109 protein-coding genes and 4 pseudogenes (2 of these 113 cut by a window edge) are annotated in these 115,343 nt (G+C 39.1%); 63 read left to right on the forward strand and 50 right to left on the reverse strand.

The window, feature by feature from the left end; all coding sequences use genetic code 11:
• The 3 genes and pseudogenes from DSM106972_RS29990 to DSM106972_RS30000 all read right to left on the reverse strand — a co-directional run.
• On the reverse strand, nucleotides 1–624 hold the beginning of the coding sequence (locus tag DSM106972_RS29990; RefSeq protein ID WP_127084295.1) for a glycoside hydrolase family 10-like protein. 1,536 nt of this gene lie to the left of the window's left edge; the window shows 624 of its 2,160 coding nt (coding positions 1–624); it begins with the start codon at nucleotides 622–624; its stop codon lies off the left edge, out of view.
• A 178-nt stretch (nucleotides 625–802) separates the two neighbouring features.
• Nucleotides 803–2,212: a fdxN element excision recombinase XisF gene (gene xisF, locus DSM106972_RS29995; protein ID WP_127084123.1), complete on the reverse strand. Its 1,410-nt coding sequence runs from the start codon at nucleotides 2,210–2,212 to the stop codon at nucleotides 803–805.
• Nucleotides 2,213–2,262: 50 nt separating this feature from the next.
• Nucleotides 2,263–2,604, reverse strand: a pseudogene (locus DSM106972_RS30000) (NifH family ATP-binding protein); the annotation flags it as partial.
• Between the two features lie 107 nt (nucleotides 2,605–2,711).
• On the opposite strand from DSM106972_RS30000, the gene DSM106972_RS30005 reads away from it, so the two are divergent.
• On the forward strand, nucleotides 2,712–4,157 hold the full coding sequence (locus tag DSM106972_RS30005) for a site-specific integrase (RefSeq protein WP_233787175.1): 1,446 nt from the start codon (nucleotides 2,712–2,714) through the stop codon (nucleotides 4,155–4,157).
• Between the two features lie 332 nt (nucleotides 4,158–4,489).
• Here the strand turns inward: DSM106972_RS30005 and nifH are convergent.
• From nifH to DSM106972_RS30030, 5 genes and pseudogenes are all read right to left on the reverse strand, one after another.
• Nucleotides 4,490–4,585 (reverse strand): annotated as a pseudogene (nifH, locus tag DSM106972_RS30010) (nitrogenase reductase); the annotation flags it as partial.
• A 181-nt stretch (nucleotides 4,586–4,766) separates the two neighbouring features.
• Nucleotides 4,767–5,684 carry a Fe-S cluster assembly protein NifU gene (gene nifU / locus DSM106972_RS30015; protein WP_127084124.1) on the reverse strand — a complete coding sequence of 306 codons (918 nt, stop codon included), beginning with the start codon at nucleotides 5,682–5,684 and terminating at the stop codon, nucleotides 4,767–4,769.
• A 109-nt stretch (nucleotides 5,685–5,793) separates the two neighbouring features.
• On the reverse strand, nucleotides 5,794–7,002 hold the full coding sequence (gene nifS / locus DSM106972_RS30020) for a cysteine desulfurase NifS (RefSeq protein WP_127084297.1): 1,209 nt from the start codon (nucleotides 7,000–7,002) through the stop codon (nucleotides 5,794–5,796).
• Between the two features lie 126 nt (nucleotides 7,003–7,128).
• Nucleotides 7,129–7,476, reverse strand: a complete 348-nt coding sequence (locus tag DSM106972_RS30025; protein ID WP_127084125.1) for a DUF362 domain-containing protein — start codon at nucleotides 7,474–7,476, stop codon at nucleotides 7,129–7,131.
• Nucleotides 7,477–7,596: 120 nt separating this feature from the next.
• Nucleotides 7,597–8,109 (reverse strand): annotated as a pseudogene (locus tag DSM106972_RS30030) (NifB/NifX family molybdenum-iron cluster-binding protein); the annotation flags it as partial.
• 63 nt (nucleotides 8,110–8,172) lie between these two features.
• Between DSM106972_RS30030 and xisF (DSM106972_RS30035) the strand changes: the two are divergent.
• A complete protein-coding gene (gene xisF, locus DSM106972_RS30035; RefSeq protein ID WP_127084126.1) occupies nucleotides 8,173–9,744 on the forward strand; it encodes a fdxN element excision recombinase XisF in 1,572 nt (523 codons plus the stop codon).
• Nucleotides 9,745–10,044: 300 nt separating this feature from the next.
• Here the strand turns inward: xisF (DSM106972_RS30035) and DSM106972_RS51610 are convergent, their stop codons facing one another.
• Together DSM106972_RS51610 and nifB are read right to left on the reverse strand one after the other, a co-directional pair.
• Nucleotides 10,045–10,209 carry a hypothetical protein gene (locus tag DSM106972_RS51610; RefSeq protein WP_158632897.1) on the reverse strand — a complete coding sequence of 55 codons (165 nt, stop codon included), beginning with the start codon at nucleotides 10,207–10,209 and terminating at the stop codon, nucleotides 10,045–10,047.
• Nucleotides 10,210–10,379: 170 nt separating this feature from the next.
• Nucleotides 10,380–11,327 (reverse strand): annotated as a pseudogene (gene nifB / locus DSM106972_RS30040) (nitrogenase cofactor biosynthesis protein NifB); the annotation flags it as partial.
• Nucleotides 11,328–12,440: 1,113 nt separating this feature from the next.
• Here nifB and DSM106972_RS30045 point away from each other — a divergent pair.
• Nucleotides 12,441–12,704, forward strand: a complete 264-nt coding sequence (locus DSM106972_RS30045) for a hypothetical protein (RefSeq protein ID WP_127084127.1) — start codon at nucleotides 12,441–12,443, stop codon at nucleotides 12,702–12,704.
• On the opposite strand, the gene DSM106972_RS30050 is transcribed toward DSM106972_RS30045, so the two are convergent.
• Nucleotides 12,701–13,081 (reverse strand): PIN domain-containing protein, encoded by a 381-nt coding sequence (locus tag DSM106972_RS30050; RefSeq protein WP_127084128.1) that lies wholly within the window; start codon nucleotides 13,079–13,081, stop codon nucleotides 12,701–12,703. The two genes, DSM106972_RS30045 and DSM106972_RS30050, sit on opposite strands and share 4 nt — an antisense overlap.
• A 14-nt stretch (nucleotides 13,082–13,095) precedes the next feature.
• On the reverse strand, nucleotides 13,096–13,356 hold the full coding sequence (locus tag DSM106972_RS30055; RefSeq protein ID WP_019490501.1) for a hypothetical protein: 261 nt from the start codon (nucleotides 13,354–13,356) through the stop codon (nucleotides 13,096–13,098).
• A gap of 286 nt (nucleotides 13,357–13,642) precedes the next feature.
• Between DSM106972_RS30055 and DSM106972_RS30060 the strand changes: the two genes are divergently transcribed.
• A complete protein-coding gene (locus DSM106972_RS30060; RefSeq protein WP_127084129.1) occupies nucleotides 13,643–14,830 on the forward strand; it encodes a glycosyltransferase family 4 protein in 1,188 nt (395 codons plus the stop codon).
• A 106-nt stretch (nucleotides 14,831–14,936) separates the two neighbouring features.
• Here DSM106972_RS30060 and DSM106972_RS30065 read toward each other — a convergent pair whose 3' ends face one another.
• From DSM106972_RS30065 to DSM106972_RS30080, 4 genes are all read right to left on the reverse strand, one after another.
• Complete coding sequence (locus DSM106972_RS30065) at nucleotides 14,937–15,152, reverse strand: NAD(P)H-quinone oxidoreductase subunit O (RefSeq protein ID WP_127084130.1); 216 nt, start codon at nucleotides 15,150–15,152, stop codon at nucleotides 14,937–14,939.
• Between the two features lie 403 nt (nucleotides 15,153–15,555).
• On the reverse strand, nucleotides 15,556–16,398 hold the full coding sequence (locus DSM106972_RS30070) for a DNA-formamidopyrimidine glycosylase (protein WP_127084131.1): 843 nt from the start codon (nucleotides 16,396–16,398) through the stop codon (nucleotides 15,556–15,558).
• Nucleotides 16,399–16,560: 162 nt separating this feature from the next.
• A complete protein-coding gene (locus DSM106972_RS30075; RefSeq protein ID WP_073618962.1) occupies nucleotides 16,561–16,779 on the reverse strand; it encodes a photosystem I reaction center subunit IV in 219 nt (72 codons plus the stop codon).
• A 222-nt stretch (nucleotides 16,780–17,001) separates the two neighbouring features.
• Nucleotides 17,002–17,586 carry a PAP/fibrillin family protein gene (locus DSM106972_RS30080; protein WP_127084132.1) on the reverse strand — a complete coding sequence of 195 codons (585 nt, stop codon included), beginning with the start codon at nucleotides 17,584–17,586 and terminating at the stop codon, nucleotides 17,002–17,004.
• Between the two features lie 236 nt (nucleotides 17,587–17,822).
• Between DSM106972_RS30080 and DSM106972_RS30085 the strand changes: the two genes are divergently transcribed.
• A complete protein-coding gene (locus tag DSM106972_RS30085; RefSeq protein ID WP_127084133.1) occupies nucleotides 17,823–18,065 on the forward strand; it encodes a DUF3134 domain-containing protein in 243 nt (80 codons plus the stop codon).
• A gap of 117 nt (nucleotides 18,066–18,182) precedes the next feature.
• Nucleotides 18,183–19,283, forward strand: coding sequence for a phospho-N-acetylmuramoyl-pentapeptide-transferase (gene mraY / locus DSM106972_RS30090; protein ID WP_127084134.1), 1,101 nt, complete (start codon nucleotides 18,183–18,185; stop codon nucleotides 19,281–19,283).
• A gap of 801 nt (nucleotides 19,284–20,084) precedes the next feature.
• Here mraY and DSM106972_RS30095 read toward each other — a convergent pair.
• The 3 genes from DSM106972_RS30095 to dtd all read right to left on the reverse strand — a co-directional run bounded on the left by DSM106972_RS30095 (nucleotide 20,085) and on the right by dtd (nucleotide 21,539).
• Nucleotides 20,085–20,591 carry a MogA/MoaB family molybdenum cofactor biosynthesis protein gene (locus DSM106972_RS30095; RefSeq protein WP_127084135.1) on the reverse strand — a complete coding sequence of 169 codons (507 nt, stop codon included), beginning with the start codon at nucleotides 20,589–20,591 and terminating at the stop codon, nucleotides 20,085–20,087.
• 87 nt (nucleotides 20,592–20,678) lie between these two features.
• On the reverse strand, nucleotides 20,679–21,014 hold the full coding sequence (gene psb28 / locus DSM106972_RS30100) for a photosystem II reaction center protein Psb28 (protein WP_127084136.1): 336 nt from the start codon (nucleotides 21,012–21,014) through the stop codon (nucleotides 20,679–20,681).
• A gap of 69 nt (nucleotides 21,015–21,083) precedes the next feature.
• The gene (gene dtd, locus DSM106972_RS30105) at nucleotides 21,084–21,539 is read right to left on the reverse strand and encodes a D-aminoacyl-tRNA deacylase (protein ID WP_127084137.1); all 456 of its coding nucleotides are present in this window, start codon (nucleotides 21,537–21,539) and stop codon (nucleotides 21,084–21,086) included.
• Nucleotides 21,540–22,092: 553 nt separating this feature from the next.
• Here dtd and hbs point away from each other — a divergent pair.
• The 3 genes from hbs to DSM106972_RS30120 are packed head-to-tail and all read left to right on the forward strand — an operon-like array spanning nucleotide 22,093 to nucleotide 24,941.
• On the forward strand, nucleotides 22,093–22,377 hold the full coding sequence (hbs, locus tag DSM106972_RS30110; RefSeq protein ID WP_019490515.1) for a non-specific DNA-binding protein Hbs: 285 nt from the start codon (nucleotides 22,093–22,095) through the stop codon (nucleotides 22,375–22,377).
• Nucleotides 22,378–22,403: 26 nt separating this feature from the next.
• Complete coding sequence (cobD, locus tag DSM106972_RS30115) at nucleotides 22,404–23,492, forward strand: threonine-phosphate decarboxylase CobD (RefSeq protein WP_127084138.1); 1,089 nt, start codon at nucleotides 22,404–22,406, stop codon at nucleotides 23,490–23,492.
• A gap of 45 nt (nucleotides 23,493–23,537) precedes the next feature.
• On the forward strand, nucleotides 23,538–24,941 hold the full coding sequence (locus DSM106972_RS30120; protein ID WP_127084139.1) for a dihydrolipoyl dehydrogenase family protein: 1,404 nt from the start codon (nucleotides 23,538–23,540) through the stop codon (nucleotides 24,939–24,941).
• Between the two features lie 38 nt (nucleotides 24,942–24,979).
• Here DSM106972_RS30120 and DSM106972_RS30125 read toward each other — a convergent pair whose 3' ends face one another.
• The gene (locus DSM106972_RS30125; RefSeq protein WP_127084140.1) at nucleotides 24,980–26,680 is read right to left on the reverse strand and encodes a DUF3685 domain-containing protein; all 1,701 of its coding nucleotides are present in this window, start codon (nucleotides 26,678–26,680) and stop codon (nucleotides 24,980–24,982) included.
• A 77-nt stretch (nucleotides 26,681–26,757) separates the two neighbouring features.
• Here DSM106972_RS30125 and DSM106972_RS30130 point away from each other — a divergent pair, with 77 nt between their 5' ends.
• Together DSM106972_RS30130 and DSM106972_RS30135 are read left to right on the forward strand one after the other, a co-directional pair.
• Nucleotides 26,758–29,715 (forward strand): pentapeptide repeat-containing protein, encoded by a 2,958-nt coding sequence (locus DSM106972_RS30130; RefSeq protein ID WP_127084141.1) that lies wholly within the window; start codon nucleotides 26,758–26,760, stop codon nucleotides 29,713–29,715.
• A gap of 442 nt (nucleotides 29,716–30,157) precedes the next feature.
• The gene (locus tag DSM106972_RS30135) at nucleotides 30,158–30,925 is read left to right on the forward strand and encodes a hypothetical protein (protein ID WP_127084142.1); all 768 of its coding nucleotides are present in this window, start codon (nucleotides 30,158–30,160) and stop codon (nucleotides 30,923–30,925) included.
• 33 nt (nucleotides 30,926–30,958) lie between these two features.
• Here DSM106972_RS30135 and DSM106972_RS51615 read toward each other — a convergent pair whose 3' ends face one another.
• Nucleotides 30,959–31,132: a hypothetical protein gene (locus DSM106972_RS51615; RefSeq protein ID WP_158632898.1), complete on the reverse strand. Its 174-nt coding sequence runs from the start codon at nucleotides 31,130–31,132 to the stop codon at nucleotides 30,959–30,961.
• Nucleotides 31,133–31,366: 234 nt separating this feature from the next.
• Nucleotides 31,367–31,816: a Fur family transcriptional regulator gene (locus DSM106972_RS30140; protein WP_127084143.1), complete on the reverse strand. Its 450-nt coding sequence runs from the start codon at nucleotides 31,814–31,816 to the stop codon at nucleotides 31,367–31,369.
• 231 nt (nucleotides 31,817–32,047) lie between these two features.
• On the opposite strand from DSM106972_RS30140, the gene DSM106972_RS30145 reads away from it, so the two are divergent.
• Nucleotides 32,048–33,010: an alpha/beta hydrolase gene (locus DSM106972_RS30145; protein WP_201800802.1), complete on the forward strand. Its 963-nt coding sequence runs from the start codon at nucleotides 32,048–32,050 to the stop codon at nucleotides 33,008–33,010.
• 146 nt (nucleotides 33,011–33,156) lie between these two features.
• Complete coding sequence (locus tag DSM106972_RS30150) at nucleotides 33,157–33,477, forward strand: hypothetical protein (RefSeq protein WP_127084145.1); 321 nt, start codon at nucleotides 33,157–33,159, stop codon at nucleotides 33,475–33,477.
• A gap of 202 nt (nucleotides 33,478–33,679) precedes the next feature.
• Here the strand turns inward: DSM106972_RS30150 and DSM106972_RS30155 are convergent, their stop codons facing one another.
• Together DSM106972_RS30155 and DSM106972_RS30160 are read right to left on the reverse strand one after the other, a co-directional pair.
• On the reverse strand, nucleotides 33,680–34,087 hold the full coding sequence (locus DSM106972_RS30155; protein ID WP_127084146.1) for a hypothetical protein: 408 nt from the start codon (nucleotides 34,085–34,087) through the stop codon (nucleotides 33,680–33,682).
• Between the two features lie 105 nt (nucleotides 34,088–34,192).
• Entirely contained in the window at nucleotides 34,193–35,089 is an 897-nt protein-coding gene (locus DSM106972_RS30160) for a helix-turn-helix domain-containing protein (RefSeq protein WP_127084147.1), read from the reverse strand.
• A gap of 68 nt (nucleotides 35,090–35,157) precedes the next feature.
• Here DSM106972_RS30160 and DSM106972_RS30165 point away from each other — a divergent pair, with 68 nt between their 5' ends.
• Together DSM106972_RS30165 and DSM106972_RS30170 are read left to right on the forward strand one after the other, a co-directional pair.
• A complete protein-coding gene (locus DSM106972_RS30165; RefSeq protein WP_201800803.1) occupies nucleotides 35,158–35,721 on the forward strand; it encodes an HAD family hydrolase in 564 nt (187 codons plus the stop codon).
• 252 nt (nucleotides 35,722–35,973) lie between these two features.
• Nucleotides 35,974–37,791 carry an ABC transporter ATP-binding protein gene (locus DSM106972_RS30170; RefSeq protein WP_127084148.1) on the forward strand — a complete coding sequence of 606 codons (1,818 nt, stop codon included), beginning with the start codon at nucleotides 35,974–35,976 and terminating at the stop codon, nucleotides 37,789–37,791.
• Nucleotides 37,792–38,069: 278 nt separating this feature from the next.
• On the opposite strand, the gene DSM106972_RS30175 is transcribed toward DSM106972_RS30170, so the two are convergent.
• Complete coding sequence (locus DSM106972_RS30175) at nucleotides 38,070–38,432, reverse strand: type II toxin-antitoxin system PemK/MazF family toxin (RefSeq protein ID WP_127084149.1); 363 nt, start codon at nucleotides 38,430–38,432, stop codon at nucleotides 38,070–38,072.
• A gap of 2 nt (nucleotides 38,433–38,434) precedes the next feature.
• Nucleotides 38,435–38,653, reverse strand: coding sequence for a hypothetical protein (locus DSM106972_RS30180; protein ID WP_127084150.1), 219 nt, complete (start codon nucleotides 38,651–38,653; stop codon nucleotides 38,435–38,437).
• Between DSM106972_RS30180 and DSM106972_RS30185 the strand changes: the two genes are divergently transcribed.
• From DSM106972_RS30185 to DSM106972_RS30210, 6 genes are all read left to right on the forward strand, one after another.
• Entirely contained in the window at nucleotides 38,652–38,873 is a 222-nt protein-coding gene (locus DSM106972_RS30185) for a type II toxin-antitoxin system HicB family antitoxin (RefSeq protein ID WP_127084151.1), read from the forward strand. The genes DSM106972_RS30180 and DSM106972_RS30185 overlap by 2 nt on opposite strands.
• A gap of 204 nt (nucleotides 38,874–39,077) precedes the next feature.
• A complete protein-coding gene (locus DSM106972_RS30190) occupies nucleotides 39,078–39,695 on the forward strand; it encodes a class I SAM-dependent methyltransferase (RefSeq protein ID WP_127084152.1) in 618 nt (205 codons plus the stop codon).
• Nucleotides 39,696–39,854: 159 nt separating this feature from the next.
• Nucleotides 39,855–40,577 carry a hypothetical protein gene (locus tag DSM106972_RS30195; protein ID WP_127084153.1) on the forward strand — a complete coding sequence of 241 codons (723 nt, stop codon included), beginning with the start codon at nucleotides 39,855–39,857 and terminating at the stop codon, nucleotides 40,575–40,577.
• 414 nt (nucleotides 40,578–40,991) lie between these two features.
• The gene (locus tag DSM106972_RS30200; protein WP_127084154.1) at nucleotides 40,992–41,471 is read left to right on the forward strand and encodes a pentapeptide repeat-containing protein; all 480 of its coding nucleotides are present in this window, start codon (nucleotides 40,992–40,994) and stop codon (nucleotides 41,469–41,471) included.
• A gap of 98 nt (nucleotides 41,472–41,569) precedes the next feature.
• Nucleotides 41,570–43,522 (forward strand): DICT sensory domain-containing protein, encoded by a 1,953-nt coding sequence (locus DSM106972_RS30205; protein WP_127084155.1) that lies wholly within the window; start codon nucleotides 41,570–41,572, stop codon nucleotides 43,520–43,522.
• 125 nt (nucleotides 43,523–43,647) lie between these two features.
• Nucleotides 43,648–46,185 carry a CPBP family glutamic-type intramembrane protease gene (locus DSM106972_RS30210; protein ID WP_127084156.1) on the forward strand — a complete coding sequence of 846 codons (2,538 nt, stop codon included), beginning with the start codon at nucleotides 43,648–43,650 and terminating at the stop codon, nucleotides 46,183–46,185.
• On the opposite strand, the gene DSM106972_RS30215 is transcribed toward DSM106972_RS30210, so the two are convergent.
• The 3 genes from DSM106972_RS30215 to DSM106972_RS30225 all read right to left on the reverse strand — a co-directional run bounded on the left by DSM106972_RS30215 (nucleotide 46,182) and on the right by DSM106972_RS30225 (nucleotide 48,535).
• Nucleotides 46,182–47,081 carry an MvdC/MvdD family ATP grasp protein gene (locus tag DSM106972_RS30215; RefSeq protein ID WP_127084157.1) on the reverse strand — a complete coding sequence of 300 codons (900 nt, stop codon included), beginning with the start codon at nucleotides 47,079–47,081 and terminating at the stop codon, nucleotides 46,182–46,184. The two genes, DSM106972_RS30210 and DSM106972_RS30215, sit on opposite strands and share 4 nt — an antisense overlap.
• Before the next feature lie 141 nt (nucleotides 47,082–47,222).
• A complete protein-coding gene (locus tag DSM106972_RS30220) occupies nucleotides 47,223–47,624 on the reverse strand; it encodes a hypothetical protein (protein ID WP_127084158.1) in 402 nt (133 codons plus the stop codon).
• Between the two features lie 263 nt (nucleotides 47,625–47,887).
• Nucleotides 47,888–48,535, reverse strand: coding sequence for a TetR/AcrR family transcriptional regulator (locus DSM106972_RS30225; RefSeq protein WP_127084159.1), 648 nt, complete (start codon nucleotides 48,533–48,535; stop codon nucleotides 47,888–47,890).
• 179 nt (nucleotides 48,536–48,714) lie between these two features.
• Here DSM106972_RS30225 and DSM106972_RS30230 point away from each other — a divergent pair, with 179 nt between their 5' ends.
• The 3 genes from DSM106972_RS30230 to DSM106972_RS30240 all read left to right on the forward strand — a co-directional run bounded on the left by DSM106972_RS30230 (nucleotide 48,715) and on the right by DSM106972_RS30240 (nucleotide 50,574).
• Entirely contained in the window at nucleotides 48,715–49,830 is a 1,116-nt protein-coding gene (locus DSM106972_RS30230) for an FAD-dependent monooxygenase (protein ID WP_127084160.1), read from the forward strand.
• A gap of 169 nt (nucleotides 49,831–49,999) precedes the next feature.
• Nucleotides 50,000–50,194, forward strand: a complete 195-nt coding sequence (locus DSM106972_RS30235) for a hypothetical protein (RefSeq protein ID WP_127084161.1) — start codon at nucleotides 50,000–50,002, stop codon at nucleotides 50,192–50,194.
• Nucleotides 50,191–50,574 carry a type II toxin-antitoxin system VapC family toxin gene (locus DSM106972_RS30240; protein WP_127084162.1) on the forward strand — a complete coding sequence of 128 codons (384 nt, stop codon included), beginning with the start codon at nucleotides 50,191–50,193 and terminating at the stop codon, nucleotides 50,572–50,574. The genes DSM106972_RS30235 and DSM106972_RS30240 overlap by 4 nt, the downstream gene beginning before the upstream one ends.
• Nucleotides 50,575–50,673: 99 nt before the next feature.
• Here the strand turns inward: DSM106972_RS30240 and DSM106972_RS30245 are convergent, their stop codons facing one another.
• Nucleotides 50,674–51,162, reverse strand: coding sequence for a sensor histidine kinase (locus DSM106972_RS30245; RefSeq protein ID WP_127084299.1), 489 nt, complete (start codon nucleotides 51,160–51,162; stop codon nucleotides 50,674–50,676).
• A gap of 271 nt (nucleotides 51,163–51,433) precedes the next feature.
• Here DSM106972_RS30245 and tsaA point away from each other — a divergent pair, with 271 nt between their 5' ends.
• The 4 genes from tsaA (at nucleotide 51,434) to DSM106972_RS30265 (ending at nucleotide 56,142) form a co-directional block, all read left to right on the forward strand.
• A complete protein-coding gene (gene tsaA / locus DSM106972_RS30250) occupies nucleotides 51,434–51,997 on the forward strand; it encodes a tRNA (N6-threonylcarbamoyladenosine(37)-N6)-methyltransferase TrmO (RefSeq protein WP_127084163.1) in 564 nt (187 codons plus the stop codon).
• A gap of 334 nt (nucleotides 51,998–52,331) precedes the next feature.
• The gene (locus tag DSM106972_RS30255; RefSeq protein ID WP_127084164.1) at nucleotides 52,332–53,006 is read left to right on the forward strand and encodes a carbonic anhydrase; all 675 of its coding nucleotides are present in this window, start codon (nucleotides 52,332–52,334) and stop codon (nucleotides 53,004–53,006) included.
• A gap of 166 nt (nucleotides 53,007–53,172) precedes the next feature.
• Nucleotides 53,173–54,516: a proton extrusion protein PcxA gene (locus DSM106972_RS30260; protein ID WP_233787173.1), complete on the forward strand. Its 1,344-nt coding sequence runs from the start codon at nucleotides 53,173–53,175 to the stop codon at nucleotides 54,514–54,516.
• A 225-nt stretch (nucleotides 54,517–54,741) separates the two neighbouring features.
• Nucleotides 54,742–56,142 (forward strand): amidase, encoded by a 1,401-nt coding sequence (locus DSM106972_RS30265; protein ID WP_127084165.1) that lies wholly within the window; start codon nucleotides 54,742–54,744, stop codon nucleotides 56,140–56,142.
• Between the two features lie 102 nt (nucleotides 56,143–56,244).
• Here DSM106972_RS30265 and DSM106972_RS55035 read toward each other — a convergent pair whose 3' ends face one another.
• The 4 genes from DSM106972_RS55035 to DSM106972_RS30280 form a co-directional block, all read right to left on the reverse strand.
• Nucleotides 56,245–56,373: a hypothetical protein gene (locus tag DSM106972_RS55035; protein WP_267901174.1), complete on the reverse strand. Its 129-nt coding sequence runs from the start codon at nucleotides 56,371–56,373 to the stop codon at nucleotides 56,245–56,247.
• Nucleotides 56,374–56,427: 54 nt separating this feature from the next.
• A complete protein-coding gene (locus DSM106972_RS30270) occupies nucleotides 56,428–56,823 on the reverse strand; it encodes a type II toxin-antitoxin system VapC family toxin (RefSeq protein WP_170213613.1) in 396 nt (131 codons plus the stop codon).
• Entirely contained in the window at nucleotides 56,820–57,080 is a 261-nt protein-coding gene (locus DSM106972_RS30275; RefSeq protein WP_127084167.1) for a hypothetical protein, read from the reverse strand. The genes DSM106972_RS30270 and DSM106972_RS30275 overlap by 4 nt, the downstream gene beginning before the upstream one ends.
• Before the next feature lie 344 nt (nucleotides 57,081–57,424).
• Nucleotides 57,425–58,252 (reverse strand): EndoU domain-containing protein, encoded by an 828-nt coding sequence (locus DSM106972_RS30280; protein WP_127084168.1) that lies wholly within the window; start codon nucleotides 58,250–58,252, stop codon nucleotides 57,425–57,427.
• Nucleotides 58,253–58,834: 582 nt separating this feature from the next.
• Between DSM106972_RS30280 and DSM106972_RS30285 the strand changes: the two genes are divergently transcribed.
• The 23 genes from DSM106972_RS30285 to DSM106972_RS30395 all read left to right on the forward strand — a co-directional run bounded on the left by DSM106972_RS30285 (nucleotide 58,835) and on the right by DSM106972_RS30395 (nucleotide 86,527).
• Nucleotides 58,835–60,586: a DUF2586 family protein gene (locus DSM106972_RS30285; RefSeq protein WP_127084169.1), complete on the forward strand. Its 1,752-nt coding sequence runs from the start codon at nucleotides 58,835–58,837 to the stop codon at nucleotides 60,584–60,586.
• Nucleotides 60,587–60,663: 77 nt separating this feature from the next.
• On the forward strand, nucleotides 60,664–61,191 hold the full coding sequence (locus DSM106972_RS30290; RefSeq protein ID WP_127084170.1) for a phage tail protein: 528 nt from the start codon (nucleotides 60,664–60,666) through the stop codon (nucleotides 61,189–61,191).
• A 13-nt stretch (nucleotides 61,192–61,204) separates the two neighbouring features.
• A complete protein-coding gene (locus DSM106972_RS30295; protein ID WP_127084171.1) occupies nucleotides 61,205–61,927 on the forward strand; it encodes a T4 family baseplate hub assembly chaperone in 723 nt (240 codons plus the stop codon).
• On the forward strand, nucleotides 61,924–62,814 hold the full coding sequence (locus tag DSM106972_RS30300) for a hypothetical protein (RefSeq protein ID WP_127084172.1): 891 nt from the start codon (nucleotides 61,924–61,926) through the stop codon (nucleotides 62,812–62,814). Before DSM106972_RS30295 ends, DSM106972_RS30300 begins: the two co-directional genes overlap by 4 nt.
• On the forward strand, nucleotides 62,811–64,154 hold the full coding sequence (locus tag DSM106972_RS30305; protein ID WP_127084173.1) for a Pvc16 family protein: 1,344 nt from the start codon (nucleotides 62,811–62,813) through the stop codon (nucleotides 64,152–64,154). Before DSM106972_RS30300 ends, DSM106972_RS30305 begins: the two co-directional genes overlap by 4 nt.
• A 55-nt stretch (nucleotides 64,155–64,209) precedes the next feature.
• Complete coding sequence (locus DSM106972_RS30310) at nucleotides 64,210–66,279, forward strand: ATP-binding protein (protein WP_127084174.1); 2,070 nt, start codon at nucleotides 64,210–64,212, stop codon at nucleotides 66,277–66,279.
• A gap of 39 nt (nucleotides 66,280–66,318) precedes the next feature.
• Complete coding sequence (locus DSM106972_RS30315; RefSeq protein WP_201800804.1) at nucleotides 66,319–66,807, forward strand: DUF8243 domain-containing protein; 489 nt, start codon at nucleotides 66,319–66,321, stop codon at nucleotides 66,805–66,807.
• Nucleotides 66,808–66,816: 9 nt separating this feature from the next.
• A complete protein-coding gene (locus DSM106972_RS30320; RefSeq protein WP_127084175.1) occupies nucleotides 66,817–67,074 on the forward strand; it encodes a hypothetical protein in 258 nt (85 codons plus the stop codon).
• Complete coding sequence (locus DSM106972_RS30325; RefSeq protein WP_158632899.1) at nucleotides 67,071–68,651, forward strand: phage tail tip lysozyme; 1,581 nt, start codon at nucleotides 67,071–67,073, stop codon at nucleotides 68,649–68,651. The genes DSM106972_RS30320 and DSM106972_RS30325 overlap by 4 nt, the downstream gene beginning before the upstream one ends.
• A 61-nt stretch (nucleotides 68,652–68,712) precedes the next feature.
• Nucleotides 68,713–70,398 carry an eCIS core domain-containing protein gene (locus tag DSM106972_RS30330; protein WP_186538437.1) on the forward strand — a complete coding sequence of 562 codons (1,686 nt, stop codon included), beginning with the start codon at nucleotides 68,713–68,715 and terminating at the stop codon, nucleotides 70,396–70,398.
• A 47-nt stretch (nucleotides 70,399–70,445) separates the two neighbouring features.
• Nucleotides 70,446–71,855 (forward strand): eCIS core domain-containing protein, encoded by a 1,410-nt coding sequence (locus tag DSM106972_RS30335; protein WP_127084177.1) that lies wholly within the window; start codon nucleotides 70,446–70,448, stop codon nucleotides 71,853–71,855.
• 269 nt (nucleotides 71,856–72,124) lie between these two features.
• On the forward strand, nucleotides 72,125–72,784 hold the full coding sequence (locus DSM106972_RS30340) for a hypothetical protein (protein WP_127084178.1): 660 nt from the start codon (nucleotides 72,125–72,127) through the stop codon (nucleotides 72,782–72,784).
• The gene (locus tag DSM106972_RS30345; protein WP_127084179.1) at nucleotides 72,781–73,155 is read left to right on the forward strand and encodes a LysM peptidoglycan-binding domain-containing protein; all 375 of its coding nucleotides are present in this window, start codon (nucleotides 72,781–72,783) and stop codon (nucleotides 73,153–73,155) included. Before DSM106972_RS30340 ends, DSM106972_RS30345 begins: the two co-directional genes overlap by 4 nt.
• A complete protein-coding gene (locus tag DSM106972_RS30350) occupies nucleotides 73,152–74,279 on the forward strand; it encodes a hypothetical protein (protein WP_127084180.1) in 1,128 nt (375 codons plus the stop codon). Before DSM106972_RS30345 ends, DSM106972_RS30350 begins: the two co-directional genes overlap by 4 nt.
• Complete coding sequence (locus DSM106972_RS30355) at nucleotides 74,276–74,809, forward strand: phage baseplate assembly protein V (protein ID WP_127084181.1); 534 nt, start codon at nucleotides 74,276–74,278, stop codon at nucleotides 74,807–74,809. Before DSM106972_RS30350 ends, DSM106972_RS30355 begins: the two co-directional genes overlap by 4 nt.
• An 18-nt stretch (nucleotides 74,810–74,827) precedes the next feature.
• On the forward strand, nucleotides 74,828–75,151 hold the full coding sequence (locus DSM106972_RS30360; RefSeq protein ID WP_073619013.1) for a hypothetical protein: 324 nt from the start codon (nucleotides 74,828–74,830) through the stop codon (nucleotides 75,149–75,151).
• Nucleotides 75,148–75,507: a GPW/gp25 family protein gene (locus tag DSM106972_RS30365; RefSeq protein WP_127084182.1), complete on the forward strand. Its 360-nt coding sequence runs from the start codon at nucleotides 75,148–75,150 to the stop codon at nucleotides 75,505–75,507. Before DSM106972_RS30360 ends, DSM106972_RS30365 begins: the two co-directional genes overlap by 4 nt.
• Nucleotides 75,504–78,110: a putative baseplate assembly protein gene (locus DSM106972_RS30370; protein WP_233787171.1), complete on the forward strand. Its 2,607-nt coding sequence runs from the start codon at nucleotides 75,504–75,506 to the stop codon at nucleotides 78,108–78,110. The genes DSM106972_RS30365 and DSM106972_RS30370 overlap by 4 nt, the downstream gene beginning before the upstream one ends.
• A 104-nt stretch (nucleotides 78,111–78,214) precedes the next feature.
• Nucleotides 78,215–81,523 carry a putative baseplate assembly protein gene (locus DSM106972_RS30375; protein WP_233787170.1) on the forward strand — a complete coding sequence of 1,103 codons (3,309 nt, stop codon included), beginning with the start codon at nucleotides 78,215–78,217 and terminating at the stop codon, nucleotides 81,521–81,523.
• 24 nt (nucleotides 81,524–81,547) lie between these two features.
• Nucleotides 81,548–83,773, forward strand: a complete 2,226-nt coding sequence (locus DSM106972_RS30380) for a hypothetical protein (protein WP_127084183.1) — start codon at nucleotides 81,548–81,550, stop codon at nucleotides 83,771–83,773.
• Between the two features lie 57 nt (nucleotides 83,774–83,830).
• Nucleotides 83,831–85,279, forward strand: coding sequence for a DUF6519 domain-containing protein (locus DSM106972_RS30385; protein WP_127084184.1), 1,449 nt, complete (start codon nucleotides 83,831–83,833; stop codon nucleotides 85,277–85,279).
• Nucleotides 85,280–85,313: 34 nt separating this feature from the next.
• On the forward strand, nucleotides 85,314–86,201 hold the full coding sequence (locus DSM106972_RS30390) for a DUF6734 family protein (protein ID WP_127084185.1): 888 nt from the start codon (nucleotides 85,314–85,316) through the stop codon (nucleotides 86,199–86,201).
• Nucleotides 86,202–86,314: 113 nt separating this feature from the next.
• The gene (locus tag DSM106972_RS30395; protein ID WP_127084186.1) at nucleotides 86,315–86,527 is read left to right on the forward strand and encodes a hypothetical protein; all 213 of its coding nucleotides are present in this window, start codon (nucleotides 86,315–86,317) and stop codon (nucleotides 86,525–86,527) included.
• Between the two features lie 84 nt (nucleotides 86,528–86,611).
• Here the strand turns inward: DSM106972_RS30395 and ilvC are convergent, their stop codons facing one another.
• The 5 genes from ilvC to DSM106972_RS30420 all read right to left on the reverse strand — a co-directional run bounded on the left by ilvC (nucleotide 86,612) and on the right by DSM106972_RS30420 (nucleotide 90,443).
• Nucleotides 86,612–87,607, reverse strand: a complete 996-nt coding sequence (gene ilvC, locus DSM106972_RS30400) for a ketol-acid reductoisomerase (RefSeq protein ID WP_127084187.1) — start codon at nucleotides 87,605–87,607, stop codon at nucleotides 86,612–86,614.
• Between the two features lie 258 nt (nucleotides 87,608–87,865).
• Nucleotides 87,866–88,174 (reverse strand): P-II family nitrogen regulator, encoded by a 309-nt coding sequence (locus DSM106972_RS30405; RefSeq protein WP_127084188.1) that lies wholly within the window; start codon nucleotides 88,172–88,174, stop codon nucleotides 87,866–87,868.
• 30 nt (nucleotides 88,175–88,204) lie between these two features.
• Nucleotides 88,205–88,459 carry an RNA recognition motif domain-containing protein gene (locus tag DSM106972_RS30410; protein ID WP_019490550.1) on the reverse strand — a complete coding sequence of 85 codons (255 nt, stop codon included), beginning with the start codon at nucleotides 88,457–88,459 and terminating at the stop codon, nucleotides 88,205–88,207.
• A gap of 276 nt (nucleotides 88,460–88,735) precedes the next feature.
• Nucleotides 88,736–89,608: an aldo/keto reductase gene (locus DSM106972_RS30415; RefSeq protein WP_127084189.1), complete on the reverse strand. Its 873-nt coding sequence runs from the start codon at nucleotides 89,606–89,608 to the stop codon at nucleotides 88,736–88,738.
• 85 nt (nucleotides 89,609–89,693) lie between these two features.
• Nucleotides 89,694–90,443: a HEAT repeat domain-containing protein gene (locus tag DSM106972_RS30420; RefSeq protein ID WP_233787168.1), complete on the reverse strand. Its 750-nt coding sequence runs from the start codon at nucleotides 90,441–90,443 to the stop codon at nucleotides 89,694–89,696.
• A gap of 199 nt (nucleotides 90,444–90,642) precedes the next feature.
• Between DSM106972_RS30420 and DSM106972_RS30425 the strand changes: the two genes are divergently transcribed.
• The 6 genes from DSM106972_RS30425 (at nucleotide 90,643) to DSM106972_RS30450 (ending at nucleotide 98,693) form a co-directional block, all read left to right on the forward strand.
• Nucleotides 90,643–91,536 (forward strand): DUF4349 domain-containing protein, encoded by an 894-nt coding sequence (locus tag DSM106972_RS30425; protein WP_127084190.1) that lies wholly within the window; start codon nucleotides 90,643–90,645, stop codon nucleotides 91,534–91,536.
• A 39-nt stretch (nucleotides 91,537–91,575) separates the two neighbouring features.
• Entirely contained in the window at nucleotides 91,576–93,291 is a 1,716-nt protein-coding gene (locus DSM106972_RS30430) for a serine/threonine protein kinase (protein ID WP_127084191.1), read from the forward strand.
• Between the two features lie 120 nt (nucleotides 93,292–93,411).
• Entirely contained in the window at nucleotides 93,412–94,944 is a 1,533-nt protein-coding gene (locus DSM106972_RS30435) for a SagB/ThcOx family dehydrogenase (protein ID WP_127084192.1), read from the forward strand.
• Nucleotides 94,945–95,125: 181 nt separating this feature from the next.
• Nucleotides 95,126–95,794, forward strand: a complete 669-nt coding sequence (locus tag DSM106972_RS30440) for a ribonuclease T2 family protein (RefSeq protein ID WP_127084193.1) — start codon at nucleotides 95,126–95,128, stop codon at nucleotides 95,792–95,794.
• A 90-nt stretch (nucleotides 95,795–95,884) separates the two neighbouring features.
• On the forward strand, nucleotides 95,885–97,390 hold the full coding sequence (proS, locus tag DSM106972_RS30445) for a proline--tRNA ligase (RefSeq protein WP_127084194.1): 1,506 nt from the start codon (nucleotides 95,885–95,887) through the stop codon (nucleotides 97,388–97,390).
• Between the two features lie 631 nt (nucleotides 97,391–98,021).
• Nucleotides 98,022–98,693, forward strand: a complete 672-nt coding sequence (locus tag DSM106972_RS30450; RefSeq protein ID WP_158632900.1) for a hypothetical protein — start codon at nucleotides 98,022–98,024, stop codon at nucleotides 98,691–98,693.
• Between the two features lie 71 nt (nucleotides 98,694–98,764).
• On the opposite strand, the gene DSM106972_RS30455 is transcribed toward DSM106972_RS30450, so the two are convergent.
• The gene (locus DSM106972_RS30455) at nucleotides 98,765–100,249 is read right to left on the reverse strand and encodes a polysaccharide deacetylase family protein (protein ID WP_127084196.1); all 1,485 of its coding nucleotides are present in this window, start codon (nucleotides 100,247–100,249) and stop codon (nucleotides 98,765–98,767) included.
• 189 nt (nucleotides 100,250–100,438) lie between these two features.
• Between DSM106972_RS30455 and DSM106972_RS30460 the strand changes: the two genes are divergently transcribed.
• From DSM106972_RS30460 to glpK, 4 genes are all read left to right on the forward strand, one after another.
• Entirely contained in the window at nucleotides 100,439–100,675 is a 237-nt protein-coding gene (locus DSM106972_RS30460; protein ID WP_127084197.1) for a hypothetical protein, read from the forward strand.
• 48 nt (nucleotides 100,676–100,723) lie between these two features.
• The gene (locus DSM106972_RS30465) at nucleotides 100,724–101,203 is read left to right on the forward strand and encodes a hypothetical protein (RefSeq protein ID WP_127084198.1); all 480 of its coding nucleotides are present in this window, start codon (nucleotides 100,724–100,726) and stop codon (nucleotides 101,201–101,203) included.
• Nucleotides 101,204–101,423: 220 nt separating this feature from the next.
• Complete coding sequence (locus tag DSM106972_RS30470; protein ID WP_127084199.1) at nucleotides 101,424–102,644, forward strand: response regulator; 1,221 nt, start codon at nucleotides 101,424–101,426, stop codon at nucleotides 102,642–102,644.
• A gap of 31 nt (nucleotides 102,645–102,675) precedes the next feature.
• The gene (gene glpK, locus DSM106972_RS30475; protein WP_127084200.1) at nucleotides 102,676–104,148 is read left to right on the forward strand and encodes a glycerol kinase GlpK; all 1,473 of its coding nucleotides are present in this window, start codon (nucleotides 102,676–102,678) and stop codon (nucleotides 104,146–104,148) included.
• A gap of 73 nt (nucleotides 104,149–104,221) precedes the next feature.
• On the opposite strand, the gene DSM106972_RS30480 is transcribed toward glpK, so the two are convergent.
• From DSM106972_RS30480 to DSM106972_RS30490, 3 genes are all read right to left on the reverse strand, one after another.
• Entirely contained in the window at nucleotides 104,222–105,076 is an 855-nt protein-coding gene (locus DSM106972_RS30480; RefSeq protein ID WP_127084201.1) for a DUF72 domain-containing protein, read from the reverse strand.
• A gap of 68 nt (nucleotides 105,077–105,144) precedes the next feature.
• The gene (locus DSM106972_RS30485; RefSeq protein ID WP_127084202.1) at nucleotides 105,145–105,678 is read right to left on the reverse strand and encodes an outer membrane beta-barrel protein; all 534 of its coding nucleotides are present in this window, start codon (nucleotides 105,676–105,678) and stop codon (nucleotides 105,145–105,147) included.
• Nucleotides 105,679–105,903: 225 nt separating this feature from the next.
• On the reverse strand, nucleotides 105,904–106,779 hold the full coding sequence (locus tag DSM106972_RS30490; RefSeq protein WP_127084203.1) for a type IV pilin-like G/H family protein: 876 nt from the start codon (nucleotides 106,777–106,779) through the stop codon (nucleotides 105,904–105,906).
• A gap of 68 nt (nucleotides 106,780–106,847) precedes the next feature.
• Between DSM106972_RS30490 and DSM106972_RS30495 the strand changes: the two genes are divergently transcribed.
• On the forward strand, nucleotides 106,848–107,759 hold the full coding sequence (locus tag DSM106972_RS30495) for a carbohydrate ABC transporter permease (RefSeq protein WP_186538436.1): 912 nt from the start codon (nucleotides 106,848–106,850) through the stop codon (nucleotides 107,757–107,759).
• Between the two features lie 200 nt (nucleotides 107,760–107,959).
• Here the strand turns inward: DSM106972_RS30495 and DSM106972_RS30500 are convergent, their stop codons facing one another.
• Nucleotides 107,960–108,286 carry a hypothetical protein gene (locus DSM106972_RS30500; RefSeq protein ID WP_127084204.1) on the reverse strand — a complete coding sequence of 109 codons (327 nt, stop codon included), beginning with the start codon at nucleotides 108,284–108,286 and terminating at the stop codon, nucleotides 107,960–107,962.
• A gap of 334 nt (nucleotides 108,287–108,620) precedes the next feature.
• Between DSM106972_RS30500 and DSM106972_RS30505 the strand changes: the two genes are divergently transcribed.
• Entirely contained in the window at nucleotides 108,621–108,869 is a 249-nt protein-coding gene (locus tag DSM106972_RS30505) for a CTB family bacteriocin (protein WP_127084205.1), read from the forward strand.
• A gap of 325 nt (nucleotides 108,870–109,194) precedes the next feature.
• Here DSM106972_RS30505 and DSM106972_RS30510 read toward each other — a convergent pair whose 3' ends face one another.
• The 6 genes from DSM106972_RS30510 to DSM106972_RS30540 form a co-directional block, all read right to left on the reverse strand.
• Nucleotides 109,195–110,964, reverse strand: coding sequence for a sensor histidine kinase (locus tag DSM106972_RS30510; RefSeq protein WP_127084206.1), 1,770 nt, complete (start codon nucleotides 110,962–110,964; stop codon nucleotides 109,195–109,197).
• A gap of 315 nt (nucleotides 110,965–111,279) precedes the next feature.
• Nucleotides 111,280–112,017, reverse strand: a complete 738-nt coding sequence (rsmG, locus tag DSM106972_RS30520) for a 16S rRNA (guanine(527)-N(7))-methyltransferase RsmG (RefSeq protein ID WP_170213612.1) — start codon at nucleotides 112,015–112,017, stop codon at nucleotides 111,280–111,282.
• Between the two features lie 283 nt (nucleotides 112,018–112,300).
• Nucleotides 112,301–112,612 (reverse strand): hypothetical protein, encoded by a 312-nt coding sequence (locus tag DSM106972_RS30525; protein WP_127084208.1) that lies wholly within the window; start codon nucleotides 112,610–112,612, stop codon nucleotides 112,301–112,303.
• A 336-nt stretch (nucleotides 112,613–112,948) separates the two neighbouring features.
• On the reverse strand, nucleotides 112,949–114,376 hold the full coding sequence (locus tag DSM106972_RS30530; protein ID WP_127084209.1) for a DUF3370 domain-containing protein: 1,428 nt from the start codon (nucleotides 114,374–114,376) through the stop codon (nucleotides 112,949–112,951).
• A 140-nt stretch (nucleotides 114,377–114,516) separates the two neighbouring features.
• Nucleotides 114,517–114,948 (reverse strand): NUDIX hydrolase, encoded by a 432-nt coding sequence (locus tag DSM106972_RS30535; protein ID WP_127084210.1) that lies wholly within the window; start codon nucleotides 114,946–114,948, stop codon nucleotides 114,517–114,519.
• A gap of 24 nt (nucleotides 114,949–114,972) precedes the next feature.
• A protein-coding gene (locus tag DSM106972_RS30540; protein WP_127084211.1) for a DUF3531 family protein crosses the window boundary here: on the reverse strand, nucleotides 114,973–115,343 show its 3' portion. Its footprint extends 82 nt past the window's final position; the window shows 371 of its 453 coding nt (coding positions 83–453); its start codon lies beyond the right edge, outside the window; its stop codon occupies nucleotides 114,973–114,975.

A 115,343-nucleotide genomic window follows, 5' to 3' on the forward strand; every position in this document is an offset into this window, starting at 1 on the left:
CAAACTCATATGGTCGTCAAATTGAATACCATCGGGATTGTATTTGGTCATGATTTCCGTTATGAGTTCGGTGATAAAACTCTGTACCTCCGGATGAAATGGATTCAACCATGCAACTTCTCCTGCTGCACTAATTGAAGTTTGAGTTCCATCCCGCTTTTGTGTTAGCCAATTAGGATGTGCTGATGCAAGTTCGGAAGTTAGGGGAACCATAAAACCAAATTCAAACCAGGGTATAGCTAGTAACCCTTGACTGCGCGCTTGGGCAATAATATCTGCAAACACATCTTGTCCTTCCGCACCTCTGAAGAAAAAGGGGATACCTTTTTTTTGGAGAACAGCACTAGGGTATTTTGTATAACCATCGTTCCAAACTACAGGATAAACAGTATTAAAGTTCAGTTCTTGCAGTTTTAGCATGGCAGACTGTACCTTGGCGCCAGAGCGAAAAACATTTAAATCATTACTACTCAGCCATACACCACGAATTTCTTGCCTATTTTGGGGAGGTAGTTGGGCAATACTAGGTAGGGAAAAGCTTTGAAATAGTAGTACTGCTGTAAATGAGAGCAAAAATAACAACGGGAGCAGGCGCTTTTTAATATTTGTGACGAACAATCGCATCCAGTTAAATGCTTTCTTAACGAAAGATATGTTACTCCCTATACTTTTTTTCCACACCATACTTATCATGATTACCAAGTACCAAACAAATTTAGAGTAATTTAGCCGCAGGATATTTGACGTAATTCTTAACAAACTGTGCCTAAACACTCCCAAACCTACGAATTTTGGGATAAAGTTAGATTTTGAGTCGCGCGCTGAATAATTGTGTTCTTTCTGTTACCGAACAAACTACTTCCTCAACTAGTTCGTGAAAAATGGCAGTTAGTTCTTCCCTTGTGACTACTTCCCAAAACCCTTCGCTCATCGCAATGCTACGCAATACCTGATTTCTGCTGGCATCTGCTACTATATCTAGTTCTGAGGTTTTGATTAAGGCTTCTAATTTTTGCTCTTTTATTTTAATAGTGCTGTGAAAGTCGGGGTCATTTAGTTGTTTTAGTTTTAAGATTTGTTGTTTTAACTCTAATATCTCGACTGGTACTACTTCTGTGGTTTCTACTGGCATATTATCGGCTATACTGTCGGCTTTTTCTTTTAACGCTTGAATTGCAGCATCAATGGCGCCTTCTAACCGAAAATAAGTTCGCACATCGCATTTTTTAGGTTGACGTGGTTTTGGGTAGGCGCCTGGGCACTTTAAGTGTTCATAGGTTTTACCATTAATTTTTGTAGATCGCTTCTCCATTGTCGAACCGCACTTAGCACATTTACACAACCCCACCAACGGGTTTGTAATATACCTACGTCTACCACATGGATGGGTTGCCAAGATTTGGATTATTTGTTGGTGTTGTGGTACTGATATAATTCCTTCATGGTCTGACTGTATTGTTATTTTTTTCTCTGAGTTGAACGGGTAGTAGCAAACCATCCCACATAATTGAGGATTTTCTAGCCATCGACGGAATGAAGACACATCTCTAGGAAAATCCTCAAACTTAAACTTACCAACCCGCTCTAACCCATATTTATCTGTTAGTTTTCTAATAGTTTTCGATAATTCCCCTGACTCTATAAACATTTCAACACATTCACGGGCAACCGCAGCATGGGTTTTATCTGTATCCCTATATTGTTTATTATTCGGTATAACACTATCGCCATCTTTAACAAAACCAAATATTGCTTGGTAAATCTTTCTTTTCTCCTGAAAATATCGATGTCCTTGGGTAGCGTTATATTTATTTTTATCTCGAACCTGTGCAGACATCGCAGCTAATATCCTGCTGGTAAATAACCCCTCTGGTGTCTCTAAGTCCAAACTTCCACCGTCAAGAAATACCAACTCAACCCCAAAATCCTGTAATTCCTGACGCGCGACTTCCCAACCTAAAGCCGAGCGCGTAAATCTATCGAAACATGGCACGATGATTTTATCAACCTGACGCGACCGCACTAATTCTAATACCCGGTTATATCCTTTGCGCTTCTCGCTGGCGCCTGATTCTATATCCCAATGAATTTGTTCATCAGTCAACCCATATTGTTTTAATCGGTCGATATAACGCTCCAACCCGTGACCTTCTGTATGCTGTCTTTGGGTGGAAACTCGACAATAGCCCAATGCTCTCGATAAATCGCGCATAAATACTGCGAAAAGACGATTTACCAATCATATATTATTTGGTGGCTTTTAGCGAAACCGCCACATACAACGTCACCCAATACGTCGTAAGATACGAAATCTAAGTCTTGGTAGGCGCCGTTTTCTTCGAGGAAGTTAATAGCGGTGATAATACCACGACCTGCACAACCTACACCTGGCTCTGGACCACCAGACTCTACGCACTTAACACCACGGAAACCAGCAAGCATTACTTCTTCGAGTTCGAGGTCTTCTACGGCGCCGCGTTCAGCAGCCAAGTGTAATACGGTGGTTTGTGCCTTAGAGTGCAACATTAAACGAGTCGAGTCAGCTTTAGGGTCGCAACCTACAATCATAATTCGTTGACCCATTTCAGCCAAATAGCTTAGAGTATATACATAAATAAAGTTATTTAGTAACGTAATATATTCAAAATGGGTTACTAGATAACTGTTTTTGGCTTGGCTATTTAAGGATAATCTTAGGGAATATTTAGGGAATGATTAAAAAGGATAACCAGGGTTCTAGCGATTTACCTCTACCACAAACAGATGATGTCTTCGACGATTTTGAAACACCAGCCACCACAGACGGGAGTTATAGAGGTAAAATGGCAAAGGCAAGAGCTACTGAACTTCACTATGAGCAGAAATTTGCAGAGAAACTAACAAATGCGAATGCTGATTTAAAAAGGAATAAGACAAGGGTAGGTATTATACAGAAGGGTAGAGGATTATATTTAAGAGCGACTTTACCCTTAAAACCTGGTGACAGTAATAAAGGTAAAGACACAAAGCAATACGACGTTACCTTAAAAGTCTCAGCAAACTTAGATGGGTTAAAGACAGCTATTGAAGAAGCGTACAGACTTGGTAGCGAGTTAGACAGAAAGATGTTTTTATGGAGCAACTGGATTGATACGAGTGAGAAAATAGAAATACAAACAGGAAAATATTATTACGACAATCTAGAAAAGTTCTACTTTACTACGCATAAACGCTCAATCACTTCTGAGCATACTGTATCAAATTATTTAGATGTAATTCGTAGATACTTAGGATTTGAGACTGTTTTTGACAAAAAATCACTAGAAGCAAAAATTAAAACACTACCTGATTGGTGCGTAGGACTAGCAACTACAGTAGCACAAGTGGTAATAAAAGAGTTCGCTTTAGGCTTTCAATTAGAAATTAAAAAGCCAAAAGTCGAGACCAATATCAGAACAATACCCGATGATACCGAGATAATTAAAAGTTTTGAATTATTCAAAGTATATGCAGAAAACCGCAAACACAGAAGCAATAATAACGGTAACTGGGAAGACAGCGATATTTGGATTTTATACCGCTGGTGTTATGGGATGTTGGCTACCTATGGACTAAGACCACGTGAGTTATTTGTAAAACCAGATATTGATTGGTGGTTAAGTCCAGAAAACACAAATCATAGCTGGAAAGTTCACCGCAATACAAAAACAGGATACAGAGAAGTTATACCATTTATACCTGATTGGGTGGAACTATTTGATTTAAAAAATAAGGAAGCAATAACAAAGTTAGCAAGCAAAACTCAGAACCAAGATTTAAAGACTATACAAGCTCTAAGAAAATCTATCGCGCGTTGGTTTAATGTAGTAGGTGTAAACTTTCAACCCTATGATTTACGACATGCTTGTGCAATTAGAGCGCATTTAGTCCAAGGAATACCAATTAAAGCTTCAGCAGATAACTTAGGACACAGCGTTGAACAACATACGCAAACTTATCAAAAGTGGATAGATACAGACAAACGAAAAAAAGCTTTTGATGCTGCAATAACTAAAAGGTCGGAAGTAGAAGCGCTACAGGATGAGATATTTCATCTTAAATTAGAGATAGAAAAATTAAAGATGGAGAATCAACAGTTAAAATTACAATCAATAATTAAAATCCCCCACTTTCCATAATTAACGGGAATTTAAAATAATTATTAGGAGCATTAAAATTTGAAAAAATAATGTCATGCTGAACGCAGTGAAGCATCTATAAATCTTGAATATAAGATAGATTCTTCGCTACGCTCAGAATGACAATCTATATTTTAGTAAGATTGAGGTGCTTTGAATTTATTTATAATTATAATTACTTGATTAGGGAATAATTAGGGAATAATATGATTATATTTTAGCTAGTTTTTATTGAAATATGATTTAAAAAATTTGAAATAATTAGGGAAGAATTTAATCAAAGCCTTTTAGAATTCCTTATATATATAGAGAATAGCCTTAATCTAACTCCACTCAGCCATTGCAGCCAGGGTATTTTGTGAGGTTGTAGACTTACCGATACCGCCTTTACCGTAGAAGGCTATCTGTCTAATTCTATCTTCTGACATGATGAGTTAATCTCCTGCAATTGGTTGATTAGATGGGTCTTTGAGGTTTACGGGACGCATCTGTAGGTAATGGTGCGTTCCCTTGGGATGAACGTTGCCTTTTATTACGGTGGCGGACGTTCAACCGCTTTTCGAGAATTTGAGTAGGACATGATATTAGGAACGTGGAGTATTAATTTTGTTAATTTCTTACTGGTGAACCAACTGATTCAACGACAATGTTGGGACTAATTCTTTCGCGTAAGCGCGCTTCGATGGCTATTTTTAGAGTTGCTGTGCTGCTAGAACATGAACCACAGGCGCCTTGAAGTAATACTTTAACGATATCGCCATCTACATCGTAGAGTTCAACATCTCCGCCATCTGCGATGAGAACGGGGCGAACTTCTTCATCTAAAACTTTTTGAATAAGTGCTATTTTTTGTACGTTAGTCAGTGCGCGAGGCGCCGATTGAATAACGGGAATTACGGTGCTAGTAGTAGTATTTACTGCTGTCGCTGTGGAAGCTTTCTCTCTAACTTCTTGAATTATATCATCGATGTTTGCCAGACAGGAACCGCATCCGCCACCAGCTTTGACATAATTTGTTACATCCTCAGCACTGGTTAAATTGTTTTCTAAAATCACACGGCGAATCTTGTTCTCGGTTATACCGAAGCAACTACAGATTAAGGCGCCTTCGTCATCATCTTCATGAACATCGCGCTCGATGCCACGATAATTATAAATAGCTGCTTCGAGTGCTTCTTGTCCCATAACTGAGCAGTGCATCTTAGCTTCGGGTAAACCACCCAAGTAATCAGCTATTTGCTTGTTTGTTATTTTTAAAGCATTATCTAAAGTTAAACCTTTTACTAGTTCTACCAATGCTTCTGATGATGCTATAGCACTGGTACAACCAAATGTTTGAAATCGTGCATCAAGAATTTTATCGTATTCTACGTCTATTTTAAGGTGTAATCTTAAGGCATCGCCACAAGCAATACTGCCTACTTCACCTGTTGAAATTTTAATCCCTGCTTCGCCTTGGTCTTCTAATACGCCTTGATTTTTGGGATTATAAAACAAATCAAGTACTTTATCGGTATATTCCCACATAGTTTTAAGAGAGTGATGAGTTGGGAGTGATGAGTGATAAGCTTTGAGCCGGTGCGTGACGCTATTAGATGGTTGCTTCGTTTTGAGGTTATTAATAGCGTCACGCACCCTACTTGATTGCTAAGGTTTTTTCGTGTTCTTGTAACCAAGCTGCTTTGTCGTCTGTGAATGGAGACAGTGCGCGTAAGCGTTCGATGATGGCAGGTAATACTGTAATAACTGTGTCTATTTCATCTTCTGTGGTGTAACGACACAAGCTAAAGCGAATTGAGCCGTGTAAAATTGTGTAGGGTAAACCCATTGAGCGTAGTACGTGGGAAGGTTCGAGTGAACCGGAACTACAAGCTGAACCAGAGGATGCACAAATACCGTATTGGTTTAAACCGAATAAAATTGCTTCGCCTTCGATATATTTGAAACCAATGTTAGTTGTGTTGGGTAAACGTTCAGAACCTCCACCGTTAACTTCGCAGTCAGGAATTTTAGAAAGTATTGCTTGCTCTAATTTGTCGCGCAATATTCTTTCACGCTTGGTTGCTTCTTCGAGGTGCATTAATTCCAACTCAGCAGCTTTACCCAATGCGATAATTCCTGGTACATTTGGTGTTCCTGAACGGCGCCCACGTTCTTGTCCTCCACCTATTAACATTGGACGGAAGCGTGTACCACGTCTTACGTACAGCGCACCAACTCCTTTGGGAGCATGAATTTTGTGACCTGACATTGTAAGCATGTCAATGGTGCTGGTTTTCATGTCAAGCGGTATTTTACCAACTGCTTGGACTGCATCAACATGGAACAAGGCACCGCATTCTTTGACTCGTAACCCAATTTGCTCGATGGGGAAAACAACACCTGTTTCGTTGTTTGCGTACATTATCGATACAAGAGCAGTGTTACCTGTTAACGAAGCTTCAAGTTCGTTTAAGTCCAACTGCCCCTTACCATTAACCGATAAATAAGTAACTGTATAACCTTGATTTTCTAACTGCTTACATAAAGCTAAAACTGCTGGGTGTTCTACCTGAGTTGTTACTATATGACGCTTATCGGGTTGAGCCAAGAGTGCTGCCTTAATTGCCGCATTATCCCCTTCGGTACCACCACTTGTAAAAATAATTTCTGATTCGTTGGCGCCAAGCAAGGCAGCCATTTGTTCACGTGCTTTATTAACTGCTTTTCCAACTTGCCCACCAAAGGTATGCATCGAGGAAGGGTTGCCGTAATAGTCAGTAAAGTAAGGCAACATTGCTTCAACAACTTCAGGGTCTACTTTTGTAGTAGCATTATTATCTAAGTAAATACAATCTTTCTTCATCACTTTCAATTATTAATAGTTAATGGGTAATAGCTGTTAAACATAGTTGGTAGTTGATAGTTAATAGCTTTACAGAATCGCCACTAGCTATTAACTATTAGCTACGAACTATTGGTTACGAAACGTTTATGCTGCTTGCGAGGAACGTTTTTTCTCTAACTGCTCTGAAAATTTTTGAGAATAAGCTGTAAACCAGGTTTCCCAATAATCTTGATTTTTATTGGTCAATTTATCCATACACTTTTTATAAGTGTCAAACCAACATTCCCAGTAATTATTCGCTTGCTTAACACAACCATCGCAGGTAGGACATCCCGCTACACATTGAGGAACTGTGTAAAGAGTATCAACACAACCGTTGCAAAGATTAGGGTCTATTGTCCGCTGACCATCTATTATTGAAATGGCGCCTGTAGGACAAACGGGGAGACACAAGTCGCAGGAAATACACTTAGCAGTAATCTTGTAAGTCATTTGAGATGCTCTTCCTAATTTTGATTGGTTTGGAATCAAGAGTTAGGAGTTGTAAATTAAGGATTCATAAATCGATAACTTATAACTCATAACTCTGTACAGACGTGATTAATCACGTCTCTACCCATGACTTTCTTGGGTAAATTCTTGATGAAATTCTAAAGCAACCTTCTCAATCACATCGTATGATTCAACAACTTTGATACCAGCGTTATGTAGTTTTTCTTTAGGTGATTCGCCAATTTTGGAAACTAATACAGCTTTGCAATCAGAAATTGCTTCGATGATATTGTCCATAGTTGCTTTTTCACCGTATCCACCTTGACAGAAGTGGTCTACTTTGCGATGACCTACATACTTAACTTCGCTGCCATCAACTTCGTAAACTTGGAATTCTTTCGCGTGACCAAAATGTTGATTAACTAAACCGCCACCTTTAGTAGCGACTGCAACAAGAACTTTTGTTCTTTCCTTAACGGCGCCTGCATTCGATGCTTTATCGAGAGTAATTTGTTCTTTAGCTGCTTTGAGTTCGGCTCTAAATTTCTCGATACCTTCTTGCACTTGTTGACGATTTGCAAGGTCATATTCGGGCGCCTCTTCCATGAATTTATCTTTGGTAAATTCTTGGCTACAGTAATTTACGCTATCAAAAAGATGGTATACTGCCAAGACAACTAGTGAGGAACTCTGCTCATGTACATGAAAGGCGAAAATTCTATATCTTGGGGCTATGCCCGTGTCTCTACAGAAGAACAAACCCTAGATAGTGATGCTTTGGGTAAGCAGATTCAACGGCTTAAAGATGCTGGTTGCTCTCAAATATATTGGGATGTTAAATCACGCACGACAGAAAGCAGAGACGGACTAAACCGACTTATCGAAGATTTGAAAAACTCGGCAGTAGGTGAAGTACACTCTCTAAAGTTCACCCGTATTGACCGTATCGGCTCATCTTCTAGATTGTTTTATTCGCTGCTAGAGGTGCTTAAGTCCAAGCAGATAAATATGGTTTCTTTAGACCAAGCTATTGATGCTGAGTCATTGGGTGGTGAGCTAACAATTGATATGCTTCTTGCTGCTTCTAAGTTTGAAATCAAAATGTTATCTCATCGGGTAAAATCCGAGATGCATTTGCGAAAGTCACAGGGGAAAGCAAATAACCGCGCTCCTTTTGGTTACATAGTGGAAAAAGGTTATTACGTTCCTAACCAAGAACCATTAGTATGTTTATTATCAACGAGAAAAGAATATAGTTATATTGAAGTTGCTCAACTTATTTTTGAGATATTCTTTAAGGTTGAATCCATGAGCCAAACTTGTCGATTAATCCATGATTTTTTTGGGATATTAGCGTCTCCAAGAAACATCAAAGAAAAATCATTAAACGTATTAAAAATTGATGATGATAAACCTATAAAATACCGCACTACACATATTGCTCAAGTCCCTCTTTACTTTTCAAAAATGACAATTCGGAACATCTTAGTTAATCCAGTGTACGCTGGTGGAACTGTTTCTGATACTTATGATTATTTTGAAAATGGAAAACGAAGACAAAGAAAGCATTTTACTGAATGGAAAGTTCTCTGGGAAACTCATGAAGGAATAATTTCTCGTGCAGAACATGAAAAAATAAAGGAGATTATAAAAAATAATACAAGTAATCGTTGGGTGAGCCACCAAGAACAAGATGAAATAAACCCTTACATAGATGTTTTAAAATGTAGCCATTGTGGGGGTGGTTTCAGCAGATGCTGCTACCACGTAAGTAAAGGTAGTAATCCAACTAAGAATTGGTGGTATCAATGTTCTAATTATCGAGATAGAAGATGTAATAAGAAATCAACAATATCTGATAAGAAAATAGATACCAGTATAAAAAAACTATTGAATGTTAAAGCAGCAGAATTGGCTGATATTATAAAAAAACGTGTCGAGTTAGAATCTGTGCCTCAATTCATAGAATCGAAAGAATTGATTAATTTGCGAAGCTCATTAAATTCACTGAGAGCTTTGCAACCGAATGAGATAATAGAAAAAGCAATACTTGAAACAGAAAAAAAGATAGATTATTTAGTAAGAAATATGGATGTTCCTGTTCCGGATTTTCTGAAAATATCTACCTTGATAGAATTACTATCAGACGATGCTCTTTGGGACTCAATGACAAATTTAGATAAAAAAAGATTTTTCAGAGAATTTATACATAAAATTATTGTGGATGCACCCAACGTAATTGATATCACTTTTTCGTTTCGTTGCTAATTAAACTCTGTTTCATTTTGTAGTCCTCTGCTTGTTTTTTTAAGCGGAGGATAAATTGACGTAACGTTTCTTGCTTCTCCATAATTATTTTGCTTGAGAAAATGTGTAGGGAACCAAGCGGACTAGATTATATCAACTCCAAAATTAACATCAATGTTTCAGAAACTTTGTTCTCTGTTAACTCATTAGAAACTTTTGAAGTGTTACACAGTACATCATCGTTTGTTGTTTATCTTGAACTTCCAACGCCATCCCTTTGATAATCGCATCATTTACCTGGTCACTAATATTATGATTAAACTAATTTAGTGCTTTTAAGGGAATATCGCTACCATTACGATAATTAGCTGGCATGGGAATTCTACCAGTTAACAAACTATACAATGTTGCAGCAGTAAAACGTTCTTGTCCTTGTCTTTCATACTGCTTAATTGCTGCATAGTCTTCTGTTTTATGACTGGTCATACTGAGCTTTTTACCAATAGTAATTTCACGTGTAAAAAGCCCTGTTGATGAACATATTTTAAAGCTTGTACTAATTGATTGATATACAGTAGAGCGTAACTATTCTGATAATTGCCTGTGCTTATCAACATAAACCCCCAAATCTTCCCTTTATAGTATTTTCTTGATAGCGTAAATTCCTGACTGCGGTCTTCTCCCAATAATCCTACTGCATCTGCACGACATTGACGACAGTGGCGCATCATTTTCATGTTACCAGAGCAATTGTCCTGTACTGTTTTCAACTCAGTACTAGTTGGACCACGCTGTCCGGTTAAACCAAAGTGAGTTCCATGTTCGGGTGCAGAAATCAAAGGCATAATATTATGCAGGAATGCACCATTTTGACGAATCATCTTATTAACTTCAACAAGATGTTGGTCATTAATACCCGGAATCATTACCGAGTTCACTTTACAAAGAATGTCTGCTTCTTTAAGTGCTTGTAAACCTTCTAACTGTTTCTCTAAAAGGATTTTAGCACCTTCAACACCTTTATAACGCTTACGTTTGTAGTGAACCCAAGAATAAATTTGGGCGCCAATTTCAGGGTCTACAGTATTAAGGGTGATTGTAACGTGGTCAATATTTAATTGTTTGATTCTATCAATATATTCAGGAAGCATCAAACCATTAGTTGATAAACAAAGCTTAATATCAGGCGCCTTGTCAGCTATCAACTCAAAGGTGCGAAAAGTCTTCTCTGGGTTTGCTAATGGGTCACCAGGCCCAGCAATTCCCAAAACGGTCATTTGTGGAATTTTGCTCGCAACTACCAGTACTTTATGTGCTGCTTCTTCAGGAGTAAGCAATTCACTAACTACACCAGGACGGCTTTCATTAGCACAGTCATATTTTCTGTTGCAGTAATTGCATTGGATATTACAGGCAGGCGCCACAGCAACGTGCATTCGAGCATAATGGTGATGCGCTTCTTCGCTGTAGCAAGGATGCTTGGCAATGCGCTCCTTAATGCTTTCTTCCATTTCAACAGAAGCGCTGTTACCTGTGCATCCGCAATTGCCAGATTTTGATGTGGTTGTTTTAACTTCCGCTAACCCAGTAGATTGTAGTGTCATTATATAAGGTAATGTTGGGTACATAGGTCGGCGCCTTCAGGGAGATGAAACAAAATAAAAGAAGTCGCGTCTGAAGCTCACATTATCCTGTTGAAGCTAGTACCCAAAGGTGGGTAAGTTTCTTCTTCAGGTTGTAAACCCTTGTAATGAGCGTCGGTGTGTGTCAACGCGCGTTAATGCGGGTGAATTATAGTTATGTTGTGTTCAGCCGCGACTTCCAGTCCACAGGGGCATGGTGCTATCTCATCCCTCCACTCACTTGGGGCGCCTGCCACTTAACCAAATCTATTTATTAAGTTCGATTGCTTGGTGGCGCTCTTTGTGATTGGCGATATAAGTTTTATATCAGCCACCTTTAATGAGGGGAAATATGCCTTCTGGATAAGAGTTATTGGATTTATTAAGTTTTGTACTCAAATCTCAAAACTTATATACATCAATGCTTAAGAGATTTAAAAAAAATTTTTTCGGGAAGAGGCACTAGTATTTCCGGGTGAAGCTACGAGTATTTATGGTATGTGGGATATGTATTGTTGTACTCACCTGTAAGCCTTACGTCGTAAGGATATGAAGCCTATTTTTAAGTTTCGTAAACTGAGTGTATTGTACTCGTCAGGAGTCTATATACTAAGGATGCAACCGCCTAAAGTTAGAGTTTTAAGTTGTAAAGAGTCGCTCTACACTTTCATAATCATTCAGTTATGTAACCAACATATCATTTATTCTCTGCAAAAAAATATAGTTTATATTTTCTTAATATTTTAATTTTTAATGTGTAGTTATATTGCAATTGCATGTCACAGCAAGGATTTCACCCAGAAGTACCAATCAGATAATTGATAAGAGTTGTTGACAAGATAAATTTTTGTTTGCATTGAACTGAACTAACAGCATGGCTGACATTGATTTTCTGATCAAATAACCCTCTTGTGGAATAACTCTCTTGTGGAATGGGCATCCTTGCCCGTTCCAAAGTCTAGGCGGGCAAGGATGCCCACCCCACAAGAACCCACAAGAAAATGTTAGCCAATTAAATTCAAAAATTATATTCACGAACAGTTTAGATTTGCCCAAACGCTAACTTAACAGGTAACAGCGTCACTATCTCATCTTATGGATTTAAATGTACTATTCTTGCTTCTAGGGTTAATACTCGGATATTTACTTTCTGGTTCTAAAGGCAGCCTGATTCAACTTAATGTGTATGTAAATTTGAACTTCAGTGACAACTTTAGTAACAACGGTAATAATAGCGGCAATAACAGCGAGAACTTTAGTAATAACGGCAACAATAACGGGAACGACAACTTGAGCAACAACAAAGGTAACAAAGATAACTTAATGAATTATAATGACGACAATAATGATAACTATTAACGTTTGTAAGGTTGTGCTGTTATAAGTCCTGGCACGACCCGATAATGTTTTACATTGAAAGTACATAAAGTTAAATTCTGTCCAACAGCACAAGCAGCAATTAAAGCATCAAGTAGTCCTAAACTTTGTGAAAGATGATAGGTTGTAAAATCTGATAACGCACGAGTGCAATCTGCTTCACTTGCCCAAATAATGGGTAGTGGAGCCACAAGCTTAAGAGCTTTACGAACTTGCTGCATATTCTGAGCATCTTGGATTAGTTCCATGACAACAAAGCCAGGAACACTAGGGATTTCTGCCAAGCTTGTGAACCACGATATAGCCGGTGCATGACCGCGTTGAATATCAATTAAAACATCTGTGTCAAGTAAATACATTTATTTTGCCTTGCCTACGACTCTCCTCTTCTTTCCGCTTGACGACGTAGCTGTCGAGCGTATGCTTGGCTATCAGTAATGTCTGGACGCGAATTGATAATACCTTCGTTTTGCCAGTATGCTACAAGTTCTGCTCCGTTTTTAGGCGGATTTTCTAAAACCTGCCTTGTTGCAAGAATACGCAAAATATATTCTGATAAAGATAAATTGAGCTGGGAAGCCTCGTCGTGTAGCTCGTTTTCTAATTCTAGTGGCAAGTTAAGACTGATACTCATTTTTCAAACTGTATAAATATTTATAGTTATATAAACCATCCTATATATTTTAAGGTTTTTCAGGCGGAACTGGACAATGTGAACGAGTCGCTCACATTTTTGAGATAGTTGAGCAAGTTCTAGCTGGTGAGTCGGCGCCTTCCGCCTTCTTACTAAGCCTTTATTCAAAAGAAGTATAAAGAAATTGTAAAAAAATTGCTAAACTTAGCCATTGTTATTGTCAAACTCGTCTAAACAAAGCAAGTTCATACATTAGGGACTTTAAAAGGGCTAGGGGTGAAAGCGTATGAAGGTATTGGTGTTAAGTTGGGAGTTTCCACCGCGTATAGTTGGGGGAATTGCGCGTCATGTAAGTGAACTTTACCCGGAGTTGGTAAAGTTGGGACATGAAGTATACTTAATGACTCCTGAGTTTGGCAATGCCCCCTTGTACGAAATTGTAGAGGGTATTCAAGTTCATCGTGTACCTGTGGCGCCTGGGAATGATTTTTTCCACTGGGTGGTTAATATGAACCAGAGCATGGGGCTACATGGTGGTAAACTGATAGCAGAAGAAGGTAAGTTTGATTTAATTCATGCTCATGACTGGTTGGTTGGAGATGCAGCTATTGCACTCAAGCACAGTTTCAAAGTACCCCTCGTTGTTACTATTCATGCTACCGAATGTGGGCGCCATAATGGCATTCACACAGATATCCAGCATTATATTAACGGCAAAGAGGAACTATTAGCTTTCAACGCATGGCGAATAATTGTTTGCAGCGACTATATGCGGCGTGAAGTTGAGCGCGCGCTCTCTTGCCCGTGGGATAAAATAGACGTAATTTACAACGGTATACGTCCAGAGAAGAAAGCTCACCACCAAAACTTTCACGCACAAGATTTTCGTCGTTTCTTTGCCGAAGATGAGGAAAAAATCGTTTACTACGTTGGTCGCATGACTTATGAAAAGGGTGTATCTGTATTACTAAATGCGGCGCCTAAAGTTCTTGCCGAAATGGGGGGGAACGTCAAATTTGTAATTATTGGTGGTGGGAATACCGATAATCTCAAAAAACAAGCTTGGGATTTAGGTATTTGGCATAAATGCTATTTCACAGGATTTATGTCAGATGATTACTTAGATAAATTTCAAACAGTCGCCGACTGCGCCGTATTTCCTAGTTTATATGAACCCTTTGGTATTGTTGCATTAGAGAGCTTTGCCTCACGTGTTCCGGTTGTAGTATCAGATACAGGTGGTTTACCAGAAGTGGTTCAACATACTAAAACAGGTATTGTAACTTATACGAATATTCCAAATTCTCTGGCTTGGGGTATTTTAGAAGTCTTAAAAAATCCAGGCTATCGAAAATGGTTAGTAGATAATGCCTACGAAGATTTAGGGCGCCGCTTTAATTGGGCTAAACTTGCACTTTCTACCGAAGACGTTTACACAAGGGTAGTCAAAGAAAGACAGCAAATAACTTGGTGAGTTAAAAGTGCTGAGTGCTGAGTGCTGAGGAACGGAGTTAAGAGTTAGGAGTTAGGAGTTAGGAGTTAGGAGTTAGGAGTTAGCACTCAGCACTCAGTACTCATAACTATTTAAAAGCTTCCAGTTGCTCTAGACGCAGCCAAATGTTTGGTGTAGGTACTTTCCCAAACTTAACAAAAGCATAATCACCTTTTATATCAACGATTTCACCTTCACTATCAAACAGATAGGAAGGGAAACGAGTATCGCTAGCTTGTGCCTCAAGGCTGTTTTCAAGCTTATCGCGAACAACGCGAACCATATCTCCTTTTTTGACTGCCATGATAGTTCCTATAAGCGCATACAGTATTCCATTAAGGATTGTAACTTGCGCCTCGTCTTTGAGGTTATAAAGATAATTTAGTCTTACCACAGAGACACGTAGAGACGCTCCGGTTCATAGTGTCTCTACACAGAGAGGGTTTTAAGCGCCGATTTTAAATTTCATACTTTAGTAAATATTGTTACTTATTTTTTTAAAATTTAAGTATTATTCGCAAAAAAACCGCTATTTTACAGGATGAATCTTTAAAATTAGTATGATTTTGATACATTTAGGGCACAGTGCGTCGTTTGATGAGTAGCTATGCTATGGTGCCAATCTCTCTTCTCTGTGTCAAGAGTGTCTTTGTGGTAAAAATAATTTTATGCACTGCACAGTTCGTATGCCTGTGCTACAAGATGGGTTAATTTTGGCATTCGGCACAAAAATGGCTGGAGCGTCCTGCTAAACGAGTTCGTTGGATAGGAGTAGCGCATACTTTACATGGTTGTGCTGCACGATTATAAACCCATGCTTCACCACCGTAGTTTCCGTTAACACCCGCGACATTTAAGAAATTACTAAAAGTTGTACCACCAGCTTCGATACTTTTTGTCAGAACCTGAATAATAGCTGGGTGCAATTTCTCAATTTGTGCGAGTTTTAAATTAGTACACAGTGTTTCTGGACGAATACCACTCAAAAACAATGCTTCATCGGCGTAAATATTTCCTAGTCCTGCGATTATTGATTGGTCAAGTAATGCAGTTTTTATCGGGCGCCGACAAGTTTTAAGCTTACCAGCCAAGTACGCTACAGTAAACTCAGGTGCGAAAGGGTCACAAGCAAGCTTTGCCAAACCTGTAATTACCTTTTCAACTTCAACTTCAGGTTCTACCCACCACATTTGACCAAAAGTACGCTGGTCAACAAAGCGTAATTCATAGTCGTTTTCAAAAAATATCCGCACGCGTGTATGTTTGTGCAACGCGGTATCGCGATTTAACCATAATAATTGACCGGTCATTCGTAAATGCACTCCCAGGTATGAGGGGGAAGATACAGGAGATAAATTCGCTAGGAGATATTTTCCATAACGGCGCCATGTTGTAATATTCGTTTTGCTTATACCTTCTATAAATTTTTCAACTGAATCAGGATGAGCGACGGTACGATGTAGCAGTACATCTCCACCAATAATTTTTTGATTTAAGGTCAATTGATTTAAACCGCGTCGGACTGTCTCAACTTCTGGTAATTCTGGCATTGTTATCGCAAAGGAATAAACGAGTATTAAATTTAATCTAGTAAAAAAATTAATGGGGAGACTTGAAGACGGGAAAAGCCGAGGGAACTCTTCTACATCATCTTTGTCTCCCCATTTAGGTAATGTAAATTATCTCACAATCGTACTGAGTTATTTTGACACTTAAGCGCCTGGTTTGGGCTTGGCTTTAGGCGCCTCTGTTTCGAGTAACTCGTCTTGGGCAAAGTTATTCGTGTTGATACCAGCGTAGTTAACTTTATCAAAACGAACGATAACGGGGTATTTAATACCGCTTTGGTCAATTGACGCTACGGTTCCTACATCTTGGTACCAGTAGGACTCGGGGCGAAGAACACGCACTTTAGAACCACGTTGAACCATAAGTTTTTCCCTTTTGATTATGAATTGTCAAATATCAGGGTCTGATGTCTACACTTTACAACTAGCAAGGGACGCATTGTCACATTGTTAAGTTATTTGAAAAAATACCTGTTGAGAATGCAAAAAGCAGACTATTTCAAAAAAGGTGTGTCCTCCCCCTTGACAATGCACTCGTTATCGAATAACTTTTTTGGTCACAAAGGAAAAAATATTTAGGAGTAATCATGCCCTAGTTAAAACGAATACACTACCCTCGTTACCACGACCAATCCGTAAATCGTTGTCTATATAAGTAATATCGAGCCATCCTTGTTGGTTGGTGCTGTTAATTGGGAAGTCAATAGCGGTAAACTTTTTACCAGTCTCGATTTGTTGGATATACGATGAAGGAGACTTAAAGTCGATTAAACGACTTAATCCAAGTATCGAACGCTCGAATTTGACTTGGACGCGCGTCAAGGAGACAGGTTCAAATGTTGCGACGACACTGATAATACCTTCTAAGTATGGCAATCCGTAAACTGATGCTATGTTGTATACACTGTTGGTGTTGACGCGGATACATTGATATATTTGACCTAATTTATATAAAGGTAGCCGATCAATGTTTAACAATCCCTTACTTGTGGTGTATAGTAGTCGCCAATCGCCATCAAGCATTTCACTTGCCTCAAGTGGACGCGGTGTTGGGTTCTGGTCTTCTAGATTCGCAACATAGGCTAAAATTGCTTGTTTGTCCAGTTCGGTCGCTAATAAACCTCGATTTGTGGACGCAATAACGTTTAGAAGTTGAGTTTTTACTAGCATCGTTTTTTACCTCAAATGCAGGTCAGTAAATAGTCATTATTGAAAACAAAAAAGCCCCAATGTGTACCGCCATACCAAAAAATCGATATTTCACCAAGATTTTCCTACGGATATTAAATAATATTTTTTTTGACGGATTTTCTTGGAAAAGAGTTGAATGAATAACTAAAATCTCTTGTATCAAGTGATAGACTCTTATTGTCCAGCTACGTTACTTACTTTGTGTCTTTGTCGATATGCTTAATTCTCCATTACGTGAAGCTCCCCGCAACCAACGTGCAGCTGTAATTCCATTAAAGCAAGAAACATCACTTTTAGACTGGTTACAAGCTAGTGGGCGCCTTATCGCTCGCGCAGAGCAAGAACCAGACTTTGGCGATGATGGTGAAGAAGAAATATCAGAGTTTTTGGGTGGTGATGATGGTATTGGTTACGATGACGACGATATGGACGATGATGTCGATATTGAGGAATCGTAAACAAAGCCAAGTGTATCCTTAAAGCAGAGGACTTGTGGCAAGCATAGTCCCTATTAATAAATCAGCTTATTAATTAAGCTAAATCTTAAAAAGAGTGTGGAGTGAAGGGAAACTTACGTGGACGCAAAATTATCTCCTAACCAAGGATTGAATATTACTGGTATCGGTTTAGTCTCGTTACTAGGTGTGGGGCTGGGTGTGACAGCACTAATATTGGATGTTATGGCAGGTCGTCTACCTTGGCTTGCAACATCATTAACGATGCCACTTCTACTGTGTGCGTTAATTTCTGCCGCAGTCGGTTATTGGGTGGTACCCTGGCTCTGTGCCCTCAAAGCTGGGCAAGTGATTCGTGAAGATGGGCCACAAGCTCATCTCAAGAAAGCTGGCACTCCAACAATGGGCGGTATATTTTTTATTCCTGTTGCCGCAATTGTTGCTTGTGTATGGTCTGGTTTTGACCGTCAAGTCCTCGCCGTTTCTGCATTGACTTTAAGTTACGGTTTCATTGGTTGGCTCGACGACTGGCAAATTCTTCGTCGCAAGTCCAACAAAGGTATTTCACCAAAGACTAAACTAGCGCTGCAAGTTGGATTCGCAGCACTATTTTGTCTGTGGTTAATGTATAGTCAGACGAATAGCATTACAAGTATAGCGTTTCCTTTGGGTTTTTCTCTACCCCTTGGATTATTATTTTGGCCTTTCGCAGGATTTGTGTTGGTCGCCGAAAGTAACGCAACCAATTTAACTGACGGTATTGATGGTTTAGCTGGAGGTACGGTAGCTATCGCGATGCTCGCTTTAGGCGCCTTAACTGCTCCAACTTCACCCGAATTAATGATTTTTTGTGCCAGCATCAGTGGAAGCTGTCTAGGTTTCTTAGCACATAACCGCAACCCTGCCCGCGTATTTATGGGAGACACAGGTTCCCTCGCGTTGGGTGGTGCATTAGCAGCAGTCGCATTACTTACAAATAGTCTCGCAGCATTATTTATCTTAAGTGGCATATTCTTTGTTGAAACCTTGTCAGTAATGGCACAAGTTGGTTACTACAAAGCCACTAAAGGTCCCGACGGTAAAGGCAAACGTCTCTTCAAAATGGCGCCGTTACATCACCATCTCGAACTTTCTGGATGGTCTGAATTGCAAGTTGTTGCAGTCTTTTATATAATTGGCGCCATTTTAGCAGTATGCGGTTTCGCAATCGGCAAATTTTAATATACATGAAATAAAGTTTTCGACAAGACACTTCAGCCTCCTCTTAATTGAGGGGGCTTTTTTTATTTTTAACACAAATTCATCAATCCACTTGGAAACTACTTAAAATGCTTTTAAACAGCGTATTCACGCTTCGCTCCTGGAGTAACGCTAGTATTATTCAATATCATCTACATCAGGCTGACATTAGTGATTTTAGTAGAGAATCAGTTTGCATTAATATAGGACTCATACCCAGAGCATCCGTTAAGTGATAACCTAACAATTGAGCGTTTTTTACCGTATAAAAGGCTTTATCAGAGGTATCGAAATAATCTTGTTTTGACAAACATCCTGAAACATCTGTATGCAATTATTGATACAGAAAATACAATTGCTATCAGTAGAAAATTTCACAAGAAATAGGTACATTAATACCGGCGTTACGTTGATATAGGCACCTTGTACTCAAATAGGTAAGTTGACGCATCTTGTATTACAAAACATAAGTACCTTCGGCTATTGAGTATATTTTAACTGTTTATGCTTCAGCCAAGCAATACTCTACACCATATTCAAGGCTTCGGGCAACGGCGCAATAGCTAGCACAAAAACATTTTTCAATAATAGTATTATTTGCTATCACATGGCATAGTTAATACTAAAATACGAACATCATTCATCGTCCTTTTGGAACGAAGTATACGAAACAATTCTTTGCTATCTATGACTGCACATTTGAGACAGATGTGCTACAGCTTATCAAATTTAATAATATGAACCACTAATTATTTAAAATCGACTATCCGTTACATCCGTTTATTATCCGTTGCCAATTTGTCCAACCAGATGAACAATTTCTGGTAATATCAATTTTTCCATTGCTAAACGCACTGCATTACTCGAACCAGGAACCGAAAAAATTAGCTTACCTTGATAAGTACCAGCAGTAGCACGCGATGCTATTGCACGTGAACCAATTTCTTGATAACTCAAATATCTAAATATTTCCCCAAAACCTAGTAAAGTTTTCTCTAGTAGTTTTTCTATTGCATCATAGGTTGTGTCTCTTGGTGCAATTCCGGTTCCACCGTTTAATATAATTACATCAACGTCCGTTCGTTCTTTTAATTTTTCTATTTCTGTTTGAATTAAAGTGGGTTCGTCTTTAATTATTGCGTATGCGGTGACGGTATGATTGGCGCCAGAGAGTAATTCGTGAATTAATTGCCCGCTTTTATCGGTTTCGATAGTGCGTGTGTCGCTAACGGTGATGACGGCACAGTTTATTGTTGTATGTGGTGCGTCGGGATGAGGATGATTTGCCATATCAAAGTTATGAGTTGTGAGTTATGAGTGATGAGTTATGAGATAGAATTTCAACTCCGCTCCTCCTAACTCCTAACTCCTAACTATTTAAGATTTTCCAAATTCTAGCCCGTTGTCTTCGGCGTAGCGCTCCATAAACCGCATGAAACGCTCCCACTCGTCAGGTGACCTCATGATGTAGACTGCTTCGAGTGCTTCTGGTTTTCCATTGATGAATTTGCCTTTGACTTCGCGAGTGATTATTTCACCCTCTTCATCAATCATGTACATCCCGGTAATATCTTCGGTATTGCCACTGCCCAGTGCGTTTGGATTTTGAAAAATAAAGGTCGCGGTTCCGCTCTCACCAGAGCGCGAGCGTGTCAAACGTATATCTGGGATAACTTCTTCATTGACACCTCTAGAAAATTGAATCTTAGCCATGATTAAGTAATGTTAAAGTAGCGTGATACCTAAATTAAGATTCTCTCATCATTTAGTACCAACATTTCATTACTGCCCAAATTCTTTCTCAAGTATCAAAGTGACGGGGCCATCATTTTCTATACTTACATGCATCATTGCTCCAAATTGCCCTGTTTCTACTCGTAACCCGCTTGCGCGCAGTTTCTCGACAAATTGATTGTATAGATTAGAAGCGCGAGAAGGCGCCGCGCTTTTGTCAAAAGAAGGGCGCCGACCTTTACGACAATCCCCATACAGAGTAAATTGACTAACAACCAATAATTCCCCATTAATTTCTTGTATCGATTTTTGCCATCTGTCTCCACCTTCATCATCAGAAAATACCCTTAATTCCAAACATTTACGTGCCACCCATTCCAGTTCAGCATCAGTATCTGTATCAGCTATACCAACAAGTACATTTAAACCCCGCCCGATTTCACCAATAATTTCACTATTAACTGTTACCTGTGATGATTTAACTCGCTGGACAATCACGCGCATAGTACTAAATAACTACTAAGATAGATGATTTGGTGTAATTTCATTTAATTAATAATTATCATTGAATAGGGACTTAATGATAATTATTTTTTATCATATAGTATTTGTGATATTTTATACGACAGCATAATAAATTTGAATATGAGTAATTTTTTCTTCTTTGCTGGTGTAGTTTATTGATGAGCGTTACCCATGCTTCCAAAAAACCCGTAACATCTCTTTACATTCCAGTACACTAGCCAACCTTGTTTTTTTTGCAGATCAGGGTATTTACTAGGTATTTTTTCCTACTTTTGGGGTGGTTTTTAGTAAAACACCCCCCTTTTTTGAAGAAAAATCCTGAAATCTATATAAATTAATGGTTTCATCTGTTCACTTCTGTCGTATAAACCTTAGAATGATTCATTGAAAAGTCGAGCCAACAGGAGTTGCAGCAATTTCAAGCAAAAATACTCCTTTTGGTAGACTTTGTAAATCTCCTAACAGAGATTTCAGTGAATTCGGCACAGGGTGTGTCCGTACACAATCCCAAGTAAACCTCAAGGAGTTTGACATGAACAAGGGCGAATTAGTAGATGCAGTAGCAGAAAAAGCTAGCGTTACCAAGAAGCAAGCGGATGCAGTCCTTACTGCGGCGCTAGAGACTATTATCGAAGCGGTTTCTTCGGGCGATAAGGTTACACTAGTTGGATTTGGCTCATTTGAGTCACGCGAACGTAAAGCCCGCGAAGGGCGCAACCCGAAAACCAATGAGAAAATGGAAATACCTGCTACCAAGGTTCCTGCTTTCTCTGCTGGTAAGCTATTTAGAGAAAAAGTGGCGCCCCCAAAAGCTTAGTTAGTTTTGAATGGAGTAAATTATCGATGGGGAAACCTGCACATGGAGGAAATTTAGTTTGGGCATCGGCGCTTGCTGGTTGTCCTCCTAGTGCGATTCTGGATTTTTCTGCCAGTATCAGTCCGTTGGGACCACCGGAGAGTGTATTGACGGCAATACAGTCCCAGCTTAGTAATTTACGGCACTATCCAGACCCCAGTTACAGTGATTTGAGTTTATCGCTCAGTCACTTTCATAATCTACCTTCCGAATGGATTCTGCCGGGTAACGGCTCGGCAGAATTACTTAGTTTTGTAGGTAGAGAGTTATCAGAATTTGAAACAACTACCTTAATAACTCCAGCCTTTGGCGACTATTACCGCGCGTTGGCTGCTTATAACGCACAAGTGTTGGAGTTCCCTTTAATTAGTGGTGAGTGGAAAGTGCTGAGTGCTGAGTTATTAGAAAAACTTATTACTCACCACTCAGCACTCAGCACTCATTACTCAACACTCCTTCTTAACAATCCTCACAACCCCACAGGGGTAATATTTTCACGCGAAGATATTTTGCCCTGTTTAGACAAATTTGCTTTGGTGGTAATTGATGAAGCGTTTATGGATTTTTTACCACCAGACGAACAACAAAGTCTTATATCGGTTGTGCAGGATTATCCAAACTTAGTAATTTTAAGGTCGCTGACTAAGTTCTATAGCATACCCGGTTTGCGATTGGGTTATGCGATAGCACATCCTAACCGTTTACAACGCTATAAGACTTGGCGTGACCCTTGGAGTGTTAACACTTTAGCGTCTGCTGCTGGGGTAGCTGCACTCTCTGATACAGAGTTTCAAGCTAGCACTTGTTCATGGCTACCCAAAGCGCGCAAAGAACTATTTGAGGGTTTATCTCAAATTCCAGGTTTACAACCGCTTCCAAGTGCCGCTAACTTCTTACTAGTCCAGTCCGAACATTCTTGCGTGGAGCTACAACATCGATTACTCAAAAACCATCAAATCTTAATTCGCGACTGCCAAAGCTTTCCTCAGCTTGGAGACCGATTTTTTAGAGTCGCTGTTCGTACAGAATTAGATAACAAGCGGTTATTAACTGCATTGCAAAGCGTTTTATTATAATTTTAGCCCTGTGTATCGACACGCGAATTTAATTCTCTGAAGAATGTGATTGAATACGACATTGTTATTATTGGCGGTAGTTTAGCTGGACGTTATGCAGCTTATGGCGCTATTCAGTTAGGCGCCAAAGTGGCACTTGTTGAGCCAGAAAATAGTTCCGAATTATTATATTCAAGTGCCCTGAACCATATCGCTTGTGAGTATCGTCCTATTGTGTCTAAGATGGCGCCAAGTGAATCTATAGATTGGGAAACAGCAATGTTATGGGCATTTGGAGTAGAATCTCAAATTGGTGCCGAAAACTCGCTTGCACTAATAGCAGCACAAGGTGTTGACGTTATTGTTGGTAGCGGTCAATTTGAGCAAAAACCACATCTAGCGTTTTTTGTCAATAACCGTTTATTAGTAGGACGGACTTATTTGTTAGCTACTGGTTCACATTACTTAGCACCAGATATAGAAGGATTACACAAAACAGGCTTTTTAACGCTTGGAAATATAAGTTTTTCTCTTGAAGTGGCGCCTAATAATTGGGTAATTTTAGGTGGTGTACCCCAAAGTATTGAGCTTGCACAAGCTGCTTCGCGTTTAAATTGCAACGTGACGTTAATTGTTGAGGGTTCCAAAATTATCTCACACGTTGACTCCGAAGTCATTCAATTACTCGAAGCACAGTTAGAAGCTTCGGGTGTACGTGTACTAAAACAAACTAAAGTTACACAGGTTTTATCTATTGATGGTAAAAAGTGGTTACAAGCAGGTGATAAAGCCATTGAAACTGACGAAATAATTGTGGCAACACAAACACCGAACATAGAATCACTCAATTTAGCGGCAGTTGGAGTTAAATGGCATAAAAATGGCTTGCTTGTAAATGCAAAACTGCAAACTACAAATAATCGTATTTATGCTTGTGGAGATGTTATTGGTGGATATACGCTTACTAATTTAGCAAATTATGAAGCTAATATTGCTTTAAGAAATGCTTTATTTTTTCCGACAAGAAAAGTTGATTATCAGTATGTTCCTTGGGGAATAGCAACTCAACCTCCTTTAGCGCATGTCGGAATTACCGAAGCACAAGCACAGCAATTATATAATTTTGATGAAATAATAGTTTTACGACAATATTTTAAGTCGTTGCCATTAGCCCAAATTAATGATGAAAATACAGGTGTTTGTAAAATAATTACTTTAAAAAACGGCGAAATTCTAGGAGCATCAGTATTTGGATTAAATGCGGGGGAATTAATAAATCTAATTTCCTTAGCAATAAATCAAAAAATTAAAATTAATAATTTTCACAAAATAGCACTTGCTTACCCAAGTGTAGGAGAAATTATATTACAAGCCGCACGCAATTGGAATAAAATCAAACTAGAGAAAAATAACGCACTACAAGAATTACTAGAAGACTTTTTCCAGTTTCGTCGCAATTGGAATTTGTAGAGACGTTACATGTAACGTCTCTACATTCATATTTATATTTACGGTTTTTTATTCTTTCCTTCTAAAAACGAAACGCTACCAATCCCTTGTAATATACCACGTCCAATTAAACCTATACCGCGTCCGACAACTTGCGTCAAAACAAATACTACACCGCTACCTAGAAAAGATAACATTGATTGTAAACGAGGCGCCACGGCATCACGAAATTCTAGCATCAAAGTTACAAATAGTGGAATACCTCTAAGTTGCGTCAGTTCATTACGTCTAGAAGCGTATATCGAAGTTTTTGCAATACCACGCGGTGCAAAAACAAATATTTCATAACGACTTTCAAATATTGCCTGTGGTTCCTTATAATAATTTCTAAGACGATATTTCCACGACAAGTTATTTCTAAACCTTTCGATTTCTCTGGTTGAAATATATTGACGGTCATAATAATCTTTTTTAATTGACTCAACATCAGCTAATCGATTTAACAACGGCTGAATTACACTGTTGGCTACTTGAATAATTATATTTTCTAAAATCATTAATGCATTAGCTCTAGCTTCTGTACTATCAGCCGAATATATCACATTATCAATATGCCAATTGTTCTGAAAAACTAAATATGATAAAAACTCGCTAAACAGTGGTATATAATTCAGAATTTCCGATTGAACAACATCAATATCTAGAATTAATAAGTTTACGATTTCTACATAATTACCATTAATGCGAACGCGCGTAAATTTGCCAAAAAACTCAGTAGTGGCTGTTTGCCACAAATCACGTAAAATAATATGCTTTAATTCTTGTAATTGATTAATCTCGACTTGAGAATTTCTTAGTTCGTCTAAAACTTCAGCCAGCTTTTGCAAAATTAAATACAGTAAATCGCGTTTTTTGTCAACACGTAAAATATCTATTTCTAAGGCAACATCGGTAACATTGTGTAATGGTAACTGAAACTGTGACACACAAGAAGCAAATAAATCTGATTGTAGTGACCGAGGACTAGATAACTGCGGCGCCTCAGTCACGAAAACGTTGGATGGTTCAATAATATTAGTAGAAATATTAGAAGGTGTTTCGACTTGTTCAAGTTGGGGCGATACTGACAATAAATGATTTAACAACCATCGTGCGGTCTGTAGTTCGCGAACTTTGCCAGCTAAAACTGCACGCTCAAGTGTCGGTATTCCCGGAACTCCCAATTCTCGTCTGATTTGTCTCAGGTTGGCCTGAATATAATTGTTACCCGACAATCTGAGATTATTGATAAATCTTGCTGCGCGTTTAGTAAGGGGGGGTGAGTAGACATTCTCTTGATAGTTTGTGGCGATATTTCGAGAAAGCCAATAAACACCACCAGTTATAACAGTATTAATAGCTGTTACTAATTCTGGAATGGGGGCGCCTTTCGGGCAATAACCCTCAACCCCGATTTGTGCTGTACCCGCTAGCTGCTGCAATGGTTGTGAGCTTAGTAACAAGATTGGTAAATCTGGGTACTGGGCTTTTAACTGCCTACATAACTGATTAATGCTGGGGTAGTTAGCTAATTCCAAAATAATCAAATCAAGTGTAGGGTTGGGTTGCATCAATGAAACTAGTTGCAGCGCTTCTACATCAGTTTGAGCTTCCCCAACTATTTCTAAGTTCGCTTCAGCTTCCAACGCTACTCGCAGTCCTAATCTAAAAATTGGGTCGGGGTCAACTAAGAGTATTCTGATGGCGTTGGTTGTGGTCATACTAGTCAAATGCACAGTTTCCGATTAGAGATTAAATGAAGCATAATTAAATTTGAAGGCTATTTACTGAGTTAAAAATGAACTTAAGTATTCGCCATTGGCTGGCGAGCAAATTTATCAAAAATAACTACAGAGAAGCACTTAACTCAAGTTCCATCTCTGGACTATCCCTACGTATTATCAACGAGATTGAAGATAAAAGTTTAACTTGTTTTGACATATGTAGTTTAGCAGAAATACTTGAGTTGCCGATAAGGTTAGCGTGTCTTGAAATTCCTGTAATTATTCAACTAACCCAAAGTCTACTATCCAACAGTAGTCAAAAAAAACCGTTGAAGCGGAATGAGGGAACGTGGCAGGTATTTCAAATTGCGTATTTACTAGCTCTATTACAAATTTTAGAGCAGGAGATTCATTTAAAAAAGCCCTGGTTAAACCGAGCGATGTTTTGGTCGGACGTAGAAATTTGTTTTCCTCTTACTGATGGGACGTTACAAGCTTTGCTGAAAACACTTCAAGGGGTCAAATTAACTGATACTCAAGCAGAACAAGCGCTCTTATTAATGGGTGACTCCTTTTTAGTCCAGCAAATGAACAGTGCGACTGTAGCTTGGTTAAAAGCAAACGGCGCCGAAGAAACCGAAGCCAAATTAATGGTACAGCGATTATCACACGCACTACCAGGACATTTACTCGAAGTAATTGCCCAAAATGCTGCTGGTTTGGCACAACTACAAAAATTTGTGCGGTTGCAGGTGAATTATACAAGTGGCACAACCACTGCTGCTTCACATCTTGCATCAGACGTTCACACATCAAAAATAGATTTACACTGCGAGCAATACCGTGCTAGCTTAATCAAATTTTTAGCTGAACCCCTATTTTTAGAATCATTTTCACTAAAAGATATATATGTACCACCCAAGGGATTAGTATTTGATACAAATAGCCAATACGAACCTAAAACAGTTCAGCTAGTTGATTTAACAACATGGTTACTACAAGAACTCGAAAATTCGGGTAATATCACCTTTATCGAAGCTTTATCTGGTTATGGAAAGACGAGCTTTTGTCAGATGCTTGCCGCAAAAGTCGCTCAAGAGATTTACCCAAGCTGGATGCCTATACTGATAAAATTACGTGATGTCTCTGAATGTAATACTTTTATTGAAACTCTTTGCTCTGGACTTCCTTTATATTTATCTATCCACCTGGCACAATGGCTGAAACATGAATATCCAAGATGTTTAATAATCCTCGATGGTTTCGATGAACTACCCTTCACAACAAATAAAATATTAAAAACAAAGTTTATCGAGCAGCTAGTTAACTTCCAGTCGCAGTCGCAGCATAAAGTTGTTTTAACCTCGCGACCAATTGATTTAACTGATATTACAGATGAAACAACACCATTGCGACGCATTAAAATGCAACCGCTTGAGCAAGAGCAACTGCGAATTTGGTTCCAAAATTGGATTGCCGTACAGTCGGCGCCAATTTCTCAAAACTTCTTTATGTTCTTAAAGCAAGCGGGGTTATTTTCGGGTAAATCAAAGTTACCTGAACTAGCAGCGCTAGTACGTCAACCCTTAATGCTATATCTACTAGGTATTTTATACCGGGATGGATTACTAGAAGATGACATCATTGAACTAGCTTCTTCACGACAAAACGGTGGCGCCTTTATAATGTGGGAAATTTATCAGCGTCTAAACCGTTGGTTATTGGGATATCCTTTAATCGGTGGAATAAAACCGATATTAATACGTGAAGGAACAGCCCATATTCACCGTACCCAAGATGCCATCATAAATCTTCTACAAAACCATCATCCTAAAGATGTACATACGCAGATGCTCTCCCTGGCATTGAAAATATTGCACTCCCAACAGCATATAAAATCAGAAGCATCAGACATTTTGCCCGCATTTTATTTTGATAACTATACCCCAAACAAAATCAAATTCTCTCATCCCAAACTAGGTGAACTATTATGTGCCGATGCAATTGCTACACAGCTAAAATTACTTACTCAACGTCAACGTAATGATTACGGCGAATCAAACTTTATAATAGACAATCATACAAGTATTGCACAGCACATATATAACCTACTAGGCTACGGAATTATTAGTTCTGAAATTGGAGAACTAGTAATCGAAGCATTACGCCAATCTGAACTCAAAGATATATTCTCCGTATTATGTGACCGTTTACTAATCGTCTGGCATGGCTACTGCCAAGGCCGTTGGCTTGATGAACTTGTAGTACACAACGCTCGAAATTATTATAAAAACTTAGAAAACCCACTCAACGTTGAACAAATTAACGCCGCAGTCGGGCTAAATTTATTTTTCTTGCTTTGCGACTGTCACCGCATGTCCAAGCGTATATTTAGTCCCTGCCATAACCCCCAAGTATTAGCACAATTAATTTCTAGAACAAATATTTTGGCGCCAAATGCATTTAGTGAGCGAGCAAATCGTAAAACTTTTACAGCTTTAAACCTATCAAACGCTGACCTGACCCAAATTTCTCTAGCTGGAGTCTCTCTAGAAGGAGCAAACTTAACAGGTGCCAAACTAACAGGCGCCAACCTAGCTTGTTCAAACCTAAACAGCGCAAATTTGACAGGTGCCGACCTTACAGGTGCCAACCTAGAACGTGCCAACTTAACCAATACGAATTTATCAGTAGCTAATTTAGAGTGTGCGAACTTAACAGGCACAAGGTTAACATCAACAATCCTTACAAATGCCTGCTTATATAACGCCATACTATCGGAACTAGATAAAGAAGCGGTTAGTTTACAGGGAGCAATGTTCGCACCCGAAGAATACCGTGCGCTCAAAAATATATTAGCGCATCAATCAAAGTTAGAAGGTTCCTATACCTCCGACTCAACCACAGGCACAAACATTTGGTTGAACAGTACACCAGAAATAGGAATGATTGAAAGCATTGAAGGAGAAATGCTACCAGAAGATTTATATGAAGACGAAGTAGATGACGAAACCTTTATTGGAACTTATTAAAATCTTGTCATAAGTAGGTAGGCAGAATTAAACGGTACTATCTAAACTTATTTACAAACAAAGTGAAACTCAACACTGCTTGAAATCGTTGGGTTAAGCGATAGCGCAACCCAACCTACAAAAGTTTAATTATTAACCGTTTGCAATATAAAATTCCGTACCTTTACCGACTCCCTTGTTAAGCAGAAGAATTAGTCGGAGTAGTAAAAAAAAGATTAAAAAACAAAAGTAACAAAAGTACTCAATAATTTACCTTAATTTACCTCGAAAGTAAAAATAAAGGCGATATAACAATCCTAACTCAATTGTGAAAAAACAATATGGCGGGTAATACCTGCTTTACAAAAGGCTTCAAAAAAAGAGTAACCTATTCTACTTAAATATAGGAATATTTAAGCTTAATTAGCAATAGAAAACAAAAAACAAAGCCGAAAACAACAATATGTATTTAGTAGAAATATCCCAGCAAGTACTCAGTACTGTTAACTATGTATCTTTTCAAATTATCGGTGCGGAAGCTTTAGGCTTAACGTTCATTACAGCCTTGGCTTTTATTGCAATTCATTTGTTCTCAGGGTACATCCACAAGTTTTTACACCAACAAGAACGTCAAGTTGCTTCCTTCAGTGGAGGAATGGCAATTGCTTATGTTTTTATACACTTAATAGACAAATTGGGTAAAGCAGATAGAATTATTGGAAGAACTAGTTTTAGTTTACTTTGTTTAATGGGTTTTATGATATTTTATGGGCTAGAATATTTTGCCTGTCAAATTATAGATAAAAAAGATAATAGTAATTTATCTTTTGGCATAGAGTTAGCTTTTGCATGTATTTATAATTTTCTCATTATTTACGCAATTCCACAACAATTTGAACAGTACGGTAGTTTAGTCTTTCTCTATTTGTTAGCAATGGGTTTGCATTTACTAAGTCATAACCTCGTTTTTGCTAAGGAATATGGCACAGCGTTTACATCTTGGGGACGATATATGTTAGTGAGTGCTGTAGCTTTTGGTTTTTTTATTGATGTGTTCACTCCAAAACCAAGTCAATATACCTCGGATGGGTTTATTGCTATTCTCGCTGGGTCTTTATTATATCATATTTTTAAAGAAGAAGTTCCAGACCCACAACATTCCAATTTTCTTTGGTTTTCAGGTGGAGTTTTAGCTTATACGGCTTTGCTGGTATTTCTCATTAAAAAGTGAGTAATTTTTAATATTCTTGGAAGCATTGATAAACTAAGGTTCTGGAACCATCGTAAATTTGTTCGCTTCTAACGATATTGAAATTGAAGTTATTGGTAAAATGCTGCGTCCCTGGTCAGATGGCATGAAACCAGGCTGGTGACTAATTGGTAACAATACAAGCTTTAGAGGGCGCCGATGCTTGAGTGCATCGACATTTTTTGTCATTATCACATATCAAACTTAAGAATAGCAGCTTTTAAGTCCTAATTGCTGTTTAAAAAGCTTGTTTCAGTTTCGCTTTTAACATCCACACTCTACTTGTCTTTGGGTGAAAACTCAAAGACTTTTTTGTAGCAAGATAGTTTTTGCGAGACTGTAGGGTGGGCGCACTGCCCACCTTACTAATATCATTTCTGGTAAGGTCTCCATACTATCGACAATCAACCAGACATGATATAATTAACCTTGTTTATTGCGATAGCCAACGAAGTTAATACTGTAATCAGTAATTTTAACTCCTGTTTGTTCTTCGATTTGACGAATTAAATCTTGGGGGAGTTCGACATGGACATCAAGAATTTGGTTCGTATCCAAACAGTTGACGTGACTGTGAGAATCACTAATATTACCGTAAAGGCGCCCGTCGCAGCGTTCAATACATTCGATGATACCCTGTGAAGAAAGAGCTTCTAAGTTTTGATACACAGAAGTATGACCGATGTCTTTGCCTTGTTGGTTGAGACGGTCGTAAATTTCTCGTGCTGATAGGTGTTCTTGCGCTTGCCACAACAGTTCGAGTATAAAACGACGTTGACGGCTAACGCGCATACCCAGGTCTTGACACCGAGATAGCGCGTCTTCAAGGGAGCGAATAGGTTTTGATGTTATCGATGTCACTGGATTTTGCATATGCGAATTTGTTAATGGAATAATTGTGCAGCAGGAGTGTTTTGTTATATATGCAACTATTGTGCAACTAATATCACATTTATTGCTACCTGTACTTCAAGATGTCGTGACACATGAAATTACAGATACAGATTTGTTTCCTTTGAACATCGAGTACGATAAGTTATTTAATCAAATTCTAATTCATACTCATTACAACTTTAGCTTAAAAACCATAAAATCGTCTATAAAATGCAAACACTTTTACTGATTGCCACGACAACATACCATGCTTTGATGTGTTGGTTAGAGGATAAAAAGTCGGCGCCAGGTCAAATCGTGCATATAGGTAGTTGTAAATTACACATCTATACCAAAGGTGAAGGCAGTCCCACAGTAGTTATCGACCACAGTCTTGGAGGTATCGAAGGTTATTTCCTAATCGACGAATTAGCTAAAATCACAAGGGTTTGCGTATACGACCGTGCGGGGTATGGGTGGAGTGATATAAGTTGGCGCCCACGCACCAGCGAAAATATAGTCACAGAGCTAGATTTACTACTTACAAAAGCTAACATTAAACCACCGTATATTCTCGTAGGCGATTCATTTGGAAGTTATAACGTGCGACTTTATGCCCAGCGTTTTCCAGAAAAAGTAACAGGGATGGTACTTACCGATGGTTTACACGAAGAAAGCATGTTAAAAATGCAATTTGACTTACAAGCATTAAAATACTTCTTCGCTTCAGGGTTTGTAATGTCGGTCATAGGCGCCATATTAGGAATAGTGCGGATATGCCAACAATGCGGGATATTTTTGTTACTCAAACCAGAATTAAGCAAATTTACTCAACATACACGCGAACACGTACTACGTTCATTTCGGCGCCCCAAACACTGGTTAACAATGGCAAGAGAAATATTAAACTTAGATACAAGCAGTAAACAACTAAAAAAAGCAAATAACTTAGGCGCCTTACCAATAGTCAGCATAAAAGCCAACAGCTTCTTTAAACCAGCACTATGGACAAACTTCATCCCCTTAAAAAGTGCCAACAAACTGCGCGACACAATGCACGAACAAATCATAAAACTATCCACAAACTGCACACAAATCCAAACAAACAACAGCGGTCACTTCATATGGGTAGACGAACCAGAAATAATCACAACAGCAGTAAAAATGATAATCAAAAACCTTCAACAAACTTAACAATTAACATTATTCTTCTAAAATAACCATCTATTAAAACAATATCTCTTGTGGAACAGGCATCCCTGCCTGTTTATTTATATTTATATTTATTATTTTTAATTTGTGCTACAATGTAGTAAGTGTAGTAAAATAAATTGTTGTTTATGCATGACGACTGGGATATTAGTATTTACAAACGTCAACAGGTGTTAGCAGCAGAAATAAAAACTAAGTTAAACGCGCCAGTAGAATGGGCAGCAGAATTTAGACGTAATATATTCTCGCATGGACTTTATGCATCAATGCCGTACTTCATGTTTATTTTTCCTGATAAAATATACATGTGGACAGACCCTAGCACCTCAGATAAAATCACATTACCTGACTACACGATAGACCTTAATCTATGCATCAATCATTACTCATTTACGACAAAACCTTCCGAATACAGCATGTTTTCTCAATCGAAACTACAAGGATTTTGATATTCCTATAATTACTAATGATTTAAACAGCTTAAATTGTAGGATGATATCAAGATTTGACGACGGTTACAACTTTATTCAATCGCGACTGCGATAATTTAAGTCAAAATAACTTGTCAAACGCCGCTTCATAATTCGTAACACTTTTCTTAATTCATGGCGCCTCACTAGTGACAAGCTTCAAAAATTACCAAAAGTCGGTTTATCGCTTTGAGGACTCCTGTAAATCATCTGTAATCAGGTATAGTGTAAATATTAGTATAGCTGCACCAGCAATTGCATCCAGCCAAATGAGTGTGTGCATTTTGAAAGAAAATGCTACTTTGGCAGGGAAAAAATAATGTCCTGGGCTAAAGGCACCTGTTATCGAGTAAATAGCAATGCTAATATAGGCAAGCCAGAAAAATCGTTTAATGTATAAAACATATCCAATTATCCCTATTGCCGTCAAAATTATCCAAGCAATCCAAACACCTTGTTGAGTAATCCAAGCAGGACTAGGATAGTGTTCAAAATCAAGAAAGTTATCAGTGTAATGAAATGCTGTAATCACTATATTCATTACCAGCAAAATCAGTAACCATTTTTGATGCTGTTGTATCTTATCCATGTTTGCTTCCTTTTGACAGCATAAATCAATACTGCTGATTACAATACACAGGCAAAAAACGGCAGTCTTGGCAATTATATTAAAAATTTGTCAAATCTTATGATTTTATATTTGGTTTCGATATTGCTTTGGTGTTACCCCAACATGTTGACGAAAGAGTTTAGTTAAACGACTTTGGTCAAAGAATCCTACATTCTGGGCAATTTGAGAAATACTAAGCTTCGATTGTGCTAAAAGATGCTTTGCTGTTTTAATACGGTAGTTAAGAACGTATTGATAAGGTGTAACACCTGTTGATTGTTTAAAAAGTTGCACGAAATAATTAGGACTTAGCTGTACAAGCGCTGCAAGTTCGACTAAACCTAAGTCACGGTCAAAGTATGTATGAATATAGTCAAGGACAGACTGTAATTTTGATGGAGATAAACCGCCTGTATTCTGGCGCCATACAGTGTTAGTATTAGTGTAATGCTTAAGTAAGTGAATGCTCAGAAGTGTTATTGCAGATTCAAGGTATAGATTATTACTAGTATTCTTTACTTCAAGTTCAGTTTTAAGTGCTAAACCAATACCATAGACAAGCGAATCATCAATTGCAAATTGTGGCGCCAGTTCAATGCTATGAGTATTTAATTCTTCATTGACAAAGTATAAGAGCGTTTGCGGAGAAATACAAAGTTGAACAAACTCAGCTTCATCGCTCCAAAAAATTCTTTGGAGAATGGTTGCTGGATAAATGCCAATTTTACCAGAAGTGTAAGTACCTTCAAGCGAGTGTCCTTCTGAATACCTTTTTCCCTGGACAGGCTGACCAGTATAAATTACGACGTTGTGCTGTGCAAACGACAATTCAGGTGTTTCCCAAGCTGGTTGACGGTGATAAGCAACATAAATTTTATTCCAACCCTTTGCAGCACTAGAAATAATAGGAGCAAGTGGAAGCGCATTCAAAATCGTTTGTTCTTGAGTTACATCAACTGCGACCAGCGATTTATCCAACATACTTATAGAAGAAAATGAGTAGATGCCGTAGACTATTCAAGCAAAATAAATAAAATAATATTACTATTGTGTGCATCAATATTAAACAACAATTAAATATCGACCGAAAGCTCTTAATACTTGACCTTGATGAAACTCTTATCTACGGCACAGAAACACCCCTCGCGCGCGAAGCTGATTTTCTTGTTGAACCATATTATATATACAGGCGCCCACATTTAAAACAATTTCTCAACACCTGTTTAGATTGGTTTGATGTTGCTGTTTGGACTTCCTCTAGTAATGATTATGCAGTAGAGATTGTCGCTGCTATATTTGAGAATCCAGATTCTTTAGCTTTCTTATGGGCAAGCGAACGTTGTACCATAGCTTATGATTATGAGTTACTCATACACTATCCACGCAAAACGCTCAAAAAGCTCAAGCGCAAAGGCTATTCTTTAGAATCTATCATTGTTTTAGACGACACTCCACAAAAATGGAAGCAAAGTTACGGTAATTTAATCCAAGTTAAACCGTTTGAAGGTGATGAGACGGATGATGAGTTGCTGCGTTTGCTTGGTTATCTTGATAAATTAAGGTATGAGAAAAATATACGTGCGCTGGAAAAACGGTCTTGGAGGTATATGTAAAAAACTTCCACTCTAAAAATGTCCTAATTTTTCTTGATTTCTCTTGTGGGGTGGGCATCCCTGCCCGCCTTATACTTGGAACGGGCAAGGATGCCCATTCCACAAGATGTAGATGCCCATTCCACATTCTGGCATAATTCAATTTTTGGAAGTTTGTAAATATTTTTTTACATAACCCTTGACTACATCATACTACGTCATGTAGTATAAAACCTTCGGAAGCTTACCACTCACACAGTAATAGTGTGCATCATGGCAACCTTAAAAGATGTTATCGGTTATTTCCGCCCGTACTGGAAATTTAGTGTTTTTAGTATTGCGGCATCTAGTGTTTATGAAGTTATTGATTTAGTTGTACCCTATGCGATAGGTCAAATTTTGAATGTACTGTCTAATCAACCGTTAGACAAACCCGTTACTGGATTAATTACATATTTTGCAAACCTTACTAATTCTCCCGTTGATAAACCTCTAACTTTGGGTATATTACTGGGGATGATTTTCGTAGTAACAGTTGTGCGGGCGCCGACGCAACCCTGGTTAACTATATGGTTTCACTGGGATATTGCGTTGAGAGCTAGACGAGATCAGTCAGAGAATGCGATATCAAAGATTCTCACCTTACCTTTAGAATATTACGATGAAAACAACCCTGGACGTATAGCCGGAAGGGTTGCGCGGGGAATTTCAAACCACACTTGGACTTATCCTGAAATAGCAGGACAAATGATTCCCAAGCTGGTGCGAGTTTTGGGAATTTTTGTTTTCATCTTGTTTGTTGAGTGGCGAATAGCAGTTTTATATCTAATTTCGTTTGTAGTGATTTTAGGTTATACGCTCAAAGATTTGCGGCGCCTAATTTGGCACGAAGAACGGTTAGATAAATACATGGAGGATACCGAAAGTCGAACGAGCGAAATTATCAGCAACATCAAGACAGTCAAAGCATTTGCCACCGAACCGGAGGAACTAAAGCGTCAAAAAACTCGTTTAAACCGTGAGTTTAGAGTTGTAGACGACCGCATTCACAAAGGTTACGTCGTACTAAGTACCGCACAGCGCACAATGATTCAATTTTGCGTATTTGTAGTATTTGGTATGACTCTAGCCGCGACAGTTGGCGGACAAATATCGCTGGGTCACTTTCTCATGGTCTATACTTTGGCAAGCATGGCTTATGCCGAGTTAGAACCGATAAGTAACTTAGCAGAAGTATTTGCGCGACGTATTAGTTCGATGTTGCGGTTCCACGAATTTCTCCAAGAACCATCAAGTGTTGATTCTAATGGAATATTAGAGGCGCCGACATCAAATACCCCATACAGCTTTACAGGAAAAGTCGAGCTTTGTGGTTTAAGCTTTGGTTATGAAGAAAATCGCCGTGTATTGCACGATATTAATTTGTTGATAAAACCGTATGAAACTGTAGCGTTAGTAGGACGTTCAGGTTCAGGAAAATCAACACTCGTTAAATTACTACTGCGTTACTTTGAACCAAATGAAGGTAAGATTCTAATCGATGGTGAAGACATTCGCAGCTTAGATGTGAGTAAATATCGGCGCCGTTTGGCAATAGTTCACCAAGAAGTAGACGTATTTAACGGTACGGTACTTGATAACTTACGTTATGGTAGACCAGAAGTAACCTTTGAACAAGTCGAAGAAGCCAGTCGTATTGCACGTTTAGACGAAGTAATCAAAGTTCTTCCTAATGGATATTACACCGTAGTTGGAGAACGCGGTGTCAGACTTTCGGGAGGACAACGGCAAAGACTAGGTATTGCCCGTGCTTTACTAGTTGAACCCGACGTATTGATATTTGACGAAGCAACATCCAGCTTAGACTACGAATCTGAACGCGCAATTCAATTAGCAATGCGCTCCTTACAAGGAACCCGCACCACAATTGTAATTGCTCACCGTTTAAGTACAGTCAGGGAAGCAGATAAAATAGTTGTACTTGACCAAGGCAAAATTATCGAAGTTGGTAGTCACGAAGAATTACTGCGTCATGGTGGTATTTACCACAGATTACACGCACTGCAAGAAACTGGGGAATTGTTGACTTAATACATAATTAATCCCCCCTAACCCCCCTTAATAAGGGGGGAACAAGATGTAAAAGAAACCGGGTTTCTTGCTTACTGAATATGAAGATTGTCACAACGCTCATACCCTTAGTTTTAGGAAAAATTGTTGCAGCATATTGGAGAGAAAAGTTAGTTACATCAATTACGTCTTGCTTACTCCAACTATAACTTTGGTCAATTATAGAAAGGTTTTGGTCAACTAAATCGTTAAGAATAAGATTTGCGCTCACGCAGTCGCGATTAGCAGTGGTTTACTTGTTAAAAATCAGACAAATTATCGAGCGAATCATCCAATTCAGCAAGCGATGTCTTTACACAAGCACGAACTCCTTTCCAATCACGTTCTGATAAATGCCCAATAACTATAATATTAGCCGAACGTGGCAAAGTAACTATAAAACTACGAAAAACAGATGCAACCCGTAAACCAGCGCTCTGCCAATCTTGAAGTACATGGTCAGTGGTACCCAAAGCTGTTGTTTGGGTAGTAATTAGTCCAACTATTACATCAGGACGATTTTGATGATAAGTAGTTGATGACAAAACCACAGCAGGACGACGTTTAACACCCGTAACCCCTGGAAAATCTACCGTAACAACATCACCAGAATTAAACGTCACAACTACATATCCTCGCTTTCAGGAAAAATCGTTACAGCGTATTGGAGAGAAAAGTTAGTTACATCAATTACATCTTGCTCACTCCAGCTATCACTTTGGTCAATTACAGACAGGTTTTGGTCAACTAAATCGTTAAGAATAAGATTTGCTAAACGCAGTCGCTCAGTCGGTGATAACGTGCGAAGAATATGTGTATAAATTTCTTGAGCAGTCGTTGTCATGGTAAAATCTCCTACTTCTCATTTTATTGTAGTTATTGAAAAAGGTTCTACTAGTTATGGCGCCTATGTGACTAATTTACCTGGATGTATAGCTGTTGGTGAAACAAGAGAAGAAGTATTAAAACTTATAAAAGAAGGTATTGAGCTTCAGCTTGAAGATTTGGGTGTTTATAGGGAAAAATATTCCTGCACCCTTTGGAGAAGCTTGTCCTCACCATAATTGATCCTCCCTACCCCCCTTAGTAAGGGGTACAAATACTTAGTATTCAAGTACTAAATAAATTTACAGGTACAATTTGAATTGTAATTAATGATTCTCTCTGTGTACTCTGCGTCTCTGTGGTAAAAATTATTTCACCACAGAGGCACAGAGAACGCAGAGGAAGATATCTTAGAAAAAAGGCGTATTTATGGTGCTAATTAAATGGGATTTTATTCACAACGTATTCTCCCTTATCTTCTCGATTGGTCTCTGTCTTCTCCGATAATTGGCAAGTACCGTCAAGAAGTGTTAGCAGGTATACAAGGGGAAGTTTTAGAAATTGGTTTTGGAACAGGTTTAAATTTATCGTACTATCCAGATGATATTTATAAGATTGTTACGGTTGACCCAAACCCAGGTGTTCACGCATTAGCAAAAAAGCGTATTGAATCATCTTCTATCACGGTGGAGCATAAGATATTAAGTGGTGAAAATCTACCGATGGCAGATAATTCATTCAAGCATGTAGTTAGTACATTTACACTGTGTAGTATTGCAAATGTAGAGCAAGCGCTCGGAGAAGTTTACCGTGTACTTAAGCCAGGTGGAGCATTTCATTTTTTGGAACATGGTTTGAGCAAGGAACCAGAAGTGCAGGTATGGCAAAACCGTTTGACACCGTTACAGAAAATTATCGCGGATGGCTGCCACTTCAATCGTAATATTCGCCAACTTGTTGAAAATCAGTTTCAAAATGTCAAATTAGAGGAATTCTACCTCGAAGATACTCCCAAGGTTTCTGGATATTTGTATAAAGGTGTTGGATATAAACTTATATGACACAATCGAACGGGCATTTCTTAAGAATGGACGCTAGAATGGGAAGCATTTGGCGCCGTTTGCTGAAATGCTAATGGTCATAATAAAACGGGATATTTTCGGATTACGCTCTGAAATATCTATATATATAGTAAAAATTACCTATATTAAAAGTTTAATATGTTAGTACGTAGACCGAAAAGAAAACCAGGGAAATTAGTTCTTTACTCAAGACCGCAGCAGTACATGCAAGTTAAAGCGGCAATTGTCGCTATTGCAGTGACTGGGATGACAGCAGTAACAGTACCAGCGTTTGCACTCGTTCAACCAGCATTCGCACGCGAAGCTATTTTACTTGTGCAGCGTTCTTTACAAAACGGTAATTCTAAACCAGAAACAAAACTTGATGTCTTGCTGCGCGAGTTGGCAAACCTAGAAGTTGAAAAGGCTACGTTAGATGTTAAACATACTTCTAGCAACGAAGCTATCGAAGAAATTGATGCGTCTATAAAAGCTCTACGAAACCGTATAGATGAAATTCTGCCAAAAAGCAATGCTGCTATAAGCAATATAGTTACAGAAGCGCTTGTTTCTAAGATTGCTGCATTGGAAATTGAAAATTCCTTGCTCGAAGCATATCATACTCCGTATGCTGAAGTTGTAGTGTCTACAGAAAATCAGATTCGTAGACTATGGCGCCGAGTTGCTTCGATCACACCACAAAACCCCAAAGATGTAATCAACCCAGTTGTTAGTGCTATTCTTGATACCGAAGTTGCCAACCTGAAAGCAAGACGCGCTTCGCTGGCAACTAGATATACACCCGATGATATCGGAGACTTATTGACAATAGATTTGCAGTTGGGCAGTTTGGCACAAAGGCAGGCATTTTATAATTCGTAGGGGCGCCAACCGCTAGGTAAGACATGTATTCTCTCAAAAGCAAAAACTATGTAATGATTGTCTTAACCTTACTTCATAAAGCTTAATGTTTTGTTACATTATTTTATATGGTAACTTGCCATAAGCTTTTTGTAGCTGCTTTGGCGCGCTTTAGTTTGTCTGGAATGCTCCAGCAGACCCTAATCTGTGATGGAAACTTGAGATTTTTGTCACATGTAACTGTGACTGAATACTTAAATTTTTAGAAAGAAAGCCGCTGGAAAGGATTTTTGGGAGGAAGTTATTATAAGAATGTAAATTTTTTTTACATATATACACTCTTTGAGTAAATATATGCGCCCAGTTCTCGAAATCTCAGGGTTGGGATTTAGCCAGCACTAGATAGATTCCGTTCTCATACATCAGGTTCAAGCCATGCAAATATTAGATGTAAGCCAGTTAGTAGAGCTGTACGCTAGGGGAGAGAGGAATTTTCCTGGTATTTCCCTAGTGAATGCAAATTTAATAGAAGCTCAATTAGCCGAAATAAGTTTGCCTGGAGCTTGTTTGAGCGGTTCTAACCTCTCTGCTGCCAATTTGTATCGGATTAATTGGGTAGAAGCAGATTTGACGAAGGCAATTTTGTGGCGCTCTGTTTTACAAAATGCTTATGGCGTGAAAGTAAATTTAAGTCAGGCTATCTTAATTAAGGCAAATCTCAACGGTGCGGATTTGCATGGAGCGAATCTGACAAAAGCGGATTTGCGGTTAGCCGATTTACGCAATACCGATTTAAGCGGGGCAAATTTAAGTGGTGCGGATTTGCGTTATGCCAATCTCAGTAATGCAAATCTCGTTGGTGCGGACTTATCAAATTGCAATTTGACGGGTACCAATCTCAACCAAAAAGTATAGAAAATCAAAATATCGCGTTGGTGATGGCATTTTAGAACAAATTCTGATGCTCTAACAGCCCAATTACTTGCATTTCTAGGGGTGGCAAATCGATCTGGATGAATATCTCAAAATCTTTATTGGAGGGATTGCGTTCGGCAAAGCCCCATTTACGTCCTCAAATTTACTTCAAAGCTTCCTTGACAGCCCTTTCCCATGCAATGGAAGACGGCTTATTGTTTGCGAAGGGTAGTGCTTTAGTAATTGCTTGTTTCCAACAAGAACGATTTTACCAACAGGAAAAACGCCGCTATGAAAAAATTGCCCAGAATCTAGACCAAGTTTACGTCATAGCAGTTGGGGAAAAAAATGTTGCGAAATCTGATAGCCCTTATATAACAATACCCTTGAGTGCGAATGATTCTTTCGGGCAGGAATGGCATTTAGTTATAATTAGTCCACTCTACACAGCTTGTTTGGTAGCCCTTGAACATGCTTCACCAGTCAACGCTTCAAATTTAGATAGTTTGCGCCAATTTAAGGGTATTTGGAGCTTTGAGCGCGATGTAAGTATCAGCGCTGCACAATTATTACTGGATCGGATTTTAGTTTACCGACCAGAATTAGCGGCAAAAATTCAACGGGCAAAACAACAGTTTTTAAATCCCAAAGAATTGAGTCGTAAGTCCCGTGCAACCCCAAGAGCCACAGAAATAGAGCGCCTATTTGCAGAACGTTTGGTAAATTATTTACAGGCGAGTCAATTCAAGCAGATTCGAGCTTACCGTACTATTATGCAGGCGGAGCGGCGCGAAAGATTAATCAATTTGATTACTAATGTCATCCGCAGTTCCTTGAACCCCCAGGAGGTATTAACGACAACCGTAGAGAAATTGGGGCAAAATTTTCCCCACTGTCGTTGTTTAATTTATCGTCTCGATTCCCAAGGACAAAGTATGGCAATCGAATACGAATTCCTTGCCAGTGGATTGGTATCGATGCGGGGACAAGCTTGGTGTTTAGCGGATTTTCCTCTATTTCAAGGATTACTATCTCAAGATAAAGCAGTTGCTATCGCTGATATTCATTGGGACTCAGGGTTACAAACCCATCCGCATTTAATCGCGAAGTTAGAAAGTTTTGCGATTCGTTCTTGCTTGCTGGTACCAATTTGTGATAAAGAAAAAAAATTGGGCATATTGGAGTTGCATAATTGTGGTACAGAAGGTTATTTGTGGAAGGAAGACGATATTGCATTAGTCAGAGCTATCGCCACTCAGGTTGGTGTGGCATTAATACAAGCTCAAGCCTATAGTAATTTGGAGAATTTCAACCATAAATTAATAGCTTTAGAGCGTAGCCAAAGAAATCTCATTGCAATTGTCGGTCACGAATTGCGAACACCATTATCGACAATTCAAGTATGTTTGGAAAGTTTAGCAACAGAACCTGAGATGGCGATGGAATTTCGGCAAATCATGTTGGAGACTGCCCTTACAGATTCGGAACGTCTACGGCAATTAGTGCATAATTTTCTAAATCTTTCCCGTTTTGAGGCAGGTTTAATAGCTGCCCATCTAGAGGCTATTTCTTTTACCGAAATTTTAGATTTAGCCATTGCAAAAATTAAGTCGAATCAATCATTGGTAAATTTGCCTGAAATTGAGGTAGAAATCAACCATATTTTGCCATCAATTTATACTGATGGCGAATTGCTCATGCAGCTTTTAATCCAACTTTTAGACAATGCTTGTAAGTTTACTCAAGAAAACGGGAAAGTTCGCATTCGTACCCGCATTAATAACCTCCAAAATCAATTTGCTCCTATCCCAAAAATGCTAGAAGTTATAATTGCAGATACCGGAAGAGGTATTGAAAATAATAAGCTAGAAGCTATATTCGAGCGTTTTTACCAAGAAGAAGGATTTTTACAGCGTACAGTCGGTGGTACTGGCTTAGGTTTAGTGATTTGTCGTCAAATAGTGGCTTTACTCGGAGGAGAAATTTGGGCCACTTCCAATGGTAAAAATCAAGGTAGCGAATTTCATTTTACAGTAATGCTTGCTAATTAGCGTACTCCGGAGCGTGGTGACCGTACCAAGACGTGCATATAATATTGGCGCCATCGTTGCTACTGAACCAACCGCATGTATAATTTGATGGTAAATAAAATTCTTTGTATGTGGCTATACACAAAATGAGTCGAAAAAGACTCAATGTAACAATATTTATATTGCTACTCATTTTTACTGCTGTTATTGTCTCACTACTTTATCCTCGACAACAGCAGACAGTTCAACGTGAAAGTAATTATGCTATTCACACGCGGCAAGATTTTAACCAACCGAGTTTTTACCCTATTACTCCAAATACATCTAATAAACTATACCGACCGACAGGCGCCTGGGTAGGAAGATTGATTTTGCCTACATCACAGGAAGATAATACAGATTGGGTGTTAATGGAAGTTGAACATGCACCACAAAAAGCACAAAATTTAATTGGAAAGATTGTGCGGTTGGAATGGAAAAATGATAAAGATGTTCTTTCTTATGTACAAGCTGTAACGCGAGATGTAAATTTCACACCTGATACTATTAAAAGCCAAAAACAAGGCAATATCCACCCGTTTCGTTTAAATGGTGTGAAGAGTGTCTCTGTATTACGTTCTCTAGCAGGCGCCCGTCCTCAAGATGATGTTATTGTTACTTTGGATGATGCGACGGTTGTTACTGAAGGTGTAGGAAGAGTAACTTTACAAATAGCGCGTGAGCCTGTTTTAACAACTGGTAGATTTTACGGTTTAGTCAAAATCATTGAGCCAACATCAAAATCTGATTCTCTATATAAAGTAGTACATTATAACCCAGCATCAGGAAACTTTGATGGAATAGAAGGCGCCATTCGTATTCCCAAACAAGTTATAGACACACGTAATATACCTAGTTCCACACCATTACTAATTGAGAAATCAACAGCAGGTGAACAGGGATGGTATATTTACGGTGCTAGAGATAATAAAGGTATATTTACTGTCCAAGCACTGGCGCCACGCAGTTTATTCCAAATTGAGCCGAATCAATTAATTACCAATGAAAATAGAGCGCTACGATATCTCAAAACTCAACATTGGCGAAACACACCAGCACAAAAAGGTAAAAGTGACACAGTACTTTTAAATTTTGATGTATTAAAATCAACTTCCAGCCTTCCGTACCAAGGCGGTTTAGTTGGATTCCAAAACTCTCCCGCTCTTCTCGCTTCCCCTGCTCCCTCTAATTCTTCACAAGGAGGGTTAGGAAGATATCAATGGCAAGAAAACGACAAAGCTATTCTTCTACATTTATTTGGTGGTATTGGTGGACGTAAAAAAGAAGCACTTGGTTTTCCTGCTACCATTACCGGACACTTTTCCTTTGGAATAGCACGAGTTATACGTGATAGTTTCACATCAGAATTACGGTTCGATATTAAATATCATCAAATATATGCCCACAACTCTGATGGAATTATTGCCGGAATTCATACATGGGCAGATTATATGGGCAATTTACAACGTGGTTGGATGTATACTCGCCCAGTTTCAGATATTTTGATTAAATTCGACCCCGTTACAACAGATTACGACTTTGATGGCATAAAAATATCACCATTAAACGAATTGCAGCGACAATTACAAATAATGATGGCACGTTACCGTGTTGGTGATGGTACTGGAGGCGCCACAGTATCTCCAGCAACTTCGTGCGGACAAGACTCTGCCCAAGCACTTTATGCAACAATTACTACAATTAAAAACCAAGTTGCCACCGCACCCCAAATTCAACAATGGTTAGACGCGCATCCAAACGACCCTCAAACTTTACGGTTTCGTCAATTAATATTACTTGGCACCGAACTCGAAAAACAATTGGCGCCATTAGGTATAGTGCGTGCAGATTGGCGAAGCAGTACTAGTATACTTGCTGGTACTGGGGCTGGTGATAATCAGCTATTTAGAGATGGTAGTATCTGGGCAGGTTTAACGAGTTGGCGGACAATGATGCCTCGACAAGTACACGATGACCTTGCTCTGCTATTTTTAAAGCATGGCGCCAGTTTACAAGTATTACGAACCAATCAAATAGGTGGATGGCAAGCTGATATTGCACCATTGGCGCCGACAGTATTATTCGGGCAGATAAAAATACCTTATACAGAAATATCTCCACTAGGAATTTTACTCAATCGTGTATTAGCATCTTTAAAAATTCCAACACAACAAGATTGGTTAGTTTTAGGTATAACACTGTTATTTTATACTATTATTGCTCTTCCTATAGGACTTAAATCAGGGTTTTTACAACTACAAATCTGGTCAGCTAACTATATAGATAAGTTTCTATTAATACTACGGTGTTTATTCCTTCCTGCTATATCAGAAGAATTATTCTTTCGTGTCTTACTACTTCCTCACCCTATTGAAATTACAAATTGGTTCACTTGGGCAATGTGGGCATTACTGAGCTTAATATTATTTATTATTTATCACCCAATTAATGCCAGTACCTTTTTTAAGCAAGCCAATGAGACATTTTTTAATCGTATATTTTTATGTTTAGCCACATTACTAGGAATTGCTTGTACAATTGCGTATGTGCTTACAGGCTCGTTATTTGTTATAGTAATGATTCACTGGATTGTAGTTGTAGTTTGGTTAATGGCTTTTGCTGGAATGAAAAAGCTAAACAGTTAGGACATTAATAATTGTACTAGTTGCTGAGTAATTGGAAAACCAGTTTGCTGTTCAAAATATATAAACATGGGACTGGGGTTTGCTTCTAAAAAGACGTATTCTCCTGTCAGCGCCAATCTCCAATCAATTGCCGTCCATTCCAGGTATAACGAAGAAGCAATTTCTCGACACTTTTCCTGTAATTCCAAAGGTAACTCCACTGGTATTAATTCAGCATTTTCATCTTCGCGAAAATCTAGTGATTTACTACGAATCTCAGCAGTGTATACAGAATTACCAATTACATAACTACGAATGTTAGTACCGGGTATATATTCTTGCAAAGTCACAGGAGATATACTCAAAGCTAAATCTAACCGTTTGGGTTCGAGTAATGATTCTGTTAATGTTCGAGTATGGGCGCCACCATAAACTGGTTTAAAAATTGCATTTTGATGTGATGCGGCAAATTGTGTAACTTGTTCTGGGTCATTCGTAACTAAAGTTTCTGGAATTTTTACGCCTAGTTGTTGAACAGTATATAGTTGTAGAGGCTTTTCTTTGTGAAATTGATAAGCTTCCCAAGAGTTTACCCAGCGCGCGCGAGTAGCTTTCATGAAAGTTCGTAACAAGCTCATCGAATCATTAAATGCAATAGTTGAGGTATGGGATTCAACCAAAGGAACATTCACACTAGAAAAATTACGCCAATAAACACTGTGAATATCTGATATATTAAACTGATACTGCTCAGACTTGAAAGTGCCTAACTGTGTATTAGGCGCCCAAGACAAACGTAGCTGAGTAGGAAATAAATTACTATCTAAATAATCAACAATTGCTCCTGCTTTTGTAAGCGCATTCTCAATATGCACAGCATGAGCATCTGAGGAATTACCCAAAATCAAAATATTCATTATAAATCAATCCTTTGTATAAATAATAAGCTCAAAGAAACCGGGCTTCTTTACGAAGATTTTGCTATAAAACGCTAATTTATCATAGAAGCCCGGTTTCTGTTCGAGTCGCAAACCCTATATAACCGCGAATCTAAATTTTTATTTACGACGAATAATTGAACCTCCTTCCTCACCTACAGCTTGGGTAGTTACCCTACCTCCACCTTCTTCACCTACTGCGTAAGTAGTAACTCTGGTTCCACCTTCTTCACCCAAAGCTCTAGTGGTTACCCTACCTCCACCTTCTTCACCTACAGCATAGGTAGTTAAAATATTTCCACCTTCTTCACCTACTGCGTAAGTAGTGACTTTGGTTCCACCTTCTTCACCTAATGCTCTAGTACTTACTTTACTTCCACCTTCTTCACCTACTGCTTGTGTAGATACTGCATCATTAGAAGCTAAAGTCTTATCAACTTCTTTCGTATCAGCATATTGAACATGCACAATCATGCTTTCAAGCTTGTGCAGTTCCATTTGGAATGGATGAACGTAATCCATATATGACTCCTAAGATAAAATCTTTTTAACAACAGTAAATCAATTGAAATTTGACACAGCGGTAAAGGTTGCTGCATCCTCACACAGCAAGAAAGTTTCAGTACGTAAGTTTTTATTATCTATGGCGTGCGCTGCACAGCACTTTATATGTTTTTTATATACACAGCGAAATATCCTGATTTCAGAAACCAGGTTTCTTAGTTGGAATCTTCTAATAAAAATAAAGATTTGTCTGCGACAATGAATGCTTATAAACCAGGTTTCTATTGCTTCACACCAGCTAAGGTAAATGCAATTACTTCTTGAATATGCTGTTCTAACATTGCTTTACTCAACAGGCGCCTACCTTGAGGATGTTGCTGTATATTTCCGGCGCCTATAAAGTAAAATAGGCAAGTTCCCATAATGTTAATAGCTGCTTGGAATGAATCGAGTTGCCGAAAGGCGCCACTTGCAACACCTCGGTCTAAAATAGCCATCAAAGTTTTATCTATATTCAGAGAGCTACTACGCTTGTAGTATTTTCCCTGATTTTGCACTGCCTCATGAAACATTATTGTTGGCAGCTTAGGATTTTGCGACACACACTCAAGTAATGCACTCAAAAATTTTTCTAAAGCGACTTCTGGCGCCAAATGCTCTAGCGAAAAATCTAATTGTTGAATAACATGTAATAAATTCGCGTGCGAACGTTCCAAAACAGCTTGATATAACCCTTCTTTATCTTTAAAATAGTAGTAAATCATCGATTTTGCCACACCAGTCTTTGCTGCAATAGCTTCCGTCCTAGCAGCAGTCAAACCATGAATAGCAAACTCCTCTTCTGCTGCGGACAAAATTACAGCTTGAGTAGCTTCTGCATCTCGAACTTGCTTCGTATTTGATTTATCTGGTTTCGCTGCACGTGGCACAATTTTATAAAAATCAACAAACTTGTCAGTCAGTATAACCTTTTTACGCTCCTCCAGTTCCCCCCTTATCAAGGGGGGTTAGGGGGGATCAAAATATTGACAAATTTGCCAAAAACTTGCTTTGATAAATAATAACAAACTGACAGGTCAGTCAGTTAGTCGTTAGAAAACCTTATATTATGAGAAAAACTAAGAAAATAATCATCATTGGTGGTGGAATAGGAGGCGCCGCAACTGCGTTAGCATTAAACCGTGCAGGGTTCGATGTCAGCATTTACGAGCGCGCACAAGAATTAAGAGAAGTAGGAGCAGGAATAGCACTATGGGCAAATGCCACTCACGTTCTCAACGAATTAGGTTTACTCGAAGATGCAGTTCGTAATGGTTGTTTAACAACGAACTATCAATTTTTAACCGAGAATGGCAAAGAGTTAGTAAATGTGTCTGTTGATAAGTTTGAGTTACCCGTTATAGGTATCCATCGCGCGGACTTACACAAAATTTTATGCAGTCAGGTTGCAAGTAAGTTTACTTTGGGACAAACATTCGAGCGATTTGAGCAAGATGGCGCCAAAGTAAGTGTTGATATGAAATCTGGGTTACACGATGAGGGAGATGCTTTAATTGGCGCCGATGGTTTAAAGTCACAAGTACGGGCAGCATTATTTGGTGAAAGTCCACCTATTTACCGCAATTTTACTACTTGGCGTGGTTTAACTAATTACATACCGAATCAATATCGTCCTGGTTATATTCATGAGTTTCTAGGACGTGGTAAAGGTTTTGGTTTTATGATGCTAGGTAATAATAGAATGTATTGGTATGCAGCAGATAAAACAAAACAAGGACAAAAACATGAGTTAGAAGTAATGTTTCAAAACTGGTTTAGCGCAATACCAGAATTAATAGCAGCTACCGATAAAGCAAATATTATCCAAACTGATTTATATGACCGTGTACCAACACGACCTTGGGGAACAGGAAATATTACTTTACTAGGTGATGCAGCGCATCCAATGTTACCAACATTAGGACAAGGAGCGTGTATGGCATTAGAAGATGCACTAGTTATTACCAAGTGCTTACAAGAGTCAGATAATATAACCAAAGCTTTTGAGCATTATGAGTTGCAGAGATTTCCACGTGTTAAATCGATTGTAGAGCAGTCATTACGGTCCGGACGTATGGGAGAGCTAGAAAACCCTATTGCTGTGAAACTGCGAAATCAGTTTATGAAGTTAATGGGGTCTGCGATTGCTGATAGCTTTACAAGTTTTCATTCATTTAGAGCATAAACTATTACCTGCGGTTATTGGCGCCTGCTGAGGGTTTAATAGCATCATGCGGAGTTATCGTTATTAGTTCTGATTAGTTGTAAGCAGTTTGTGTACTCAGATAGATATGACAATTATCACGATTTAAGTAATAATAGCTTTATAAAGTAAACATAATTGGGTGGTGGTTATGACAAGAGTGACTATTCCTAAGCGTTATCTTGTTTCTCTTGATGAGGAATCTGTCGTACTAGATTTACCAGAGTCTGTGTTAGCATCATTGCAACGGGACTATGAAAAAGTCAAGAAGGCTAAGGGAATTCTACAGCATAAAAAAGAAGCAATGTTAGCTCATCTTGATACAGTGCGTGGGGAATGGGAATGAAATATCTCTACGATACAAATATTTTTATTTACTATTTGGCGGGAGATGAGACAGTCACCAAATTGTTTTCAAATGATTTTATCGAAAGTAATTATGTTGTAACATCACCGATTATTCGGATAGAGCTACTTTGTTTTTCTAGTTTGTCCGAACCAGAGGCAGAAGCAATTGAGGATTTATTAAGTCAATTTGATTCTGTGCCGATTTCTAGAAAAGTTGAGAATCAAACAATTTCTTTAAAGCGAAAACATAAAATTAAGTTGCCAGATGCGGTAATTGCTGCAACGGCTTTATGTCAGGAAGCTGTTTTGGTAACTCGTAATATTCGTGACTTTCAGAATATTGTAGAGTTAAAGTTAGAAAATCCTTTTGATGAATAGTAAAGCGCACATCGCTACTGTTTCATGTCAAAAGTTTTGGGGAGTTGATATTCTCTTACTCTCCTCTCTCTGTATACTCTGTGTCTCTGTGGTAAAAAATTATATACACTGCATATTTGAGACAGGTATGCTACAATTGCAGGGAATTTGGATAATAAATTCAGTTCCTTGGCCTAAAGTTGAGGAAAATTCTATTTTGCCACTATGTTTTTCAATTATTTGATAGCTGATAGACATTCCCATCCCTGTTCCTTTACCTACTGGTTTGGTTGTAAAGAAGGGGTCAAAGATACGCTGCTTAATTTCTTCGGGAATGCCAATACCATTGTCTGCTATCTGAATTTGTACCCATTTAGAGTTTACAAGACTGGTAGTAATAGTAATGCAGTTGGGATTTTGTCGAATTTCTTCTATTGAACGCGCGGTATTACTCTGTTCAACTGCGTCGATACTATTGGAAAGAATATTCAGAAATACCTGGTTTAGTTGTCCTGCATAGCATTCAACTAAGGGTAAATTTGTATATTGTTTGATAATCTTTATTTCTGGTCTTTGGGTTGTCGCGCGAAAGGAATGATTAGAACCAATTGTAGAGGCAGGGCAAAGGCGCCACGGTTAAATTTCATATCTATAGGTAAAGTTACTTATCATAAAAGCAAAGTTTGAATTTGCTTTAAACTTATATTTCCCGTCCAGATATTATTTAAGCGCGAGAGCGATATATGTATTACTGATAATTAGCGCTATGTGAATAAAGGCTGATTTGAGACTAATTTGTGATTTTTTTGGAAATATGAATCAATAATAGAAGTTTTGACTTAGATTAAATATATAAATATTAGTAATAGATGTAACAGATATGCCTAAGTTTCCACCCAAAGATTATATTCAATCGATATCGTTTCCGAGTGAGATTACTTTACGTCCCATTGGTGTCGTGCATTCTCCCTACAAAGAACGACACGGTACACCCAGACAGTCACAACTTCGTAATGTACCTGAAAACTATCAGCCTGCTATCGCTCAAATCGAACTTTTCCACGATATTATACCCACGATTGCACTTAAAGATATGGAAGGGTTTGAGCGAATTTGGATAATTTCATGGTTACATCTTAACTACCATTGGAACCCAACTGTGATTTTACCGCGTGGACCGCGAGTCCGACGTGGGACAATGGCTACACGCGCTCCTCATCGTCCTAACCCTATTGGTTTGTCGGCGCCTAAACTTCTCAAAATTGAAGGTTTGGTTTTACACGTTGAAGGAATTGATTTACTAGACCAAACGCCTGTACTTGATATTAAACCTTATGTACCATACTGTGATGCATTTCCAAACGCCCGCAGTGGTTATGTCAACGATATGGAAGACGCTGCAGTACACGAAGAAGACATATTTGGTAATAATGGGCGCCTTTAAACCGGACTTAATTTCATTTTGTTCTTTTTGTTACAAAAGTCAAATAATTGTCATGAATTTGATATACGAACCACATTAGATACACAATCGTGAAAAATTTTTGCTATTCTTTAGTTAACATTTCGTAATATTAACTATTACCGTGACTCTATGGAATCGTATGTATTGTTTCTGATGCCAAATCGCTTATGCATTAGCTATGGTATGAGCGGACGTTGTACTGAGCGTCTTTCAATACATTTGTTCAAGGGAGATTTACGGAACTATAAGTTGTCGAGGTGGAGTAATCAATGAATTTCTATGAAATATTTTCTAGGATAAGAGGAATTTGATTGTGCCAATAAAACGCATCATAGAAGGGCTGAATGAGTTTCACGATACTTATTTCGTGTCCCACCGCGAAATGTTCGAGCAGTTGTCTCAAGGTCAATCCCCAGAAGTATTATTCATAACATGTTCTGATTCTCGTATCGACCCTTGTTTAATTACCCAAAGTCAACCTGGTGAATTATTTGTAGTTCGTAATATCGGTAATATTATCCCCGCTTACGGCGCCTCGAATAGTGGAGAAGGTGCAGCTATTGAGTACGCAGTCGGTGCTTTAGGTATAAAAGATATAGTTATTTGTGGTCACTCCCACTGTGGTGCAATGCGAGGATTATTGCAAATAGGTAATCTTACTCAACAGATGCCATTAGTTTACGACTGGTTAAGAAAACATGCAGAGTCAACTCGTCGTCTAGTTTTGGACAACTATGAAGGTTGTTCGAGTGAAAAACTCCTAAAAATCGCTATTGAACAAAATGTGCTAACTCAAATTGAGAATCTGGAAACATATCCAATAATCCGCTCTAAGCTTCATGGTGGTAAAGTCACTCTCCATGCTTGGATTTATGAAATCGAGACTGGGGAGGTTTTCGCTTACGATGGCAGCATCGGTCAGTTCAAAGCTTTAGAAAACCGTCCCTTCCCTGTAATGAACCCTCTAATTTGTGCCCACGCCGAATAACTCGTACACAAAAATATATACTTAAGTATTAAGTTAAGTAAAGTATTATGCTAATGGGCAAACAATATTATATTACCCATTGGCAATTATTTTTACAAAAATAAAATAGTATGTTCTACAATAGTAGCTACCATATAAGCTAACAATATAGAAGCAGTATATTATTATGGCGTTGAAGTCTTCTTCGATGGCAAAAAGTACAGGCTCTTTACGCCATAAGATAATAAACTTTTGGCGTTATTCCTTCGCATGGTTTACCGATACTCCAGAGCGAGCTTTAAACGATGCATATAAAGCAGCTACAATTATACGAGAAATCGAAATTGAACAATTTAGCGGCAATAAAATATCTTCGGAATCTGCCAATTATTCCAATAGTGTGATGAATTACTGGCAGTCAGCTTTGAATAATAATTTAAATATTGTTAAATTTCGACTTGCTGAGTTTAGATTAAGTAGCTCATTGATAAAATTATCTAATCAAGAAATATTAGAAAAACTAAAGTATATTGACGAAATTGTCGCCAAGTATCTTCAAGATGATGAATTATTAGCATCAGGCGCAATTATTCCAGCAGACACTCATAATATAAATAATACAAATATTAATAACCAAGTATCACAAATTGAGCGTCAACAAGTGATTCAACCACCCATCAAAGTGCAAACAGCGCAAGATAGGGATGTTGAAAGTATGCGCGTCAAGCCTGTTTCTCACAAAAGTGGAATTTTACCACGGTCTATAGGAAGAACTTTTAATCGCCTAAAAGACGATTTTGCACCCGAAGCTGAAGAAAAATATGTACAAAATTTTAGAGTCTCACGAAGACGAACCCAAGCTTCGGTGAAATTTTTAGTAATGTTAGCAGTTATACCATTGATAACGCATTTACTAACTAAACAGTTTCTAGTCAGTCCAATAGTTGAGCGTACACGGGGTGAAAATAACCCTAATATATTTATAAATTCCGAGATGGAAGATGAAGCGCTACAGGAACTAAAAATTTATGAACGTGGGCTGAAATTTGAAAGCTTTATATTGAAGGCGCCGACTTTAACTCCAGAAAAGATAGGAGAACAAGTCAAAGAAAAAGCCATCGAGATAGCAGAAGAATTTCGGCATAAAAGCAACAATGCAATTAGTAACATCTTCGCTGATATGTTCTCACTCGTTGCCTTTGCGGTCGTAGTTGCTACCAGTAAGCGCGAAATTGTAATACTAAAAGCATTTATAGATGATGTAGTTTATGGCTTAAGCGATAGTGCGAAAGCATTCTTAATTATTCTATTTACCGATATATTTGTGGGTTTCCACTCTCCCCACGGTTGGGAAATTTTATTAGAAGGAATGGCACAACATTTAGGTCTACCTCCTAACCGTAGTGCCATATTCCTATTTATTGCGACCTTCCCTGTTGTACTAGACACCATCTTTAAATACTGGATATTCCGTTACCTCAGCCGTTTATCCCCTTCCGCACTAGCAACGTTGAAAGAAATGAACGAATAAGCTTGCAACGGATGTAACGGATGTAACGGATGATTTATTGGTTACATCCGTTACATCCGCTCATCATCCGTTGCCATTTTGCTACATAAACAATAAATAATGTCACGGTTCTTCATCAAGATTGGGTTTGCAAATCAATAACTTCGATTAGAATAGGAGTCTTACACAAATAAGTATCAATTTTTAGATACAAGCAAGGGCCTGCGCGTCGGTTATATGGTAACGATGAATGCATTAGATTTAGCTTTTACTCCGGCACTTGAGATGGCGGACTTAGTTCGTCGGCGCCAGGTATCACCACTGGAGTTAGTAAATATATACTTAGAAAGGATTGAGCGTTTAAATCCTAGGATTGGAAGTTATTTTACAGTTATGGCAGAGCAAGCCATGGCTGATGCCAAGGTTAAAACAGAAGCTTTGGTAAATGCTACTAATTTGCCTCCATTTTTTGGTGTGCCGATTTCAACTAAAGACCTCAACTCAGTTGCTGGTATACCGTGTACTTACGGAACTAAAGCATTAATAAATAACATCCCCGAATATGATGATGTTGCTATAGCCAAGATTAAACAAGCTGGGTTTATTATTCTTGGTAAAACTGCTACGTCTGAGTTAGGTTCATTTCCTTACACCGAACCTACGGGTTTTCCTCCATCACGTAACCCGTGGAATCTTGAGTATACTCCTGGAGGGTCGAGTGGTGGCGCCGCTGCTGCTGTAGCTGCGGGGTTATCTCCAATTGCACAAGGTTCAGATGGAGGTGGTTCCATTCGTGGACCTGCTGCTTGCTGTGGATTATTTGGTATAAAACCATCGCGCGGTCGAGTATCACCAGGCCCTGCTGGCGATAAATTTAATGGTATTGCCACAAATGGGCCAATTGGTCGAACAGTTGCAGATGCAGCAGCACTTCTTGATGTAATGTCGGGTAATGTTGCAGGTGACCCTTATTATTTGCCAAGTCCCGAATGTTCATTTCTTGAAGCAAGTTTACAACAACCTGGTCATTTACGCATAGCTTACTCTACAAAGTTTTTACCTATCGGTGAAGCAGATGCAACTTGTAAACAAGCTGTTTTACAAACAGTTAAGTTACTCGAAGACTTGGGACACACTGTTGAAGAAAAATGTCCTGACTTTAGCGGTTTAATCGAACCATTCCAGATTATATGGCGTAACGGTGTAGCCGCAGGTGGTATTCCTCCTGAAATGCTGCAACCTGTAAACCGTTGGTTAATGTCAAAAACAGATAGCGCAGTTGATTATCTCAAAGCTGTTGCTAAGATGCAAATTGTATCGCGGCAAATTGTTAGCTTTTTTGATAACTTCGATGTATTGTTAATGCCTGTTTTCCTACATTCTCCCATCCGTGTTGGTGAATGGTCGCATTTGAGTCCTGAAGATATCTTTGAAAATATTGTTCAGTGGGTCGCACCTTGTCCACCGGCTAATGCAACTGGACAACCCGCTATTGCAATTCCTGTTGGGTTTGATAGTAAAGGCTTACCAATGAGTGTACAGTTTGTAGGTAAACCTGCCGCTGAATCTACTTTAATTCGTCTTGCTGCACAACTTGAAACTGCAAAACCTTGGATTAATAGGCGCCCAAATTTAGATAACATATAGATATGTGTAGTATATGCAGTATGTGTATGGTAGGCTTCGGTCTACCCTACGCATTATTTCTCCATTGCATTTTGTTGTAATAATGTTTTCGATTTTCTTCTACTAAGTGTGGTTCATTCCATCCTGAGTTTGGAGGATGGGATAAAAAGCATCAGGATAATTTTCCGCAAGTTGGGTTATATAATATTCATTTTGTATAGGGTCGATGATGAGTGTAATTGTAGTGTTCATAAGTAAGGTTGCACAAATTAAATCACTTATACATGCCGTGAATAGTAAGATAAATTAATAAATGACTCTATCAATATCGGTATAGATAAAGTCATTACCTTTAAATAATAAAGGCTGATTTGTAGATTTTGCCAAAGCATAGGAAAAGCAATCTCCCATATTCAGCTTCGCTGGATGGCGCCCCTTACCAAACTTCAAAAATGGTTCAGTAGCTAACTGTGCCTGTTCTGCACTCAAAGGTACGATAATTATAGAAAGTGCTTCAATCAATAACTTCAAATTTTCTACACCTTGGTCACCATGTTTAGTACCCATAACTATGGATGATTCAACATAACTTGGAGCAGAAAGTAAGCAATCTTCGCTTTCGTTAATAAGTTGAATAAATATTAATTCTTCAGGTTCCGCATAAATAATTGCCATGATAGCAGAAGGGTCAATAACTATTATTCTGGAATTCCAAACTCGTTATATCCAATAATTTGATCAGGAGTTCTGTTATCAATAATCGGTAAATTTCTAATTTTGTTACAGATAGTACGAACCGCATTAATGTCAATTTTTTCCTCTTTCAGGTTTTGTGAGGAAATAGGATGAAGTTGATACATAAGTTTTCCTTTTATTTCCATACCCACAACATTTTCAGGCATTTTTAGGTACAGAAACCCATTCTCGTCTACACGTCCATCAACGTCGATTTGCTGCATTGACTTAGGCTCGCTTATTGAATTACCTTATTTATTTTAGTATAAATGTCTATCTTGCGTCCAAATTACCAGAGTTAATTATGACTGCTGGATTCATAAGTTGCTGTAATAATTAAGCAGTTTTGTTGAGATTACCCGAAGGCAACCAACCTTGCTTTAACCAATCTGCCTATTGCCCAGCAGTAATAGTACGTATCCAACGATTATCTTCGTTTTTATGTTTCCTGGCTTCTGTTTGTAGATTAGAATTGGTCTCATCTAACAAAATTTGCACGTTGACTTCACCACATATACTTACGTAAAGTATAGTACATGTTTTTCTAATTTTAACTAAGTTTAATTACTTATAAAGAACCTTTACAATTGGCGCCTTTGGGTGTGGCATCGGGATAATATGTAATGATGGCGCCTTCTCTTCTAACAAAGACTGTAGGAAAGGTTTTACCTGTATCATTATCCCGAACATTGTATATACAGGCGCCTTCGTTATTACCCTGCTGTTTAAATATTTTAGTTACATCAATTAGCATTTCTTCGGCGTTACTCAAATAGCCATAACCTTTGATGACATCTGTAACAGTACGATTTGGTTGTTTAATTACTACACCCATAGTGTAAATGACACCTGGGACAACTTCTTGATTTTTCTGATTATTCGGCAATCTACCACCTATACCTTGCTGTTGTAACTGTAAGTACCTACCATAAAAATGTAAACCCCCAATATCCTTAGCATTATAGATTTCACCACAGAATATGTGTTCAAATCCTTTACGCTGAAACCAGATATTCGTCAAATCTTGGAGAAAATCAGACCGACGTTTACGTCCAGGACGAATTTCACCTCCAACCGTTCTTTGAATTTTCTCTAGAACATCAGGGTATTTTCGCAATAACTGCTTGAATTGATTAGGTAATACATTAGAACCTATTGCCCCACAAGCTTTTAGAACATCTTTATCAAATATGTTTAATTTTGGTGCTGGTGGTGAAATATCAAGCTGTTGACCTGGAGGAAAATTTAAAGGAACGGGGTTATCTTCGTTATCAAAAAAAGGTATTAATTCTTGATTTTGTGTTTCTTGAGCAGTACTTGGAAGTTGCAGCAGGACTCCAAAAGCTAGTAGTACAGTTAAAAATCTTGATTTGGCTTGTAAGGCTGATAGCAACATATTATTTACAAACAATCACATAATTATTTTTCCAACATCAATATTATGTTGCAATGATTAAGGTTTATTTATGTAAGCAAGTTTCGTTGAACTATTCTAGTGGTCTGTGTCATAAGTTTTGCGAACTTTTCACGTTATGTGGAAAAGCATACCAAAAACTGAAAAGTCAGATAAGTTTTGGCGTGTTCTTTCTTCCTAATTCTTCCTTTGCGCGATGAAGCGTACTTTGCGGTTCGTTTTTCTTTGTTTATTGTAACATTTTATAAAGTTTTTCAATAAATAGTATTATTTGTGACACTTATGTAGAATTTATGATAAGCTGGCTATATCATCGAGTTCAGTGTCGGAAAAACATAATCTAAAAAATAAAAGCGATTTGCATTACGGGTGATAAGTATTAAATCCTTGCCTGAAGTATGGGGGTTTAGACGTTAGGTATTGGGTTTGATGAATGAGAATCGCGCTTGTATCGGAATAGGTGCTGTTGCATATCTTAATTAATTTGCTGGTTTTGAGAATAGGAACGGCTAAACTATAACTTTCATCTGCTATCTCGTAGTAATTGCAGAGGATAACTTTATTATGCCAATTACACCAACGTATCCAGGTGTTTACATAGAGGAAATTCCTAGTGGTGTTCGCACTATTACAGGTGTAGCAACATCGATTACAGCCTTTATCGGTCGTGCCGCGCGGGGACCTGTGGATGAGCCGATAACTATTAATAGCTACAGTGATTTTGAACGTATTTTTGGCGGTTTGTGGGTAGATAGTAGTTTGGGCTATGCGGTGCGGGATTTTTACCTGAATGGAGGTTCTCAGGCAATTATTGTCCGATTATATAATAGTCAACAAGGACAAAATTCTCAGTCAAAGTCACCGTTAAAGGTTGCAGGGTTAACACTGGAAGCAGCTTATGAAGGCGCCTGGGGAGAAAATTTACGTGCGACGGTGGATGTAAATGTCTCTGAAGCTGTGGCTGTACAAATGGGGCTGGCAAAGACTGACTTATTTAATTTAACAGTACGAGATATTAGCCCCGGCGGTGCCCAAGAGCGTTTTCTGAATCTGACAATTGCTTCTGGGAAACCTCGCAGTATCGATAAGGTGCTGGAAGCAGAGTCAAAATTAATACGTTGGGATGAAACAGTACCGAGTGCTTTACCAACTGATATTGTTGCAGCTCACACCGCCCAACAACAGCTAATTAATGCGAAGAATGCTAATCCTCAAGTACCCGCAGACATTGCTGCTGCGGAAACGGCGGTGAAAAATGCTAGTAAAAATTTAGACGATGATGTCACCAAAGCCGAAAAACAATTAGAAGCAGCAATGAAAGTAGTTCCTCCCGTACAAACAGATATTAACACGGCTAAACAAGCGTTGGAAAATGCTAAAAATGCAATGCGGGCTTCTAATGGTCTTTCATTAACCAAGATTAATAATTTCACGCCCAATAATGCTGAAAGTCAGAAAAAAGGACTTTATGCACTAGAAAAAGTTGACTTATTTAACTTGTTGTGCATTCCACCTTATTCAGATACTGGTGATGTAGAGCCAAGTTTAATTAGTGATGCTGCTGCTTACTGTGAAAGGCGCCGAGCATTTTTGATTATCGACCCACCCAGTACTTGGAAGACCAAAGACGATGCCAGAGATGGAATAGATAATTTAGGCACTCGCAGCAACCATTCAGCAGTATTTTTCCCTCGTATTAAACAAGCTAATCCTTTACGTGACAACCAATTAGAAGATTTTGCTCCTTGTGGTGTTGTCGCTGGTAATTTTGCTCGTACTGATGCTCAAAGAGGTGTTTGGAAAGCACCTGCGGGTATTGATGTGAAGTTAGTAGGAGTACCACAGTTAAGTACACCGTTGACGGATAGGGAAAACGGAGAATTAAACCCTTTGGGAATAAATTGTTTGCGAGCTTTTCCAGGTGTGGGTAGAGTTTTGTGGGGTGCAAGAACGTTACAAGGAGATGACCGTTTAGCATCGGAGTGGAAATATATTCCTGTGCGACGTTTGGCTTTATATATAGAAGAAAGTCTCTACCGTGGTACTCAGTGGGTGGTGTTTGAACCGAATGATGAACCATTATGGGCGCAAATTCGTTTGAATATCGGCGCCTTTATGAATAATCTATTCCGTCAAGGTGCTTTTCAGGGTAGTACACCCCAGGATGCCTATTTTGTCAAATGTAACAGTGAAACTACTACCCAGAATGATATTAATTTGGGCATTGTTAACATTGTTGTGGGTTTTGCTCCTTTGAAACCTGCAGAATTTGTAATTATCAAAATTCAGCAAATTGCTGGTCAAATCGTTACTTAATTAAACACTCAAACTTACAAATTAAAAATTTTGAGTTTTGACTTTTGAATTCTTCTGGTATTGAGAGGTTGAAAAATATGGAGTTTAGTATTAATCCTCAACGATTTGACCCTTATAAAAACTTTAAATTTCGGGTTAAATGGGATGGAAAATATGTGGCTGGAATTAGTAAAGTTGGCGCCCTAAAACGTACCACAGAAGTGGTAAAACATCGGGAAGGAGGAGACCCCAGCACATCACGCAAATCACCGGGACGGACGGAATATGAAGCGATTATGTTAGAAAGAGGTGTTACTCATGACTTAGAATTTGAGACATGGGCTAGTAGGGTGTGGAACTATAGAAATGCTCAAGCAGGAGCAGAACAGCGGAATAAAGAAGTGTCTCTGGCTGACTTTCGTAAAGACATTATTATTGATGTATTTAACGAGGCTGGTCAAAAAGCAATATCTTATAAAATTTATCGCTGTTGGGTATCTGAATATCAAGCTTTACCAGACTTAGATGCAAATGCGAATGCAGTTGCTATTCAGCATATTAAATTAGAAAATGAAGGCTGGGAAAGAGACGAAGAAGTGAAAGAGCCTAAAGAAGAAAGCTTTTAGGTGGACATAGTTTATGCGTGCATTGTCTGCTGGGGAATTATTAACCGTTTGGGAAAAAGGTTTGATGCAGCAACCTGTAAAACGAGCATTAGCTTTGTTAACTGCTGCATGTCCAGAAATTTCACCTTCACAACTAGCGCAGTTGAGTATTGGACAACGAGATACTCTATTGCTAACTTTGCGCTCTGGGACTTTTGGTTCGCAAATTCAAAGTTTAGCAACTTGTGGTAAATGTGGTGAAAATCTAGAACTCAACTTTAGTGTGGCAGATATCTGTACTAGTCCTCCAACACCTTCAGAAACCTTTTCGTTACGGGTTGCAGGTTGGGATATTGAGTTTCGCTTACCTAATAGTTTAGATTTAATGGCGCCCACGTCTCTTGATAACCAACCTCGTACACTTCTGGAACGTTGTTTATTACAGGTGAAAGAACACGAGGAAATTCAACCGATAGAAAAATTACCAGATGAAATAGCTAGTACTGTGATTACCCAAATGGCAAAATTAGACCCCCAAGCAGACGTGCAACTTAATCTTTGTTGTCCAGCTTGTGGTCATCAGTGGCAATCTACCTTTGATATTGTCTCCTTTTTCTGGAGCGAAATCCATGTTTGGGCTATTCGCACTCTCCGAGAAGTGCATATTTTAGCGTCTACCTATGGTTGGGGAGAAGCGGAAATTTTAGCAATGAGTCCTTATCGACGACAGTTGTATTTGGAGATGGTAGGGCGATGAGTAACTATCTTAGCAATATAGTAGCTAGAAATAACAATCAGTTAGAGACGGTGCAACCTCGACTACCATCTCTATATGAATCTAGTATGCTCACTAGAGATTCAATTATTACAACAGAATTTGACCGAGAGATAGATATTAATTATCTATCAGAGGAAAATATTCAAGAATCACCCAGACTTAGTAGAAATTCGATTCCTGAAATTCATCACTCAGAAGAATATCCCCCTTGGCAACAAATACCTTATTCACCCCAGTCTCCTTCTCCTGAGAAAGAAACTCACATGGAAAGGGAACCTCAGAGACAAACAGAGTATATTTTTACTCGTCATAAGGATGAATCCTCAACCAATTTAGAAGATTTGGGATTTGCCTATCAACCACAAGTTTTTTCTCAAGTAAATCCAACTGTTGAGAATCAGCAAAGTTTGGTTATAAATAACACAAGTAATTATTTCCAGGCAGTAGAATCACATAATTTAAAATTGACAGAACCGACAGTTATTCAGCAGTTAATTACTAAAGAGACTTTCACAAAAAATACAGCATTAACTCCAGAAATTCAACCACTGTCGCAGCAACCAGCAACTCAATTAGTGGAACAAGTTATATTACCGATGAGAGAGACGGCGCCAAATAATACAGAAAAATCTCTGATTCAGGAGAAAATATCACAAACATTAATCACACCGAAAGTTTCAGTAGTAAAGGAGTTACAACCAATATCAAATAAATCAGAAACGGCGCCAACAATTCAAGTTACCATTGGTCGAATTGAAGTTAGGGCAACAACTCCAACTACAGTGTCACCATCGACTAAACCTAAAGAAAAACCTGCTGTGATGAGTTTAGAAGAATATCTAAGTCAGCGTGGAGGTGGTAAATGAGTAATTCATTAGCAATTGCAGCGGTAACAACGACTTTACGTTATCTGCTGCAACGACGGTTTGATAGTAATGGTTCTGGTAGCGTCACAGTTACGACTAAACCTCCAGATAAAGCTCGTGATAATAACGGGAACGCAAACAACCAAGTTAATTTGTTTCTCTACCAAACGAAAGAAAATGCAGCTTGGCGAAATATGGATATCCCAACCCAGGTAAAACCAGGAGAAACGGGATTACCTCCTCTAGCATTAAATTTATACTACATGCTAACAGCTTACGCTCAAAATGATGACTTTCCCGAACCAACGAGTCATAATTTGTTGGGGGAAGCGATGAGTGTATTTCACGATTATTCCGTTCTTAAACCTGAAGATATAAAAAATGCTTTACCAGCAGCAGATATAGCTAAATACGATTTATACAACCAAATCGAAAGAGTCAAAATTACTCCTCAAAGCTTGAGTTTAGACGAACTCTCGAAAATGTGGACAACCTTTCAAACTCAATACCGAATTTCTACAGCCTACGAAGTATCAGTAGTATTAATAGAAAGTACTCGTCCGCCAAAAACACCTTTACCAGTATTATCCCGAAGTTCGGGTGACACAGGAGTAACCACCCAAGCTAATATAACTCCTCCCTATCCCACTTTGCTGAGTGTCAACTTTACGGCAATTGAACAAGCTAGGGAAAACTTACCAGCTTACCAGAAAAAATTATTACAAAAACCTGCCGCAAATTTAGGAGATGAATTAACTTTAACTGGTTATAACCTGGAGGGTAATAACGTTGAAATAGTCTTTAACAATCCGCAATTAACGGCGCCGAATATTATTACCATCGCAGCAACCGCGCGGACACCCACAGAAATTCAACTTACAATTGATACCACCCAACCAGACAAATGGTGTCCGGGATTATATACCGTTACAGCAAATATCGAAGACCGTAGCAGTAACGGATTACCATTACCCATAGCACCCACCATTGAAAATCTCGCTTTTGACAGTCGGGATAATAGTGACCCTAACAAACCAAATAATGTAATTGTCCAGGTAACATGTAATCCACCAGTATTACCAGCACAAAGAGTTTCTCTAGTCTTGAGTACCCAAGAAACAGCATTAGTTGAAATAGGCAATCGCGAATTAATAGCCAGAAATCATCCTATCCAAACCGATACCTTGGAATTTGAATTAGGAGACATTCCCGCAGGTACATACCAGGTACGTCCGCGACTACGAGTAGACGGAGTAGACAGCTTAGTTATTAACTATAACGTTACACCTCTCGTCATACCACTTGCCTTTATATCAGAAATTGCATTGGTAATTAGTTAGTCAGATTCCCAGCTTCTTAATGAAGTCGGAATCTTAAACCCACCGATTTTGAACTATGAATAACCTAGAACAATGGCAACATAACAACGAACAATACTTGTCAAAAGCATTGACATGGTTACGCTTATGCCTTAAAAGACAGGTACAAAAAATAGAACAAGAAAAAGAGACATGCATAGAAACATTACCAACAAAACATCGCTTCCTTGGACGTAATTTCTTACCTGCCTTACCTCCTGGCAATAATCTAATTACAGATGAAAAAATTGCTGCTGCTGCCAGAGAAATGTCTCGTGCGGAAACCTTATCACCACCTCCAGCAATGGTAATTTTGAGCCAACGTCTTGGACTATCACCTTTTGAGCAAAAACTTTTATTGCTATGTGCCGCAATCGAATTAGATACCAGTATCGGCGCCCTCTGTGCGCGCGCTCAAGACAATCCCCATCAAAATTATCCTACCTTTGCCCTTGCTTTTACTCTTTTTGAAGATGCTTCCTGGGATATACTTTCACCAGAACGTCCACTGCGCTACTGGCGCCTGCTAGAAATTAACCAACCTGGCGCCCAACCTCTGACTACTAGCTCATTACGGATAGATGAACGCATTCTTAATTACCTTAAAGGATTAAATTACTTAGATGACCGATTAGTTTCGCTAGTTTCACCATTAGATAGTAAAAATACAGAGTATCAATTACCACTGTCGCATCAAAAAGCAGTAGAGGCGATAACCTCAAATTTACAACCCTATCAAACTCCTTTAGTTATTCAACTTCTCGGTTCAGACTCAGCTAGTAAGCAACTTGTAGCACAACAAGCGGCGCAAAGTATAGGTTTATTTGTTTATCGTTTATCAATAGAATTATTACCTACTACTGGCGCCGATTTAGAAACATTTATTCGTCTCTGGGAAAGGGAAAGTTTACTTTTACCAATTATCCTTTACCTAGATGCTCAAGAAATCACCACCTCAACAGAAGCACAAAACGCTCACCTTTACCGTTTCTTAAATCGCATCAACAGCTTATTATTTCTTAGTAGTCGAGAAATTCACTTTAATAATGCTCGTTCAACCATTCCGATAGATATTGATAAACCTACTCCCGATGAACAAAAGCAGCTTTGGGAAAGAGCATTAGGCAAAATGGCGGGTGAGATTCCAGCCCAAATAGCCAGCCAGTTTAACCTTAACTTACCCACAATTTACCAAATTACTCAAACTGTACTAAATACACCAAATAATAACCTATACAACCAACTTTGGTCTACTTGTTTAGCACATACCCGTCCCCAATTAGATATTTTGGCACAGCGTATAAATTCCAAAGCTACCTGGGAAAATATCGTTTTACCTTCAGAAGAAACCAGCTTGTTGCAGCAAATTGCCGACCAAGTAAAACAGCGTAGTAAAGTTTACCAAGAATGGGGATTTGAAAACCGCATGAATCGTGGTTTGGGTATTAGCGCTTTATTTGCAGGGGAAAGCGGCACGGGTAAAACAATGGCAGCTGAGGTAATTGCTAATGAGCTACGTTTGAATCTATACCGAATTGATTTATCGGCAGTAGTAAGTAAATATATCGGAGAAACTGAGAAAAACCTGCGGCGCCTATTTGATGCAGCAGAAGACGGTGGGGCAATACTCTTTTTTGATGAAGCTGATGCTTTATTTGGTAAACGCAGCGAGGTCAAAGATTCCCATGACCGCTATGCCAATATTGAAATCAACTATTTATTACAACGAATGGAAGCTTTTCGGGGTTTAGCGATACTAGCAACTAATATGCGAAATGCTTTAGACAATGCTTTTGTAAGGCGCCTGCGGTTTATCGTTAACTTCCAATTTCCTAACCCCAGCGAACGACAGAAAATATGGCAAAAGGTGTTTCCTAAAGAAGTGCCGACAGAAAACTTAGATTTTGCTCGGTTAGCAAGATTAAATTTAACAGGAGGTAGCATTCATAACATTGCACTAAATGCTGCTTTTTTAGCAGCACAGAAAGGGACAGGGGTAACAATGCCTTTAGTTTTGCAAAGCGCGCGGGCAGAGTTTCGCAAGTTAGATAGACCAATTAATGAAATAGATTTTCGCTATTCAGAACCAGTGGGGGCGCCTAGGTAACTCACCCTTCTTATTATTTGAAAATTAGGAGATAAAAAAATGACAGCTAACCATGAATCAGAAGAATCTCAATCCTTGACAACTTTTGCAGTCAGCGAAGAAGTTTTTCGACAAGTTTACGATTCCCCAGCTTCTTTACCGGGAAAAGAAAAATGGGTTACATCTGATGAAGATGTCAGAGAAATTGAATGTTTGTTGGGAATGGATCCAAAAACTATTGGCGCCCCATTGTGGGTAAGTGGAGATACCAGATGTTGCCCTAACTGCGGTCGGGAAACAAACTGGTTGGATATCGTAGGTTCAGCGCTGACTCAGGTGCATAGCAAAGAAATGCTAGCAAAAGTGATTTTAGGAACAAGGAAATATATTAATGTTGAGGCGCCGCGTGCAATTGCTGATTTAGCTTGCTACCAATGTCAAACACCAATTATCGACCTCAGAAGCTTTAAATGTCACAACTGGGCTTATGCCATAGGTGATTTGCGGAAAGTTTTGGAACAAATTCGCAGAAGAGAACAGGCATCTTAGGAGCAGTATATGAATATTAATGTGCAAATTGAGCGGTTAATTTTAGATGGAGTATCTGTTCCTCATGCCCAGCGACCTTTGTTACAGACAGCAGTGGAGGTGGAATTAGGGCGCCTTTTGGCTGTTGGTGGGTTAGCCCCCAATTTAGTAGAAGGTGGCGCCGTGCCTCGTGTTAATGCTGATAGTATGGAAATTGCTGATACTAGTAATTACACGGAGATGGGGCAGCAGATAGCCCGTGCTGTATATCGGGGGATGGGGTCATGAGCAAGCAGACGGTAGCGCAGCATACACCGACAACATCACCGCTTTCTCAGGGTGGGATTTTGCAGAGGAAATGCGAGACGTGCAGGCAGCATACGATCGCGGGTGGTCAGTGTAACGACTGTCAAAAAAAGCGCCTTCAACGCCGTGCCACCCATCAGGAAGCACTCTCTGAAGTTCCGCCGATTGTCCATGAAGTCCTTCAGGCATCTGGGCAACCTCTCGATCTTGCAACTCGAACTTTTATGGAATCCCGCTTTAGTCAAGACTTTAGCGGAGTGCGTTTACAGACTCAGCCAGCATCGATCGCTCAAACAAGTCTAGCAATCGGTTCTGCCCATAATGCTTCTGAAAGCGAAGCAGATCGTACTGCTGAACGAATTGTGCAATCTTCTGTATTTTCTAACAAGAGTCCCTTCACAGACCCTGGCTATGACTTCAGCCAAGTACTGGTGTATACCGACGATCAAGCGGACAAATCAGCACGGGCATTGAATGCGTTAGCTTACACAGTTGATCGCAACATTGTGTTTAGACGGGGACAGTATCAACCGAGTACCGCTACAGGAAAACAACTGCTAGCTCATGAACTAACCCATGTAGTTCAGCAGCGTCAAGGAACACGAAGTCCCTCACAGTACAATCGTGTTTCCGTAATTCAACGCAAAGAACAGCCCGCGCGCCCATTAAACCAGTTTACTGAACCATTGACTGATGCAGAATGGCAACTTGTAGAGATGTGGCAAAGTTATGGAGAAGTTGGTATTGATTCGTTGACTGAAGACCCTGCTCACAATGCATTGATGGTTGCTGATGCGATCTTTTGCAGTCGAGCGCTTTCCTCACTCATTTTAGACAGTCCCAGAGAAGACCCGCTTCTATGCGTGATCTCGGAGGTTACAAGAGCTGACCCCCGTGTGCAGCAACTTGTGCAACATGTAACCGCAAGAGGTCCAATCATCAACTGGGCTAGTGTCGATCCGGATCAAAGGATGCGACATGTCATGGCGCTTCTCGTAAATACCTATCATTTCCCGGAAAACGGTGCAGCAGGTTTAGTTGGGAATCTGTGGTCGGAGTCGGGTGTACTTCCAAGCCGGATTGAGGGGAGCCATATAAATATGCCAATGACAGCTCCAAACTTTGCTGGACGATCAACCGACTTTACCGCAGAACAAGTGATGAATCGTGATCATGCGGCGCGACAAGGACCACGGCTTCCTGGAATAGGTCTTGCCCAATGGACTTCTCCTAATCGGCGTGAGCGGCTCTTTCAACATACCTTTCAAGGACGACAACAGGGTGCGGCTATCCTCTTCAACATGGATGCTCAAGTCGATTATTTGGTCACCGAACTCCAATCTACCTACGCTGGTGTCTATAACGTTTTAACGAGAGCTGGTGTCTCGTTGAACGATGCGAGTGATGAAGTTGTTTACCGCTTTGAGGTTCCAGGGGCTGTTTTAGATGGTGCGGGGAACCTCCTGCCACGCAACAATCCAGCGGTTCAGGCAGTGTTTACGCGACGGAGAAGCAACTCCCAGCGAGCTTTGCGGGTTTTTAGCGCTGCTCAACCCTAGTACTAAGCAGTCTTTTTTTGATACCCCCATAGCCAATAAACTCTCACTCCCCAACCTCAAAATGATGCAAACACTCACCCAAACCCAAGCCGAAAAAGCTTCCTTAACCTCTGTTAATAAAGGACTGTTACAACGGCGTTCTGTTGATAGGGATGAAGTTGCTGAAGTACCGCCAATTGTGCATAAAGTGCTTTCCTCCCCCGGTCAATCTCTAGACTCTGAAAGCCGTACCTTCATGGAATCTCGCTTTGGTCAAGATTTTAGTTCGGTGCGAGTTCATACAAATGATCAAGCCGCAGAATCTGCTCAAGCTATTAATGCACTAGCTTACACGGTTGGGCAAAATGTAGTTTTTAACACAGGACAGTACGCTCCGAAAACTTTTGTAGGGCAGCAAATTTTGGCACATGAGTTAACTCATGTTTCACAGCAACAGCATATTACACAAGGCGCCTCGACAGCAAAATTGCACCTTGCCCAGTCTGATAGCTCCCAAGAAGCGGAGGCAAATCGGATGGCTGATGCAGTGACAGGGCAAACGCATGAGTCACTTCGCGAAATTTCAAGCGATGTATCAGAAGCTGTTATTCAAAGACTTTCACTTGCGGAGGGAATTGGAGTTGGCTTAGGGGTAGCAGCTGGAGTAGTGGGTTTAGGGTTACTTGCCTATTTTTTAGGACGAGAGCGTCCAAGAATTCACTTAGAAACCAATGCTGCTAACATTCAACTAATTCGAGACCCAGCAAGTACCACCCCAGAAATAGTTGGTACACTCCCCCAAGGAACGCGGGTTGTAATTACCGATGACGGCAGAAATCGTCCATTTAATTCCCACAACGAGCAATGGGTCAAGGTTCGTGTCACTGTTGGAACATTTCTGAATCAAGAAGGTTGGCTACATCGCAATCAATTAGTAGAGCGTCCGGAAACCGAAGAAATTTCACCCGAAGCGGCGCTGCAAATCTTTCAAGCTCTTGCCCAGGCTAACATTCTAACAAACGATGGTTCAGCCCCTATACCGTTCCATTATCCACCCGATGGCTGCTATGCCCGTGCCCACCGTATGGAAGAGTTGTTAACAGAAATGGGGTATGCTTCCGAAAAAGTATTTGCTCTAGCTGGTTCGCTACCCCTACGAGCAGAAACTGATTATGGACAGGATTCACCACCAAGTCAAACTCCTGGTGTAACTTGGGCTTGGCATGTGGCGCCAATTATTAAAGTTCGTGACCCGCAAAGAGGACTGTTAGAAACTGTACTTGATCCATCGCTGGCAGAACGACCCCTGTTATTGGATGAATGGTTGGATACGATGGAAGCCGACCCAGATACAGAAAACACAACCTTTACTCGACTGACACTAGGAGAAGTACGAGAGCAAATGCAGACCGGACAGTTAGGACGTAACCGTCGAGTTGCTGTTACGGCTCCTCGCTATACCTATAATCCCGATAGTTTGCTGGATACCGACCCTACCCGTGAAGAAGCACAAAGCAGCGATCGCTCGTTTCGACCAAGAATTACTCGATATGTCCAATTGGCGCCTGTGTTTGAACTTGCCCGATTGATTCGCATAGAGTTGCGCCGTGCTGTAATTAACTTGATGGTCATCTTAACTGCTATACGCAACGCCACTCGTTTTGTGCGACAACAATTTACAACACTCTTTGCTCGCTTGCTCGAACAGCTGCGACAACGGCTTACTCCCCCTGAGCGTCAACAAGTTGATGCAGCATTAGATGAATGAATTCAAATTATTTAAATTATACTTAAATTCAGTAGAGAGTTACTTTTATGACTGAGCGCACGCTAGTCCAAACCACCTTAAATCCTGATATCTCTGTTTCTACAGGATTACTCCAATGCAAATCTGCTAACTGCGGGCAGCGTAGCCTGAAAATATCAAATCATACCGATTGTCAAAAAAGACAATTGAATCTCCAGCGCCGTGCAACTAGTCGGGATAAACCTTCACAAGTTCCGCAAATTGTCCATGAAGTGTTGCAATCGCCCGGTCAGCCTCTCGATGCTAATACTCGTGTTGAGATGGAATCCCATTTTAACCGCGACTTTAGCCAGGTACGGGTACATACAGACGCAAAGGCAGCAGAGTCAGCAACAGCGGTAAATGCATTAGCTTACACTGTAGGACAAGATATTATGTTTAGGAGCCAACAATATGCACCAGAGAGCAACTCAGGACAGCAACTGTTGGCTCACGAACTAGTGCATGTGTTGCAGCAAGAGGATAGTAACACCGTCAGCAATTTGGAGTTAGCCATCTCTGATAATGCCTCGTTAGAAGCAGAAGCAGACCAAGCAAGCCAAGCGATTGCAGGAGGTCAGCAGATACAACTCTCTTTAGCTTCGGCAGCAACAGCTATCCAGCGACAAATTGCAGATTCTCGTAGGGAAGAGATAATCCGACTGGGTGAATCTGAAGACCCAGCAAATCGCCAACGTGCATTGGAGCTAATAATAGAAACTTATTATGAACGACCAGATACACTCGCTAGAATTGAATACGATCCGGATTTTAATTATGAGAGTCCCCAGGACGCAGAAACGGGTTTTGCACCTCTACGGCAGCCTCAAACGATCAAGATTGGTTCTCGCTTTTTTAACCGCTTCCGCGAACGCTTTGACCAAAGGGCACGCACTATCGGACACGAACTGCAACATGTCGTGCAGCGGGCGCCTGTAAGCCAACAACAGAGTGGTGGAAGAACTGTAGGTAGTACTTTACTTGGCATTGGGGTAGGAATTCTTGGAGGCGCAGCACTTGGAGGAATTGGTCTTGGCGTTGCAGCGGCGGCAGGTGCAAGCCTTAGCCCCCTTGCCATAGGGCTAGGATTAGCTGGTGGTGCTGTCTTAGGTGGTGTCATTGGCGGGATTGCAGACCCTTTTAGTTCCAGAACAACCGAACAAAGTCAGGAACCTATCCAGAATTCACATACACGCGAATTTTTAGCTCTCTATTGGACGGTGACAGCTAACGTGTCTGGCTTGCGCCCGCTAAGTCGAGGTCAAACCCTTCAAAATATTAGACAACCCAATGTCGGTGCATTGGATGAGTATCGCCAAATGCCACCGGATGACCAAAGACGCTATCGAGAGCAATACGAGCATATTCAAAGGATTTTACGAGAACTGGAAAACGAGGAACGTGTCCGTAAAGGAGATACTAGAGCCAAAACAGAATAAGAGTATTTTTTTGTGCTTGGCTAAATAATATTAATTTAGTCTCTAAAAAGAAACCAATCGTTATGCGAACAATAGCAGAAACAAAATCTACCTTAAATGTTATGTTAAGAAACCTAAAGTAATCAGTATTTCCTCGGTAAAGTGATACAATAAAAAAACATCAACAGATGATTGCTTTTATACACTTTTAGCCAAAGTTCCAAAGCTGTTCTGATCAAGTTTTTCCGCAGTCAAAAAATATAAAGTATTCGTAGGCAAAGCCCCTAGCCATGACTACCTTCCCAGGTTCACCCAGGCTACTTAAAGGTGGCATTGTCTTAATTAACCCCAATACTGCTGTAGTGCAACGCATTATCGTAATGCAATATAACCCCGACACCCTTAGTCGCACATTACAAGTGCAGGGAGTAGGGAATGAAAGTGGTGACCGCCAAGAAGCGCTACGGTTGAAAGGACCCCCAATTGAGACAATTAAGCTGGATGCAGAAATTGATGCAACTGACCAGCTAGAATTCCCCGACCAAAATTCCACCACGGCTGAATCTGGTATTTTCCCCCAACTAGCAGCCTTGGAAATGATTATTTATCCTGATAGCAATCAGATTCAAAATAACCATCGTCAGGCACGTTCGGGAATTCTAGAAGTGTCCCCAATAGAAACTTTCCTTAGTCTGTTCGTCTGGAGTCAGAATCGTATTTTACCTGTACGATTAACAGAATTCAGTATTACAGAGGAAGCTTTTGATACTTCTCTTAATCCAATTCGCGCTAAGGTGAGTTTAGGAATGCGGGTGTTAAACTCTAATGACTTAGGGTTTAACCACAAAGGCAGCAATTTATTTATGGTGTATCACCGTCAAAAAGAACAATTTGTTACACGCGCGCGTGCGGGCACATTTAGTTCTTTAGGAATTAAAGGTATTCCATGATGGACACAATGCAAGCTATGGCAATGCAGAATTTATTGCAACCAGATGCTTTAAAAACCAATCTTTTTCCAATTACAAGCCGTTATTACGGTTTAAATACAGCCACCCTGAAAACGGGTACTGACAAAACTATTGTTTATCTGAGACGACGGTTTATACCACCTCCAGAGCAGTTTTCTTTATTACAAGAACATACAGTGACGGAGGGCGAACGCTTAGATAATATCACAGCCCAATATCTGGGCGACCCTGAACAGTTCTGGCGAGTTGCTGATGCAAATAATGCCATGAATCCTAATGAACTAACTCAAACTATAAATCGTAAATTACGAATTACCATGCCAGCAGGTTTATCTGGCCCAATGTTATGAACCGTGGTTTATATCTATCGATTCGCATGGGGTCTTTATTCAACCCCTCACCAGTATCTCAAGCTGTGATTGAAGCCATAACTGAAATACAGGTGACAAATAGCGTTGGTAGTCAAAGCGGTTTTCAAATGAAATTTACTCTGGGAAAACAATCACCCTTTAACAATTTATTGCAATCAGGGTATTTTGACCCTAGAACTAGAGTAATTATCATTGCGACAGTGCATGGTACACCCCAAGTGTTGATGGATGGCATTATTACTAAACAAGATGTCACCCCCAGCAACCAACCAGGACAATCAACCCTTACAGTTACAGGGTTGGATTTAAGTGCCATCATGGATTTTATTGACCTGACGGACATTCCCTATCCAGCAATGCCATTATTTACGATTGTGGCTCTAATTTTGGCAAAATATGCTGTTTTTGGTGTAGCTCCTCTGGTGATTCCCACTAGTATTATTGCTATTCAAAATCCTCTGGAGAGATTCCGCAAACAACAAGGTACTGACTTTAATTACATCAATGCTTTAGGACAAGCTAGTGGTCACATTTTTTACTTAGAACCTGGACCCGAACCGGGAATGAGTATTGCTTATTGGGGACCAGAATACAGTAAATTTACTACTCCTCAGCCAGCATTGAGTATTAATATGGATGCTGATGACAACGTGGAATCCTTGAGCTTTTCCTACGATGGTTTAGCAGCTAGGCAGTACTTGGCCATCATTCTGGAACAAAACAGCCGTATACCAATTCCAGTACCAATTCCTGAAATCAGTATTTTGAAGTCGCCTCTAGCACAACAAACACCCCCAAATTTGAAAAGTGCCAGGTTGGAAGATATTGCTAGGAATGGTTTAGGAGAAGCTGCGCTGAAAATTTTAGGTGCATTGATGGCAACACCCGATGCTATTAGCAGTAGTGGTCAGTTAGACGTGTTGCGTTACGGACGTATTTTGAAAGCTAGACAATTGGTGTCTGTGCGGGGAGGAAGTAATTATTATGACGGTTTATACCAAGTCAAAAGTGTTACTCATAATATCAAGCGAGGTGAATACAAACAAAGCTTTTCCTTAGTGCGAGGTGGTGTGAAATCATCTATTGAGCGGGTGAGTGTATGACAGATAGTGGTAGAAAATTTTACGGCAAATTCCAAGGAACTGTAGTCAATAATATTGACCCCTTGAAGCAGGGACGATTACAGGTACTAGTTCCAGATGTGGGCAGTCTTTCCCCCTCCACCTGGGCAAAGCCTTGTGTTCCCCTTGGTGGTTTGCAAATGGGGATGTATTTAATACCCCCGATACAAGCAGGTGTGTGGGTGGAGTTTGAAAATGGCGACCCTGATTATCCTATTTGGGTTGGTTATTGGTGGGGTTCTGCCGCAGAAATACCAGCGATTGCGAATTTAAGTACTCCTGGTATGCCTGTAATTATCATGCAAACTCCTACTCAACAAGCCTTGGTAATTAGTGATGTGCCAATACCCCCAATGTTAGCACCAGGAATTATGCTAATGAGCGGCGCCTCGTCTATCACTATCGATGCTACAGGTGTGACAATTACGGCGCCAAAGGTGACAATTAATGGCGCCGCGATTAACCTCACTGGAGTCACCAACATTAATAGCGGTGCTTTGATAGTTACTTAGAGGAGATTTAACTAATACATGCCAGGTTTTATACTACATCTCGGTGCAAGTGTTTTATGTAGTCATGGGGGACAGGCACAACCTACAGTTGTTAGCCCTAGAGTCACCGTAAACGGTCAACCAATTGTCACTCAACCTAACCCCTATACGGTAGTCGGTTGTGCTTTACCCCCACCTCCTAATGGTAATGGTCCTTGTGTTACTGCCCAGTGGGTGACTGCTTCTATTCGAGTGACTTCGATGGGAATGCCTGTTTTGTTATTAGATAGCCAAGCAGTCTGTCTTCCCACTGGTACACCTTTAATTATTGGTGCTACGCAAACAAGGGTAAATGCAATATGAACATAGATTTTCCCTTCCACTTTGATAATCTCGGTCGAACAGCAACTACCGACTCGGACGACCATATCCGAAACATGATTAAGCTGTTATTATTTACCAATCCTGGGGAAAGGGTAAACCGTCCCGATTTTGGTAGCGGTTTGCTGCAATTAGTTTTTGCTCCTAATAGTGCGGAGTTAGCTGCAACTTTACAATTTACTATGCAAGCAGCATTGCAACAGTGGTTGGGTGATTTGATTGATGTGCAAGGGTTGGAAGTTATTAGTGAGGATTCTCGCTTGCAGGTATTTTTAGAATATGTAGTCAAACGCACTGGGGAACAGCGTACAGAAATATTTGCCAGGAGCGGTGTATGATGAACAATTCTTTGTACAGACGCGATATGTATAGACGCGATAAATCGCGTCTCTACAGTTGTACAAACGAACAACGGCGCCACGAAGTCCGCAAACGAAACCTGAACGGATTGGATTATTTAGAAGTTAGCGATGACCAATTTTATCTGTATGTATATTTCATTGGCGCCTTACCAGAAAATATTACCAAGGAGAATATCCGAATTGAAGGTGGTCAGCGCATCCGAGATATCCAAGTAATTGATGTCGAGTTAGAACATCAGAAAGACCCGACTTTAGATAGTTATTTGCGAGTGCGGGTTGATAAGTATGGCGATTTTTCTACCTATACTCTGCGCTTAATTGGGTTGGAAGGGATTGACCCCCATTATTCTTACCTAAATTTCAGTTTTAAAGTTAATTGTCCCAGTGACTTAGATTGTAAATCAGCACATATTTGTCCTGGGAAAGAACGGACTGAACCGGAGATTAATTATTTAGCCAAAGATTATGCCAGTTTCCGCCAATTAATTTTAGACCGTTTGGCGTTAATTATGCCCAATTGGCAATCACGGCATGTTCCCGACTTGGGTATTACTTTAGTGGAACTTTTAGCTTATGTTGGAGACTATCTCAGCTACTACCAAGATGCTGTTGCTACCGAAGCATATTTAGATACCGCTCGTCAACGTATCTCAGTGCGGCGCCATGTGCGATTAGTTGACTACCCGATGCATGAGGGTTGTAATGCCAGAACTTGGGTTTGGTTAGAAACAAAAATTGATACTAGCATAAATCTCAAAGACATATATTTTATTACTACTTATCAGGATTTACCTGTTTCAAACCCAGTTTTAAAAATAGATGACCTGAGAAATATTGACAGTAAAAAGTACGAAGTTTTTGAGCCTATTGTTAAAGAGTCACAAGCGAATATCGAATTATATAAAAAACATAACGAAATTCATTTCTATACATGGGGTAATCGCGAATGTTGTTTACCTAAGGGTGCAACTAGCGCAACTCTATTAGATGAATGGATTTCCTCTACTAATACTCCTACTAAACAAGATAAATGTGATGATGATGCTCCCAAACCTCCTAATTTAGAACGGAAGTTACAATTGAAACCTGGCGATATTCTCATTTTTACAGAGGTAAAAGGCGCCAAAACCGGAAACCAAGCAGATGCTGATATTAACCATCGTCATGCAGTTAGACTAATTAGCGTTAAACATGGTGTAGATGAAGTCTATAGAGTAAACGTAAATAATGTTACTCAAGACATGCCCACTCCTATTGTAGAAATTACTTGGGCAACAGCAGATGCATTGCCTTTTCCTCTGTGTATTTCAGCGATTGGGTTGGCGCCAGAATGCCAATTAATCGAGAATATTAGCGTAGCGCGCGGTAATGTCATCCTTGTAGACCACGGACGCACAGTAACAGAGAATTTGGGTGTAGTAGCTGCAAAAACAGAAATAATGCCCTGTGAGGGGGAAAATCAACCCGCAGATGTAACAGCAGTAGCTGCTTCTTTTTACCCCTCTCTCAAATATGCACCTTTAACCTTTCGCCAACCGCTTTCCAAGCAAGACCTACATCAGGCGCCTGCCACTAGTTTACTCACACAAAAACCTAGAAAAGCTCTACCACAAATTACCAAATTAATCAGTAATTACCCATCATGGTCTTGGACTCCTCAACTAGATTTATTAGGAAGTAATAGTCAAGACAAGCATTTTGTTGTGGAAGTGGACAATGAAGGTTATGCTCATTTGCGTTTTGGCAATGGAGAACTCGGACAAATGCCAGTAGCTGGAAGTAATTTCTCTGCAATATACCGCATTGGTAATGGTATAGCTGGAAACATCGGTGCAGATACCATTGCCCATATCGTATTTCGTCAGAATGCAATCACTGGTATAACTCCCCATAACCCTTTACCAGCAAAAGGAGGTACACAACCCGAACCGTTATCAGAAGTAAAATTATTTGCACCCAGTACCTTCCGTAAGGAGTTGCAAAGGGCAATAACAGCACAGGATTATGCGGATATAGTTATGCGCGATTTTTCAGATACAGTGCAAAGAGCAGCTGCAACCTTACGCTGGACAGGTAGTTGGGATAAGGTGTTGGTAGTAGTTGACCCTTTAGGAGAAGAAACCAATAACAATGAATTATTAGCTGCTATTTCTCAACATTTATATCGTTACCGTCGTATTGGTCATGATGTGGTAGTAAAACAAGCTATTTACGTTCCTTTGGATATTGAGATGACTGTATGTGTTCAGCCAGACTTTTTGCGAGGACATGTGAAAGCAGCATTGTTGAACTTATTTAGCAATAGGATTTTACCAGATGGGCGCCGTGGTTTTTTCCATCCAGATAATCTGACTTTTGGTACAGGTATAGCTTTGAGTAAATTAGTTGCGACAGCGCAAACAGTAACAGGTGTAGAAAATGTAGTAGTAACAAAACTGCAACGTTTATATGAACTCGATAATGGAGAACTCGACAATGGTATTTTACCTCTAAGTTCTATGGAAATCGCGCGGTTAGATAATGACCCAAATTTTCCAGAAAATGGTCAATTTAAATTAAGCCTACATGGTGGAAGATAAGACTTTGTAAGGGCGGGTTAACGATATATTAAATACAGCTTTAGGATATTTATAAACCCGCCCTTTAGACAATATAAAATCCAAAATAACGGGAGGACTAGGACATGATGAATGAAAATTGTGGATGTTGCGAAGGAGTCGAAGCAATCACTCCGATTTCCACTGTCAACCGTCCTGGTTTAAATGCTTTAATGTATCGAGTTGGTACCCACAGCACCTTTCTCGAAACTATGAAAGCTGGTGTTTCTAATAGTAAATATCCTGCTCTTGCTAAGTTGAAAACTCGAAATGCTAATGATTCATCTATTGCTTTTCTAGATGCTTGGGCAACGGTAGCGGATGTTTTAACCTTTTATCAAGAACGTATAGCTAATGAGGGTTATTTACGGACAGCAACAGAAAGACGTTCTGTATTGGAGTTAGCAAGGTTAGTTGGTTATAGTTTGCGTCCTGGTGTCGCTGCTACAGTCTATCCTGCTTTTACAATGGAAATAGGATATAACAAAGATACGCAAATACCCGTAGGTACGAGAATTCAAAGTCTACCAGCTTCGGGGGAAATGCCGCAATTTTTTGAAATAGCGGAAACTATCGAAGGTCGTACTGAGTGGAATAATTTGCAACCAAGATTAACACGACCTCATTATATTGAACTGTCGAATGCTAAAGATATAGATAAACTTTACTTTCAGGGTATTACAACTAATCTTAAACCGAATGACCCACTATTATTTATATTTTCTAATATTCAGGGGATGCAAATTTTTCGTCATGTGAAAAAAGTGGAACCCCAAGCTATAGAAAATCGTACTAAAGTAGAGTTACAAACAGAGCCAGAAACTATAACAACCGATGATAAAATAAATCTATCTTCTTCTAATCCAAGCAGAGAAAAACAACAATGTCCCTTTGATAAACTAGGTACAGCAGATGAAGGTTTATTAAATAATCTACTTAAACCTGCTTCGATTCCACCTGCTAACGCTTCAAGGTTGGGTTTATCTTTGAAAGATACTTATAAATGTGAGTCAGATATTGCACCACAATTATTAAAAACTCTTAAACCTCAACTAAAAGATACATTATATACTGCTTGGCAAAATACTCCTGTTACAAATAAATCATCTTTACAAAGTACCCAAGCATTACGGGTAAAAGCAGCACCTTTTGGCGCCAATTCTCCCTTGAAACCAGTTTATGATGAACGGGGGAGAATTTTAGGTTATGAAGAGTGGGCAATTGCACCAATTATAAAGCTGGCAATTAATGTCTTGATTAACAACAGCGATAATGTTTTTGCACTTGCTACTGTCTCTGTACAACAAAAAACAGGAAATCAGAGTCTCTTCATAAATCGACAAGCGATGATAAGAGGGGAGCAAATCAACGCACCTGGGTTAAGTGTTGTGCCAACTTTATTAACAGATGGTAGTGAAGAATTCCCACAAGATGTAGGAGTAAGATTACAAATTATTACACCAGTAGAACATACCGTTACGATTACTCAGCAAGAAGTTGGTTGGGGTGTGCAAATAGCAACAGACCCACAACACATTATTACATCAGGGCAAACATTGAGATACACAAGCGACGATGGACGCAAAATTACTATTTCAAATACCAGAGGTATAAGAGAGAATGAGCAAGTCTCTGTTTCAGAAGAATTAACTATTCCTCTATCGGATACTGAAAAACGTATTTTGCCCCTTGATGCTCAATATGACCAAATCCTACCGAGGAGTTGGGTCGTTATTCAGCGTCCTAATAGCCAAATTATTACCCAAGTCGAGAAAATAGAAACTATCACTAAAGCTGACTATGGTATTTCAGCTAAAGTTACACAATTAACTTTACAAGACCGATGGTTAGAGGATAATGACTTAACTTTAGATGTAATTCGTCAAACCACGGTCTATGCTCAAAGTGAAGAATTAAAACTTGCATTCGAGGTTATCAACCCTATAGAAGAACCCGTTAAAGGAAGCGAAGTTGAACTTAGCCAACTTTATGAAGGATTACAACCAGGAAGATGGTTAATTGTATCTGGAGAACGCGCTGACCTTGGGGAAACTACGGGTGTTAAAGCGAGTGAGTTAGTCATGCTGTTGGGAGTTAAGCAACGCGCGGTAACTAAGTTTAAAGATATTGAACAAGAAAGACCGGGAGATATAACCCATACTTTTATACAATTAAAAAATTCCCTTAGTTACGAATACAAACGGGATACCGTCACCATCTACGGTAATGTCGTTAAAGCTACTCATGGTGAAACCCGCACGGAAGCGTTAGGAAGTGGTGATGGTAGCAAAGCGTTCCAAGAATTTTCTCTGCGACAATCACCTCTTACTTATGTTGCTGCTCCTATACCTGCTGGCGCCAAAAGTACTTTAGAAGTGCGTGTCAATGACATTCTCTGGCACGAAAAAGATAGCCTTGCAGGACTTAAGCCAACGGAACGCGCGTACATTACTAAAACTGGTGATGACAGTAAAACTACGGTTATATTTGGTAACGGAGAAAACGGCGCCCGTTTACCTACAGGTGTAGAAAATATCAGAGCAGTGTACCGTAGTGGTATCGGTAAAGTTGGTAATGTCAAAGCAGAGCAAATTAGTTTGCTAGCATCACGACCTTTGGGACTAAGAAGTGTTATTAACCCCCTACCTGCTACCGGAGGCGCCGACCGGGAAAGTCGTGACCAAGCGCGTAAAAATGCACCTTTAGCAGTAATGGCTTTAGACCGTTTGGTATCTGTACAAGACTATGCAGACTTTGCCCGCACTTTTGCTGGTATCGCTAAAGCAGGCGCCATGCTGTTATCGGATGGTCGTCGCAGGTTAGTTCACCTGACTATTGCTGGGGTAGATGACATACCAATCGATAAACAATCAGATTTATATCGTAATTTGTATCAAGCGCTACGTCTATATGGCGCCTCTGACCAGCCAATACAGCTGGAACTCAGAGAACTAATGGTAATTATCATTAGCGCTAAAGTCAAAATTTTACCCGATTATCAATGGGAGGCAGTAGAACCACAAATAAGACAAACATTACTAGATACCTTTAGTTTTGAACAGCGAGAACTAGGACAAGATATTACGTTAAGTGAAGTAATTAGCACAATTCAAAAAGTTGCAGGAGTTGACTTTGTTGATTTAGATATTTTGGATACTGTATCTGAAACAGAAGCAGCAAATCCAAATATACTAACACAAATATTTCAAGCTTTAGCCCAAGGAAAAGTTTACCCCAGAGAAAACAATAGAGAAAACAATAATTCATCAACAGAAACCCAACCGCGAAAGAGGATTACTGTTAATCTAGCTAGGGTGAAGCAAAAAATCCAACCAGCCCAAATTGCAATATTAACTCCTTCTCAACCTCTAACTCTAATTCTTAACCCGCTGTAATTATTTATTTAATTCTTTTTACTTATGAACACTATAGAAGACTACTTATACAACCTTTTACCCGTAATATACCGTCAAAGCGATGCAGAAAAAGACTATGCTCTACGAGACTTATTACGGATAATCTCCGAACAAGTCAATATAGTAGAGTCAGACATTTCTCAACTTTATGAAAACTGGTTTATTGAAACCTGCCAAGATTGGGTTGTTCCCTATATTGGTGATTTAATTGCTTATAAACCAGTCCACGAAGCTGGTGAACCGGGAGATATAAACACCCCTCAAGGACAACAACGCAATAAAATATTAATTCCGCGACGAGAACTTGCTAATACCATTCGTAATCGACGACGTAAAGGAACTCTCACATTATTAGAATTACTTGCAAATGATGTTGCTGGCTGGTACGCGCGGGCAGTTGAATTTTACAAGCTATTGGGTTGGACACAGCACCTTAATCATTTACAACTTGGGCAAGGTAGAAGGGTAGATTTACGTCAAAGTGATATTTTGGAAAGGTTAAATAGTCCCTTTAATGAAATTGCCCATACTGTAGATATACGTCGTATTCAATCGCCCTACGACCCAGGACGCTATAATATTCCACATGTGGGAGTTTTTATCTGGCGCCTAAAAACCTATTCCGTCACCAGAACACCTGCTTACTGTTTAGAAGAAGTTAGACCAAATTGCTACACGTTCAGCGTTTTAGGCAATGATACACCACTTTATAATCTTCCTCAACCTGAAACAGAACCAACCCACATCGCTCTTGAAATAAATTTACCCGTTCCCTTGCGTCGTCGTGTTCTGGAAATAGATAAACAAAGATATGAAAAAACAGGTGAAAGTCTTTACTATGGAGAAAACAAGAGCTTTCAAATTTTTTTAGGAACTCCAGCAGGAACCTCCTTTACCTGGCGCCCAATTCCTTACGATAAAATTATTCCTGAAGACCTGAGTGAATGGCAATATCAACCCCCTCAAGATATGGTAGCAGTTGACCCGGTTTTAGGGAGAATTGTCTTTCCTTCTCGTCAGTTACCGAAAGCAGGAGTTTGGGTTTCTTATCAATATGCTTTTAGTGCAGATATTGGCGGTGGTGAGTATAACAGGATACTATTACAACCAATTATTTATACACTTTACCGAGTAGGAAAACAGGAAGAATTCACTCGTATCAACGACGCTTTCGACCGCTGGCAGTCAGATTATCAAACCAATCCTGACGAAGCAAAATATCGTCAAGCAGTGATTGAAATTACCGATAGTAGCGTTTACACTGAGTGCTTTAATTTGTGTCTCCAAGCTAATCAAACCTTACAAATTCGCGCGGCAAACTACAAACGTCCAATAATTCGCTTACTAGACTATCAAGCTGAAACTACTGATTCCTTACTTGTTACTCTACAATCAGGAAGTCGCTTCAGTTTAGATGGTTTATTAATCGTTGGTCGAGGGGTGCGAATTCAGCGAGAAATGCCTGATTTCCTCGTATCTACTACCCCTACATACACAGAGATACTGAGTCCAGTCAAAGTTACTATCCGCCATTCGACTCTTGTTCCTGGTTGGTCGCTACAATGTGATTGCGAACCCAAACGTCCTGCTGAACCAAGTTTAGAATTATATAACCTGAAGGGACAAGTAGAAATTACCCACAGCATTATCGGTTCCATTCAAGTGCATCAAGATGAGGTACAAACTGACCCCATCACTATTCACATCAGTGACAGTATTGTTGATGCGACTCACACCGAGCAGGAAGCAATAGATGCACCCGGATGTGCTGTAGCTCATGCAAAACTATCAATTTATCGCAGTACTGTATTTGGCAAAATCCTGACTCATAGTATTAAATTCGCAGAAAATTCTATCTTTAACGGTTGCATTACTGTCGCGCGTCGTCAGTCCGGGTGTATGCGCTTTTGTTATGTTACCCCTGGTTCTCGCACACCCCAACGCTATAACTGTCAACCAGATTTAGTTCAACAAGCAGTAAGTGAAGATTTAAAGCAAGTGGAAAGTGAGCGCGTCCGTCCTCAGTTCAAAAGTACTCGCTACAGTACTCCCACTTATTGTCAGCTTGCTAACACCTGCCCTGAAGAAATTAAACGTGGTGCTGATGATGAATCAGAAATGGGTGTTTTTCATCACCTCTATCAACCTCAAAGAGAGGCAAATTTACGCGCACGTTTAGATGAATATACTCCATCTGATATGGAAACAGGAATTATTTATGCTAATTGAATAATTAAAATTTCAAAATCCAAAATCCAAAATCCAAAATCATATGAGGATAAATATATGTCAGGTGAATTTAGAGGCGATTTTACTCGCGATAGTTTTGACCCCCAAAAACATTTTTTACGAGTATTAATGCAGCAAGGAAGGGTACAAGTTGATGCAGACTGGAATGAACAAGTTGCTATACTTTTACATTACCTGCAAACTTTAGCAGAGGACTTAATTGGCCCCCACGGAGGACCAGTAAGACGTTCGGGATTTAAAATCACTTTTGATACTCAGGAAGATGTTAAAAATAACAATATTTTAGATTTTCAAATCAGTACTGGGAATTACTACGTCAACGGTATTCTTTGTGAAAATCATAAAATTGATGAAAATGGCTATGAATTGCCTTACATAAAATATTACAAACAGCCTAATTGTCCACTTAATCCAGACCAAGACAAGCTACCCGATTTACCTTTTTTGGTTTTTCTTGATGTCTGGGAACGTCACATTACTTACATCCAAGATGAGGAAATTCGGGAAGTAGCTTTGGTAGGTGCAGATACAGCAACCCGTTCCCAAGTTATCTGGCAAGTGAAAGTTGAAAAATTAGACAAAGACGCTGCAAAATGTACTGATGTTGATTGGAAAGAATTATTAGAAAAGTGGCAATCCAAAAATCGCGGACTTTTAGCAGCAAAGGCAAAGGAAACTATAGAGCAAAATGAAACTTGTTCAATTAAACCTGATACTCGCTACCGAGATAAAGAAAATCAACTTTATCGTGTGGAAATTCACGCAGATAGTACTGGTAAACCAACTTTTAAGTGGTCGCGGGAGAACAGTTCGGTTGTTTTTCCCATTGATGTGGATAACGGTGTTGAGATAACAGGTACAACAATCACTCTAAAATTAAAACATTGGTGGCATGATTGCCGTTTTGGTTTAGTTGAAAAGGGTTGGGTAGAAATCGTTGATGATTATATTTCCTTGAATCAATTAGCAAAACCCCTGTGGAAAGTAGACAAAATTGAACCAGAAGATTTTTTGGTGACATTGACAAGGGAAGAATCATCAGAATGTACGCTCACCCAAAATATCGGCAAACATCCCTTCCTCCGACGCTGGGAACAAAACGAAAAAAGTGGGTTAAAGTTGATTAACGGCGCCGTACCAATCGACGAAGCAACAACAGACTGGTTTACTTTAGAAGATGGTGTGCAAATTAAATTTAAACAGTCAGAATTCGGAGAAAATTATCGCACGGGTGATTATTGGCTAATTCCAGCGCGGACAGCTACAGGTGATGTAGAATGGCGTAAATCAGCTGATGGCAAACCTCTAGCTCTACCTCCTCATGGTGTCGAACATCACTATGCACCTCTAGCAGTAATTGCAAGTAAAGAAGGAGCAGAAGATTGTAGGCGCCAGTTCTACCCATTAGCTAGTAGCTATTACTACATTGGTTCTACAACAGGAATAGGTTCTGATTTGATTTGGACTGATGCTAACCTACAGTAGATAATTTTTGACTAAAATTGGAGGTTTGGTTTGAGTGAAAGCTGTTTGGTCTTTATGGACAAAACCGTTAAGAGAAAATAAAAAATCTATATGGGTAAGTGATAAACATCATTTGCTGGCATGGATTTTATCAGTAGAAACAGCAAAAAAACATTACCCTGAAACAGCGTTATTTACCGATAGTCAAGGTGCGCGGATGCTTGTTGATAAATTAGGTTTAGAATTTACACAAGTATCTACAGAGCTAGATGCTTTAGAAAATAGCGACCCTAGATTGTGGGCATTAGGTAAAGTTTACACTTATGGCGCCCAAACCGAACCTTTTATTCATATAGATAGTGATGTGTTTCTCTGGAAACCATTACCTTCCGAAATGGTATCCGCACCTCTTTTGGCACAAAATCCTGAATATTTTACTGTTGGTAATTCCTGGTATGACCCAGAAGCAATGGAAACAGCTATTAGCCAAATAAACGGTTGGTTACCTGAAGAATGGATATGGCAACGCAGTTATGGGTTGTTACAAACTGCATACAATTGCGGTATATTTGGTGGTCATGCAGTAGATTTTATTCGCTACTATGCAAGTTTGGCAATAAAGTTTGTTGAACATCTATCTAACCAACTTGCTTGGTTAATTCTACATCCAGATACCGAAAGAAATATATTATTTGAACAATATTTACTTGGTTGTTGCGTTAGCTACCATCAACACCAAACAAAATCTCCGTACAAAGATATTCGTGTAAAATGTTTGTTTCCCAGTCTAGATGATGCTTTGATTCCCGAAAATGCAGCACGAGTTGGTTTTACCCATTTAATTGCAGATGCTAAACAGAATCGAAAAATAGCCCAACACTTAGAGCATCGAGTCAAGAAAGACTACCCAAAATACTATTATTCTCTCATCAACTCTTTTTAACTTGTACTTGTAATGTTTGGGGTTTTTCTAAGTAAAAAACAATTTAAGATTGTAATAAATATAGCGAATAGGGGAATACTAAGTATTAAATACATTCTTAGGTTAAGTCAAAAATGTTTAACAAAGGCAATATGACACTAGTGTTTTTACTGATGCTAATATTCGTTGGGTTTGGAGATAGCTTTTTACCAAAACCATTGAGTACAGCCAGTTATCAAACACGAACGACTATAAACAATATTGTTATAGGTATGTTTCCATCATGGCGCCCAAAAACAGACCCAAATAAACGAACACAAGAAGCAATCAAAGAAATGAACAAATAACAAAGTTATGAGTAGAGACGCGATTAATCGCGTCTGTACAGAGTTATGAATTAAAACTCCTAACTCCTAACTCCTAACTAAATATTAGGCTTTTTTCAACCAGCTAAACATGGCGCGTAGGTCTTTGCCTACTTCTTCAATAGGATGTTCTGCTTCTCTGCGACGCATTGCGGTAAAACCAGCTTTACCAGATTGGTTTTCCAAAACGAATTCGCGAGCAAACTGTCCGGTTTGAATTTCGGTGAGAATTTTCTTCATCTCGGCTTTTGTCTGGTCGTTAACAATACGCGGGCCGCGAGTATAATCTCCATATTCGGCAGTATTCGAGATACTATCGCGCATTGTTGCCAAACCACCTTCGACTACTAAGTCAACAATGAGTTTGACTTCGTGCAAACACTCAAAGTATGCGAGTTCAGGTTGATAACCTGCTTCTACCAAAGTTTCAAAACCAGCTTTGATTAAAGCACTCAAACCACCGCAAAGTACAGCTTGTTCACCAAATAAGTCAGTTTCGGTTTCTTCGCGGAATGTTGTTTCTAAAACTCCTGCACGTGTTCCACCTATACCCTTAGCATATGCCATTGCTCTATCGCGTGCTTGTCCACTTGCGTTTTGATACACAGCAAACAGTGCGGGTACACCTTGTCCTTGTTCGTAGGTACGACGAACTAAATGTCCGGGGCCTTTCGGCGCCACCATGACAACATCTACATTAGATGGTGGTACAACTTGACCGAAGTGAATATTGAACCCGTGAGCAAAAGCGATAACGTTTCCTTCCTTGAGGTTTGGTTCAATTTCTTCCTTGTAAACAGTCTTTTGAACTTCATCGGGCAACAGTATCATAATAAAGTCTGCTGCCGCCGCCGCATCCGAAACACTCTTAACCGTCAAACCTGCTGCTTCAGCCTTCCCTGCTGACTTACTACCCGGATACAGTCCAACAATTACATTCATGCCACTGTCTTTTAAGTTTAAAGCGTGAGCATGACCTTGTGAACCATAGCCGATTATCGCAATCGTTTTTCCAGCTAAAAGGTCTAAATTTGCATCTGTGTCATAATACATCCGAGCCATAGGTAGCGTCTCCAGTCAGCAAGCACCTGTTTTATTGCAGACCTTAGATTCTACCGCATAACTATCACCAAAAAATATTAATCTATATTATTGCAATATTAAATTCCTCCTCAAAGCCATCCCAAACCCAGGCTCAAGGCTGAGGCGCCTGTTAAAATTATGATTGATGCTGGATAATTGTGCGCCAAATACGTATGAAAAAAATCACTCGCAGCAACGAGTGAGCAATAAAAAGTATAACTTATGAAAAAAGAATAATTAATAGAATGCTTCTATATTTTGTCGGTAGGCAATTAAAGCGTGGTTGCCTCGTTCTTCTTTTAGCGCCCCAAGAATGGTATCAGATTCTTCTAATGATACGATTGTTTTAATTTCAATATTAGTATTATATCCTGCTAAATCTGACAAGCGTCTTCCGTGCCCACCTTCACCTTGTACTTGGTTAATAGTATATCCAGTTACATTATGACTTTTCAGTAGCTTTACAACACGGTCTTTCAACACCGTTTCCCCAATAATAGTGATTAACACGGCGGGTTGAACGGGATTAATAACTAAGTCTAACATTAACAACTCCAAATAATAAAATTTAAATACTTATCTTGCATCTGCAACAGTTCTAGCTCTATTTACTTTGAGTGTATATCCCATCCACTCAGTACCTACTAACGCACTAATCGCTGCCATCTCTTGACTATCTGTTTCCATTTCTACAACCGCGAATCCCCTTTTCTCTCCTGTTTTCTGGTTTGTAGATACTAAAATTCTTTTAACTACTCCATACTTTAAAAAAACTTGTCTAATATCATTATCTTCCACTTCATGGGATAAATTACCAATATAAACTGACATGAGATATCTCCCAAGTAAAATCAATGCTATCTAGGTAAATAATTACACTATTGTTTTACTTAGATGTTGCTGACAAAAATGGTTTCATCCACTTTATTAACAAATATAAAAAAAACAAATGACTGTTTTTACGTACTTAATTAAATCTTATCAGTAAATTGACAAGTTAATTGTAAACTAATGTAAACATTTATGTCTAAGAAACCGGGTTTCTAGGCAAAATCTTCATTTTTATGACAAAATTTCAGCGAATAAACCCGGTTTCTAGGATTTTAGTTAAGAAGCTGTTTCTTTATCAATTTGCTGAATTTCGGCTTCTGATAATTTAATATCACCTGCACGTGCCGAGTCTTCAATGCTAGAAACTTTACTGGCGCCTGGTATTGGTAAAATACATGGTGACTTTGAGCGCAACCAAGCTAAAACAATACCATATACCGATACGCCTTTTTGTGTTGCGAGTTTGCTGATAATAGAAATATCTTGCAAATCTGAATGACGTCTGCGACCCCCAAACGGACTCCAAGGTAAAAAAGTCAAGTTTTCTTGCTGGCAATATTCTAAAACACCATCAGACTCAGGTTGACGATACCAAGGACTATATTGATTTTGCACTGAAATAATATCTACAACATCCCGTGCTTGTTTTATTTGTTCAACGGAAAAATTAGAAACTCCAACAAACCGAACTATACCAGCATCAACTGCTTCCCGTGCAGCTTTTAATGATTCTTCTATAGAATAGTCTGGATCAGGTGAGTGATATTGCCAAATGTCAATTGGTTTATTACCACCCAACGCTTCAAAACTAACGCGAATAGTTTCACGTAAATGTTCGGGGTTGCCGTTACGAGTCCAGCTTTGGTTCGGACGCATTAACCCACCTTTGGTAGCAACAACAATATTACTGGTATCACCACTGTAGGTTTGTAGTGCTTTACCAATCAGTCGTTCATTATGGTGTTTATCAGATTCGTCTTTACAATATGAGTCCGCAGTATCAATAAAAGTAATGCCTAAATCCAAAGCACGATGAATAACTTCTATTGATTGCGACTCATCCGGACGTTCGTATACTGACATTGGCATGGCGCCTAACCCAATTGCACTTACGGTAATACCTGTATTCGCTAATTGTGTTGTTTGCATAATTCAAGGTAAAAATGATTAATGGGACTTATTAATCAATTTATATCCAAAATTCTCTTGTGGAATGGGCAGGAAAGCCCGTTCTTCATCCAGTAAATTCTGGCAAATCCTGATTTGTATAGTACTCTATTACTTGTTCTAGTGGAAAGCGATTTTCTGATTCAGAGCGCGCTTTTATACCCAACGCAATCTGCACTTCATCCCAGTCTCCTACCAAGAAAGTTGGCACACATTCAGCAGCAAAAGCTTTTTCAATGACAGGCGCCGCTTCTACTGCTTTTAAATCAATTAGTTCACCAACTAAAAAAGCATTAACCTCTGGGTCGTTAATAGTAAAGTTACTTAATAAGTTAGTTATAATTTCAACACATTTAGAACGTGCTTCTGGATGAATTTGAGCGATACGAGTCAATGCGCTAGCAGCGTCTGCACGTTGGTAAGTATCGCGTGACGAGTCTACTATATATGCTTCGAGTGGTTCAATTGCAGCAATACCTATTTTGGCTAATGCACTAGGTAACTCTAAACTAATGCGGTCATCTTCTTCAAATGCGCCAAATAAATAAATTAATGGTTCAATAGCTTCTACCGCGCGCAGTTGACCCAATACTCTTACTGCATGTACTGGCGCCCAAGCTTGCAGGTTTTCATTTATATCTTCTATATCGTCAGCAGCAATAGATAAATCTTCATCACAAGCCATGCGTATTAAGTCAGGAACGTGCTGTGAAGTAAAACCTAGTTCCTCTACATAATCAGGTATTCCCTTGATTTGACTGCAATCTCCGTAAGTTAGCAGTTCGTTTACAGGAGACGGATAAGAAGATAATGACATGTTTACTTATCTTTAGTTTTATTTTTCTTTTTTATTCCAATTATTATAGTCACCTACTTATAAATTAATTTCAAAGCATTGTGACAATTTTTAAAGTGGTTAATATCAAGCTTGTTTGTTACGCAAATCGTAACGGCAACTATCTAGAGACAGATAAACCTACATACTAGCATTAAGGTTATTTATGTGAGGTTTGAATATGAATAAGGGAAGTATACTTTTTGCTACCCTTTTAGGGGGGATTGTTTTGAGTAGTTGCGCTGCTGCCAATAATGGAGGTAGTGAAACAATGTCAATGCGACAAAATTCATCTAACTCACTTAATCAAATAGCAGCTACAATACCACCAACTGCTGATACAGCCAATGAAATGGCATCAAAAATCAAGGCGCCTACCAAGGTAAAATCACAGTTAATTAAAAAAGCAACTATGAGTATAGTTGTAGAGTCAATTGACAAAAGCATTAACGAAGTGACGCAAATCATTGACAAACAGCAAGGTGATTTAATCAAACTTGCTCAAAATCAGCCTAAAGATGAGTTCGCGCGTTCTACTGCATCAATACAGTTGAGAGTTCCACAAACTACGCTAGATAATACCCTTACTCAAATAGCTAAACTGGGAATTGTTAAAAACCGTAGCATCACAGCAGAAGATGTTGGGGATAGAATCGTTGATTTTCAAGCACAGTTAGTTAATTTGAGAAAAACTGAAACAAATCTTCAAAAAATTATGGATAAAGCTGGTTCGGTACGCGATACATTGAGTGTGTCACAAGAACTGAGCAATGTTCGTGACTCTATCGAGCGAATAGGCGCCCAACTCAAGAATCTACAAAACCAAGTCAGCTATTCGACTATTACCTTAAATTTAGAAGCAGCAGTTTCTACTAAAAATCCGCAACGTGGTTTTGGGTTGCAAGTTCAAGAAACTTGGAATAAATCAACCAACTCAGTTGGTAAATTTAGCATGGGACTGTTAAAACTAGCTATTTGGCTCATGGCTTATAGTCCATATGTATTTATTCTTGCTTTTGGTATTTACGGCTTTAATCGTTGGCGGTCTGCAAAAACTGGAGTTAAGCTAGATTAGACATGGACACAAATAATTAACGCCATTTCACCCTTGTTCATGAGTACGATACCATTTACAAATCAAGGATATCGGGTCATACGCGAACTCGGTTGCAACCTCAATGGAGGTCGTGTAACATACTTAGCGCAACGTATAAATACTGATGAAAAAGTTGTTATTAAGGAGTTTCAGTTCGCACGCTCTAGCGTTCAAAGCTGGTCTGGTTTTAAGGCATATGAACGTGAAATACAGGTGTTACAAGGGTTAAACCATGCTGGTATACCACGCTATCTCGACTCTTTTGAAACTCCATCAGGGTTTTGTATGGTGCAAGAGTACAAACATGCTCAATCTTTGTCTGTAGCACGCAGTTTTGCTTTTGATGAAATTAAGCAAATAGCTGTTTCTGTGCTGTCTATTCTTATATATTTACAAAACCGTATTCCGCCTATTTTTCATCGCGATATTAAGCCAGAAAATATTTTAATTGATGATAATATCAATGTTTATTTAGTTGATTTTGGATTTGCTCGTATTGGTAGTCATGATATGGCGATGAGCAGTGTTGCGATGGGGACACTAGGTTTTATGGCGCCAGAGCAAATTTACAACCGTCAGTTAACAAAATCTACAGATTTATATAGTTTGGGTGCGACATTAATTTGTTTGTTAACAGGCGCCAAATCAGCTGCGATGCATACTTTAATCGATGAAGATGGGTGTATTGCTTTTAAACATTTAGTTCCTCAGTTGAGTTTGGGGTTTATCGAGTGGCTTTCAACGATGGTTCAACAAAAACCCAAAAACCGCTTTAAAGATGCGAATGTAGCACTTCTGGCACTAAAACCACTCGATATTGTCCCCTTATGTGTTGCAAAAATTGATAAAACAGAACTTGAATTTACGGCTGGACAAATTGGTGAAAAACTTTCGCAAACGATTACTATTCTTAATGATAATCCAGAAACAACATTAGTCGCTTGGTGTGAAGTGGCGCCTCATAGTAACGACGCTCCACACACACCTCATAGCCATGATTGGATTGATTTTACGCTCCGGCATTTTAACGGTGAGAAAATTTTATGTAAAGTGACAATTGATACAACCTATTTAATGGCAGATAAAATATATTATCGCGAATTACTATTACATACAAATTCAGCCGTTGAAATTCAAACTATTCAAATAAAAATTAAAACTGCTGCGTTACCAATAATTCAATATAAACAACCATACGCATCACTTTTATTATTATTGTTGACTTCTGGGGCAATGGCGTGGACTGGTGCGGCTGTTGCGGCAGTTATTGCTGCTATATTAATGACGGTTATTGGGGCTGGTATTGTTGTTGTCGATGATATTGTATTTGGGGCTGCGGTTGCGTCTTTGGTGGGTTGCTTTTTGGGGGTTGCAGCAGGACCAATTTTTGGAACTTTCTTATCTGTAATGGTAGCAATTGAATTTTGGTGTATTACTAAAGCTGGTATAAGCCACATAGAGACTATCAATCAGGGTGTCAATCAAATTACATTTACGACAAATCTTAAAAAAGGATTTAGTCAGGCAATTGGTATTGTGATGGTTGTGCTTACAGCTTTACTGGGTTCCTGTGGCGGTTTAGTATTAAAGACTGGTGTCATCAACTTTTGGGTAATATTGACAATTGCGTCAACTAGTTCTAGTTTAGCTGGAATTTTTATTTGCCTACCAATTTATCGGCGCCGACTGGTTGGTAAGTATCTCAAGTCAGAGAAACGCCGAATAAAACCGTGAAGCTAAGAACATGAGTGGTATTCAAATTGTGTAGATTCGTTCCTAAAATGTACTGGCGATAACGAAATGTTGGTGCATAGGGATGCCAAGATAAAAAGGAGAAGCGTATTTAACCGAGACATGCCAGAACTACGCCATTCGATTGCTCATCACTACCACGAACGAACTAAGTACGACCCCGATACTATAGCGTCCAAAAACCAGGGTTTGGATTGGTCGAAACAACCTGTACCGTTTAAAGAATATAAAATTGGTACGGTTTTTGACCTCAAACCATATATCCAAGAATCTTCATTAGATTCGGAAGATAATACTGATACACAATGGTGGCGCCGTTTATCGCGGTTGCTGTTTTGCAGCTACGGTTTAACAGCTAGAATGCCATCAATGGGGAGTGCCGTGTTTTTACGCTCGGCGCCAAGTGCAGGTGGTTTATATCCAGCCGAAATATATATAGTTTCACGGGGTACACCGTTGTTACCTGCTGGTTTATATAACTACCAGTCACGAACTCATTCGCTACTGCAATTCTGGGAAAATAATGTTTGGCAAACATTGCAGGAAGCTTGTTTTTGGCATCCTGCTTTGGAAAGTACACAACTTGCCATCGTCATTACTGCGGTTTTTTACCGTTCAGCTTGGCGTTATGAAGACAGAGCATACCGTCGAATATTTCTTGATACGGGACATTTATTGGGAAATATCGAACTATCTGCTGCGACGTGTGACTTTCGACCCCATCTAATTGGTGGTTTCGTCGATCAAGCCGTCAATGATATGCTTTATATTGACCCAGAACAAGAAGGCGCCACCGCAGTCCTTCCGATAGCCGATTTACTTGATATTAAACAAAATTTGCCAACTGGACGTACAGCTTTACCATCAGCGACCGAAACAGAATATCCCAAAATCCCTGACGGTGAGCTTCTTAAGTACATTCATACTGTAACGCAAATTTTGCCAGGTACAACAGGTAAACTCAATTTACCCGAAATCAAGCAAAATAAATCTATCGAAGATAAATATAAATTTCCCTTCTGTCAAAAAATTTCAACCCTAACAACTCAAATCGACTGGGGAGATAAACTTGATAAACTCTCTTCAACAATCCTTAAACGTCGTTCCACTAGAGCATACAGCGGAGATGATTTAACATTAGATGAACTCAAATCGTTACTCGATTTTACATACCAACCCCAACATTATATAGACCAAGAATTAGATATCTCGCCAGATTACTTCGACCTGAACTTAATACAAACCTTTATAGCGACCTCTGGAGTCGAAGGACTCGAAGCAGGATGTTACTATTACGCACCCGCTTCGCAAGAATTACGACAAATTCGCTTTAAAAACTTCCGCAGAGAATTACACTTTCTCTGTTTAGGACAAGACCTTGGTCGCGATGCATCCGCTGTTATTTTCCATACAGCCGATTTAAAGGCATCTGTATCTCAGTATGGAGATAGAGTATATCGATACCTACATATGGATGCAGGTCACTTAGGGCAAAAACTAAATCTTGCTGCTGTTCGTCTTAATATCGGTGTCAGCGGTATTGGCGGATTCTTCGATGATAAAGTCAACGAAGTTTTGGGTATCCCTCAAGATGAAGCGGTATTATACATAACTACAATAGGGCGCCCAATGTAAACACTTTCCTATATTGTGGAATGGGCATCCCCTTGTGGAATGGGCATCCCCTTGTGGAATGGGCATCCCCTTGTGGAATGGGTATCCCCTTGTGGAATGGGCATCCTTGCCCGTTCCATATAAAGACATTCTCAAAAACATAGATTAAACTAGCGCATGTAAAAACTAACACGCTTTCCAAATGTCCCTAAGACGACTTTTAATTACTGCCTCGGTGCTGCTAACTACTACCTCAGTCTCAAGTAACGCTTTTGCTCAAAGCAAAGGTACTCCCGGTAAATTTGATTTTTATGTACTAGCTCTATCTTGGTCTCCTGACTATTGTGCAGCCAAAGGAGACAGTGACCCGCAACAGTGTAAACAAGGAAAAAAACTAGGTTTTGTTCTACACGGACTTTGGCCCCAATACCAAAAAGGATATCCTGCTAGCTGCACCACCGAAAGATTGCCAGAAACAGTCAAACAGCAATTTCCAAATTTATTTCCTAGTGCCAAGCTTTACAATCACGAATGGCAAAAACACGGTACTTGTACAGGCTTAACTCCTGCACAGTATTTAACACTATCAAAACAGAAAAAAGACTCTGTATCAATTCCTACAGACTACGCCAAACCAAGTAAACCCTTCCGCACCACTATAAATAAACTACAAAGTGATTTTGTTGGCGCCAATCCAGCATTTACAAGTCTTAGTATAGCCCCTTCTTGCTCAGGTTCCGGACGCTTTTTGCAAGAAATCTTAGTTTGCTTTACCAAAGATGGCAAACCAGGCCCTTGCAGCGCAGAAGTAATAAGACGTTCGCTCTTAAGTTGCGGTCAATCAGACTTCCTAGTCCGCAACGTCAGGTAAAATATCAAAATTGGGCATAATAGAAAAGAACCCCTCGGCTTGAGTTATCTTAAGCCGGGAGAGTTGTCAAAAAGAATCGAAGAATAAACTATGGCTGGTCGGAAAACAGAAAAAGCTAATTCCTTGAAAATTACCAAGCGTGATGAAGATTATTCACGCTGGTATCTCGATATAATAGAGCGGGCAAAACTTGCAGAAGATTCAGGAGTTAGGGGATGCATGATTATCCGACCAGAAGGTTATGCCATCTGGGAAAAAATACAGCAAACCTTAGATAAGATGTTTAAGGAAACCGGTCATGTTAATGCATACTTCCCAATGTTAATTCCTGTGAGCTACTTCTCAAAGGAAGCTGAACATGTTTCTGGTTTTGCTAAAGAGTGTGCCGTAGTTACTCACCATCGTTTAAAATTGACAGAGGATGGAACCATTGGTGTAGATACAGAAGCTGAATTGGCAGAGCCATTAGTTGTAAGACCAACCAGCGAAACCATTATTTGGTCTGCATATAAAAATTGGATTCAAAGCTATAGAGATCTCCCTATTCTCGTAAATCAGTGGGCAAATATCTGTCGATGGGAACTTAGAACTCGTCCCTTCTTACGTACTGCTGAATTTTTATGGCAAGAAGGACACACAGCTCACATAACATATGAGGAAGCTGAAGTTGAAGCACGCCAAATTTTACAAATCTATAAAACTTTTGTCGAAGACTATTTAGCAGTTCCTGTCTTTGATGGATTAAAAACTGAAAACGAGAAATTTCCAGGCGCCGACCATACTTATACAATTGAAACAATGACACAAGACCGTCGTGCCATTCAGGTAGGTACTAGCCATCACCTTGGAACAACATTCTCACATGCTTTTGACGTTAAGTATTTATCAGCACAAGGTACTTTGGAGTATCCATTTGCGACAAGTTGGGGTATAACAACCCGTCTTATTGGTGCCATGATTATGGCTCACTCTGATGACCAAGGATTTGTTTGCCCCCCTCGTGTTGCTCCATTACAAGTTGTTGGCATTCCAATTTATAAAACAGACGATGATAAACAAACAGTTTTATCTAAATTTGAAGAATTACAACAAAAATTTAAATTAATAGATAAATTTTCATTTCGAGTAGACGCGCGCGAAAGCTTAAGTCCCGGTTTCAAATTTAATGATTGGGAGTTGAAAGGCATTCCGCTTCGTCTAGAGATTGGACCGAAGGATTTAGCAAATGGAAGCTGTATCTTAGCAAGACGCGATACAGGAGAAAAGATTAATGTACCACTTGACCAATTAGAAGAAAAAATACCTGAAATTTTGGACTTTATTCAAAAAAGTTTGTTTAAAAAAGCTCAAGAATTTCAGCGTCAGCATACTTACTTTGTAGATACGTATGACTCATTTAAAAATGCCATTGAGCAAAAGCCTGGTTTCTACGTAGTTTATTTTGCTGGGGCGCCTGAAGATGAAGAAAAAATCAAAGAGGAAACTAAAGCAACTAGTAGATGCATAGCTTTTAGTTTGCAAGACAATAGTATCGGTAAATGCTTCTATACAGGCAAAGAAACCTCTCAACGTGTTATATTTGCTAAAGCTTATTAAAATTAGTAAAACGGTTTTATTAAGGGTTAACATCACTTTCATCACGGATTATTTAACCGTCGGCTCACGACTGAGAGCCTGCCCGTAGCACAGACTATAAGCCGATACTACAAAACTCCCTAAAAATTAATGACATGAACCACTAGTTGGTAAACACTTTAGCTAACTATCAACTTTTTGCTAATTAAAATAAGAATAATGTAGAAGCAGAATACATTTACATGTAGCAGTCCATACTGCTCCTAAGCGCGTAAATTGTGTAAGACGAGGATACAAATCTTTAACCTAAGTCTTTATAAATAGATTTATCTTTTTCTTGGTCAGAAAGATTAAAACTTGGTATATTATCAGTACATTTTGAATGTTTACTTCCTCTATGCATAATACTTTCTTAATATTTCTAAAGTATTTAATGAAGTTTGTTGTCGCTAAATATATATAGTGTAGACAAATCACATGATATTAACTAGATTTAATGCTGTTATTTACCTGTACAAAATATACATTAATATTTATTATATACAGTTGATATTTGTAAATTAAGGCGCGTAGAATCTACAAATAGATGATTTTAGCACACTCACATCTCCTCTTACGCTATTTAACTTTAGGTTTCATGAATAGGAATGGTATGAAGACTTTCACTTTCCATACCCATATAGAAGACAAAAATTCAACCTTGAATCCTGGTATAGATGAACTTACCAAGGTCTTAAAAAGAGCTGATCGAGAAGGGAAAAAATTGATAGAAATGTTCAAGGAAGTGGCAGACAGCTTAATGTCACTACTTGGATCAGTGATAGAAGTTGAGCCGAAACTAGGATTTGTTACAACTTCGCAACCAATCCGTGAGTTCCAGCTTGAAGGTGTGAGCATCAAAACTTGGAAGAAAACCAAAACACACACAATCAAGTTTCGCCAGAAGTATAAAAATATCCCTGTGTATGGGTCTATCGTAACAGTAGAAGTTGGCGATGAGTATGATTTGATAGCAATTAACTCAGCCATTGGCGACCCTATTGACATTGATGCCCACCCCAAGTTTAAGCCTGATCAACTTAAAGACGTAATTCAGAAGCAAACTAAGCATGACCTGAGAAACTCGGATATAAAAGAAACTCTTTACTACTACTTTGATACAAATGAAAAGCGTTGGCGCCTTGTATACTTAGTTGAAAACAATTCACAAAAAATAGATTCTCTCCCCAAATCTGAATCAGCACCAGAAATAGTAGATTATGTAATTGACGCTCATACGGGAGAGTTAGTTTCTGAACTACCCCGCATCAAAACAATTCGGTAAAGCATTCAGGGAGAATTATAGTTGCTGTAGTGTATGTAGGGTGGGCAGTGCCCACCTTACGTAGTATTGGCTTATTTTAGTAATTCTTCACCTCGTCGATATAGTTCGCGCGCGTAATCTGTCCACGTACCTTGTCCCCAATATCGAAAACAGCTAGTTTGGACTAGTAAGTTATAAAGTAATGCTTTTTGGTAGTCTTCGCGTTGCGTTACTTGTGCATCTTGTTCGACTAACTTGTCGTATTTTTGATGAAACAACGCGCTGAGTTTATTCATTGGTTCTAGGACATTTTCATATCCTCTTACCCAACTTAAATCATTTGTCCACGAGGCGCCATCTATATGAAACTGATTATCATTTGCTTTTAATTCTTGAATGGCATTTGCTACCGTTTCTTGTGTGATATTACTGGTGCGCTGCCAGATTTTGTGTTGCTGTACAGCTTGAATTTCGGGATAATTATTAGGGTCGGCGCCTGCTGCTTCGATTAATTCTAGGTATTCTGTACCATTAATTGCGACAGTTCCCGCATTGTTATTACCTCCATCGCGGATTTCGTGATAAATTCTGAATAAATCACGGGGATATTCATTCATCATTACACCCCCATTTTCGCCATCGGCAATTTGTGTTACTAAAGAAGGAATGTTTGTATTACTAACTTGCTGCTTACCACGTCCTTTTGCCTCAAAGTAAGGTTGCATTTGTGCAACTAGCTTTGTATCCGAACCTTGAGTTTTAATTAGTGCAGTAATACTAACGGTTTCACCGTGAGAATTACGCGCGGTTAATTTATTGGGAATATACTTCTGGTCATGATGTAAACTGGCGCCATCTAAACGTTCGACTGAATGCTCTTGCACCATTATCCATTTATACCCGCATTCCTTTAATGCTTTTACGTACTGATATAAAGTATCTGGATGATTAGGTAAATGCATTTCTGGAGGAGAAAATCCTTTTACCCGCTTTAAAGCATCGTAACCAAATATGGCAGCAAAATAATGTTGCCAAGCTTGAATATGCAACTTGATATCAGGAATAGGGGTAGAAGGAATAACTGCATGACTCCACATCGTACCCAACCATTCGACGTAAGGTTGATATTGCACATCGCAGGTAATGCGCTTGAGAGTATCAATAATATCGGTGTGCTGTTGCCGTAAACCCCAAAGTAAATTACCCGAATAGTCGAGCATAATACGGGGGTTACATCCTTGGGAAACTAATTCTGGAATAAACTCACCAATGCGTTTATAACACCAAGCGAAAACACCTGCATTATGGTTATCCCCATTATGAGGGTGTTCAAACATATGTTGCAGGTTACTAATTAATTCACCGTTGAAACCTGCGGGAATAGTAGGTTGGTGCATGTGAAGCGCGCAGGCAAACCCAGCATTGATATTTTCGAGCCGGAGATTGCTTGTATTTTTAAATACAGGGTCATTGTGGTTTGTAACTAAATGAATTTCGGATTCCCAACCGCTGATGTTTGGTAAACCAAAGCGGATATCATCGAGTCTGGGGAGGGGGGATGAAATAGTAGCAGTCATTCCATGCGTCCTATAGAAGCTTACTTATTTTGACCCATGACTGCTGTTATACCAGAAAGTCACTAAATAAATTAATAACTCAGCACTACTCTCGCTGCATAAACTCCAAAAGGGAAACATGTAAACGTTTAGATGAGTAAGGATAAAACTTACAACTCTATTAAACACATCATGTTTGTGAGAATTACCATGAAAAAGTTAGCTATTCTCGGTTCTGCAGTTGCATTTTTACTATTGAGCAACATTGCTAATTATGCCAAAACAACGTCTCAGTCTACACAGCAAAATAAGACTGATACAGAACAAGTTGCTGAAGATTCCACCAACAAGTCTGAACCTGAACAAGAACAAAACCCTGTTGACACGCAGCAAGAAACAGACTCATCGACTAATAAACCTGAATCTACAAATAATTACGGATATTAAAGTTACTCGTTTAAACATCTCAATATTTTAAAAGGAAAAGTTTTTACCATGATTCATCATATTTCAATTGCGGCAAATCAACCGCAACACGTAGCGAAAGTCCTTGCAGAATTATGCCAAGGACAATTCTCAGAGTTTCCCTATCATCCTGGATGCTACATTGTTTTACCTTTAGATCCGCATGGGACAATGATTGAAGTGCTGACTTCTAGCTCTGAATTTACACCGCTTCAGGTTGATGGGGAAAGTAGTTTGCATCAAAATCCCAATCCTTCTAAGTACAATGCTTTTCATGCGGCAATCTCAGTTCCTACTTCTGAAGCACAAATTCATGAAATTGCAAAACGTGAAGGTTGGCATGTACTAACGTGCGACCGCAAAGGATTTTTCAGTGTTATTGAGGTTTGGATTGAAAATAAACAGTTACTGGAATTCCTTTCTCCAAAACAAGCTGCTCAATATCTTGCTTTCATGCAACCGCAATCGTTGAAGCAGTTTTTATCAGAAACAGCACTCTCCGAATGCTAAAGTCGCTCGTTAAACCAGCTTGATATTTTACCAAAAGGCGCCTGTACAAGTATAGTTAACATTCAAAGGCGCCTGCTTATAGCGTTTCCTGTTCGGATCAGCTTTCTAAAGTTTTTATCAAATAAAAGTAAATTTTTTATAAATTTACGAACCGTTTGTCACAACTTTATCACAATTTGCTGATTATGCTGGATAGTATAACCGACAAGGGCACACACCAATGGCGCTTCATACAGAATTAACTATACCCGATACATTACTTTATGAATTTAAAACTTGTACTCGGTCGCATTACAATGGCAAGCTTGAAATTGAAACTTGTACAGGGCATAAGTTTTCTTTTTACTACCGTTTAGGACACATTGTTTGGGCAAGTGGAGGCGCCCATCCACTTCGACGCTTTAGGCGAAACATGGTACAATATTGCCCCCAAATTAATCTTGATACAATTCAATTGCAAGCGGACAATCAAGATATAGAATATTGGGATTATCAAGTCCTAGAAGCTTTGTATAACAAGCAGAAAATTAAACGCGAGCAAGTAACTCAAATTATATATAGCACAATTGGTGAACTTCTATTTGATTTAACACAGCAAACAAGCTGTCATATTAGTGCTTGTCAACGCAATAAAGAGGTAATTTTAGAGGCGCCATTAAGTCTTTCTAGCACAGCGATATCGCTCGAACATATATTTCAATCGTGGAATTCTTGGTCAAAAGCTGGTTTAGCTAGCTTTTCTCCCAATTTAGCACCTGTACTTCGACAACCTGAACAACTTCAACACCTAATTAATCCAGCATTATATGATAAATTTGTCAAGCTAATGAGAGGTAAATATACGCTGCGCGACTTAGCAGCAAAAGCAAAGCAAGATGTATTAGCTATTAGCCGTTTTTTACTTCCTTATATTTTACGAGGATTTGTTGAATTAGTTAAAGTAGAAGATTTTCGTCTATTTACAAAAGAAACTAAAAATATTTCCAACCAAACAGAATCATCAAAAACGCCATTAATTGCTTGCATCGATTCCAGTCCCAGAATTTGTTGGCTTTTAGAGCAGATTATCACTCATCACAGCATGAACTTTGTTGGCATTCACAACCCTTTAAAAATTTTACCGACTTTAATAGAGCGTAAACCAGACTTGATTTTTTTAAACTTAAATATGCCATTTATTAACGGCTATGAAGTTTGCGCTCAAATCCAACGTATTTCCAGTTTGGCTAAAATACCTATTGTAATTTTAACTGATGGTGATGGTCTTTTTGACCGGATGCGTGCTAAAGTAGCTGGCTCAACTGATTTTATGACTAAACCCGTGGTAACTGATAAAGTTATGGATATGGTACGCAAACATTTACATGTTGATACCACATCACTTTATAATTCTTCAATCATATCTAAAGAGCGAAGTGAGTTATGTTTAGTAGATAATTAAACACAGATGGCAGTGAGGGAAAGACAGGGATATGCAGGCGCCAAAATACATCCTGGCATTAGACTTAGGTACAACAGGGAACCGCGCGTTTGTATTTAACGCTGACGGTAATATAGTAGGTAGTGCTTATAAAGAACTTACGCAACATTACCCACAACCAGGATGGCTGGAACACAACCCCTCACAAATTTGGAATGATACCTGCTGGGTAATGCAAACAGCTATTGTAAATTCCCAAATTACCCCTGCACAAATAGCTGCTATCGGACTTACCGTGCAGCGTGAAACCTGTTTACTGTGGAACAAAACTACTGGAGAACCACTTCATAATGCCATTGTCTGGCAAGACCGACGCACGGCGCCATTTTGTTATGAACTACAAGCACAGGGTTATACTCAAGAAATATATGACCGTACAGGATTAGTCATCGACGCTTATTTTTCGGCAACCAAGCTCAAATGGTTACTAGATAATATTCCAAATCTTGATATTAATAACACCCTAGCTGGCACTATTGATACATGGATATTGTGGAAATTAACTAATGGAATACACGCTACAGACCACAGTAACGCTAGTCGAACAATGTTGATGAACTTAACGACAGGCGCCTGGGATGAAGCGTTATTAAAATTATTTCAAATACCAGTATATATATTACCACAAATCCAACCTAGCTTAAGTCACTTTGGTGTTACCCATACAAATATATTAGGAGTAGAAATTCCCATCACAGCAATATTAGGGGACCAACAAGCTTCATTATTTGGTCATGGCTGTTCAAAACCTGGTTTAGTCAAATGTACTTATGGAACAGGTAGCTTTTTAGTAGCGCATACAGGCTCACAAATAATTCGGACATCGCAGCAACTTATCTCGACAATAGCTTGGACACAATCTAATTCGCTGGGATATGCACTAGAAGGTAGTATGTTTACAAGCGGCGCCTGTATTCAATGGCTACGCGACAGTCTTAAACTTATTAAAAATGCTGCCCAAACAGAAACAATGGCAACGAGCGTTACAGATACTATGGGTGTATATTTTGTACCAGCATTTAGCGGGTTAGGGGCGCCTCATTGGGACATGAGCGCACGGGGAGCATTTTTCGGAATTACAGGTGGAACAAAACCCGAACATATGGTGCGTGCTGTTCTTGAAGCAATAGCTTACCAAGTAAAAGAAGTTGTAGAAGCAATCAACGCATCGTGTACTATACCTGTACAAAAATTAGCAGTAGATGGTGGCGCCTGTAATAATAATTTCTTAATGCAATTCCAAGCTGATATTTTGGGAATTCCAGTAGAACGTCCGGTTGTTCGCGACACAACAGTGCAAGGTGTTGCCTTTGCTGCTGGGTTAGTTATAGGTTTGTGGGATAGTTACGAAATATTAGTTCAAAACCGTCAAATTGACCGTGTATTTGAACCAGGTAAGGAAAGTTTGAATAATTTTGCTATATGGCAAAAAGCTGTTGAGCGCACGAAACATTGGACAAATTAACTGGCAACGGATGTAACGGATGTAACGGATAAGCTTATTATCCATCCGTTACATCCGTTGTATCCGTTGCAAACTACCACAAGTTTAATTGATTAGGTTGCTTATCAAGCTCATTCCAAGGTAAAGCTGGAACTGCCACCCCACTTTCTTCCAATACCTTTTGAAAATAGCGCGCGTTACTAGGAGAGTGTTCTTCAACAGGGCAGTGAACAAAGAAGTAAATTTGTTTTCCTTGCTGTAACCAATTTTTTACTTGCGCTACCCACTCTTCCATAAATTGCTGGTTCATTTCTAACTTCGGGTGTGAAATAAACCGAACTAAACTAAACGGCGCCGTTACGCTAAACTCTACAGGTAATTGAGGTTTTCGTCGTTCTGACTCCAACTGTGGGTCATCATCTCCAGTATAAATTGGGCGAGTATCTAATAATACTCTCCCAACTCCAAATCTTTCTAAAAGTGCATTTAATTCGATTTGATAAACTTCTCTAAACCAGTCACGATGACGAACCTCTACAGCTAAGGGTAATTTTGTTTCTTGCCAAGCTTCTAAAAAAACTTCTAAATCATTAATTGACTTTGGTGCATAGCTTGGTGGTAGCTGTGCGAACATCGGCCCTAAACGGGCGCCTAGTTGTTGCATTCGTCCTGCAAACTCTAAAGCTTGATTAATATAAGGTTTTAATAACCCGTTATGAGTAACATCGCGCGGTAACTTTGGGCAAAATTTAAAACTAGGTGATGTTTGTGTTGCCCAACGAGAAACAGTCTCCTGACTTGGTACTGCGTAAAAAGTTGTGTTACCTTCTACTGTAGTAAAACGTTGGCTGTATAAATTAAGGAAATCGGCATTACGAGTACCTTCAGGATATAGTTCTCCTATCCAACCTTTATATGCCCAAACAGCACACCCTAGAAAAAAACTCACGGCTTGCTTTGTGTGAATAAATTACTAATATAATAACAAGTAAGGTGGGCACTGCCCACCATACTACATTAGAAGCAATAACCAACACCAGTTTGTAAGCTTACTGCATCAGCAGAGCTATTCTTGTACGCATCAATACCCCACTTGGCATCACCGTAAACAACGATGTTTTTAGCAACTTCAGATTCGGCGCCAAGAGTCACGACAGGAGCGTTTTTGTTTCCTAATTGGCTGGCATAACCTTCGTTGGTTTGGAACGAGTAACCACCACCGAGATAGACGTTAGTATTTTTAGCAACTGGTGCATCAAGAGTTACCATTGGGATAAGTGCTGTTGAATTACCACCAAATAATGCTGCACCACGAACTGAAACTTGTGATTTAGGAATCGCGTAACGTCCTTGTACGTTACCACCAAATGTTGCTGCATCTTCTTGTTGACCACCATTGGTAACACCAGCAGAAACACCGGCGCCTATATAACTACCGTTCATTCCTTGTTGTTGAAGTTGTTGAACTGGTTGAGCCGAAGCAATTCCTGCTGAAACCAAAATAGACGAAAGTGCAAGTGCGGCAGTAGCTGTTAGTTTTGCGAGTCTCATATAAAGTATCCTCACCCTTGAATTCACTTAATGCTTTATATATATAGAATCTCTTTTTTTACAAAACTCAACCTCGCACAAAACGGTCATTCAAGCAGGTGAAAATATGTTCACCCAGTTAGGTGAAGGCGATTTATATTTTGTTAGTTAAAATAGATTAAAAGATATTTTAAATATTATTAAATGTAGAGACGCGATTAATCGCGTCTCTACAACCCACAGATTTTACTCTATAGAAGTTGAATCAGCAGGGCAAGTTATTTTATTTGTAGTTAAAGATAATATTGGCATTGCTGACTGTTTGTTTGTTGGTTTGGTTCTTTGGCAAATACCACTAATTGTTATAGCTTCACCGTTAACATTTGCCACAAAAACGGCGCCAGTATAGCTTGGTAACTCAGGTTTTTTGGGAGTAGCAGTTACAAAAACACGTGCTTGGCTTCCACTTGGTTGCTGTATTTGGTAAGTATATTCAGCATCATTAGATGGAATGCCCAATTCTAAATCTTTCAAATTGATGCTAAATTTAGATTTTTCTAAAAAATATGCCTGTTGCGCGCGGTTAATTGTGGTTACATACATTTGAGCTTTTGGCACTTCCTTGGTGGTTGAGCCTGAATCTGATATTAACTCTACACCTTCAGGTAATGTTGTTGCGTCTGAACTTTTTGTAAAGATTGTGCCGTTTTTAAATTGAGGTGGTCTTGGTGTACCTGGGTTAGTACCTTCTAACTGCATCCGCATTTTTCCATCAGCAGTATATTCAAAAATCGTTTGTACAGGTTTATTCGTTCTTGGTAGAAAAACATCAAGATGCATCGGTTTCGGCGCCGAGCTTATCTTATATCTCAATTCTGTCGCAGTACGTGGAGTATTCGGAACCAGTGGTGACACAATATAAAGTTTATCGTCAGGGGCAAAAATAAAAGTTAAAGATATGCCACCCTGATTCATTTCCCATGACCCTAAATACTTTTGGTCGGGATTAGTGACGCCTGGGGTTGGGGTAGTTTGCGCGTATGATGGAATTACAAAATTTGGAGCAATCATGCTTGTGCTGCATAATGTCAGCAGCAAAGCCACAGAAGATAATTGACGCATGTACTTTAATACCTAAAACTGTTTGCTTTCCGAAGTATCTAAATACTGAGTAAAATTTTTTACTTTATATGAAAACACCTACAAACCGTTCTATCATAACCTCACCCAATACAAAAGCGCATATTTTAGACAACGATGCGGTAGCTGCGTGGATATTTCTGGCGCCTGCCTTAATATTGCTAGGGTTGTTTATAATTTATCCCATCGTATATTTATTCTTTTTGAGCTTCACCGCAGGCAGTTTTACATCGCGCGGTACTTACTGGGTAGGTTTAAGAAATTACTTGCGTTTAGCACTCAACCCGGATTTTTGGCAAGTTATAGGAAACACCCTTTATTTCACCATTGCCACCGTCATACCAAGCTTAATTATTCCCTTGGGACTTGCAGCACTACTCAACCGCAGCATGGCACTACGCGGAGTTTTACGAACAACTTATTTTTTACCCTCAATAGTCTCACTAGTTGCCGCAGGTCTAGGATTTCGTTGGCTCTTTCAAACCGATGGCCCAGTTAATGCTTTCTTGAGTAATTTTGGTATTGCACCAATATCTTGGTTAGGAGATACCTTTTGGGCAATGCCAGTGTTAATTCTTTTAAGCATATGGAAACAACTAGGCTTTAACATGGTAGTCTTTCTAGCTGGACTACAAACAATTCCACCCAGTCGCTACGAAGCCGCCGAACTTGATGGCGCCAACGCATGGCAACAATTTTGGCACGTCACACTACCAGGTTTGCGACCAACATTAATTTTCGTCATCATCACCACAGTTATATTTACCCTGCGAAGTTTTGAACAAGTATATGTAATGACAGGTGGTGGACCCCTCAACTCCACAAACCTACTCGTTTTTTACATCTACCAAGAAGCATTTGCTCAATTTGACTTCGGTTATGCAGCAGCAGCCGCAACCGTACTACTTGCAATCACCTTAGTACTAGTATATTTACAATTAAGAACCTGGACAGAAGACTAAAAAATTCTCTCTCTCTTGTGGAGCGGGCATCCCTGCCCGCCTCTTGTATTTATATGTGTTGGGACGGGCAAGGATGCCCATCCCACAAGAATATAAGAGTAATCCCACATTTTTATACCTAACAAAAAATTAATTAATGATTCGACAAGCGAAACAGGAAGATACACAATCATTAGGTACTCTGCTCAAAGAACAAAGCTTTAGGTGAGGGCAAATAATAATAAAAAGCATCCTAATAAATAAATTAAAAAAGTAATAATAGCAGCTATAATTACACCTTTCATTACAGAAGCCTTATCTTTATTTTTCAACCAAATACAAAGTGGAACAACATATGTAAGTTGCCAAAGTGGAAACAAGTATATTGGGTACACTTGAATAATTAAAGATAAATTATAATTATTTCTGGTTATAGTACCAATCAAAAATATTAAAATTAAACTAGCTAAATGAAGCAATAGTAGTAAAAAAAATCCAGATATTATCTTTTTGATTTCGATTTTTTTGGCATATTTCGTTTTCTTCATATAAATACTATCGTAAGTAGAAGATTAATACTGCTGTTTTAATATATTCATCAAAAAATGTATACGTAATCCGCATATTTACGCAAAAACTTTTTAGCTGAATCTTGCTTGCGCCGTTGTCCTGAATTTGATCAGCCTAAAAGGACTATATTCATTCACATTTTTACTTTATACAGGCGCCTTCTCCTCCTTTAGTATGACCATAAATAGTTGGAGAAATTATCAGCTACAATCCAAACTTTCTTACGATGTATTTAACCAACCGAAATTCCTATTATGTACACATAGCAGCGGAACAACACCGCAATAAACACAATATAACGGAGACAAAACAATGACTAACGAAATTAACACCAATGCAATTGAACTATCTATCGATGAGCTTGATACCGTTGCAGGTGGCTTGGCTATTAGCTTGGGTGATATCGGCGGATTTACATCAGATGCAGGTAACAGCTTCTCACAAAAGAACTTGGCTGTAGGTCAACAAACCTTCGCTGGACCTGGTGGTAGCTACACTGCTTCTGTAACAAATCTTCAAGAAATATTTAGCAAAGCTGGTCAATCCATCGCTGCTAAATAAAAGCGAATTTAAGGTGTCATCTAATATCTACTATCATAGATGTACATAAGACTTATCGCTTGCTATTACATAAATATCAGGCACCTTAAATCTATCGAGAACTGTATCTTCTCTATTTACTAAGTGTGCGTGTTCTGCAATTCAATACTAAAGTTTGGTGCCTGTTATGTAGCTTATGGTGAGGACTATATTTAACAGGCGCCACTTCGTATTACTTAATTAGTTATTTGCTTAGGAATAAGCATTGTTGCAGCATTTTAAGCAACCAATTTACGTCCATCTTGTAGATTTTAATGAAAATTTAGCACGCTATGTACGAAAGAACCTAACTATCAAGGAAGTTCACAGGAATTTGAATCATGAACTTTGCACCTCTTCCCAAACCAGAATCAACATTTAAAGTTCCGCGATGGGTTTCTACTATAATTTGATAGCTAATTGACAGACCCAAGCCTGTTCCTTTTCCTATAGGTTTGGTGGTAAAAAATGGATTGAATAACTTTGATTTTACCTCCTCACTAATTCCCAATCCATTATCTGCAATAGTTATTGCTATCCATTTTTCATCAACAACTTTGGTAAAGATATAAATAGTAGGATGATTTGAATTTTTATCAGTATAGTTTACGTCTTTAGTCACATCAAAGCTTTCTTCCAGAGCTTCGATTGCATTGGCGATAAGATTCATAAATACTTGATTTAATTGACCAACATAACAATCAACTAAAGGTAATTTGCCGTACTCTTTAATAACTTGTATTTCGGGATGTTTATTAGTGGCTTGTAAGCGGTGTTCTAAAATCATTAAAGTACTTTCAATACCTTCGTGAATATCTACTTTTTTTATTTTAGCTTCATCAAGGCGAGAAAAATTTCGCAGTGACTGGACAATATCACGAATTCTTTCTGTCCCCAGCATCATAGAATTGAGAATTTTGGGGAAGTCTTGAGTAAGGTAGTCTAATTCAATTATTTTAATTAATTTTTGAATTTCTTGTGAGGGATTTGGATAATATTTTTGGTAAACTTGGATTAATTCAATTAAATATTGAGTATATTCCTTAGCGTATGTAATATTACCGTGAATAAAATTTACTGGATTGTTAATTTCGTGGGCAACTCCAGCCACTAGTTGACCCAAACTCGACATTTTTTCTGTATGAATTAGCTGAATTTGAGTTTGCTGAAGCTTATTCAGAGTTTCTTGCAGATCGGTAATGGCTTGTTCCAGATAATCTGACTGAGTTATGGTAGATTGCTCGGAAACATCTAGTAACTGGGATAATGTGGCAATTTTTGAGTTAAGACGCTGAATAATCTCATCTTTGTTGTTTGTCTTTGTGATTTTGTCACTGATAGTTGGCTGATTGTGGGATATGAAAATTTTGCCATCATCGAAAGGAAGAAGTGCCATTTTCACATTTAATGCCAGCGGACGCAGTAAATCCGCCGTTATTCGAGGAATCGTCACTCTCAAAAACATTAGAATGACAAACATATTTCCTGAAGGCAATAGCCCTCCAAAACCTACTACAGACTTGATCCCAAATTTAATAACAAAACTTTGGCCAGGAATGTAAGGATTATTCAAGGCATCCTGAATATAAAAAACATTGTACATTCGCTGTTCTAAATTAGTTAATAAATTAGCGTCCCTGTGCAATATTATGCCTGGGCTTATTCCTAATTGCTGGATGAGCTGAGAAATCATTGGGATGCGAGTAATCGCTTCTTCATTGGCTAAAGGAATAGCTTGGTGTCCTAGCGATTGATGCCGCAAGTTCCATTCTGGCAATTCCCCAGCGGTGCTAAGTAATGTCAGGCATTTAAGATTGGAACTTGGCAGATTATGATTTAGTATTTTGCTGGCATATTCCTGTAATTGCCCTGGTAACTCTGCATAAGGATGGGTTTTAAATAAACGGATAAGTACACAAGATTTCTCGCCAGTATTTTGAGAAACTAGATTTTGATATAAATAATTAATAATTTTATTACTAACTTCTTCCATACTCTGAGTTTGAATGCCTAAATTGCGTATTGCCAAACCACACTCAGACATATTTCTTAAAGTAAAATTTTGCAAGTCATACATTATTAGTTACTCCGAATAGTAGTTGCAACTTCATCAATGCTTTATTCGCCAATGCCAATTTGGGGCATTTGAGGGTATAATTTAGTATTTTTGAGCATTTATGAGCGTTAAGTTACATTTGCCTACTTATTGTGCCCATTTTTCTCCTGTTTCTATCATCAGGCGAACTGAGTTGGAAATAGCACAGCATATTCGATACACTTTAGTTACAAAAAAATTACCCAGCGTGCGTTTCGTCCACCTAGCCACACATGGGATATTCGATGATGTTCAAGGTATTAATAGCTCTATACAGCAGTTAACCTGGCTGCTCGTTCAAAGTGGTCGCTGTGTTGGCACACCTACCGCACGCGGATATTTTGCGGGTGTTTGTGAGACTTTTCGTAAATAAATACAGTGGCGAATGCTATTTGTTAATGGCGTTGTAAATTCTTCTATGTTGTCAATTACACCACCAAGTTCTTCAACTGCATTTTCTAAAGCAAGGTTTTCAGAAGGCGCCCAGGTTCCACGATAAATAACAGCCAAGCCATTTTGTTTAAGCAAAGGCAAAGCATACTCAGCGCAAACTGTCGCAGTAGCAACTGCCCGAATTAAAGCAACATTATACTTTTCACGATAAGTTCGTAGTTGACCTATTTCTTCTGCTCTACCGACAATTGTTTTAACGTTACCCAGGTTTAATTCTGCTGAGGTTTTTTCAAGAAAAGTAATCTTTTTTTGCGTTGAGTCAAGTAAATCAACTGTACAATTGGCTACTGTCATTGCAGTAGGAATACCAGGAAATCCGGCGCCTGTACCTATATCAATTACAGCTAACTTCTTATTTGCTCCTAAAAACTGTTTAATTCCCCGTAAAGAATCCCATAAATGTTTTTCCCAAAATTCTTGTGGGTCAGTAATACGGGTAAGGTTAAGTTGTTTATTACCGATAACAATTAATTCATACAACTGCTGAAACAGTGATTGTTGTTGAGCGTCAGGTTGCCAACCAAGGGTCTGCTGCCAAATATCAGTCATTTCTGGCAATTTAGGCAAAGTTAAGTCATCCACAAGCTAAAAATAAACGAGAAGTAACGCACTTACGTACATATAAATATAAAGTAGGGTGCGGCTAGCCAATCTTACCATCTAAGGTAGTGAGTAATACTTTATTAAATGTGATGGTGCCTGGATAAATAATCGTAGGACAGGTACATCTTACTCAACTTGCTTCAATTTAGCTCGCAAAATAGCTTCTACCTCACTTTCTGGATTTGCAAGCTCCTGAAAATGCTCCAGTGTATCGAAAGTTAGTACTTACGCTAACAATAAAACTTGTGTGTTTAGACCTTTGTTAGCTAACTGCATCGACATCTGTAGATAATTCGGCAATGACTTGTCTTAAAGAAATATTTTTACTATGGTCTGATTTTTGGTTTTCAGGCTGTGTTGCAATTTCATTATCAACTTCTTCGAGTGATAAAACGGGCAAGTCGAATGCTTCTCTAAACCATTGAACTAACTGCATTAGTTCTTGAAAAGAGGCGCCGACTATAACTACTGGAGCTTTACTATAGTTTACAATTTTGTTGTCTCTATTATAGAATACTTCGCGAATGGAGTAACGTCCCTGATTATCACGGAAAACCCTATATGTCCAAATCATGATTACTGCCTCTATTGACTACAAAAGCTCATAATCTATACCAGAAGATATTGATGCATTATTACAAATAAATTATATAATAAGCTGTTGAATATATAATCGAATATTCTAAACGTTTCTTCAAGTGTCATGTTGAACGCAGCGAAACATCTTAATATACAATGAGATTTTAGATTCTTCACTACGTTCAGAATGACAATTATTATTCTTACTTTTACTAGAAGACTTTAGATTCTTTGCTACGCTACTAATGACAATTTTACACTTTTAAGAATGTATATAGTTATAAATAAAACTCTTGTGGGATGGGCATCCTTGCCCGTCCCTCCATAAAATTTAATATGCTTTCACTGTCAAAACATGAGGTGGTGTGGAGTCTGGTGGATAAATTAAGTCTACTTGGACTTGGCGCCTACTATTTTTCGCAATTGTTATTTTTACCAATGGTTCTATAATTTGCGCGGTTCGGTGCCAGAGGTGTACGTAGCGAGTTAGTTGTTTGCCTTGGTCATCGGTATATTTGACTCGAACTGTTCCTCTAAAGAATGGAAAATCTAACGAGGGTTTGCGGAAGCGTAAGTTACCTTGAGAAAGTTTGTCTTCTTTTAATGGTGTTTCTAAGGTGATACCTATTGTTTGTGCTTTATTGGTGTTGTTGTGTAATGGCAAGTTTAAATTATATTCAATTCCATAGTTACCGTGTGCTTCGTATGCAGTGTCTGGGTAACGCACTAACATTTTTGCTGTTTGGTTTTGTTCGGTACCTAAACGACCTCCTCGCAATGTCACTAAACCATAAGAAATGCTTTTTCCTGGTTGGGGTATTTTGAGGAGTGTGGAGTTTTTATCAGTGAGTGTTGCTTGCCATTGTGAACCTTGTGATACTCCTGCTACACGTCCATATATTAGTTGTCCACCTGTTGCATCCGGAGGTGTTGGAATTTTGTCACGTGGCCCTGCAAAGTTTCCGGTGTTTAATAAATTTTGCCATTCTGTAAGATTCGGCGCCCGTTCACTGCCATCATTATTTTTACGAGCAAACATTGCCATGCTAGCGGCGTATATTTTGCCACTGCTTTGTAAACGCATAAAGCTAGAGCGTCCATTTACTGGTCTTTCTAGTCCACGCACTGGTATAGAACCATTCATTAACATTCGATATGAACGTGGTGGAATTACTATTTTTGCCGGAAATTCTTTTTGCCGAACTCCACGCAATACATCTGCAACTGCTCTGGCGCCTGGGCCTGAATAAGTTTTGCCGTCGTTGTTTTCAATATATGGAGGTAGAGTTACAAACGGCGCCTCTTGCATTAAGTAACTTGCTGCTTGTAGTACATTAACGGTTACTGGTTTGCTGCTAGGGTTGTGTAATATTACCCCGATATACAGCGTTTGTAAGTCTTTGGGGGTGTGAGTGTAGTGATGCGCGAATAAATCAAAGCGTCCTTGAAATGGATAGTTAAGGTGTGCTGCTGGGGTTGTTTTACCAGTATTGGGGAATGTGGAGAGTAATATTCCTTCTTTTTTTATCCATTCGGGACTGTTACTGTTGAAGACGGGAACTGTATTAAGTTTGCCGGGTAACGCGCGTACTTCTCCCATTTGGAGAATTTCTTGTGGTGCTGGTTTGGTTGGTGTTTGGGCAATTATTGTATTTGTTGTGGTAGCGTGCGCGCATCCAAAGCTAGAAAATATGGGAAATACAGATAAGAGTATTAATATTGGTTTAAATAGTTGTAGCTTATGTAAGCGATTCGACATGAGTAGTTATTATTAAGGAATTATAGGTGTAAATGATGACTATTTAGACCGATAAGTTCCTTTCCTCTCTGTGAACTCTGTGCCTCTGTGGTAAAAAAAGTATATTGACTGCACAGGCAGGATGCCTGTGCTACAAGAGGTTACACAAAATCTAAGAATTGTTCGGGTACTAGTCTTAATTCTCCTGATTTACAGCGATTAATATCAACCCAGACAGCTACTTTTTTACGTTCTCCTTCGGTAAATTCTTGACGTTGAAGCTCGTAATATTTGGGGTCAACAAAATCACATTCGTATAGCTGGATAATTTCATGACCTGGTTTACCGTTGAAGGTAAATAGATTTTCTAAACATCCGAGGTAACGAATATTTTGTAATTCGGCTTGAATTTCTTCTTGAAATTCGCGCTTTAATGCCTCTAAACTAGTTTCGCCAAAGTCAACGCCTCCACCCATTGCACGATAAAATGTATTTTGTTTTACAGGGTCATAGCCTTCGGAAACAAATACTTGATTGGCGCCGTTGCGGATTAAACCGAGAGCGATGAGTCTTATTTCACCTTCTTTATACATTGTTTTGAGATACCAAAATATAAGTTAATTATCATATATGAAAGAAGGGCGGCTTTCGCTGTCTTCGACTGGCCAATCTGAATTTTCTCCACCGATGTATAATTCTTCAATAACTACGTATTCTTCACTGATTTGGGCAAGGGCGTTGATAATAACATCTAGTGCAATAGCATCACTAGTACCTAAATCAAACCAACAGCGTCCCCATTGTCCTTCGTACTCAAATTCACCCATGTTATGCATGAGCGCTTTCAAGCTTTTATCGTAAGCGTCTTGGTCATAGCTCATATAGCTCAGTTCTAAACCAGTGTCCTGAACTTGAAGATTCTCAGCGTTGAAGGCGCCTAATTTACCTAAATAAAACCAAGAACTAAAAGCTTCTTCAACAAATTCTT

It is taken from the genome of Dulcicalothrix desertica PCC 7102, assembly GCF_003991905.1.
GTDB lineage: Bacteria > Cyanobacteriota > Cyanobacteriia > Cyanobacteriales > Nostocaceae > Dulcicalothrix > Dulcicalothrix desertica.

Coding starts and splice junctions, on each gene's coding strand:
- xisF (WP_127084123.1), bottom strand. CDS start 2,212: ATGCGCGATTTATCGAGAGCATTGGGCTATTGTCGAGTTTCCACCCAA.
- DSM106972_RS30005 (WP_233787175.1), top strand. CDS start 2,712: ATGATTAAAAAGGATAACCAGGGTTCTAGCGATTTACCTCTACCACAA.
- nifU (WP_127084124.1), bottom strand. CDS start 5,684: ATGTGGGAATATACCGATAAAGTACTTGATTTGTTTTATAATCCCAAA.
- nifS (WP_127084297.1), bottom strand. CDS start 7,002: ATGAAGAAAGATTGTATTTACTTAGATAATAATGCTACTACAAAAGTA.
- DSM106972_RS30025 (WP_127084125.1), bottom strand. CDS start 7,476: ATGACTTACAAGATTACTGCTAAGTGTATTTCCTGCGACTTGTGTCTC.
- xisF (WP_127084126.1), top strand. CDS start 8,173: ATGTACATGAAAGGCGAAAATTCTATATCTTGGGGCTATGCCCGTGTC.
- DSM106972_RS51610 (WP_158632897.1), bottom strand. CDS start 10,209: ATGACCAGTCATAAAACAGAAGACTATGCAGCAATTAAGCAGTATGAA.
- DSM106972_RS30045 (WP_127084127.1), top strand. CDS start 12,441: ATGGATTTAAATGTACTATTCTTGCTTCTAGGGTTAATACTCGGATAT.
- DSM106972_RS30050 (WP_127084128.1), bottom strand. CDS start 13,081: ATGTATTTACTTGACACAGATGTTTTAATTGATATTCAACGCGGTCAT.
- DSM106972_RS30055 (WP_019490501.1), bottom strand. CDS start 13,356: ATGAGTATCAGTCTTAACTTGCCACTAGAATTAGAAAACGAGCTACAC.
- DSM106972_RS30060 (WP_127084129.1), top strand. CDS start 13,643: ATGAAGGTATTGGTGTTAAGTTGGGAGTTTCCACCGCGTATAGTTGGG.
- DSM106972_RS30065 (WP_127084130.1), bottom strand. CDS start 15,152: ATGGCAGTCAAAAAAGGAGATATGGTTCGCGTTGTTCGCGATAAGCTT.
- DSM106972_RS30070 (WP_127084131.1), bottom strand. CDS start 16,398: ATGCCAGAATTACCAGAAGTTGAGACAGTCCGACGCGGTTTAAATCAA.
- DSM106972_RS30075 (WP_073618962.1), bottom strand. CDS start 16,779: ATGGTTCAACGTGGTTCTAAAGTGCGTGTTCTTCGCCCCGAGTCCTAC.
- DSM106972_RS30080 (WP_127084132.1), bottom strand. CDS start 17,586: ATGCTAGTAAAAACTCAACTTCTAAACGTTATTGCGTCCACAAATCGA.
- DSM106972_RS30085 (WP_127084133.1), top strand. CDS start 17,823: ATGCTTAATTCTCCATTACGTGAAGCTCCCCGCAACCAACGTGCAGCT.
- DSM106972_RS30095 (WP_127084135.1), bottom strand. CDS start 20,591: ATGGCAAATCATCCTCATCCCGACGCACCACATACAACAATAAACTGT.
- psb28 (WP_127084136.1), bottom strand. CDS start 21,014: ATGGCTAAGATTCAATTTTCTAGAGGTGTCAATGAAGAAGTTATCCCA.
- dtd (WP_127084137.1), bottom strand. CDS start 21,539: ATGCGCGTGATTGTCCAGCGAGTTAAATCATCACAGGTAACAGTTAAT.
- hbs (WP_019490515.1), top strand. CDS start 22,093: ATGAACAAGGGCGAATTAGTAGATGCAGTAGCAGAAAAAGCTAGCGTT.
- cobD (WP_127084138.1), top strand. CDS start 22,404: ATGGGGAAACCTGCACATGGAGGAAATTTAGTTTGGGCATCGGCGCTT.
- DSM106972_RS30125 (WP_127084140.1), bottom strand. CDS start 26,680: ATGACCACAACCAACGCCATCAGAATACTCTTAGTTGACCCCGACCCA.
- DSM106972_RS30130 (WP_127084141.1), top strand. CDS start 26,758: ATGAACTTAAGTATTCGCCATTGGCTGGCGAGCAAATTTATCAAAAAT.
- DSM106972_RS30135 (WP_127084142.1), top strand. CDS start 30,158: ATGTATTTAGTAGAAATATCCCAGCAAGTACTCAGTACTGTTAACTAT.
- DSM106972_RS51615 (WP_158632898.1), bottom strand. CDS start 31,132: ATGACAAAAAATGTCGATGCACTCAAGCATCGGCGCCCTCTAAAGCTT.
- DSM106972_RS30140 (WP_127084143.1), bottom strand. CDS start 31,816: ATGCAAAATCCAGTGACATCGATAACATCAAAACCTATTCGCTCCCTT.
- DSM106972_RS30145 (WP_201800802.1), top strand. CDS start 32,048: ATGCAAACACTTTTACTGATTGCCACGACAACATACCATGCTTTGATG.
- DSM106972_RS30150 (WP_127084145.1), top strand. CDS start 33,157: ATGCATGACGACTGGGATATTAGTATTTACAAACGTCAACAGGTGTTA.
- DSM106972_RS30155 (WP_127084146.1), bottom strand. CDS start 34,087: ATGGATAAGATACAACAGCATCAAAAATGGTTACTGATTTTGCTGGTA.
- DSM106972_RS30160 (WP_127084147.1), bottom strand. CDS start 35,089: ATGTTGGATAAATCGCTGGTCGCAGTTGATGTAACTCAAGAACAAACG.
- DSM106972_RS30170 (WP_127084148.1), top strand. CDS start 35,974: ATGGCAACCTTAAAAGATGTTATCGGTTATTTCCGCCCGTACTGGAAA.
- DSM106972_RS30185 (WP_127084151.1), top strand. CDS start 38,652: ATGGTAAAATCTCCTACTTCTCATTTTATTGTAGTTATTGAAAAAGGT.
- DSM106972_RS30180 (WP_127084150.1), bottom strand. CDS start 38,653: ATGACAACGACTGCTCAAGAAATTTATACACATATTCTTCGCACGTTA.
- DSM106972_RS30190 (WP_127084152.1), top strand. CDS start 39,078: ATGGGATTTTATTCACAACGTATTCTCCCTTATCTTCTCGATTGGTCT.
- DSM106972_RS30195 (WP_127084153.1), top strand. CDS start 39,855: ATGTTAGTACGTAGACCGAAAAGAAAACCAGGGAAATTAGTTCTTTAC.
- DSM106972_RS30200 (WP_127084154.1), top strand. CDS start 40,992: ATGCAAATATTAGATGTAAGCCAGTTAGTAGAGCTGTACGCTAGGGGA.
- DSM106972_RS30205 (WP_127084155.1), top strand. CDS start 41,570: ATGAATATCTCAAAATCTTTATTGGAGGGATTGCGTTCGGCAAAGCCC.
- DSM106972_RS30210 (WP_127084156.1), top strand. CDS start 43,648: ATGAGTCGAAAAAGACTCAATGTAACAATATTTATATTGCTACTCATT.
- DSM106972_RS30215 (WP_127084157.1), bottom strand. CDS start 47,081: ATGAATATTTTGATTTTGGGTAATTCCTCAGATGCTCATGCTGTGCAT.
- DSM106972_RS30220 (WP_127084158.1), bottom strand. CDS start 47,624: ATGGATTACGTTCATCCATTCCAAATGGAACTGCACAAGCTTGAAAGC.
- DSM106972_RS30230 (WP_127084160.1), top strand. CDS start 48,715: ATGAGAAAAACTAAGAAAATAATCATCATTGGTGGTGGAATAGGAGGC.
- DSM106972_RS30235 (WP_127084161.1), top strand. CDS start 50,000: ATGACAAGAGTGACTATTCCTAAGCGTTATCTTGTTTCTCTTGATGAG.
- DSM106972_RS30240 (WP_127084162.1), top strand. CDS start 50,191: ATGAAATATCTCTACGATACAAATATTTTTATTTACTATTTGGCGGGA.
- tsaA (WP_127084163.1), top strand. CDS start 51,434: ATGCCTAAGTTTCCACCCAAAGATTATATTCAATCGATATCGTTTCCG.
- DSM106972_RS30260 (WP_233787173.1), top strand. CDS start 53,173: ATGGCGTTGAAGTCTTCTTCGATGGCAAAAAGTACAGGCTCTTTACGC.
- DSM106972_RS30265 (WP_127084165.1), top strand. CDS start 54,742: ATGAATGCATTAGATTTAGCTTTTACTCCGGCACTTGAGATGGCGGAC.
- DSM106972_RS55035 (WP_267901174.1), bottom strand. CDS start 56,373: ATGAACACTACAATTACACTCATCATCGACCCTATACAAAATGAATAT.
- DSM106972_RS30275 (WP_127084167.1), bottom strand. CDS start 57,080: ATGCAGCAAATCGACGTTGATGGACGTGTAGACGAGAATGGGTTTCTG.
- DSM106972_RS30280 (WP_127084168.1), bottom strand. CDS start 58,252: ATGTTGCTATCAGCCTTACAAGCCAAATCAAGATTTTTAACTGTACTA.
- DSM106972_RS30285 (WP_127084169.1), top strand. CDS start 58,835: ATGCCAATTACACCAACGTATCCAGGTGTTTACATAGAGGAAATTCCT.
- DSM106972_RS30290 (WP_127084170.1), top strand. CDS start 60,664: ATGGAGTTTAGTATTAATCCTCAACGATTTGACCCTTATAAAAACTTT.
- DSM106972_RS30295 (WP_127084171.1), top strand. CDS start 61,205: ATGCGTGCATTGTCTGCTGGGGAATTATTAACCGTTTGGGAAAAAGGT.
- DSM106972_RS30300 (WP_127084172.1), top strand. CDS start 61,924: ATGAGTAACTATCTTAGCAATATAGTAGCTAGAAATAACAATCAGTTA.
- DSM106972_RS30305 (WP_127084173.1), top strand. CDS start 62,811: ATGAGTAATTCATTAGCAATTGCAGCGGTAACAACGACTTTACGTTAT.
- DSM106972_RS30310 (WP_127084174.1), top strand. CDS start 64,210: ATGAATAACCTAGAACAATGGCAACATAACAACGAACAATACTTGTCA.
- DSM106972_RS30315 (WP_201800804.1), top strand. CDS start 66,319: ATGACAGCTAACCATGAATCAGAAGAATCTCAATCCTTGACAACTTTT.
- DSM106972_RS30320 (WP_127084175.1), top strand. CDS start 66,817: ATGAATATTAATGTGCAAATTGAGCGGTTAATTTTAGATGGAGTATCT.
- DSM106972_RS30325 (WP_158632899.1), top strand. CDS start 67,071: ATGAGCAAGCAGACGGTAGCGCAGCATACACCGACAACATCACCGCTT.
- DSM106972_RS30330 (WP_186538437.1), top strand. CDS start 68,713: ATGATGCAAACACTCACCCAAACCCAAGCCGAAAAAGCTTCCTTAACC.
- DSM106972_RS30335 (WP_127084177.1), top strand. CDS start 70,446: ATGACTGAGCGCACGCTAGTCCAAACCACCTTAAATCCTGATATCTCT.
- DSM106972_RS30340 (WP_127084178.1), top strand. CDS start 72,125: ATGACTACCTTCCCAGGTTCACCCAGGCTACTTAAAGGTGGCATTGTC.
- DSM106972_RS30345 (WP_127084179.1), top strand. CDS start 72,781: ATGATGGACACAATGCAAGCTATGGCAATGCAGAATTTATTGCAACCA.
- DSM106972_RS30350 (WP_127084180.1), top strand. CDS start 73,152: ATGAACCGTGGTTTATATCTATCGATTCGCATGGGGTCTTTATTCAAC.
- DSM106972_RS30355 (WP_127084181.1), top strand. CDS start 74,276: ATGACAGATAGTGGTAGAAAATTTTACGGCAAATTCCAAGGAACTGTA.
- DSM106972_RS30360 (WP_073619013.1), top strand. CDS start 74,828: ATGCCAGGTTTTATACTACATCTCGGTGCAAGTGTTTTATGTAGTCAT.
- DSM106972_RS30365 (WP_127084182.1), top strand. CDS start 75,148: ATGAACATAGATTTTCCCTTCCACTTTGATAATCTCGGTCGAACAGCA.
- DSM106972_RS30370 (WP_233787171.1), top strand. CDS start 75,504: ATGATGAACAATTCTTTGTACAGACGCGATATGTATAGACGCGATAAA.
- DSM106972_RS30375 (WP_233787170.1), top strand. CDS start 78,215: ATGATGAATGAAAATTGTGGATGTTGCGAAGGAGTCGAAGCAATCACT.
- DSM106972_RS30380 (WP_127084183.1), top strand. CDS start 81,548: ATGAACACTATAGAAGACTACTTATACAACCTTTTACCCGTAATATAC.
- DSM106972_RS30385 (WP_127084184.1), top strand. CDS start 83,831: ATGTCAGGTGAATTTAGAGGCGATTTTACTCGCGATAGTTTTGACCCC.
- DSM106972_RS30395 (WP_127084186.1), top strand. CDS start 86,315: ATGTTTAACAAAGGCAATATGACACTAGTGTTTTTACTGATGCTAATA.
- ilvC (WP_127084187.1), bottom strand. CDS start 87,607: ATGGCTCGGATGTATTATGACACAGATGCAAATTTAGACCTTTTAGCT.
- DSM106972_RS30405 (WP_127084188.1), bottom strand. CDS start 88,174: ATGTTAGACTTAGTTATTAATCCCGTTCAACCCGCCGTGTTAATCACT.
- DSM106972_RS30410 (WP_019490550.1), bottom strand. CDS start 88,459: ATGTCAGTTTATATTGGTAATTTATCCCATGAAGTGGAAGATAATGAT.
- DSM106972_RS30415 (WP_127084189.1), bottom strand. CDS start 89,608: ATGCAAACAACACAATTAGCGAATACAGGTATTACCGTAAGTGCAATT.
- DSM106972_RS30420 (WP_233787168.1), bottom strand. CDS start 90,443: ATGTCATTATCTTCTTATCCGTCTCCTGTAAACGAACTGCTAACTTAC.
- DSM106972_RS30425 (WP_127084190.1), top strand. CDS start 90,643: ATGAATAAGGGAAGTATACTTTTTGCTACCCTTTTAGGGGGGATTGTT.
- DSM106972_RS30430 (WP_127084191.1), top strand. CDS start 91,576: ATGAGTACGATACCATTTACAAATCAAGGATATCGGGTCATACGCGAA.
- DSM106972_RS30435 (WP_127084192.1), top strand. CDS start 93,412: ATGCCAGAACTACGCCATTCGATTGCTCATCACTACCACGAACGAACT.
- DSM106972_RS30440 (WP_127084193.1), top strand. CDS start 95,126: ATGTCCCTAAGACGACTTTTAATTACTGCCTCGGTGCTGCTAACTACT.
- proS (WP_127084194.1), top strand. CDS start 95,885: ATGGCTGGTCGGAAAACAGAAAAAGCTAATTCCTTGAAAATTACCAAG.
- DSM106972_RS30450 (WP_158632900.1), top strand. CDS start 98,022: ATGAAGACTTTCACTTTCCATACCCATATAGAAGACAAAAATTCAACC.
- DSM106972_RS30455 (WP_127084196.1), bottom strand. CDS start 100,249: ATGACTGCTACTATTTCATCCCCCCTCCCCAGACTCGATGATATCCGC.
- DSM106972_RS30460 (WP_127084197.1), top strand. CDS start 100,439: ATGAAAAAGTTAGCTATTCTCGGTTCTGCAGTTGCATTTTTACTATTG.
- DSM106972_RS30465 (WP_127084198.1), top strand. CDS start 100,724: ATGATTCATCATATTTCAATTGCGGCAAATCAACCGCAACACGTAGCG.
- DSM106972_RS30470 (WP_127084199.1), top strand. CDS start 101,424: ATGGCGCTTCATACAGAATTAACTATACCCGATACATTACTTTATGAA.
- glpK (WP_127084200.1), top strand. CDS start 102,676: ATGCAGGCGCCAAAATACATCCTGGCATTAGACTTAGGTACAACAGGG.
- DSM106972_RS30485 (WP_127084202.1), bottom strand. CDS start 105,678: ATGAGACTCGCAAAACTAACAGCTACTGCCGCACTTGCACTTTCGTCT.
- DSM106972_RS30490 (WP_127084203.1), bottom strand. CDS start 106,779: ATGCGTCAATTATCTTCTGTGGCTTTGCTGCTGACATTATGCAGCACA.
- DSM106972_RS30495 (WP_186538436.1), top strand. CDS start 106,848: ATGAAAACACCTACAAACCGTTCTATCATAACCTCACCCAATACAAAA.
- DSM106972_RS30500 (WP_127084204.1), bottom strand. CDS start 108,286: ATGAAGAAAACGAAATATGCCAAAAAAATCGAAATCAAAAAGATAATA.
- DSM106972_RS30505 (WP_127084205.1), top strand. CDS start 108,621: ATGACTAACGAAATTAACACCAATGCAATTGAACTATCTATCGATGAG.
- DSM106972_RS30510 (WP_127084206.1), bottom strand. CDS start 110,964: ATGTATGACTTGCAAAATTTTACTTTAAGAAATATGTCTGAGTGTGGT.
- DSM106972_RS30525 (WP_127084208.1), bottom strand. CDS start 112,612: ATGATTTGGACATATAGGGTTTTCCGTGATAATCAGGGACGTTACTCC.
- DSM106972_RS30530 (WP_127084209.1), bottom strand. CDS start 114,376: ATGTCGAATCGCTTACATAAGCTACAACTATTTAAACCAATATTAATA.
- DSM106972_RS30535 (WP_127084210.1), bottom strand. CDS start 114,948: ATGTATAAAGAAGGTGAAATAAGACTCATCGCTCTCGGTTTAATCCGC.